This window comes from Ekhidna sp. (assembly GCF_965227465.1).
In the GTDB taxonomy this organism is placed as follows: Bacteria; Bacteroidota; Bacteroidia; order Cytophagales; family Cyclobacteriaceae; genus Ekhidna.
In genome coordinates this window covers 3,363,105-3,478,447 of the sequence record NZ_OZ245746.1, presented here as the reverse complement: position 1 = coordinate 3,478,447, position 115,343 = coordinate 3,363,105, and the positions used below count along the sequence as shown (strand labels likewise).

The window sequence follows — 115,343 nt, the reverse complement described above, 5'->3', positions numbered from 1 at the left end:
ATGCTAAACAGACGAATACTAAGAGTAAAAGCCATGCAGGCATTATATGGATACTTCACAGCTGTGGAATCCATGAAAGAGGTGAAAAGGAATGAGCTTGAGGAGATGCATGCATTGGATCCAGCAAAGCATGATTTTTCCGATAAAGCCCTCTTCGAGGCTCGGAAAAAGCAGGCGGTCAAACTCTTCAATGAAAACCTGCTCAAAGGCAAAGTAGAGGATGCGAAAGAGGCAGAAGAAGAGGTAGTGCGAAATGTAAATGACGCACTCTCTGAATACGAAAGCCTCATTCATAAAGAAGCCAGAGTTCGCAAAAATGACATGATGAAGGAAGCTGAAAGGCTTCAGGATACCTACATCAAGTTGCTACTTCTTCCAATCGAAATAGAGCAAAGGGAAAAGCTGGATAGTGAGAAGGAAGACAAGGCATTCATAGCGAAAGAAAAAAAGCCTTATGCTTTCATAGGAAATAAGCTGGTTCAAGACCTAAAAGCGTCTGAGCTGTTGCAGAAAGAAGCTGCCAGGTCGGGTGTTAGCTGGGATAATGAGCATCAAGATATCAAGAGCTGGTATCGGGATCAGATCAGAACTTCTGAAGCATTGCAACATTTTTTTGGTGGCGTCAGAAAAGAGGATACCACTGATAATGACATTGTTCTGGAGCTATTTAAACGTGTGGTTTTTAAAAATGAAGCGATAGCATCTTACCTGGAGAGCAACCATTTGCACTGGGTGGAGAATCAACCAATCATCAAAAGTATGGTGGTGAAGACTATTAAAGGATTGCAGGATGGCGAAGGGTTAGAGCTGGCTGAATTGACAAAAAATGGTGAGGATGACTTTAAGTTTTTGGAGCGTCTTTTCATGGATGTGGTGAATCAAAATGAGTTTCTTGAAGAGATCATCCAAAGTAAAACGATGAATTGGGACGTGGATAGAATTGCGCTAACCGATCGTGTAATTCTTAAATTGGCTCTGGTGGAAATGATGAACTCTCCTAGCATACCTATTAAGGTTACCATCAATGAAGCCATTGAGATATCAAAAATATATAGCACGCCCAAAAGCAAACAATTTGTAAATGGGGTTTTGGATGTACTATCAAACGAGCTAACTTCGAGTGGTAAAATTCGTAAGAGCGGTAGAGGCCTTATCGATAATAAATAAATAATCAAATCATGAGCAGATCAGGTGGTTCTTTTTTCGCATTTCTTTTAGGTGTAGTAACCGGTGGGGTATTAGGTATTCTTTACGCTCCGGATAAGGGAACCAATACACGTGATAAACTTACTTTTCAACTTGATAAGCTGAAAAAACAACTAGAAGGCTTTGTAGAGGAAGTAGCTGATGGAAAGGCAGTTTTTCAGAATGATGCCAAAAATCAAGGGGAGAAGATAGTGAAGGATGCAAAGGATAAAGCGGAGCGTCTTCTGGATGACGTAAATGGATTAATTAGTCAAATAAAGAAAGATTAACAACCCTGTTAACATTTCATTAAGAGTTTTGAAACCATATCTTTCCTAGATTTGTAGTTCAATTTGAGAAAAATTATAAGTAGAGTGATATAGAAAGCTAACTATGGCTTTCTAAGAGACATTTTAAAACAATAAAACAGATGAAAATAGCAAAAATCTTTTTAGGAGTTATCGTGGCAGCTGGTCTTGCTAGCTGTGGAAATAGCGATATGGAGTCCAGAATAACTAAACTGGAAGGTAGAGTTGCAGCTTTAGAAGGTAAAGGTGGAGTTGCCAGAGCAAACCCAACAGCTCAGCCTGTAGCGGTTAATAACCCAACACCTGCGGCACCTGCTGAAAAACCTGATGGACCGCTTCCTGGCTTTACTTTTACAGAAGAGAGCCATGATTTCGGTACGATCAAGGATGGAGATGTAGTTGAGCACGTATTTACTTTTGTAAATGAGGGAGAAGCTCCACTAATCATTTCAGACGCGAAAGCAACATGTGGATGTACTGTACCAGATTGGCCAAGACAACCAATCGCAGTAGGCGAGAAAGGTGAGATCAAAGTACGATTCAACAGCAAAAACAAGCCGGGAGTACAAAACAAAACGGTAACGTTGACTGCAAACACATGGCCAACAACCAAAAGATTGAATATCAAAGCTAATGTGGTGAAAGAAGGAGAATAAGCTCCTACTGGCACATTAAATTTTATTAACATTGCCCCTGATTTCCAAGATGGATATCAGGGGTTTTTTATTTCAAATTACAAAAAATGAAATGAGCTTAAATCTCCTTAACAACTGAAGGGATAATAGATTTTGAGCGAATTCCATGTGACCATTTAAAACATAACGAAACACATGAATACAGTTTTATTACAAGCAGGAGGTAGCGATTTCACTTCTTTTCTACCGATCATTGGTATGATCGCCATCTTTTATTTTTTCTTCATTCGACCACAGCAGCGAAAGCAAAAGGAAACCAAAAAATATCTTCAGGAAATAAAGAAGGGCGAAATGGTGGTAACCGTGGGAGGTATCCATGGAAAAATTATTGAGGTTTCGGATACTACAGTTTTGATAGATGTAGATAGAGGAACTAAATTGTTGGTTGAGAAAGCTTCAATCTCATTGGAGGCGAGCAAAAAACTCAACGAAAAGCCTGAGAAGAAGGAAAAAAAGTGAGCGTGAATTTATGATCTCTAAGATATTAAGTAACTGGAAGGTAGTATTACTCTCATTTTTGGGAGCTACTACCTTTTGGTTTTTTAGTGCTTTAGGGAAAGAATACAACTATCGGATAGAACACCCCATAGCGTTTGTTTATGACTCTGATAGCCTGATAGCTGTAAAGCCGCTTCCCGAGTTTGTGGAAATAGATGTTACCGGAGGAGGTTGGGACTTATTCAGAGAGTCCTTTTGGTTTGTGGACCCGGTAATTTTTGAGCTGGATAATCCGGCTGCTATTAGATACCTGACTCGTCCCACGATTTTACCTATTGTTTCTGATCAACTTGATGAATATAGAATCAACTTTCTATTTACAGATACCCTTTACATCAACATAGATCGAAAAGTATCAAAGTTGGTAAAGCTAAAAATTGATTCAGCGAACATAAGTATGGATGGCGATCACCGAATCATTACGCCAATATCACTTTTCCCGGACACAGCGGTCATTTTTGGCCCTACCAGTTTTATTGACACTTTGGGCCGGGAATTCTTTATTAGGCCGGAGGAGGAGAGCATAGATAAAAACTATGATCGATTTGTTAAGCTAGGTTTGCCAGAGGCATTTGATATTTATTCAAATCCCCCAACAGTTAACGTAAAGTTTGAGGTCGATAGATTTGATAGATTGGAAATTTCGACGACCATCGAAATGCAAAATTTTCCATCCGATTCATCGGTTTATGTGAGTGATCCTAATGTCACTGTTCGTTTCGTAGTTCAGCAGGAATTAACCGAAGATTACTTTTCAGAAGATTTTAAGGTAGTAGTTGACTATGATCTCATTAATCGGGCTGATTCGCTGGCACCCGCCATTGTTGTTTTCCACCCGGAAAATGTCCTGGAAGTAGAGGTAATTCCGGATTCTTTAGCCGTTACTTATGCAAGGTAAGCCACTTTTTATTGGGATTACCGGAGGAATAGGCTCTGGTAAAACCACAGTTTGTAAGGTTTTTGAAATCCTAGGGGCCCGGACCTATTATGCGGATGATCGTGCTAAGTGGTTGATGGAGAATGATTCAACCCTCATTGAAAAGATCAAGTCACTGTTTGGTGACAAGGCTTACGAACAAGGCAAACTGGATCGCAAATTCATAGCAGGACAAGTTTTTCAAAATGGAGATTTATTGGAGCAGTTAAATGGGGTGGTTCATCCGGCAGTAGGGGATGACGTCCATCAATGGATGATTCAAAATCAGGATGCTAAGGTGTTGCTAAAAGAAGCTGCTTTATTGTTTGAGACCGGATCATATAAATCACTTGATAAAAACATATTGGTTACAGCACCTAAGGATGTAAGAGTGAGTAGAGTTGTGGCTAGGGACAAGCATCGGACAGAAGAAGATGTGAAGGCAATCATTGCAAAACAAATGTCGGATGATGAGAAAGCTCCTCTTTCAGATTTTATAATCGTGAATGACGAAAGCCAATCTGTTATAAAGCAAGTCATTGATATTCACGATCAACTAATCATCGCATAGGATCTTATCAAACTCTTCACGTGTGTAGGCACGTGACAAGATCAGGACTCCTTTTTGATTGATGTAGCTTACCACGTGGAAACCAGCTTTATCCAAATGTTGATCCGCAAAAAACAGCGGTTCATTATCATCTCCAATGTTAAAAATGTCAGTGAACTCAGGTAATAAGAGTTCTCCGAATTCAGTGCTTAATAGTCCATATCGTCCATCTTTTATGTACCGATAAATCTGACGTTGATCATTTTTCACAAGCAACTTGATGTTTTCAATATCAGGGAAAAGGATTTCTTCAGTGCTATTGATTAGCTGGTACAGGTTGCCTTTTTTAACCAGGTAACTGGTGTCATTCCAAATGGTAATTTGATCATAAGTGAAGGAAAGAATTGGCGTCTCAGAGAGATCTATAAGTCCCAATTTCCCATCCTTTTTGGCTAGGTAGTTTTTTCCTGCTCGGTTCAATCTCGATTCATATTCAGGAGGAATCAGCGCGTTTATAGTCAAATCATAACATCCGATCTGCCCATCCAGCAGAACCAATGCAAGCCCTTCTTTTTCATCTATACTGTCAAAGATTGGATTTAGTACCCACTCTCCTTTGGTGTTTAATAATCCTTGTTTGCCTCTGATCTGAACTTTGATTAAGGTGTCATTGAGAAAGGAAGTTTTTTCAAACTCATTTTTTACTACTTCATTTCCATATTCATCAAGTATGACTGTTAAATCCTTGTCCTTAAGCTTCAAAAAATTGGGTTGGGTTGGAAATGTTGAAACGAATTCCTCTTTCAACTCTTTCTTCTTTCCGGAAGAAAAAAGCATTTCTTTTCGCTCATCCTTCAATGTGACAAGCGCATAATCATTAATCAATTTTATTGAATCATAGCCTCGACTGGGCTGGAGTCCTTTGGCTCTCGGTAAAAGCATCCAATCCCCACCTGTATCTATTGCCAGCCAACCATCATTTGATTCTAAATATGGATAGTGCTGATCCATAATATCAGCTTCGGACGGGTTATATAGTCGATAGCCCTTTTCAGATCTTAAATACCATCCTGATTTCTCTGGATAGATTTCATACGTACCCCATGGAATTAGGAAGTTTAGCGTCGAATCTAATAAGCATTCACGATCGTCCCTAAATCCGATGATCATATTGTTGTTAATCAACTCGATTTCATCAAACTTAAATTCAAGTGACAATCCCTTTTTTTCTATTTCACCGAGAATCAGCTCTTCTGTATATACGGCGATTAATCCATCCTTCTCAAATATCCAAAACCCACCTTCTGTATCGATATCGTCATAGACACTTTGAGCAATTCTAAATCCGAGATCAGACACCAACCCCCACTTTCCTTGTTGTCGAATTTTGATCCAGTTTTTAAAAACAGAAGCTTCACTTACCGGCTCATCAAGTATTTGAAATCCACTTTTATGATATAGATACCAGTTTTCATTTTTTTTAATCAATCCGATTTCCGGGCTGATTGTTTGATAGCCATTGACACGACTAATCAATACATTTCCATTCTTATTGGTAATCAGACCCGTTTGTTCATTTAAGAGATATAACCAATCATCCGAAGTGACTTGACACTTGTAATCATACGGGATGTCAGAATATTGTGGTTCAATTCTCTGGTTACCCTCCGAATCATAAAATCCGAGATTTCCTCTTTCAATAATTGGAAATAATCTTAAATCAACCATTTTACTGACACTTCTCAATGAATCTTTGAGTGGGTGATTTGAAAATTCTTGCTTACCAATGCGGTAGTACTTCAAGTCAGCAGCTTTTTTTTGAAGCCTTGGGGTTTGAGCGAATGCAATAAATTCATCGAGAGACTCAGTTTTTCCAGCCACCGTTGAAACTTTCAAAATATAGTCTTCAATTTTTTCTCTGTGTCGCGTGAGCGGATGATTGTTTAGGTAATCATAGTACCTGTTCAAATCTATCATGGTCATCAACTCAGCCACCCGCATGTTATCCAGAATTGAATCTGCTTTTGGCCGAAAAACAGATGTTGGATTTTTGGATGTAAAATCAATTAATGCTTCCTTACTGCCAGCTATTCGTGCGGATAAAAACTCCATGCTATCTACTTTATAGCTCAGTATGTCATCATAGACAGATTGAGGAAAAATCCGTTGATACCGAAGTGCGTTTTCAATGCTCAGATTTTGAAGTATGTTTTGAAAAGATCTGTCCCGAATTTGGTCATATAATTTTTGGATTTTTTCTTCCGTTATGCCATCCTTCAGTGTCTCTTCTTTTAAGTCCTTAGAGGCGTTTTTGAACTTAATTTTCGCCAATTCGGCAATTATTCTTGCGGAATCTATGTCATATCGAGAGAATTCTTGATCAAACAGAAGTAAAGCATGATAATAGCTTATACCCGGATTTTCAGGCTCCTTTTCAAGCCCTTTAAGTATCAGTTCGTTAGCTTTTTCATATTCTTTTTTTTCAAGGGCCTTCTGAATTCGGTCAACTGCACCAAATAAAATCAGCTGGAAAAAAAGTAATAATCCTAACGAGTAGTTCATGCTAATGGCAAATTAACGCAACAACGCCTTTCCTTCGTAGTAAAAACTGGATGAAATAGACCTTATTAAAAATCATTTCTTATGGAAATAAAATGGATTTAAATGGTTATATTTACTGTCTACATTTACAGGCGAGTAAATTAGGCGGTGATTAGATTCGGCGAAAGTCGGGTCGAAAGTTCGATCCAACCAGCACATTGGGATCGGCTATGGGAGTACGAAGGTGCTCCCTTTTTTTATGCCTAGTTTACTCTAAACTTAATTTTTAGTTCTTCCGTAGAGGGGGTTCTTTCTGTTCCTTCAAGATCGAAAGCATAGTGTGGAGTATTTCCGCACACGTCCTCCAGTCGAGGATCAATGAGGAGTTCTAATTCATCAGACCCTTGATGCCTCCATAGGACCTTAAGCTGCTCCGGGCTATCAAAGGTTACCTGGACAGGTAAAACCTGACCTTGCTTATTTCGGATGAAAATCATTCGCTGTGCCAATGGTTGATCCAATGGATGATCAGTGATGACGGTAAGGATTCCAATGCCATTAGATATTTTGGCTTTTAAGGCCCAGATGTTAATATTCATAGCCCCTCTAAGTGGATTGGACGCGTTGATTGTTTGAGAAAAATCCGCTTTCAAAGGCTCCCCACTTGAACCTTTCCATGACTTATCAATTTTGAGTGTGTAGCTGTTTCCAGCGAGCAACACATCTCCCTGGGTCATGTTAGGACCAACTCCTTGTTTCACCCTTCCCGGGTGTAACAGCAAGGTCAAACGTGTATGGTTAATGTTCCATAAACCTTCCGGAATGATCACGAATGGATCAACGAGCGGCTTACCATTTTTATCTTCAATAGTTATAAAATCATAAGGGTTTTCTAATCCCATTGGTGCTGAGAAATAAACATAGAACCGTAGAAGATTGGCAGGAACCTCATCCAATTCAGGGGTAAAAGAAATAACCTCAGGCTGAGTTGTTTCCGGGGGTTCAAATGAGGCTACATCACTATAAACATTCTGCTCATTAATTGCGTCAGAAAGTAGCTCAGAAAGCTTTGGGTATGAAAATGTGACAAAATAATTGATTTTCGGGTCTGGCAGGAACTTAGGAGTAAATGAAAGGTGATTGTTTTTAATGCTGTATTTCCCTAATACCGCTGGTGCATTTGGATTGGTCTTAATATAGAAAAAAGAAGACCATTCATCGAAACTGAAATTTTGTTTATTAATCAGGTCAACGACCTCTTCCGGCACAAGACGCGTTGTAATCGTACCATATTCAGGCGATGAGGACAAAGTCTTAGCCGTAAAGAAGCTTTGCGCTTGAGCATGATTTAAGGATAGGAAAAAAAGAAGGAGGCCTAAAGAGCCTCCTTGAATAAATTTTAGGAATATTTTTTTCATGGATATAGCCACTCTTTGCTCAGTGAAGTTAATGCAAGCTTTCCATTTGGAAGCCTTTGAGTGGACAAGATGTATTTTTTATTAAAATCAGCTAATTGCTGGACGCCATTTCCAGACCTTGGCGTATATGATACCCCGGCAAGGTATCCTTTCACTTCCTCGGTAATTTCGCCTTTGTAATTTGCAACATCTAGTGGGTCAAATAATAGGAGCGGTAACGCGCTATTTGACATCAGGATGTAATCTTTCCCATTATTTTGATACAGTACCATATCTATCGGATAGTTGCCAGAACCAAATTCTGCAACCGTTCGGCCTTTGACATGCGTTCCGCTTTCTAATTTCTCCGCATCGATAGTAACTAGCGGAGTACATAAGTAAGCAGCTAATATTTTTTTCTCATTATTAAGCTCATAAGGAAGAAATGCTCGAATTGGAGAGGCTGTTTCCCATTTTCCATGAGCCCCATGAAATATTTCCAGGGTGTTAACATCTACATCTTGTACAAATGGATAAGGAGCTGTCCATAGAGCTGCCCTAAATTCTTCATTAGATAACCCGGATATGTAAACTTTTCCATCGTCAAAGCCAATTCCGGTAATCGCATCTGATCTTAACTTAGCTCCTTTTTTCCAGCGATGTTCAATAGAGGCATCTACTGGGTTAGGAATAGAAACGCTTGCAAATTCAACATTTTCAAGAGTAGCCTCTGACATTTCTCCTGATGGAGAAATTCTTATAAGAATATCCGCATCTACAAGGTCATTTGGGGTTTCCCATCGGGAGGTCCATTTTGCTCTACCTCTGGACACACTGAGGTATACATTTTGTGATATTGGATTTACAGCCATATCATGTATCATGATATTGTCAGCTGTGGTGCCCAACATACCAGCCAATTTGTCTTCCAAATCAATGATGTTTAATGATTCTTCATTAGCGCTTGGCTCGTTATCTCCAAGATTTACTGCAAAGACGGACCCGCCTTTTGAGTCACCGATAAATAGCACACCATCCTGATTGAATTTCAATACGGAGATGGATGCAATATCGGGAGTGCCTTTTTTCATACCTGGATCTTTTGCTAAGGCTACAAAAGCAAAAAGAGCCAGCGTTAAAACTGAGATTGTACGTTGCATGGATTTATTGTTAAGTGAGAACAAGTTTTACGTGTATTGGTCATTGAAGTTGACCTTCAAGTAAAGAAAGCCCACCTTAGGTGAGCTTTCCGGTTATGTTGGTAACTAAATCAGTTAATGTCTTCTCCTTTTTTTAGCTTCTCAATGTTCTGATCAATAATGGGAGGATTTAGTGTATCTCCCGCCGGTACATTCTCCTTCGCTAACTGCATATATTTTAAAGCTTGCTTATAGTTGCCGACTGCAGAATAACCTCTAGCAAGACCATAGTTCGTTGGCCATGCTCCATTATTTTGTTTGTGATTATACTTGAAAACCTCCAGCGCCTTTTCTTTCTGTCCGGAAGCGATGAGCTGTCTACCATACTGGTGAATGGCTCCTGCGTTGGCTCCCGGGAGTTTTATGGCTTCATCCATTACTGCAGATGCTTCATCCGTTTTTCCAGCTGCAGTCAGTACTGCTGCTTTAGTAGACATGGTGCCCCAGTTCTTTTGCCCCACAAAAGGAGCACTGATAGCTGCCTCTGCCCATTGTATCGCTTTATCATGTTCACCAACACTTGAGGCATACCTGGCCGCACCAGTCCAGTTTTGGAAAGAGAATCCCGGTTGATTATTCAGTTCCGCTTCAATCTGAGCCATATGTGCCTCAACTGGATTTGCAAGTGCTATTTTAATGGGCAACTTTTTGTCACCCCACATGAGCGCAACAGTTGCTGAGTTGTTTTGCCTGTCTATGAAATCATAGGTAAGCCACTCACGTGCTTCAATATCTTCTGCCGAGACTTCTACACGTAGTGCGTCATTTTCGGGAGTATAGAAAAAGCTGCCCCAGTGGTTATTGTCCTTGGAAAATATCACTGTCCAGGGTCCGTTCTCGGCTGGTGCTACAAAAAATCCGTATTTACCAGCCGCTAGTGGCTTTCCTTCAACCATCACATCATGCGAGAAGTAGAAGGTTGTATTTTGGTCTGCTCCAGCTCTCCAGGGAGATGGGTTGTCTGCCGTACTCAAGCCAAAGCCTAAGTTGTTGAATCCATAAGGTACAACCCCACCATAGATCGTTCTGCCACGTGCACCTGGACTGCTGTATTCGATTGCTACTTTGCCAACGCCACCAATATGTTGTTTTACGAATGACCGCTGGCTACCACCTCCGGGAGGCGTACTTACTTGTGCTAATCCGACTAAGCTCACCATGGAGAGGATCAGCATTCCAAAAAATTTTCTGTTGTAGTTCATAAGTTGTAGAGAGTTAGTTTTCGATTATTGAAAACGCCAGGGGGAATCATCACCTTTTAATTTTCTATCAAGGGAATATTTTAAAGATGAATGGTTAACATTGGGTGCCTAATCAGACGAAATATGAGAGATATTAAAGATCAAGTGGTAGGTTTAGATCCTAATTTCAGGTACCGTGGATTAAGTCAAACCCGAATTGAGACATTTAGTGATGCGGTTTTTGCTGTGGCATTTACGTTAGTGGTCCTGTCTTCGACGGTCCCGGATACATTCGCCGAGCTTAGAGCTTCCATACAGGATATATTACCATCTTTTATTTGTATCGTCCTTATAGTGGTGATATGGTACCAGCACTACATTTTTTTTCTGAGATATGGACTTCAAAATACGAAAACGGTCACCGTAAATACACTTTTGTTGTTCCTTGTTTTGATTTACATCTATCCATTAAAGTTTTTAGCGAGGTTTTTAGTAGAGCTTTACTCAGGGTTAATTTTTGGACGCGAAGATAATTTCATGGATAGCTTCGGAGGTGAAATGAATGGTGATAACATGACGCTGTTAATGACCGCTTACGGCGCAGGAGCAACTTTCATCTTTCTCGCAATGACCTGGCTTTATAGACATGCATACAAAAAAAGAGAACAACTCGATCTTAATGAATATGAAGTATTTGCAACGAAAGTAAGTCTATGGCAAAATTTATTAATGAGTTCTATTCCATTTTTGTCAACGGTAATAGCAGCCCTTCATCCATTTGGGTATGGGGCACTTAATTTCGGGATTGCAGGATTTATTTACATGCTTTACCCTCCGGTTATGATGACTTTTGGATACAGGGTCAAGAAGAAATCAAAAGAACTTTTTGGGTAGATAACTTACCCGCTTTGGGGTATTGGGTTTAGGATTAGAAATAATGAACTTTAGGTTCATCATAATCCTAGCTATGAAGAAGTATGCTGATTTGCATTGTCACCCACATTCAAGGGCATTCCATTGGATGCGGCACACCAAAAATGAAGACAAACCTGGAAAATACAATCCATGGAACATTGTTCTAAGCAACTTTAAAAAGCAGAAGAAGGGAAAAAGAGCTTTTAGCTATTCACAATGCGATCCTGTCAAGCTTTGGAATGGAGAAACCAAATTGGTTTTTGCGTCACTGTATCCATTTGAAAAAGGCTTTTATAAAGGGGGAGAAATTGATCAAAGTAAGCTCATTCGAATATTGGATATTTTATCCACTACGGGTTTTGGATTTTTTAATCCTCTCCGTTGGGTTCAAGCAGGTTTTGCACTCATTACAGGCGCTCCAACCATTTTAAAAACCGCGCGTGCATTTTTGCAGTCACTTCTTATGCGTATGCCTATCCGGAGAATTAAATACTTCATCTCGGATGAGTATGATTATTATGAAGAACTCATTAAAGAACGGGATTTTCTGCTTAGTAAAAGCGAGACACGCACTAAAAACAACATATACATACCAGGCATAAAACGGATTTTCAAGAGTCAAAAAAAACTAAGAAGGAAGTATCCTGAATCATTAGATGCGACAGGAAAATATACCGTTTGTCGTGATTATCAGGAGGTGGATAGTACCCTGAAAAACAATGAAATCGCGATGGTGCTTACAATCGAGGGGATGCATGCATTGGGCACAGACACAAACCTGAATAAGGTAGAAGATCGCATAATTGAACTAAAAAACTGGACTACTCCGGTGTTCTTCATCACTTTTGCTCATCATTTCAATAACTACCTGGGTGGTCATGCGCACAGCATTCCAAATGCACTTAGAATTCTCTCAGACCAGAGTGATGGTATGAACGAAGGCATAACCCCTCAAGGTGAAAGTGCTACTAGATTGCTTTTGAGCCTAAATTCGAATTTGAAGAGGGATGATTCTTTAGGCAGAAGAATTTTGTTGGATTTAAAACATACCTCAGCTAAATCAAGAAAATGGTACTACGAAAACATTATATCACCGTGTCAACAAAAAGGGGATGCTATTCCGGTAATCCTCAGCCACGTGGCTTATAGTGGATGGGAGACTCTTGCGGAAACAATAACATATGCGGATCAGGAAAATGATCACGATTTAAGAAATGGATTCTATCCATGGAACATTAACGTTTGTAGCGAGGATGTTTTATGGGCAGTGAAAACCAATGGATTAATAGGTATTTGCTTTGATCAACGGATTCTGGGAGATAAAAAAGATAAAGTGAATAGTATAGACTTGATTTGGAAGAACCTGATTGCTATGGTTGATTCCATTTTATCAAGCAATGAACTCACCATTGACCAAAAAGCTACCTGTTGGGATTATTTTACTTTGGGAACCGATTTTGAAGGATACATAGATCCTACACAAGATTATGGTAACTCACTTCTTTTTGATGACTTTGAGAATGACCTAATCAACAAGCTGAAATCTATTCAAGGTTCGGAATACTACTTACACTCAGATCAAAGAGTGAATGAAGTAGCCAGAGGAATTTGCTTTGAAAATGCCTTTCAGTTCTTAAAGCGTAATTTCTAGTTTCGACAGATACCCCATTTATTTCGGTGAGAAGAGATCATTTTGGAAGGATTACCACATTTAGGGTATTGATAATCAGTAGGATAAGTGACGAACTTTATGCTAGATTTTAAAAACCCTATAGTTATGAAAAAAGTATCACGAATTGTATTTATCGCTTTAGCTGTTATTCTGGCATTCTTTGGATTCAAAAAAATTAAAGTCAACAAAAGCTAATTTTTAATGTCAAGTTAAAGTGTTTAGGCCTTAATTAAGTATGGCAGAACTTAAGAAAATTCTATCCATAGATGGAGGAGGAATTAGGGGAATAATTCCCGGTCAAATAATCGTGGAAATTGAGAAATCATTTGGAGTTAAAGTCGCAAATGATTTTGATTTAGTAGCTGGTACTAGTACCGGAGGAATATTGGCTTGTGCTTTTCTACTGGAGCATCCGAATCAACCCGAAACTCCAAAATTCACTTCTGAAGAAGTTGTTGGCCTCTATTTTGAACGAGGCGATAAAATTTTTGATGTTCCTTTCTTTCAAAAAATTCGAACCGTTGGTGGAATTTTGGATGAGAAGTATCCTGCCGACGGGATAGAAGATGCACTTCAAGATTATTTTGGAGATGTATGGTTAAAAGACCTTTTACGTCCTTGCATCATCACCTCTTATGATATTATTAATCGGAAAGGACATTTCTTCGGTCAACATAAAGCCAGGGAGGATCCAGATTTCAATTTTAGGGTTAAGGACGTGGCGCGAGCCACTTCGGCAGCTCCGACCTATTTTGAGTGTGAGCAAATAATGTCTGAAAAAGGCGGGGCATTCACCTTAATTGATGGTGGAGTATTTGTAAATAATCCGGCATTGGTTGCTTATGCTGAGGGTAGAAATATCTTTAAAGTTGAGAAGGAGGAAGCTACCGCTAAGGACATGAAAATCTTGTCCATTGGAACAGGATATACACGCAAACCTTACGCTTATAAGAAAGCAAAAAATTGGGGAATGGCTGAATGGGTGCAGCCTGTAATTGACATCATGATGTCAGGTGCATCTGAGGTGGCACACTATCAATTGAAAAAAATATATGGGACAATTGATAATCCTGATCAGTATTTAAGAATTGATGGAGATTTAAAATCCACTGAAATAGATCCTGACATGGATTGCGCCACTCAAGAGAATATGACACATCTTAAGGAGTTTGGAAAAAAACTTTTTGATAACAACAAAGATGCAATAGAGCAGTGGTTAGCTCTCTAGAATGTCATCAATTAGTTGATCAATACTCTCCGTAATAGTTGCCTGTTTACTAAGGGATTTATACAAAAACCCTTCTTCTTCCATATGCTCAAAGAATTTGACAAAATGATCGTAATAGCCATTGGTATTTAGAAAAGCGCAAGGCTTTGAATGATAGCCAATTTGCGCCCAGGTCATAACCTCGGTCATTTCCTCCAGGGTACCAACACCACCAGGTAATGCATAAAACCATCAGCCAGATCAGCCATCAGTGCTTTGCGTTCATGCATGTCTTTTACTCGATATAATTTGGAAAGCCCGGTATGCGCCACCTCCATTTCATAAAGTTTGTCCGGAATGACTCCTGTGATGGTACCACCATGACTTAATGCAGTTTCAGCAACTATCCCCATCAATCCAACAGCTCCACCACCATAAACTATTTCAATATTCCTTTCCACTAATTGCTTTACCAATGCTTGGGTTGCGGTTTCATAGTCTGAAACCCTTCCCATTTTGGATCCACAAAAAATGGCTACTCTTTTCATATCCTAAAAATATACTTTTTAGCAATTATCAAGCTGTGAGTCTATTATGTAATTCTTGTAGAAGTTTAAGGGTTATTCACCGAAAAGAGCATGATCACACATTATCAAATGATAATGGTAAATTACCTTACGTGTTCTATCAATTGGCTAACCACCAACAAATGAAACACTTTCACATAGAAAAACTTCTTTTGAGCATTTTTCTTCTTTCTATTTCAATGGCATGTCAAGAAGATGCACTCTTGGAAACGAATATTGAGGAAACAGATCATGACATGTTAGCAGCAATGAGCATGGCTGACGAATATCTCAATTCCGTAAGAGGTAAAAGTGAGAAATCAGAAAAGTCCATAACAGTACTTAAATACCACAAAGGCAAACTATATTTTGACACTAATACTGATGACGTTAAAGGTTATCAAGAATTAACTGAGACATCAGTGACTGCCACCGTTGAACCGGGCGAATTTATTTTCTGGTATTCAGGAGGGGGAGTTACGGATCTGGACGGAATTGAATTTGACCCTATTTCGCAAAATGATTTAGATGAATTTCCGGAGGAAATTAAAGCAGACAAAATGTGGAAAATCCAGGTGCCGGCGGATGGAGACCTTTCTATGTATAAATACGACATCCTTTACTACTACAAAGGAAATTCCGGTTCTCGTATAAGGCTTGATCCTAAAATTCGGATAAATGGTGGTGATGAGTAAGGAAGAATAAAAAACTTCAATTTGCTTTACTTGTTGAAACATCTTAAATAGATGTTTCTTTTTTTTGCAAAAAACTGAATAATCCGCTATTTGAGTGTTTTAGATGGCGATCTAATTTTTCACAATTTTCGTAGGCAAAATGTGTTTGTTTACCGAAAAACGATCATTTTTATTATCATTTGATAATATTTATCCTACTTTAGAAGGCTCATCATTAATAAAATCTTGAAAATTAACCACCCATAAACTAATCTGTAATAATGAGATTTACTTTACGAAATCTAACCTTATACATCGTAACCTTTTCGCTCGTTTTCTTTGCTTGTCAAAAGGATGATGTAGTTGAGGAAGGCCCCAATCTTGACCAAGATATGGTCACTGCGATTGGATTAGTTGATGATTACCTCATCGAAACCAAAGGCAGGACCGATGTGGATGTTTCAGTAACTGTTTTCCAGTATTATGATGGACAATTATGGTATCGAACCTATTTGGATAGTGTTGCTGTCTATCTTCCAGTTGATGAGCAGACGATTACCGCAATTGCCTCTCCGGGAGAGTACATCTTTTGGTACGGAGGGACAGGACTAGCAGACCTTGATGGCATTGATTTTGACCAACCCTCAGAAGAGTTCTTGAACGGAGATTCCGATGAAATTTTTCATGATCGTTTGTGGGCTGTTCAAATACCACACAATATTAATGACAGTACCGAATTTTTGAAGTACGACATTGTCTATCAGTTTGATGGAAATAGTGGGCCGGTAATAAGGCTTGATCCCAAAATTAGAATAAAAACGAATGGAGTTGAAGTGGAGGTAGAAGTAGATCCGGAACCAACCAATTAATAGTCTGATGATGAAAAGGGTAAGTTTACTCATTACTTTCTTCTGTCTACTGGCATTTTTAACCTATTCACAAAATCAGATTAAAGCAGACAGCTTGAGAGGGTTGATCGAATCAGGGAACCTAGAAGGTGAGAAAGAATTATACGTTTACTATTGGCTGTCGACTTATTCAAACTCGGCAGAAGATGTTCTAAAGTATGGACACGAACTCCTCGATCTAGCTGAGGAAGCAGGAAACTTAGAGTACAAGCTAAAGGCCTATACGAATATTGGAATTGGTCATAGATTGATGGGCGATTTGGGGGAAGCATTAGAGTATCAATTTAAAAGTGCAAATGAGGCAATTGGGAAAGAAGAATTTTTATCATTCCTGGCAGAAGTGTATGGTGAAATATCCACTTGCTATACCCAAAATGGTGATTCTGAAAACGCACTATTATATGGTTCAAAAACAATCAATATTCTTCGTGATATTGGCGGACGTCAAGAGTTAGCACTGACACTATTGAACACAGGATATGATTATTATTTGATCGGTAAGTACGATTCCGCCATGGCTTATTATAATGAGGCTGAGCCAATTCTGGAGGATATTGGAATGGAGCTGGGTCAGGCCTATATTATTGGAAATCGAGCATTGGTTTACTGGAAAAGAAATAACATCTCCAAGGCGAAGGAAGACCTGTTTAAAGCGATAGATATGATCGAACCTCTTGGAGATAGATACGGGATGGCCGACTATTACAATCAGCTTGGCAGTATTTATTTGGAAGAAGGGGATATTGACAATGCAATACTTTATACCTCTAAAGGACTTGAAATGGCCGAATCCGAAAGGCTTAAGGAGCAGGCAAGGGATGCATCCTATTTACTTTATCGTCTCTATAATCAACAAGGGGACTACAAGAATTCCTTAAAATATCAAACGGAGTATTTTGCCTACAGAGATAGTATTCAAAATTTAACCACTACCCAAAAACTTGCGAATCTAAGAACAGAATTTGAAGTAGGTAGGAAACAGTCTGAAGTAGATCTACTTTTAGAACAAAAAAAGAGTACCCGAATCATTATGATAGTGGGAGGAATTTTGATGCTGGTATTTATCTGCCTGCTTATCATCATCTATTCATTCCTGAAGACAAAAAATAAGCTTAACCGAAAACTTGAGCATCAGAAAAACTCACTTCAGCTACTTAATCAAACCAAAGACAAGTTTTTCTCGATCATATCACATGATCTGAGAGGGCCTGTTAATACCCTATCAGGGTTAGTTACTGTTTCTAAGATTTATTTGAAAGAAGGAACCAAGGAGCAAACAGTGGATATGATTGATAAGATGGACCATTCCATTGGTCGGCTTACAAAACTGCTTGACAACCTGCTAACCTGGGCCTTGCAGCAGAGGGGTCATTTTCCTCATATGCCGGAAGCCTTAAGTGTTCGGTTTTTGCTTGATGACATGACTGACATGTTCCAGGAGATGTCTGCATCGAAGAACATTAAACTTGATTATAATCTGCAGGATGAATTCCAATTACATGTTGATAGAAACACGGCTTCAACCATCCTAAGAAACCTCATAAATAATGCTTTGAAATTCACTCCTAATGGAGGGCATGTTCAAATTGTCGCCAACGCCAATATAGATGAGAATGTTGGAATCATTCAGGTAATTGATAATGGTGTGGGAATGTCAGAGGAGAAACTTCAACACCTTTTCAAGCTGAATGAAAATGTCTCTACTACTGGAACTTCAGGTGAAAAAGGGCTAGGACTTGGATTGCAACTTGTTTACGATTTCGTAAAGCTAAATAAGGGCACGGTTGAAGTTGAGAGTGAGCCAAACAAAGGCACTAAGTTCACGATTTCACTTCCGCTGCATACAGACTAGGAACAAACCTGTTTGATTCGTGGTTTGATTGAGAAATATACTATTATGTCTCAGTCACCTGTAAAAGAGGTTTATCCATTGGGATTTCCTTGGAAAACTCAAGATCCATTTCTATTCTGTGTTTATCATAGAGACTTATTTCCTAGAGGAAATGATAATTTAGGGCCAGATCCCGAACATCTTAGGGGGCGTTTGATTGGTCAGGATTTCACCATCAAGGATGGGTGGCGCATGTATCATGGTCAACGTGTACCAGGATTTCCGCAGCACCCACACCGAGGGTTTGAGACGATAACCGTAGTGCCTGAAGGCCTTGTTGATCATTCTGATTCGATGGGTGCAACTGGCAGGTTTGGACACGGGGATGTGCAATGGATGACAGCAGGCAAGGGCGTGCTTCATTCTGAAATGTTCCCTTTGGTAAATCCAGAAAAGGATAATCCATTATTGCTTTTCCAAATCTGGCTAAACCTACCTGCCAGGAGCAAATTTGTAGAGCCACATTACAAAATGTTATGGTCTGAAGACATTCCCATACACAAAACCGATGATGCTGAAGTTACTATTGTAGCAGGGGACTTCAATGAAACAAAATCACTAGATACCACTCCAGATTCCTGGGCATCTGATCCTGAAAATGGAGTAGCTGTGTGGTTGATAAAAATAAAGGCGGGTGGTAAACTTACACTTCCAACCGCAGGTAATGGTGTCAATCGATCTGTCTTTTTCTATGAGGGAGATGCTGTTTCTGTGGGAGATTTGACTTTAGATGTACAACAAGGGGTAGATCTACATGCAGACCAATCAGTAACACTCGGGGGTGGTGAGAAAGAAGCTCATTTACTCCTCCTCCAAGGTAAGCCAATAGGTGAGCCAGTCGTTCAACAAGGTCCTTTTGTCATGAATACACAGGAAGAAATATACGACACCATCAGGGAGTATCAGCGCACGCAGTTTGGAGGCTGGCCATGGCCTCAAGATGAGTTTGTGCACCCAAGCGATAAAGGAAGATTTGCATTGCATGCAGATGGAAACGAGGAGATCAAAGGGTAGATAGTTTATTTTCCAATTAATGGAAGTATTACTAACTTCATTTCCAAACTCACGCAGATGGCGAATGAAGATCCTAACGTAACCGTTGCAAGATTTAGTTTCAAACAGGCCATTGTAGTAGCTGCAATAACCGGGGCAACTACGTTGGGGGGAACATTACTGACAATGCGGTCTGGTGGCGATGATTCTGAGGGTAGTAGCCCTGAACAGACTACAGAAAATGATGGTTGCGAGGATGAAATTAATAGCTTGAAATCCTCTCTCAACAAATCAATTACATTCAGTTCTCTTTCTGATATTTCAAATTCACATTTCAATAGTGGGGCAGAAAAAAGGGACGTAAAAGAAAAAATTCGTGAGCTGATTCAGGTTTCTGAACTGTACAAGAAAGACAGCCAACATTACATGCACAAGTTATTTAGGTTGAAGAAGCTTATGCTGGCAAATGGAGGGAACATCAATGTCCGAGTGAGTAATGCCAATCCGGAAGCATGCAAGCTTATTCAAGATCTGCTGAAAGGGATCGAGTATTATCGGGGGACAGCCGATGGAAATGTGGAAAGTACACGAGCTGCAGTGGAGGATTTCCAACACACGTTAAATTCGTATACACCAGGATATTTTGCTGAGAAAAATATTGGAATAGTTGGTAAGAAGACCTTTAATGCCATTATGGAACATTATGAGAAGAGTTAGCGCTTTTCTTTAATATTGAGCTGATCCATTTTTAGGTTTGTCTAAATAATACTTCATGAAGCGCCGTAAGTTTTTAGCAAAGTCCGCATTAGCAGCAGCAGGGGCCACTTCGTTGGCAGCATGTGTCAAAACAGAGGAAAAAAGTAAGGGTCCATACATCAACTTCAACAACAACTATCGGTGGAAAATGACCACCACATGGCCTCCAAATTTCCCAGTGGTAGGGGAGGGTTGCAAACTTCTGGCTGATTGGGTAAAAACCATGTCTGGTGGACGAATGGAGATCACGGTCTATGGAGGTGGCGAGTTGATACCAGCGCTTGAGGGTTTTGATGCAGTCAGTAATGGAGCTGTAGAGATGAATCATGGAGCGGCGTACTACTGGGCCGGCAAAGTCCCGGCGGCACAATTTTTTGCTGCTGTGCCTTTCGGGATGAATGCACAACAGATGGGTTCATGGATTATTTCAGGGGGAGGGGCTCAGCTGTGGGAAGAGCTTTATGATCCTTTCAACATACAGCCTATTCTATGTGGGAATACAGGTGTGCAGATGGCCGGTTGGTTTAAAAAAGAAATAAAGACAATTGCAGATTTGAAGGGCTTGAAAATGCGAATCCCAGGGCTTGGAGCAAAGGTGCTTGAAAAAGCAGGTGGTACGCCGGTTCTCGTATCCGGCGGAGAAATTTATACCAACCTGGAGCGGGGTGTTATAGATGCCACGGAATGGATTGGACCGTTTCATGATTATTTAATGGGATTCTATAATGTCGCCAAATATTATTACTATCCTGGCTGGCATGAACCAGGTCCGGCACTGGAAATGTTAATTAATAAGCCAAAGTTTGAGGCACTACCATCAGATCTTCAGGAAATAATTCGCACCGCCTGCTACCGAACAAATCGATGGATGGGAGCTGAATTTGATGCCAGAAATGGTAAGTACTTACAAAAGATCATCAATGAAACGGATGTAAATGTGGCACCATTTCCTGTGGAAGTTTTAGAAGCTTTGAAGGGGTACACGAAAGAAGCTCTAACTGAACTAGTTGAAAAAGACGCTCCGAGTAAAAAGGTCTATGAGGCTTTTGAGAAATTCAGAAAAGAGGTGAGCGTCTGGATGAATGTGAGTGAACGTGTATTCTATGAACGTATAATGTAGCTATTATGAAGAAATTGATATTATTGAGTTTGGCGTTAACAATTGTTAGTATAGCATGGGCCCAATCTCCTGAAGAACTAGCCAATGAACAGCTTGAAGCTTACAATAACCGGGATATTGAAGCTTTCCTGATCCCTTATTCCGATACTGTCAAAGTTTATAATAGTAAGCAGGAGTTACTGTATGCGGGCAAGGAAACGATGAGGAGTCAATACAGTGCTATGTTTGGTCGAACACCAGATCTTAACTGTAATCTTTTGAATCGAATAGCAGTAGGCAATACGGTTATTGAACATGAGGAGGTCAGTTTTGGATCTGATCGTAAGATTTTTGCCATCGTGATGTATAAAGTTTCAAATGGGAAGATTCAGGAAGTTCATTTTCTGGATCGAGCCCAATAAAAAAGGGCGACTCCTGGAGCCGCCCAATTGCAATAGCCATAGCTAATGCTGCCTTAGTTTGCCTTTATAAACCTTTTAACTGAGGTCTTTTGATCTTTAGTGATCACAAGCAGGTAAACTCCTGAGCTTAAAGAGGTTACGTTCAACTTTAAGCTAGTTCCTGAAACTCGGGAAATAACCTGTCTGCCTTCCAGATTCGTTACTTCAGCAGTTATGGTTTCACTTGTATTGACTTTCAGAAAATCAGTAGTAGGATTTGGATAAATCTGCAGGTCAATTTCATCTTCAAGACCATTAGTAGAACTAAAATCAACTATGACCGTGACAATCCAATCCTGTGTTGCTAATCCATCTTCTGCGGTAACTGTATAAATTAGATCATCTAATCCATTGAATGCATTCATCAGCTCATAGGTTGCTCCTTCTGAAAGAATTATTGTAGGATTGAATTCTATTAAGTCAGATGTTGGCTGAATGGTAATACTAACAGTATGATTTATTGCATCGATTACGGCAGGTTCAGTTTGTGTTGGTTCAGAGAATTCCAAAATATCCGTTTCATTACTAAGAGCCTCTGTAACAGTGACTATAAATTCATCTGATACAGATCCTCCGTTACCATCATCAGCCGTCAAGGTGATAGTCGAAGTTCCTACTCCAACTTCATTGATCTGGATTTGATCATTTGCGATTACTTCTACAGTAACTACAGACTCATCATTGCTATTTACTGAAACGGTAAGCGCATCTCCATCCGGATCTTCAAAGACATCAGAGTAGTTGATTTGAGCCGCATCAAAACCTTCAACTAGATCTGTTTGATCACCCAAAGGATTAACCACTATTGGTGCATTATTCGGTGCTTCGCTTACAGTCACAATGAACTTATCCGAAACAGATTCCCCATTACCATCATCAGCGATCAAAGTGATTGTAGCTGTTCCAACGCCCACTTCATTAATCTGAATTTGATCCTTTGAAACCACCTCTACAGTAACTACAGACTCATCGCTGCTGCTTACAGATATAGTCAGCGCATCTCCATCCGGATCTTCAAAGACATCAGAGTAGTTGATTTGAGCCGCACCAAAACCTTCACCAAGATCTGTTTGATCATTTAGCGGATTTATCACGACTGGAGCATCATTTACATTGTTTACAGTGATGACAAATTCATCAGAAACAGAACCTCCGTTACCATCATTAGCTGTGACAGTTATTGTGGTAGATCCGTTACCTACTTCAGTTAGGGTAAGAATAGAGCCACTTAAGCTTGCGGTAGATACGGTCTCATCACTTGAGGAAACACTTAAAGTCAAGTTATCTCCATCTTCATCAGAGAAAGTAGCTGAAAGGTCTAGTTCGACACTTCCAAATCCTTCATCCTGGGTTTGATCAACGATTGCATTAACGACAACTGGCGCATCATTTACATTGTTAACTGTCACAATCAAATCATCCGAAACCGATCCTCCGTTACCATCATTGGCAGTTACAGTAACCGTTGCAGTTCCATTTCCAACTTCGATAAGGATAAGTGTTGTTCCTGTGATACTAACTGTTACAACAGTTTCATCTCCACTAGAAGCTTCAAGTGAAAGGGCATCTCCATCCTCATCTGTAAATGTGTTGGAAAGTTCTATTTCAAGGCTACCAAATCCTTCATTTAAGTCCTGATCAGAAATGGCATTTTCAACAACTGGGGCATCATTCACATTACTGACTGTGACAATAAACTCATCTGAAGTGGTAATACCTGATCCATCATCTGCTGTAACTGTCACTGTGGAAGGTCCGAAATTTCCAACTTCTGTCATTGTTAAAATTGCACCTGAATTACTAACTGTTACTATAGTCTCATCAGAACTTGACACTTCATATGTTAGTGCATCACCATCCTGATCTGTGAAAACTCCGCTTAAGTCTATTTCAAATGAAGCAAAACCTTCATCTAGATCTTGATCAGTGATTGGATTGGAAACAATTATGGTTTCATTCTCATTAGTAATTGAGATTGTAAATGACTTACTGAAAGTGCCTGTATTTCCATCGTTTGTTTCGATTCGTACAGAATAGCTGTCTTGTGTTTCAAAATCAAAAACTTCGGCAGCTTGCAACTCATTGCCAACAATGCTAAAGGAAGTGTTATTTGTGTCGCCATCTCCACTCACCAGGCTGTAAGTAAAGCTTTCTCCGGCATCTTCATCCGTCGTTAACATTGTTCCAATCACATCACCAACTTGGTTATTCTCAGTAATGGAATTGAAATTAAGAGTTAAGTCGGTAGGTGCCTCTGAGACATCATTTACGGTAATAGTAAATGCTTTTTCGAATGTAAGACTACCATCGACTACCATCACCCGGATTGAATAGCTGTCTTGAGTTTCAAAATCTAAGCTTGAATTAACCAATAATTGATCTGATGAGATGTTAAACGATGCATTGTCGTCACTGCCGCTACCGGCTACCAAATCATAAATAAAGCTGCCGCTCAAGTCTTCACCAAAGGTTGTAAAAGAACCTATGACATTACCAACGGCAACATTCTCATCAACTGAAGAATTGCTAAGTTCCATTGAGGTAATTTGAGCGGGCAGGTCATTGACTGATATTGCAAACTCCTGTTCAAAGGTCAAGCCTTCCTGATCGGTAACTATGATTTCAAGGTTATAAACGGATTGAGTTTCAAAGTCCAACTCTGTAATAGTAATTAAATCGGTGTTACTAATACCGAATGATGCATTATCAACATTGCCTTCTTTAAGCGAATACGTATGACTATCACCACTGTCTTCATCGACCGGACTCAAAGTCCCTACGAAGGTTCCGGAAGGATTACTTTCATCAACTGAAGTATTCGAAAGTAAAATATTAGTTGGTGCTTCGTTTAAATCGTTTAAGGTGATTGTTACATCCTCATAATAAACTTCATTTTCAGAATCCCTTACTTCAAGCTCAAATGTGAACGAACTCTTGTTTTCAAAATCCAGCGTAATGAAGTCAGTGGTTACTAAATTGTCTCCATCGATATCAAATGATCGCCAATCATCATTTCCTAGTTCAGCTACCATGAAGAAGGTAAATGTCTCTCCAAAGTTGGTGTCTATTGCTGATAATGTGCCTACAATAGTTCCTGCAGGACTATTTTCATCTAGAGAAGTACCCGATAGCACAATATCAGTAGGAGCGACGGTTTCTTCCGTAATAGTTACATCCCAATCTTGAGGAGTACCATCTTCAGCAGTCACAGTATAAGTTATAGCGGTAGAGAAGTCTTGCTCTACACCCGTTTCCGGAGAAATTTCGGCATTTTGTGAAATCCCAATGGAAGGTGTGATGGCAGAAATATCCGTTCCAGCCACCGCTTCAGCTACCACTGTATGAGCGGTGTTGTTCACTGTCGCAGACCCTTCGACTTCACTAAAAGTAAATGAAGTAATGTCGTTTTCCGTGTATGGAGAAAAGTCTATTCCAAACCCGGCATTATAAGCGGATGAATTGTCAACATCAACAGCAGCATAATTACTAAACGCTGAATTGTTAAATGTGAATTGTAGGCTGGCAATGTCATCCGAATTTCCATGATCAGACACAACTCCTGACATTGAGAGGACAGCAGAATACCCATCAGCTTCAACACTCAAAGTTGGCGTAAGACCTGAGGGTAAATTATTTATCACGTAATCGCTCCCGTGAGCTAGCGTTCCACCTGCATTGCTGAATTCATCATCAATCAGATAAATGTTGGCTGAACCTTCTACCGTTCCATCATTAGCAACCGCCTCAGTAAAATCTCCTAGATCGATATTGTACTGATGGATCGCATAGTTGTCACCATCAGAAATGAATACCCTGGAACCATCAGGGCTAACTCCCAAGGCACTTGGCCAAATGCTGAGGGCGTCCAGGTCAAAAGTTTCTTCCACCTCTCCTCCCTGGGTAACATCGTAAGGAACATACAATCGATACCTGATGGTTTGATAGTCATTATCCTCTGTCATTAGCAGGTACCTGCCATCAGCAGAAAATGCCATTCCTGTTGGACTTACACTTACAATATCAAATGGGCTGCCATCATAACTTACAGAAGAAAGGTCATAGGGTGTACTTAAGCTGAATTGGAAAACAGCATTTTCGTTAGCTCCTCCAATATATAATTTGCTTCCATCTGCATTAAAAGTGAACCCATAGACAGAAGTATCAAAATCTTCATGGTTAAAAGATTTGCTACTATAACTGACACCAGAGCTGATATCAAATGATGTTGTAAGGTCGTACTGATAGATAGTATATAAATCTGAGCCTAAGACGAACATTTTCATTCCATCAGCAGAAAAGGCTAGGTCTTCTGCATACATATCCTCTGCGGAATGGTCGTAAGAAGCAACTTGAGATGCTACAGCAAGGTCATATGGGTTGTTGAGTGCATATTCATAAACAGTTCCCAATCCATAAAATGAAATAAACATTTTCATTCCATCATTGCTAAACACGATTCCTGAGGTATAATCCGAATAGGAAGAAACATCCAGAGGACTACCTGCGGAGGTTGCGAAATCCATGTCCAATGTATTGCCAAAACTCAATGCAGGATTATTATCTCTGAAGTCTATGCTTCTGGTGCTATTCTTGTTCGTTGCGTTCTGAACTTCAGAAGCAAGACTATTTACAAATGCGGCATCAGTGAAGCTGAATTCAAGTTCAACATCGTTTATGTCCTGATGTGCATCAGAGGAACCAGAAAGGGTTAGCGTAGCAGATTGACCATCTGCAGCTACCGAAACAGACGGAATTAGACCACCAGGTAAATTATTGATCGTATATTCTGATCCATGAGTGAAATTGCCACCGGCGTTTGAAAATTGTTCGTCAATGATTTCGAAATACAGCGATCCATCAACCTCACCATTGTTAAGACCAACTTCAGAAAACCCATCAATAGTTAGGTCAAATTGATACACAAGATCATTTTGAGCACCAAGGACTAATAGTGTTTTCCTGTCTGGACTTACAATAAAATCAGTAGGACCGTAATCAATGTCATGAAAGTAGAAACTTCCACTATTCGATATTCCACCAGCAATATCAAAAGGAGTATTCAGGTCGTACTGAGTAATATTTGATGATCCTGGAGAGGAGCTGTTAGATACAAATATCTTCTTCCCATCATCGCTAATATGTATATCCGTATAATTTCTTGATGTAACTGTTGCCTCTACACCATCATAGCTTACTTCAGAGGTCACGTCAAATGGAATGGATAATGTGTATTGAAAGATTTTATCATTGCTAGATCCGATCATGTACATTTTGCGACCATTAGGGCTAAATGTAATTGCAGCAGGCTGGTTGTCTTGCGATCCAACATCAAATGCGCCTTCATGTGTTATGGTTGAAGCAATATCAAATGCATTTAATAAGCTGTATTGTTCTACTTCATCACCACTTCCATCCATAATGAACATAGTAGTGCCATCTGGAGTAAATACAAGATCGCTAGGAGATCCTGTTTCGCCTGAAACGTCGTAGGAATTACCACTATATGTTACTCCTGACGAAATATCGAATGCATTAGTCAAATGGTATTCGAAGATCATGTCATTCTCATAACCAACGTAAAACATTTTCAGTCCATCATTACTGAAAGCCATGGATCCGGCATCTATATCCTGATCCGCAACACTGAACGAAGCTTTTTGAATGGGATCATCACTCGATAAATCAAATTGGTTACCAAAAGTGATAGTTGGGATATTATCATCAAAACTGATGGAGCCAATATTCTCTGAAGATGCATTAAAAACATACTGTGCCTCAGTGGAGGTGAATGCAGAGTTTTCAAATGAAATGATAAGATCTTCTAAATTGTCAGAGCTTTGGTGATTGTCCGCCGCTCCTGTTAATGTAAGTGTAGCTGATAACTTGTTTCCTGCAACCAGTAATTCAGGCGTATGTCCACTAGGAATACCTGTGAGATTATAATCAACTCCATGAGTGAGAAGTCCGGTTTTTGAGAATGTCTCGTTCGTGATTGTTACCGTCATCGATCCCATTATTGATCCATCATTTGAGAAATCTTCGTAAAAAATCCCCGACGAATAACTCAATGATCCATTGTCATCAAAATCCAGATCCGTTGAAATACTAAAAGAGTTATTTGATATAGAAGAAGCATCACCGGAACTAAAGGCAGCATTCAAGAATGAAATATTGAGATCTATCGTTGCATCATCTATATTCTGATGGTTGTCTGCATTGCCAGTGATAGAAAAAGTAGCCGTATTTCCATCACTAGAAATACTCATGCTGCTGGATAATCCTTCTGGCAATCCAGTTTCAGTATAATGTGTACCAGACGATAAGTTTCCGTCTGCATTGACAAATGAATCACCAATAAGGTTTAAGGCGTAAGTACCATCCAATGCTCCACTATTTGCTGAAACCTCTGTAAAACCAATACCAGGAAGTTCGTAAACATTGATATCATCACCGATTCCTCCAGTAACGTATACAGTTTTTCCATCTCCACTGAAAGTCATCGAAAGTGGTGCAGTATCTTGGCTAGTCACTCCAAAACTTTCACTAAATGTGATTCCTTCAGTAATATCGAATGCATTAGATAAAGGATAGCGATAGATTACCTTGTGAGATCCACCCATTATAAAAAGCTCTTTTCCATCAGGAGAAAATGTGGGGCTATAGGAATTGGCTGATCCTGTAGAAGCACTTGCAACCTGGCTCGCACCTGCGGTTATATCGAAAGGTGTATTTAGTGCATATTGATATATTAGAGAACTACTGGTGAGAAACATTCTGGATCCATCGGAACTAAAGGTTACACCAATACCATTCGTAAAAGCCAGATCACCATCATGTGTTACAGTTCCATTGATATCGTAGGGAGTGCCTAGACTGTATTGATGTAGCTTATCATTTATGATTCCAATCAAAAAAAGTTTAGTACCATCATTACTAAATGCGATACCAGCAGGGATCGTCTCTTCTGCTGAAACGTCAAGAGGAGTTCCTTCAGGGCTCGCTGTAGAAACATCATATGGGGTTGTTAGGGCATATTGAATAATTGTGCCCTCATTACCACCCCCGAGGTACATTTTTGTACCATCATTATTAAAAATGATTCCGTAAGGTGATCCGGTTTCATTAGAAACCGATATGGGATTATTGTCAAAGATTAGTCCTGTAAGTTGATAAGCGTCGGAACTGAATATTTGACCATCAAGGTCCTTAAAGTCTATCTGAAAATAGGAATCAGCACTTACAGCATTAATTACATCTGCTGCATTACTGTTTACAAAGGCAGTATTATTAAACGTGAACTCCAGATTCGAAACATTGTCTGCAGGCAGGTCATCGGGAGTAGTACCTGAGATTGTAAGATCAGCGGTGAGTCCATCTGATGATACCTCCAATGAGGAGGATAATCCGGATGGAAGTCCAGCTACCGTATAATGTACCCCTTGTGTAAGTGTAGCGTTGGCGTTAGCAAATTGGTCATCTATAACACGAAGTTGTATCGTCCCAATGATCGATCCATTATCATTAAATGACTCTTCAAATTTGTATGGAGAAATAGCATATTGATTAATCTGATCATTATTGCTTCCAACCATGAATAGTTTTTTTCTATCAGGGCTATAGGCTACACCGGCAGGAGTATTGTCTTGCGGAAGTACGGATAATCCCCCACCTCCAGATACATCGCCTGTTAAATCATAGGGAATTTCAAGATCATAAATTCCCATCGTTCTAAGTGAATTTGTATATAGAATTTGGGTACCATCTGGTCCAAAATCTATACTCAGTATGGTATAAACCTGATCGAAAAAATCAACATATGCTACTCCTGAAGTAATATCAAATGGATTTGCAAGGCTGTATTGATATATATCCGGACCACAGACCATCATGGTTCTGCCATCCGGGCTGAAAGCAAGATCATTAGCTATTGACGCTTCATTTGAAACATCAAACACTCCCTGGTGAGTAATAGTACTCGATAGATCAAAAGCACTCGAAAGACTATATTGATTTATTTCATTGCTTTGCCGTCCGGAGACAAACATTTTTAGTCCATCTGTGCTGAACCTAACACCGGTCGGCCAAAAGTCCTCTGTACCTACCGCATGACTATTATTGCTATAGGTCACACCAGAGGTAATATCATATGGATTAGATAAATTATATTCATAAACAGCATCTCCGTTTGATCCAACAACAAAAACCTTTGTTCCATCCGAGTTGAAGGTTAATCCTTCAGGAGTAAGATCCTCTGAACTAACATCAAATGTGCTCGAGTTGACAGTGGCCCCAGCGGCGTTGGGGAGAGTTCCATACGCAACTATTGGCGTGCTGTTATTTCTGAAATCTAATGATATACCTGAGTTAGCACTTACTGCATTTGTAACGGATGAAGCATCTCCACCGATAAATGCTGAGTTATTGAAAGTAAAGATCAAATCATTTACATCATCTGTATCTTGATGATTGGTTGCAGTACCCGAAAAACTTAAAGAACCATATTGGCCGTTATCAGATATTTCCAAAAGGGGTGTTAATCCAGCAGGTAAATTAGAAATTTGATAATCTGTATTGTATATCAACTCGGACCCTGAGTTTACGAATGTTTCTCCTGTGAGATAAAAGGCGTCATAACTCAATGGCAGAGATCCATTATTGGAAATTGCTTCGTCATATTCCGGATGCCCAAGTTCAAATTGGTTTATGTCATCACCTGTTGTCCCAACAATGAAAAAACGATTCCCACTCTCAGTAAAGTAAATTCCATAACTATTGTTTTCATGTGATAGAACCGAATAGGTTTCTCCAATCTGAGTAAAACTGGAAGTGATATCGTATGCAATTCCTAGATTAAACCGTTGAATACCATCTGTTGTATTGAGTATTATTAATTCTTTTCCGTCTTTAATGAATTGGAAATCAAAGACACTATTAGCTAACGCATCAGAAGAATTGAGATATGTGACTGTACTGGTAACATCATAAGCTATAGAAAGGCTATAGCTATGGATCATATGACCGCTTGTAGTACCTACATATATTTTTGTCCCATCGCTGTTGAAAGTAAATGAGTATGGGCTTCCTAATCCAACATAATAGCTGCCATCTAATGTAACAGTGGAAGTAATATCAAAATTAGTTGAAAGGCTATATTGATAAATTCTATCAGCCGATATTCCTAAGACGTACATTTTAGATCCATCTGAATTGAAGTTTAGTGAAAATGGATTTGATTCATCTATTGTATATGAGCCTTGATGGGTTAGGCCGCCGCTGATATCATAGGCGGATGCAATGGAGTATTGATTAACCTGATCGGCTCCAACACCCAGTGTGAATACCGTCAACCCATCATTACTAAAGTAAATATCTGTAGGCCCGGTCTCTTCCGAAGAAATACTCTGGTTTGATATTAAAGATGCTCCTAATGAAAGATCATAATATCCCTGATATGAAATGGATTGTGCACTTGCCATACCCATCATTATTAGCATAAAGACGAGTAGAAAGATTTTTTTAACTAAGACATTTGTCATGACTATTGTGATTTGGTTCGTACCCTTAGTCATGCCATTATTAGAATGTGAACATCATTTACTGATTTTTTTATTTTTATTTGACTTAGTGTTCACAAAATCATGTTTTGCCGACTAACCAGTGAAAGTCAGTTTTAGAAAAAGTGAGAAAGAAATAATTGCCGATATCCGGGAAGGAAACTCCAAGGTGATGGAAAAGCTATACTTAGCCCATCGTAAAGAGTTTGTTAGTTGGAGTATTGGGAAATTTGGAATTTCTGAAGATGACGCGCTGGATCACTATCAGGATACAATGACGATCATTTTTGAAAAAATCATGAATGGCAGTTTGACTGAAATTGAAAGTAGCCTAAAGACGTACCTCTTCAGTATTGGGAAAAACAAAGTGAGACAACAATTTGACGAAGCGGCAAGAAAAGAGAAGCACGGAGATGGCCTTCAGGAGCACTATCGTTTTCTGGCTGAAGATAGTGATGCAGCAATCATATTTGAGGAAGCAAAAAACCAAACATCAAATTTGTTCCAAACAATTGGGGAGGGATGCAAAGAAATTCTGAAGCTGTTTTATTATGAAAAAAAATCAATGAGTGAGATAGCAGATATCATGGGACACAAGAGTGAAGGTGTTTCTCGTACTACTAAAAAGAGATGTTTGGAAAAGATAAGGTCTCGGATAAAAAAACCATTGGTTAATGGATGAGCTTAGAGAAAAATATTTGCAGGGGAAGATGTCAGAAGCTGAGAAAAAAGCTTTTGAGAAGGGTTTATCACCCCAAGAAAAGCAAGAGTTGGCTGCCGAGCTAGGCATCAGGGCAGGTCTTGAAAGCAGTTTCAGAAATGAACTGAGAGATAAAGTGGCTGGATTTGAAGCACAGGGGAAACGTGTTCGCAGGCTAAATCCGGCCTACATTGGAATTGCTGCATCTTTGTTTTTGGTGGCATCCTTTATGCTATATTTCAAGGGGGATCAGAAATCACTATTTGATCAATACTACGAAGTTCATCCAAACTTTGAGTTAACTACTGTGCGAGGCAATGAAGATCCAACCACGCGTGAAAAGGCATATGCAGCTTATGATATTGGAGATTTCAGTGGAGCTCTAGCAGCCTTCAATCAATTGGACTCCATGCAAAACGCTGATTACTTTTTTAGAGGGGTCTCGCTCATTCAGCTAACTGAATATAAAAAGGCACTGGCAGACTTTGATGTTGTGATTAACCAGAAAGATAAGGATTATGAAGTAGCTGCTACCTGGTATACCGCATTGATTCATTTGAAATCAGAGAACAAAGAGTTTGCTATCCCTTTACTTAAAACATTGAGTGAAGGAGAATCCGAATTTGCTGAAATATCCCAAAAACTTTTGGCACAACTTTAACTCGATTTTTTCTTTCTGCGATATACAGTCAGAATCATTACAATAATTAGGACAGATGGGATGACAAACACTAATAAATTGGTGTCTTCCTCAATCGGACTGTTGTCACCTATCAAAACAAATCCGCCCCAATAAAATGGGTGGCGAGCTTTACCCTTAGCAGTGGCTAGGTACTGCTTCCTTGCATTGTTTAAAGCAACATCTTTTGTTTGACCATCCTTCAGGTTTTGATAAAAGTATTTCATTAATTCCGGAGTGGATTTGTCTGATGCTGGCCAGAGGCTAACGACTGTGGATGGAACTCCTGCATAGGCGAAAGCTCTTGAAAGAGACATAACACCTTCACCTCTTTCTATTTTGCCAAAACCTGTATTACAAGCACTAAGTGTTACTAATTGAGCTTTCAGATTTAGATTATATATTTCGTAAGCGTGAAGAAAACCGTCAGCTTCTGGGGATTCTTCAGAAGAATTTTGAAAAACCAATCGTGAATTTTGTGGATTATTGTCGTCGATTATCGCATGAGTAGCTAAATGTACGATTCCATAATCTTTTGCTCTTTTTTTAAAATTGATCTCACTAGCCTCTGCTCCGATCAGTGTGGTGCTGCTAAACAATGATGATATTTCATTTACTTCTTTGTCTGCTCCTGGAATGCTGGAAAGCTTATTTCTTATTGGATCTATCATATCCGGATTGGCAGAGAAATCCGGGGCAATGGCCAATAGGTTGAATGAAACTGAACTTTGCGGAACGACCTGAGAATTTAATGAGTATGAATACCGGATTTCGTTTTCTTCTAGCAGATATTTATCATTTTGATTAATTAGAAGCTCTAATGGGATAAATGAAAGGCCTTTGTCGGTCAAAAAATTGAGTTTTTTCCCGGATACATTGGAAAGCACAGGTTCAAGAAAAAACCTATAAAGTGCTTTTGCCTTCTGTTCATAAGAATCATCATTGGGATTGGTGAGTGCAGATCGGAAATCTTCCAAGTCAGGCGTGGGACCATCAATTTTTATAAAATCACTCTTTTCACCCAGCATTATTATATACCAATTATCTAGCGATTTATTGAAAATAATTGTGGTTTCTGCTGAGTTTGAAAGCAAATTGTATTTGCTATCCAGTTCTAAAAAAGGATCATCATAGATAGTAGAATAGAATTTTGCATTCTGTTCTTTAATTGAAAGATTGATTTCATCGTACCGATTTCTAAGAATTCGGAGCGTATCATTCAATTGAACTAAGCGAGAGCTGTCTGACCTACCTGTCCGGTTCAAAAGTTGCTCATACATAGCAATGTCCTCTTTGATCGACTTCCTATCTTCATAACTAATCTGCTCCAATCCAACATCCCCAAACTTTTCAGCTTCCATCAACCACACCCTTAATTGATCGGATCTCGCCACTTCTGAATAGCCGAGTGCCATTTTTAAATACTTTTTTTCTTGAGTTAAAGAATACAAAGAGTATAGGCATTCAATAGCTTGTTCCTTAATTCCTTCCCTAATGCTCGATCCGAACGATTCGCCGCTTATGTTTTTTCTTTTTGTGTTTATAAAATCCGAAGCGCTTTTAAGTGTCTCCATTGTCTGAGTTAATAACTCAAGATTTACCTGTTCCGATTTCTGGTAGAGAACATCAGCCTTTTGTCGTAATGCAGCTGCATAGTTTTCGGCAAGTTTAATGGATGAAAAATTCTCTGGGTTGATCGATGAATCACCGCTTACATTGATAAAGACTTTATTCAACACAACCAAGGCTTCTTCATATTTACCTTGCTTCTTTTTTATATCGGCAAGTTCTACTAGCAGGTCATTTAAATACCTGGTTTTAGCCCCATAAGCATCCTCAACCAATTCAATTGCCTGCTGAACATACTTTTCACTTAATTCATAGTCCTCCATTTTCAGGAACGCTCTACTAACTGATCGATAAATATTTGCCTCCTTTAAAATTGCCAGGTCGTTGCTTTGCTGTATACTCAACAGTTGATCAACGACCGATCTGAGTTCATCAAACGCATTTAGGTTTCTTAAACTAGTCATCTTGTAGACAATGGTTTCAATGAGAAAGACATCATCCATTTCATATTCTCTTGCAACAGCAAGTGCAGTATCCGAATATGCTAATGCTTTTTGGTATTCTCCGAGCTGATTATGATAGTTTGATAAACTTGAATGTGATAAAAAATAGGTTCTAGTGTCTCTATCTCTTTCAAGTAAGTTGAGGGCTCGGTGTACTAAAAATATGGCCTTTTCTAATTCATAACCACTACTGGCAACTATCGCCATATTTCTTAAAAGATTAGCCATTTGTGGAGAGCCTGATCCAAATTTTTCCGCAACAATTAGTTCCTCTTTTTGTAAAAAATTTAGTGATTCACTCGAATTCCCCATGCGCCAGTGAAACATTGCGGCTTTATTGAATGAATTCCGCATAGCCTCATCATTTTCGGATTTTTCAGCATGAAATATTGTGTTTTCCAGATGGAGTTTCGCTAAGTCAGTTCTTCCACTTTGAAGCGCAAAAGACAGAAGTTGAGCATCAATGTAAGACAAAGTATAGTGATTTAACGAGTCAGTTTCAATTAGATCTCTGGCGCTCTCCAGTGTTTGTTTAGCATCAGTCGTTTTTCTCAGATTTGCTAGCGCAAACCCCTTCTGAGTTAGCAAATTGATATAGATTTTGACATCACTAGATTCCGCTAAATTCTCAATTTCATCAAAGATTGATAAGGCCTTTTGACTGTCTTTTAACGTTACAAGAATTTGCCCTTGCTTTACTTTAGCCCGTACAAATGATGCAGTATCTTTTGCCTCAAAAAAGGAAGCTGCAGTTTCAAGTTCTTTCAGTGCAGCTGTAGTATTTCCAGCTTTATACAAACTGTCAGCTTTGTTATACCAATCCTCATCCGGCTGCTGTGCAAAATTTTTGTGGTAGAGTATAAATGCAATTAGAAATACCGGAATTTTGGCCAAAAAATTCATTTAACCAATATAGTAACTACTAAATAAAGAGGTGTGATTTCAATGAAAGAATTCTGTATTCTTTTTGGCAGATCTGTTAACTTTTTTTGAATGTATTTAACGCTTTTTTTCGTCTATAAACCGTAAGAATTAACACAATAACAAGAATGGAAGGGATTAAGTAGACCAGAAAAGATATATGAATCCTATATGCTGAACCATCGCTAAGCCTTTAAAATACTTGGAATGATTGCCTGAGTCGGATAGTGATAAACCGCCTACAAATGTTTGCTGAGCAGCAGCTAATTCTCCAAGGTTTAGTTGACATACTCCAAGATGATAAAGTGTCAATTGATAGTCTTCATTGCCAGGGTTCGAATCCTTGATAATGGATTGAGCAAGGTTTTTTGCTTCCTCAAAACGAAGTTCCATGATAAGTTCAAGGACATCACTTTGGGAGACACCTAGAAAAGGGATAAATAAGAATGTTAGCGTGATTAGGTGGCCTTTCATCCACCTAATTAACAAGCCTCAAGATAGAATCAATGAAATTAGCTGCCAGGAGGTTATTACCTGGCTATAAACACAAAGTCGCTACCGTTTTCATCGCTACCGAATGCACCAAACCGTGGTGTTGATTTCAGTCTTTCCATATAGGCATTTACTTCTCCTAAAATCAAAATCCGATCTTCACCACCATTCGATTTAAGTGCTTCAAGTAAGTTTCGGGCAAACGGAGAGTGACTTCCCGCCACACCATCTGAAACATACTCCTTACTTCCGGAGGTGAGGTATTTTCTGGTTTTCTTCGAAAGCTTGCGTACCAGGTATTCGCGATCATTGGTTTCTTCATAAGCAGCCGAACGTGAAGAGGCCAATAATGGATCAAAGGTTCCACCGAAGCATACATCCATACCTAAAAAGATGTGCTCGCACGGAATATTGTTGATGTTACTTCTGATTCTGTTATGTGAGATGTAAGAGTTTTTACTCACATCATTACGGAGCGAATTTTTTGCAACTAAAAAGCCTTCTCCAAAAACATCATCATACTGACCATGACCAGCGAAAAATATAAATAGTTGATCCTGTGGTTTGTAATTGATCTGTGCATACTCCCTAAGCTTGGTCATCACTTCATCCTGCTCGGCATCCAATACAATTTCAACTTTAAATCCATATCGTTCACTTAGTTCTTTACCTATAGCTTCCACATCATATACCGGATTTACTAAATCAGACCAGTTATCATATTTGTTAATCCCAAATAAAAGTGCATAATCTTGTCTGTCTGCCATTACCGCGTCTCCGATAGCATCCATTCCCACTTTGATGTTTCGATATTCTCTGGTAATGCTTCCACTCTTAGTTTTTGCAATAATTTCGATCCAATTATCACCATCAAGCATCCTTAATGTCAGGTCAAAATTGGTTTTGTGTTCATCTTCTATGTAGGCAGTTCTTGAAGCAACGGGCTCTCCGTCCTTTTTTCTCTTAAAATGAAGAGTCACGCTTTCCAGCGCATTTACCGAGGTAATATTTGCCTGTATTTCTAATTTCTTCTCTTCAGAATTGGTATACTCCAAACGTGGAGAGAGCCATTCAATTTGAGCAAAAGAAGCATTCAGGTCACTATCTAAGTCAACCTGAACTTCATTTGACCTTGATGATACAATTTGTCCGGTCGTGGCAAAAGCAACGACTAAAAGGAGGGTGAATATGGTTGTTTTCATGGTCTTAATCTTTTTACTATCTCTTGATGATAATTTTCTTTTGTCTAGGAGTTTGATCCGTATTTTTAAATGTCACTCCGTAGAAATACATTCCATCTTTTAGATCTAGATCTTCAATATTGATGTCAAAGACGTATATCCCAGCTGAATAAATACCTGATGCAATATTTTTAATAAGCTGTCCATTGAGGTTGTATAGGTTTAAGCTCAGATCGTAAGTCTCGCTTTGTTTTGGCAGCAATAATGGGATCTGGGCAGAAGCATTAACTGGATTAGGATAGATATCACCCAAAGCCAATCTCGTTGGTACTACCTGGTAGTTTGGATCTTCAGAATAGTGTATAGAGAATTGATGATGTCCATTCATGGCAAATGAATACGAATTCGCATTGGACATTTCCGTGATTTTACCATTTGTTTCGTCTACAAGCCACAACCTGCCATTACCGTCTCGTTCAGGATCCCATGTCAGCTCGGTCAATCCTGATATATGATTTGACTCTAAATCATATATCCAAACCTGCTCAGTGGCTTGTGATTTAATGTCATGGCTGAATTTTGGATAGAAGTAATCATTATCCGAAGTATACATCTCCAGGTAATTTTCAAACCTTGGGACGACTAATTTATCAAACTGATCCTTGCTGGCTTGTGCTTGTTCATGCATTCCTATGGCGGCTATTTCTCTGTGTTTTCCACCCCAATTCAGGTTGAGTTTTGTCATCCAATTGTTTCCATTGAAGGCCACCTCGTTTTCAACTTTTTCTGTTCTCGCACTTATTTCCGATCCGGCAACTGGACTAACGGATAAGACAGTAGCCTCATCAGCAAACACAAATGCTCCTGAAAATGAAGATAGCGTTCTGCTTTCTTTAAATTCCTTAGTGAAAGGATCGTAAATAATGAGTCTGCCAATATTTATAGACAAGCTATTTTCATCTAAGATCTCATCCCAGTCGATGCTCACATTATATGGGTTTCCAATTTGGTTCCACCCTTGAGCTAGCGCCATCTCGAAAGGAATGGTGCTATTCGTTTCACCTGCACCAACACTGATAGTCACATCATTGAGGGAATTGAACCAATAACCTCTTCCCAAATCTATTCGGGTAAAACCTACTCCTTGATCTTGATAGGTACCATCGAGGTAGGTCATGAGTCTCCAACGTTTTTTATATTGAAGATCACCTAACTCATTGAAAATGGAAAGCACCAGGTTGTCATCAAGCACATATGGGATACTGATCATTCTCCATTGACCCAGATCTATATCTGGGAGTGGTTCACTGCTGGTTTCGGTAAATGTGCGTTTTATTTTATTATTCTTTTGCTCAATAAAGGTGACATCATCATCCGCTTTGATTTCAAACTCTACACCAATATCATCCAACATATTTGAAAGAATGGTAAACTGAAATTCTGTAGCAGAATTCCTAGTCATTGCTTTATACCCAGACCAACTTGTGCTAAGAATTTCTCTGTGCCTGATTGTAACATCTGGCTCAGCTACACCACCGGAAAAGGTGACGGTAACCACTGCTGATGTGGCGGTTTCACTGAATTTATCATTAAACTCCAAGTTAGAAATACTTAGGGATTGAGCGGTATTCTGAGCAATCACAGTGACCTCTGAAGAATAAGGGGATTCACCGGACTCGTTCCCTGCCTTCACTCGATACTTATAGGTGGTTCCTGCAACTAAATTTTCAATTTTTTCAGGATTGGAAGAACTTAACTGCTCATTATAATGAAACGTCTGAAAATCATCATTTGAGACTTCCAGTATATAGTAGTCTGCTCCATTTGCAGCATCCCAATTGGCTGTAAACACACTTGCAGAAGAATTGGAAGCATCCCGGGCTGTTGGGGTTTCCGGTAAAGTAAGTAAATCCAAAATCTGAGCATACGAAGATTCACCGGACTCATTTTTTGATCTCACCCGTACCTGATATTCAGTACCTGCATCAAGACCGTCAATGGTAACTTCTGAATCATTTATGTTTAATGCCTCATAGTTGTCTATATATGACAGGAAGAAATTCTCGGATGCATCTACTTCATATGTATCAATCCCAATCACATCTGGCCAGTTTAAAATCACTGACTCTTGCCCATAAGTAATTTCAGTAATTACTGGATCTGCAGGAATCGTTATAAAATTTGCCTCACCATAAGCGTCACTATATTCATCTGGAGTCATGTCCCCACTATCCCCACTGGAGTTACTCGCCTGAACTCTCACAAAGTAGCGTGTACCTGGTGCCAAATTCTCTAAATTTTCTAGCGTTACCGCAAGCGGTAATTCTGTTAGCACCTCAGACTCTGCTTCAAACCCCGGTGATGTATTTACATCCATAAGATAAACGTCTGTTCCGGAGGTAGATTGCCATTTCACAAATGCTTCTGTTTGGGAAATATTATTTATCTGACTGATTACCGGTGCTTTTGGTACAGTAGTAAACGCTAATATGTTTGAATTAGGTGATACTCCGGCATCATTAAATGCTCTAATCCGTGCATAATATGTGAGGCCTGGAATGAGGTCGCTAACGGTGGTTGTCAGCTCCCCTTGTCCTAATTCAAAAGGCACGTTTCCTCTGCCGTAACCAGGAAGCATCAGATTAGTATTAACGAAACTTTGATCTATTGAAACCTCTAGATGATATCCTTCGAAAAAACCGTCAGGAGATTCCCAATTAAAAGTCACATCTCTTTGTGAAATAGATAGTATCGAAGATTCAACATCAAACACCGGAGAAGAGGGTGCAGTAAGTATTGTAATCTTAAGTGGTTGCTCTGACTCACCTGAAGCATTTACAGCAGAAACAACCGCAAAATAAGATGTTCCCGATTCGAGTCCTTCTACGGTAATAGATGTTCGGTCTGTTGGTATACTCCTACGGTTATAGTTTGCCAAATATTGCGTTTCATCTGCAAAACCATCGTCAAGCGTCGATACGGTAATTTGATAGTTATCTACAATACCTGATACTGGCTCCCAATTAACTACGGCAGAGACAAGGGTAACATCTGTGACCTCTTCTTCAGGGTAAATAACTGTAGCTGGTCGGGTCAGAAAAGGGACCACCTGCGAATAAGTGGAAAAACCCGATGCATTATAGGATCGTAATCTTGTATAGTATTGGGTCCCCGGAATGAGGTTTGGGATTTCCAGTGTTTGTGTGACTGCAATTGGCTTATCTTCAAAGCCTTCATGCAATTGGGTAGCATCAGTGAAGGTTGGATCCTGAGAAACGTTTATGTAGTATCCATCAAGAATGCCATCAGTGACTTCCCAGTTTAGATTAACCTGAGTGGATGTCAAATCAGTTATTGCTGCTTCAAATGAAGCAAACGTCGGAGTATCTGGTAGTGTCAAAACAGAATTTATTTCTCCGAAACCTGAATCTCCAATTTCGTTGACAGCAGTGACTCGGTAGTAGTAATAGGTACCCGGATCCAAATCTGATATAGAAGAACTTTGTGCGGATGTTACTTCATCATTAACAAGTACGCTGAAGTCATCTGATGTTGCAACTTGAACCTGGTACTCCCTGGCCCATGGTTCATCATACGCTAAAAAGAACGTAGTTTGATTTATATTGCTTGCAGGTTCTACGCTTGGAAAGTCTGGAGTGAATTTAATTTCCCAAAAACTATTAAAGCTTGGGCCTTCTCTTCCGCCAAAAAACCTTAGTGTTTTATCATTAGTTCGAAACGTTTGTGCTCTTGCTCTACCTGGGAGAACATTATCCTCACTAAATACTCCTTGTTCGCCATATACTCCATCATAATCTTGAATTGTGGTTCCGCCAACCCACGTCCACAGATTGGTTTTAACATCAAATTTCCACAAGTCATTAAATTCAGCAGCAAATGAGTTGGCATTATCACCATCATCACTTGTAACTCCCCAACCGCCGTAAAGCCACACATTTCCGGAATCATCTATCCACATAGAATGACCATATCTTCCCGGGGGTTGATTGTCGACACTAGCAACTCCTTTTGTTCCATAACTGGCTGTTGGATTTCGAAATTTACTCCCACTCATCCATGTCCAAATGTTAGTTGCAGGGTCATATTTCCATAGGTCACCCATAAAACCTAGTTGGGCTTCAGCGTCATGGCCATTTCCTCCAAAAACCCAGACATTCCCATCCTTATCAATTCGTCCATCCATATATCGCCTTGCCCCAATAGAATTAGAAGCGTTCGGAACACCCATTTCACCATAGATACCTGGAGAATTTTGAAAATTATTCCCTGATACCCAGGTCCATTCAAGCGTATTTGGATTGAATTTCCAAAGGTCGTTCTTATATTCAAAACTTTCATATCCACCAAAGAGCCAGAAATTGCCATCGCTATCAGACCAATAGGCTGAAGAACTTCTTGCACCCGGAACATGTGCAACACTTGCCTCACCCTTAATCCCATAGACCCCTGATGCATCAATGCTGCTGCTACCCCCCATCCAGGTAAATACTTCGGACGCTGGATCGTAATTCCAAAGATCATTTAACCATGCAATATTACTTATGGCTTCATTGTAATTAATTCCACCAAAAAACCATAGTTTTCCATCTTTCCCAGTCCAGGATGCACCATGCCATCTGCTTTTTGGATCATTATCAAAACTCCCAATACCCTTGGACCCATAAATTCCATCATTGAGCTCGGAATCAGTGTTTCCTTTTATATAGGACCATCTTTCTTTCTCTGTGTCATAAGTCCACAAATCACGCAAAAACCCATTTGAAGTGGAAGAGCCGCCGAGAGACCCTCCTAGCATCCACAAGTTTCCATTAAGATCAGTCCATTCTAAACCACCATGCCTTGCTCCAGGATGAGGTAAGGAACCATCGTTTTTAGCCTCATAAACTCCTAACTCGTCAGAGTTTGCAGTGGAGTTATATCCATTTAACCAAGTCCATTCCTTTGTAGAAGGCTCATATTTCCAGAAATCGTTATAAAGACTTGTGCTCAGCTGATTAAACTTATAGCCACCAAAAAGCCAGAGATTCTCATCATTATCCAGCCAGCCGGTGCTATGCCATCTTGAACCAGGAACATAGTCAACGGAACTAAGACCTTGTTCATTGTAACTCCCAGTACTTCCTTTGAAGTCAGAACCGGAATGCCAAGCCCATTGATTCAAAATCGGATTATAACTCCATAAATCATTCAAATAACCAACTGATATTCCAAACTTGTCTAACCCTTGTCCACCAAAAAGCCACACTGTGCCATTTGAATCCACCCATTGAATACTAGCTGATCTTGCACCTGGCATGTTCGTGTTATTATATTCATCAAGTTGACCAAATACACCGGCAGCATCTACTTCATTACTACCTGAAAGCCAGGTCCACTCATTACTTACAATGCTATATTTCCATAGGTCATTTAGATAACCTTCATCTCCATTTGTATCTAAACCATAACCTCCGAACATCCACAAATCTCCATTTTGATCCGTCCAAATTTTATGATTGGATCTTGGCCCAGGTGTGTTCAAGGGATCGCTTACACCTTTAGTTCCGTAAACTGGAGTTTGATTAGTGAGATTAGAGCCATTCACCCAGATCCACTCGTTAAGCATAGGATTGTATTTCCACAAGTCGCTTAACCACTCTGTAGCATCATCGTCGACTGTACCTCCGAAAATCCAAATGTTACTGTCTAAATCTACGGTCGCTTCCACTGCCCATCTGGCAGGTGGGATATTGGCTGGGTCAGCGACCCCTTGGGTGCCGTAATTTCCAGGATCATTGATTGTATTTGTACCATTAATTGTTATCCAATCTGTGCCATCATATTGTCGAATAGTATTATAAAATCCAGCTGTCCCCTTACCACCAAAAATGTTGAGATTTCCCTGATAATCTGTCCAGGCGGCACTATACGACCTTCCTACCTCTTCTCTAATGAATGCCGTCCCTTCTTTCCAGTTGGATTGTTGAGCTTGAGATGTTTGACCTAGGAATTCAGAAAAATTGGATGTTGCATAGCCCAATTTTGCGACATGCCCCATTCCTGGAGCAATTAAAGATAGATTTCTGTACTCGCGGATGACTTCTCTTCCGTCAATGTATAGGATTATTTCATTCGCCGTTTGATTTACTGAAACTGCTACATGATGCCATCTGTTGTCTCTTAGTATTTCCTGATCGTCGATAATTTCATCATGACCTTCCGCTTGAAATGCAAGTCTCCCGTCTTTAATACTAAGAGCGAAACTTCCATTCGAACCTTGATCCCAAAGGGATGCCTCCCCCTGAGGAGTGTAAGAAAAAATTGGCCCGTTATCTTCTGTTTTTATCCAGCCTTCAAAGGTGAAGTCAACATCAAAAGGTCCTAAATCAGCAAATTCAATATGATCATTTTGACCATCAAAGTCCATGGCAACTACAGGAACATCCCTTACCAGCTCACTGTTCTCTGCGAGCAGAATTTCAAGTTGATTTGATTGCTGCGGAATCACAAAATCTACAAATCCATTGTCATCCAAATCAACGACATCTATTTGACCAGGTTTCGCCTCTACAAAATATTCATCTTTAGGAATAAAAGTACCCTCAGGAGTTATTGAAAGTGTATAATATTTTCTGTCCCATGAATGAGAGGCAACTACTTCCATCTCATTATCACCATTGAAACCAATAAAATCAAATTCTTTTAGTTGGGCATCACCAAGGTTAGATGTGATAATAAATTCAAAAGTACCGTCCCCATTCCCAAAAACGATCCCGGGAAAATTACCTTGAGAGATTAATAGGTCCTGATTGCCATCCTGATTAATATCCGTGGCATAAACTTCCTCGAATAGATTTGTACCGTAGCGCTGATCTGCTTCCTGAGTAAATGATCCTGCTCCATCGTTTAATAACATTCCAATGGTGAATGCAGGAGGGTTAAAAATACCATAGATGATGTCGGGATGTGTATCGTTGTTGAAATCAGCTATGGCAATGCTTTCAGAAAAAATATTCCCAACGACAAAGACATCAGGGGAACTAAAATTACCCATTCCATCCCCATAATAAATGTGAACTTCGTCTTGACCCCCAGCGTCGAATCCATCCGAAAATGAAACAGGCAGTAAGACAACAAGATCATCAAAAGTATCACCATTCATATCATACGATTCAATAGCATTTGGAATGTAATCACCAGGATCAATATCTATAAATGATGGAAAATCGCCGGTACCATCACCAAAGTATACTCGGATTTTGTTTTCTATATCTGAGTCATGTGCTGCTACTGCAATATCAAGAAAAAGGTCATTATTAAAATTTCCAACAGTAATGTCTTTGGTATTATCTTCTACATCAAATGATGTGGGTGAACCAAAACCACCACTTTGATCATTTATAAGCACCATGATAAAGTTTCCAAATTGGGAGTTAGCAACAATGTCTTCATACCCATCTCCATTGAAATCTCTCGCAATAGCGATATTGGATGGAATTCCCATGTCATATTTATCAGTAAGAGAAAGAAGATTTTCCTCGACGAAATTTGAGGTGCTATCAATAAGACTGAAATTAAAGAGGTCACCAGTATAAGCATTGGGAGAAAGATCTGCAACAGTTGAAATGGCTGTATTATCACCAGCAGGTAATAAAGCATCACTAAAATCATAGGCACCATTAAGGCCGCTTTCAGTTCCGTCCACAGGTGATTTCGCAAAGGCAGTGATTTGTTCACCTGATAAAGGAGAGTCCCAAAGCCTTGCTTCGGCTATCTTTCCAATGAAAAGCCCCTCTCTATAGATATTCCCAAGGGATCCGTGATATACATTTTCAGAGCGGTCATAAAGGTCAGCTTCGTAGTTGCCATTAGAATTTGCAACTCCCTGATCAAAGTCGTAATACGCATTTAGTCCTTCAATTGGATTAGGAGCCTTATTGCTGATATAGGATAGAATTTCATCTTCCGAAAGAACGATATCCCATATTCTTAGTTCATCAATTTGGCCTTGAAAAAAGCCTGTATTCCCGAATCCTCTGATGGACCCAATAGTAGTTATGTGATCGTTATTTGGGTTTAAATCCTCTGGAATACTATTATAATTCTCTTCTTTTAGCTCCCCATCTACATATAGAAAGAGACGTCTATTGTCACCATCAAGAACAAGCGCCACGTGATGCCATTCGTCATCAAATAGATTTAAAGTTCCAAAGGCTGTTGCGATAAGAAAACCGTCTTTTTGCACATGAATGTTTGTTCCTCCATCGCCTACCAAAATCGAAAGTCCGATTTCATTTTCATTTTGGTCCATTGGGCTGAAAGAAAAAATCGGACCATCAGCTGTAGTTTTAAAAAATGCCTCAATTGTAACATTTGCGGAAAAATCAGCTACTTCATTTGGAATAATGACCTCATCATCGATCCCATCGAAGGATAATGAATTATTGTATTCGGGAAGAGGTTTGTCAGTTACCTCATACCCATTCACCCAAACCCATTTCTTATTGGAGATGTCATACTTCCATAAATCATTTAAAATACCGAGTGAGTTGTTTAACCCAAATGAGTTAGTAACATCATTACCCTCACCTCCAAAAAGCCAAAAATTACCTAGCGAGTCCACAAAAGAGACCGCTCCTTGTCTTGGATTGGGAACTGTTATTTCTAATATCGATTCAACCTGCGGATCTTGAGATCCGGAGACCCACCTGTAAGTAGGTATTTGCCCAAGTGCTGCAATGGATAATCCAAAAGTTATTATAGCTATTAATCTTCTCATTACTAATCTTCTCATTATTGCTCAGGGAATGGAGGTGAAGAAATGTCTGGTTCATTGACCGGAATAAGACTTTTCACCAAATAGTATCCAAACACACCAAGTGTAATTCCTGATCCCGCTTTGATAAGTAGCGGAAACTTCCGTTTTACCTCAAAGGTTGGAGAGAATACCACTTCATCCCGGTTTCGTTCATCGCTTATTTTGTAGCGATAGTTTTTTCCAGGAGGAATATTATTTGGAATCTTGAGCATGGCATCACCGGTATTAGGCAACTCTCCAAGTCCTCTTACCAGCTTATCACCTTGATACAAATCCACATTTAAAATATTATCACCTCGTCCACCTGTCCAGCGGATATCTGTTATTTTCCCTCGCTTCAAAATCATTCCCTCTTCAACACCATCCAACTCGATAAATGGTACATATACCTGACCTTTAATTTCCACTTTAATCCCGTCATTAAAGGTCTCCAATTCGTCTTTCACATTCCAAACAATTGTTTTGTTAGCTCCTACAGAGATATCTACGCCTACATCACCGGAAACTTTTTCAACGGGTTGAATAAAGTTGTCAAGTGAAGTATATAAGTGCATCGAATAGCTTCTGTCTATTCGTTCGTCTATGAGGTTGTAGTTTATGATCATATCCTGACCTTTCATTTGGATGTTCGTAATCTGAACTTCCTGGGCTATGGCCAAATAGGGTAAAAGCGTAAACAGACCTATTAGCTGAATGACTTTCATAATGAATTGATGTTTAGAATATTGCGCAGAACGGGGAGTAACTGGTTACTAAGACTATATTATTTGGTTGAACTAGAATTAACTTACAAATTACTCAATTTTAGTTTTTCAGAACTCCTCTATCACCCAATAATCGATGGAAATACGATCAAAAGCGTTAAAAATATGAGCTGAATTATAACAAAAGGAATGATTCCCTTATAGATGTGACTGGTTTTAACCTCAGGAGGTGCAACCCCTTTAAGGTAGAACAGAGCGAATCCAAATGGAGGTGTAAGAAAAGAGGTTTGCAAATTGATGGCTAATAGAATGCCTATCCAGATTAGATCAACACCAAGTGTTACAAAAATCGGAGCTACAACTGGGACGATTATAAAAACGATCTCAATAAAATCAATGAAGAAGCCTGAGACGAAAACCACAACCATTACCAAAATCAAAAACCCTGTAGCATTTAGGTTGGCACTTTCGATTAGATTTAAAAGAAATTTATCACCTTCTAAACCTCTGAAAACAAGAGAGAATGCAGTCGCTCCTACCAGAATCATAAAGACCATGGAGGTAAGCATGGTTGTTTCTTTCATGACTTCTTTGAGCACCTGAAGGTTAAACCTGTTACTGACCAAAGCCAAAATTATGGCGCCAAATGCGCCAACTCCTGCTGCTTCAGTTGGGGAGGCTATACCAGCGAATATGGATCCTAACACAATCAGGATTAAAATAAATGGAAACAGAAACGATTTTATTACTTCAACGGTGAATCCATCACTTCTAAATTTAGCAAGCTGCTCCTTCGAAACCTTTGGCACTCTATCCGGATAAATTTGTCCATAGATAACGATGTAAAGCAAATAGATAAGCACCAAACAAGCACCCGGAACTACCGCTGCTAGAAATAGATCTCCAACAGACACATTCAATACACTCCCCAATAGGACCAATACGACAGATGGAGGGATTATTTGTCCCAGTGTTCCAGAGGAAGCTATTACGCCTGTACTAATTCTTGGACCATATCCATTTTTTAACATAGTGGGCAGGCTTATTAAGCCCATGGTGACTACCGTCGCTCCAACTATGCCTGTAGAAGCAGCTAACATAGCTCCCACAACTACAACCGCAATTGCTAAGCCGCCCCTGATATTACCGAAAAGCATACTCATGGTATGCAGAAGCTTCTCCGCAATACCGGATTTTTCGAGCATGATTCCCATAAAAATGAAGAGAGGTACTGCTAGCAAAACAAAGTTTTGCATGGTGCCATAAATCCTCAAAGAGAGTAGGTAGAAGAAATCCATATCGAAAACGATTAATCCTACCAATACTGAGAGCCCACCTAAAGTAAATGCAACCGGATAGCCAAAAAGGATAAGCAGAAATATTGCTCCAAACAGTATTAGTGGTAAGTATTCGATCACGGTTTATCGTAGATGAAGTAGATGTTACTAATTGTCTGGAGTGAGTAATTTTCTTTCTCTACAATGCTTTTTGATGTGGAATTCATGTCTGTTGTATCCACGCCGATTTTGAAAAAATGTGGTCCACCTTCAAAATCGCTCAGATCAATAAATGTGGTAAATCCAAATTCATAATTCTTTGGATGCTGCGTTTTAAACCACTTAATATTCTCAATAACCTGATCATCGATAGAGACAATTAATCGCTTGCTAAAGTACTGGGAAATGGAATCAGAGGGTAGCAGGTCCCATTTGGTCTTGTCTATCTTCTTGCCTTCAAATTGATAGATTCCGCCAAAGGATCCCAAATCTTTTAAAAATACTTTAAGGGCATTTCCATTGATGATATCTGACTGAATAGTGGTTGCCAGGTAATCATTTTCATTTCTTGTATTTTCATAATTCGCGCTGTTATAGTCACCAGAAGCGCCGGTTTGATAATAATTGTATCTCTTGTTGTCACTTATGGTATTGTTTAAACGAACAAATCCTCCGGTGACTCCAATTACAATGAATGGGATTAAATAGGATTTCCATCCTTTGGTGTTGGATATGAGAACAAGCAAGGATCTTCTATACAAAAACGATAGGGTGACAATTCGGAAGAAAAAAGCCACATAGTAAAACCAATCTGCAGACCATTCTTTTCTTCTGAATAATCCGTTAGTAAGGAAATCTATGAAAACAATGATGCAGAGCAAGAAATAGAAAAGCATAAAAAATGCTGCTGGAACTGCGAAATAAGGGTTTTGATTCATGTATGGAAGTATGAATTCAAAAAAGAAAATGAAAGAAAATATCAGTGTTCCAAATCCAACAAGTGTCCCGAAGAAGATAAATGAGATACCGTAAATGATCGATGATAATTCTTCTAACCGAAGCACCATTTTTACCAACGAGCCAGAGGTACTTAATTCTTTCTTAAAATTTCCTTTGAATTTTAAAGCATCCTGATCTACACCTTTTGGAAAGACGTAACTAAGCCCGACAGAAGCGACCCATATTCCACGAACAAGAATATGAAGAATGTATCCAAAACTTAATAATTTGATGGCTTTTTCCAGTAGCCCAAAAAGGCCGTGCATCCTACTCCCTCTATCAAAGTATTGTAGTGCTGTTTTATCCAAATAGTCCGGAATTTGAAACAAAGCATAAAGGACAAGTGCTGAAATCAATAGTTCTGCTTCCCAACTATTGAGTTGGATGGTTTTTAACCAACCTGGGGTTTTTTCAGACTTATCAAATTGATTTTTATCCTCTTTCATTTAATATTTTTATTGATTGTAAGATCAATGAAATTCCTTGTAATCCAAGTAAAAAAAACCCAATTGGGATGGTGGATTTAATAAGCCATCTGGCTGGTAATCCTCCAGGTTGAGGACTGGTTTCTGCTAAGTTGAACGAAGTACTCACGAATGATAGCGATTCCCAAAATGCGATCCCACAAAAAGGAAGCAGTAACAGGATGGTTCCAATCAGATTTACCCATGCTTTTGATTTATCTGAAAATCGATGATAGAAAACATCTACCCGGACATGTTTATCTTCTTGTAACGTATAGGCTGCACCTAAGAGGAAAATAGTCGCAAAAAGATGCCATTCTAATTCAAAGGAGGCAGCAGAAGTAATACTCACGGTATAACGGAGGATTACATCTATTACTATTACCAGCACAAGTATCAGTGATAGCCACGAAACGATAGCTCCTATTGTTTTATTTAGATTATCAATGAGGGTCACTAGACGAAAATAGTAAAAGAACCGAAACCATCTTCATACCTTTGCAATATGAAGGACATCCGGAAAGAGTCGTTGGAGAGTTTGATTACCTGGTTTGAAGCCAATAACGAAAAGAAATTTCGTGCAAAACAGGTTTGGGAATGGCTATGGTCAAAGTCGGCCAAGACTTTTGATGAGATGTCAAATCTCTCTAAACCACTGAGAGATAAACTCAAAGAAGAATTTGTTATTAATCACATTTCCATTGATAATTCACAACTCTCGAATGACGGCACCATTAAGTCGGCTTTTCGGCTACACGATAAACACCTTATTGAAGGTGTATTAATACCGGCAGACGATCGGATGACTGCCTGCGTTTCCTCGCAAGTGGGGTGTTCTCTGAGTTGTAAATTCTGCGCGACTGGATTTATGAAACGTGAGCGAAATTTGGACGGTGGAGAGATATATGATCAGGTAGTAGCCATCAGAGATCAGGCAGAGGAGCATTACCAAAGACCACTCTCAAACATCGTCTTTATGGGAATGGGTGAGCCTTTGCTCAACTATAAGGGAATGATGGAGGGAATTGACAGGATCACTTCGGAAGATGGGTTGAATATGTCTCCCAAACGCATCACTGTTTCAACAGCCGGTATTGCCAAGATGATTACCAAACTTGCTGATGATGAAGTGAAATTTAATCTGGCGCTATCGCTGCATGCTGCGGATGATAAAAAGCGAGACTCCATCATGCCAATCAATGAAACGAATACATTGGAGGTCTTGCTGAAAGCATTAAATTATTTCTACGAAAAAACTGGAAACCGAATCACTTTTGAGTACATCTTGTTTTATGATTTTAACGACTCAATTGAGGATGCAGAAAAGTTGTTGAAATACGCGCGTAAAGTGCCTGGTGTTCGCATTAATATTATTGAGTACAATCCCATCTCTGAAGCCTCTTTTACAAAGGCTGACCCTGAAACCATAGATCGTTTTGCCAATCATTTAATTAAGGGAGGAATTCATACAAGTGTCCGTAGAAGTAGAGGGAAAGATATAGATGCGGCCTGTGGCCAATTGGCTAACAAATCTAAGGTTGCATAGGGTTATCGAAGCACAGAAACCAATTGCAATTAATCCATTATCATTGCAGGCTTCAATTTAAATCGAATGCGGAAAAAATATTTCTTTTTAGCACTTATTGTATTCGTGATTAGTTCTGGTAGCTCATTCCCACAGCTATTTTCCTTACAGAAAGTCTCAGGAACAATAACTGACAACCGACTCATCGAGGCTTCCGGTTTGGAAGAATCATTTCAAAACGAAGGATATTTTTGGACGCATAATGATAGTGGACGTGACCCCACTTTGTATTTGATTGATAAACAAGGAGAGATCAAAATGGAGGTTGAGTTGATAGGTATAAACAACCGAGATTGGGAGGAGATTGTCACCGTTAAAAAAGATGGCAAGTCATTGATCTATGTGGCTGAAATTGGAGACAATAAAGCGGTTCATGATAATGTAAAGTTGATTTGTTTTGAAGAACCAACGTACAAGGGGAAAAACAAAATTGAAATTTCTAACAATAAGCTAAAGATCATGAGCTTCAAATACGCGGAGGGGGCACGAGACGCGGAGGCTATTCTATTTGATAAAAGATCTGATGAATTTGTATTGGTAACTAAGCGAGAGGATAACGCCCTGGTCTATTCGTTCCCATTTGAAGTAAGCGATGAGCCAACGGTCATTCAATCAAAAGGAACCGTTCCGGCCAAGCTGTTCACAGCGGCAGATATGAATGATGAGGGTGAGATTTTGCTTAAGCATTACAGTGCGATCTATTATTGGGAAAAATCTACTGAAAGTGCTCTGAGTCGGATCTTAAAGTGGAAACCGATCTCGATCGACTATTCACCTGAACCACAGGGAGAGGCCATTTGCTGGTACAAAGGAGATTTCTATACCATTAGCGAAAAGAACAAGGGGAAGCCTCAGGAGATGCTCTATTTTCAGCGATTACAATAATTAATCTTCTATTTCCGCACAAGCACCTGAAATACACGATACAGCGGGGGGATTTTCAACAGAGCAATCAGATCCGATTCCTGACACTGTATTGTATTGCTCATTCAATTTATTGTAAGTATTTATCAAAGCATTTAATCTTACCTGATCTGTCGCGGTAGAGTGAACAATGTATTGTGAAGGCCCACCGCATGGCTTCACGCCTAGTGGAGAGGCTATGCATTGGCTCGATGAAGTACAGGACAAGACAACCAAGTCTTCTATCTGAGAATAAACCTGATTCATCTCAGCAAGTATTTCACTTTCAGTTTGTGGCAATTTATCCTCAGAGCAACTAAAAGTTAGTAGAATAAAAATCAATGACAAATATTTGCTCATAGTCGAACTTTTTGCAAATACTCGTAACAAAATCTATGCTATTTTTTACTTGCGTTGAAAAGTTTTTGCTTTTCGTCTTTGGACAAACTCTCGTATCCCTTTTCAGAGATCTTATCAAGAATGGCATCTATTTCAGCTTGTGGTGTACTGCTTGTGGGACTTGCAGATTTTGAAGAACCTTTAGTGGTTGCTCTTCTATTGCCACCCCGATGAGTGACCTTAATTTTTGGTTGTGGTTTGAACATGCTCTTGACAAAAGAAATAAAGGAAATCACCCAGGCACCCAGGTCTGTTCCCTTATTGAGTTGCGAGATATAAAGCCATCCCACAAGTGCCCCACCAAGGTGTGCGATTTCTCCGCCCGCATTTGCTCCGGTTGTTCCTATAAACGACATAAAAACATAGAAAATCGCGATATATTTAATTTTTACCGGGCCGATAAATAATAGGAAGAAAGTGTAGTTAGGCATAAAAACTGCTGCTCCTACGACGATTGCAAAAACTCCTGCGGATGCACCCAGCATCAATGACTCACTTACACGATCGGAATAGAAAGGAAGAAAATTATAAATGAACATATAGAGCAGACCACCGGCTAATCCACCTAATACGTAGAGTGCGATTACCCTCTTACTATTCAAAAATTCCTGAATAATTCGTCCAAACCAGAATAGAAAGAGCATATTAAACAGGACGTGGAAAAAATCATAATGCGTAAAGAAGTACGTCACAATAGACCAGGGCTGTAGCAGGAAAGAACCTACATCAGCTGGTAGCTGTAATTTTCTAAACAAGAAAAAAAATGTATCTGTTGCCCCGCTTAAGTCAAAAAACACCTTAAAAACACGAGCTGCAACAAAAACAATCAAGTTGATTAATATCAACTGAACAACCGCATTGTTCGGCTTGCTCCACGCATTTGAAAATTCCTCTTTAATTCCTCCGTTCATTCCTAATAAAATCTCTTGGTATCGTTCTTCCAGAACTTCAACAAAACAAAAGCGATTAGCATTCCACTTAAGTGTGCCAGGTGAGCTACATTGTCGCCAGGCATTCGGTTAAATTCGGCATAAAGCTCATACATGGCATAAAAGAATACAAGGTACTTCGCTTTGATCGGAATAGGTGGGAAGAGGAGAAACAGCTCAGTATTGGGAAAAAGAAATGCAAATGCAAACAGAATTCCAAACACAGCCCCTGATGCGCCCACCATTGTGCCTTTTGTCACAACTCCTTCATAGATACTTCTTACGGCTGCCACTGTTTGACCCTCATACGAAGAACTTTCATAATACAGATCAATGAGCTCACTCGCTCTGGCTACATTAATATATGATTTATTACCGATGACGAATTTCTCAAAAGCTTCAGGGCTGGGATCTGCTAAATAAGCTTCAGCATCATTTTTTAGAGGTAATTTCTCAAAAGCATCAGCCGCTCCATAGAGTACTCCGGCTCCAATCCCACAAACCAAATAAAAGATTAAAAAGCGTTTGGAGCCCCATACCATTTCCAGCATTGGTGCAAACACAAGCACAGCTATCATATTACCAAACAAGTGCCACATTCCTCCATGCAACCACATGTACGTGAGGAATTGATAGGGGGCAAATTCAGCAGAGTAAATCACCCGTAATCCAAACCATTCGTTGAGCGGTAGTCTCAAAAGTGAGGAAAGTAGCAAAATTGCTACGTTGATGATTAATATATTCTTGGCAACCGGAGTGAGTCTTCTAAACACTTTTAACTTTTATTCTAGCTTCTAATTTTTTCTAAACCAATTATTTATTTGCTCTAAACTAACCAAAACATACGTTGGATTCCCATCCGGCGTATAATTCGGTTGTGCGCAGGCAAAAAGCCGATCCATTAGGTGATCCATCTCCTCTTCTTTTAGCTTATTACACCTGTTTCCGGCAGTTCTCTTAGCCAACGCACGAGCTAAACTTTCGTTCTTTGGAAGATCTAATTTTTCAGCATTAAACTTAAACTGTTCTATTAGACCTTCAAAGACCTCCTTTTCGTTGCATGGCGCTAGTTCAGAAGGTATTCCTTGAATGACAACCATACTTTCCCCCATCTGTTCAAACTCGAAACCAAGCTGATTTATTTCTTGCTTCAGCTCCATGACAAGTGCAAAATCAGATGAATTCAATGCGACTTGCTGCGGAAACATACATGATTGTGAGGTTCCGGTACCTGCTTTCATAGCTCGTTCATACTGCTCAAAAAGTATACGCTCCAAAGCTGAAACTTTGTCCAACACCACCATTCCACTTTTCACCTGCCGAAGCAAATAACGTCCGTGAAGATGATAAGTTGGCTTTTTTTCCTCCGCTTCTGATGGCTGGTTTATGGAACTTGTAAATGTGGTTTGAACCACTCGCTCCTTTTCCGCTTCCTCTATGGTAGCTATTTCTTCTTGTGAAGCTGAGGCATATAGTTCATTAAGCTTGGCTAAACGCTCTTGATTGCTTTCAAGAGATTTGAATGAGCTATAATCTCGATCTTTCTTATTGGTAATGGCTTGATTTTCACGCTGAATATTCAAGTGCTCAAAGCTGACATCTGCTGAAAAATCCAAGGAAGGAGTTACATTAAAAGAAGCCAATGCCTGCCTTACAGCCGAGTTAATAACACCATACAACATCCGATCATCATCGAATTTCACCTCGGTTTTTGTGGGGTGCACATTAATATCAACATGAACAGGATCTATTTCTATGAAAAGTACGTAAAATGGGAAGTAATCCTCCTTAAGTAACCCTTCGTATGCCCTTACCAGGGCATGATTCAAATAGCTATTCTTGATAAATCGATTATTGATAAAAAAGAACTGCTCTCCTCTGGTTTTTTTAGCATTTTCTGGCTTTCCAATATATCCTGAGATCTTCACCAAATCTGTTTCTTCACTACATGGAACAAGCTGTTGCTGATAATTTTTACCGAATAATTGAACAATTCTTTTGCTCAGTTTCCCTGTGTCCAGCTTATACGTCTCAAGATCATGCTGGATCATTGTGAAAGCGATCTCAGGATTAGCAAGCGCTATACGTTGAAATTCATCGTTGATGTGTCGCAGTTCAACCGGATTAGATTTCAGGAAATTGCGTCTTGCAGGGACATTGTAAAAGAGATTCTTCACACAAATGGATGTACCTGTTGAGTAGGCAATGGGCTCCTGACTTTTTACTTCTGATGATTCTATGATCAGTTGAGTTCCTAATTCAGCATCCTCTGTTTTAGTCTTAAGTTCTACTTGAGCAACAGCTGCAATAGAAGCCATTGCTTCTCCCCTAAATCCCAGAGTACGAATCTTAAAAAGGTCTTCTGAGGTTCTGATTTTTGAGGTGGCGTGTCGTTCAAAACTCATGCGTGCGTCCGTACCAGTCATTCCCTTACCATTGTCAACTACCTGGATGAGAGATTTACCAGCATCTTTGACAATCAGTTTGATTGAAGTCGCGCCAGCATCCACACTATTTTCAAGCATTTCCTTCACCACTGAAGAAGGTCGCTGAACCACCTCACCCGCAGCAATTTGATTTGCGATGCTATCCGGAAGCAAATGAATGACATCACTCATTTTCGTCTCCTAAAAGATTTAAGTCGATAGATCAAATAAACAGGAAGAATAATCCAAAGGATATAGTAGAATACCTCATTTCCAAATTGCAACCAGCCAAGGACCATTAGTCCGAGAAGAGCTGCAATTCCCAACTGTATCATTGAAGTTGCCGGAGCAGACTTGGTTTTTCGCTTAAAGGAAATTTTGGATGATTGATAGGATCCATCTTCTTTTCCATCCATTCGTTCCTTAATGCGCTCCGTTCGTTCACGTATTTCTTCCTTCACAGGATCATAATACCTGGGTTGTATCCGAAATTGCTGATGTTTTGGTAGACGAAATAGAGAAGGAAATCGCATTAGGTATACTTATTTGTCGAATGTTGTGATTAATGAACACGACATGAATGAAAAATTGTTCAAATTTAAGATGAAATGTGCACGATTGTTGGAAATACCAAGATGTATTAATTTTTAGTCCGCTATTTGCTCTAACTGTGTTGAGAATAATTCGCGCCACAGCAAACTGATTATGAAAAGCTACATACGAATTCTTTTTTTATTGATCTCAACCTCGGTTTTTTCTACCGGTGTGGAAATCAATGAAGGCGTATGGATTAATGGAGATTCTTTTTACAAATCAATAAAGCATAAAAAAAAGTCAACCATCTACTTTGCAGAGTGGTCTCCTTACGCAGATCAATTTCTAAAGGATGAAGATTATTACGTGGCTATACAGCTGACTAACCGCTTTGACCCCATTCCGAATGATGATATAGAATTGCCCTCCTTAAAAACCCTTGCTGCAGTAAGCAATGATGATTTAATTAAGGACTATTTTCGATTTCTCGAAAGTTTTGGGAGAACTTATGGAATTAATCACATGGTACTCCCTGATTCTTCAAACCTATCCAGGTATGAAAAGGAAGTAGTTAAGCTCGCAAATAATCACTCACCATATTATTTCCTTCACCGTTCATCCCTTTCCAGAACCATACCTGAGTCGAAGAAAGATTTTGAAATAGCATCTGTTTCCAAGCCAACCATATGGATTGCTGAGCAAGATACAGACACCAAAAAATTGAAACGTTGGAGTAGTAAAATCGAGGAAAGAAATCAATCCAATTTTTATGCCTCTTTAGGACAAGCAAAAACGGAAGCTTTTATTCCGGCTTTTAACATACCCCAGACTCTATCCATTTCCATATTCAATGCGAGTGTTGTTGCTATTGACCCTTTTGAAACTTTCCCATTGACATCAGAAGTTGTTAGTTATTTAGGCGCTGATTTGAAGCTAAAACAGCGACTGGAGCAGTATGCCAATGTACTCGAATATAGAATGAATGGAGTGCCATGCATCGTTGATCTTCGTGATTATGAGAGAGAAGTTGATGAGAGAGATATTTTAATACAGACTGGATTAAAACTTCAAAACAACACTTCACTAGCCCTGCCCGAAAACTCAATTCCTAATGTTGATATCTACATAGCCAAAATGCTCTTTGGAGCCAATAAGATTATCGGTAGAAGTATGCTTCCAAATACTCGACAAATTGAGATTACGAGTAGGCTTGGATATACAGACCCGAATGAAGTTGGTTTAAATACCGATCATTTATTGTGGGTGGACTCTCTGGCCATTGATGCCATTAGAAAATACGCTACTCCGGGGATTCAGCTGGCAGTAATTAAAAATGGTGATATCGTCATGGAAAAATCATATGGGTTTTACACTTACGATAGTCTAAGGACTGTGAATAGTGAAACGCTTTATGACATTGCATCTTTAACCAAAGTAATCGCCACACTTCCTGCCGTCGGCTTACTGATTGATCAGGGTCTTATCAATCTTGATGATTCATTAAGTAAGCATTTATCGGATTTTGGTCGGTCTAACAAGTCTGGGGTAACCATTAAACAGTTGCTGGCTCATAATGCAGGCCTGAGATCATATGTTCCCTTCTGGAGTATGGTTCTGACTGGAGATATGTTAGACGCTTTTTATTACAAAACACCGGAAGATGAAGCGAATGACATTAGATCTTATGGTTTGGAGCCGCATCCTAATATGCTGGACTCACTCAAAAGCTTTATTGTGAAGTCAGATCTTATAAAAAATCGAGATTCATATAATTACAGTGACTTGGGCTTCATGATTCTCCACCTTCTGGTAGAGGAGGTTTCAGGGATGTCATTTGATAAATTCCTTAAAGAAAATTTTTATTCCCCAATGGGAATGACCAATACAACTTTCAATCCGTTACGCAATGGCATTTCCCCAAAGGATATTACGCCAACGGAGTATGACAATAGGTACCGCAATTATCAGGTTTGGGGTGAAGTCCATGATCGGAATGCGTTGGTTTTTGGAGGCGTAGCAGGGCATGCTGGCTTATTTTCCACAGCGACAGATCTTGCAAAGATGATGTCTATGTTTATGAATAATGGATATTTTGGCGGAAGACAGTACCTAAGTAAAGAAACTATTACACTTTTTAATCGTCGTTATTTTAGTGAAAATCGAAGAGGTTTAGGGTGGGATAAAAAGGATGGAGAGAAGGATTCTGCCTCTTCACTGGCTAGTGATGAAAGTTTCGGTCATACTGGATTTACCGGTACGATGGTTTGGGCAGATCCTGAAAAGGATTTGGTCTATATTTTTCTTTCAAATCGCATCTATCCGGATGCCAATAATTGGCGATTGGGTGAGTTAAATACACGGACGCACATCCACGATGTTATTCATCAATCATTGAAAAATTCAAACTAGCGAAACTTATTTAAGCGTACATTGGTTTAACACCCTTGAATAAATAACCTAATAATGAAGGTAGGAATTGTATGTTATCCAACCTATGGAGGTAGTGGGGTAGTTGCTACTGAGCTTGGGAAAGCTTTGGCAAAAAAAGGGCATGAGATCCATTTTATTACATATTCACAGCCTACCCGATTAGATTTCTTTAACCCAAATCTTTATTACCACGAAGTAAGCGTAAAATCGTACCCACTATTTCAATATCCTCCCTACGAGTTGGCACTTGCTAGTAAAATGGTGGATGTGGTGTTGAACGAAAAATTAGATCTATTGCATGTGCACTATGCGGTTCCACATGCATCAGCGGCCTACATGGCACAGCAGATTTTGAAAACGAAAGGGTATGAAATCCCATTCATAACAACACTGCATGGAACAGATATAACCATCGTTGGTAAAGATGCTACTAATGAACCTGTAGTTACTTTCTCAATCAATGAGTCTGATGGAGTGACTGCCGTATCTGAAGATCTTAAAAAAGACACGCTTGAACATTTCGATGTTTCTATTCCTATCGAGGTTATTCCAAATTTTATTGACCTGGGTCGATTTAAGAAACAACCGAAAGAGCATTTTAAAAAAGCCATTTGTCCCAATGGGGAGCGATTGGTTGTTCATACCTCAAATTTTAGAAAAGTTAAGCGCGTAGATGATGTACTGAAAGTCTTCTGTGAAGTGAGAAAAGTGGTGCCATCAAAACTTCTATTGATTGGAGATGGACCGGAGCGAAAGAAAATGGAAGATATGGCACGTGAGATTTGTACGGAAGACATTCGGTTTCTAGGTAAGCTGGAAGCCGTTGAGGAAGTGCTATCCGTTAGTGATTTGTTTTTGATGACATCAGAAAAGGAAAGCTTTGGTTTGGCTGCACTCGAAGCTATGGCATGTGAGGTTCCGGTAATCTCTTCAAATGCCGGTGGGCTTCCGGAATTAAATGATGAAGGGAAGTCAGGATACGTATGTGAAATTGGGGATATTGATACGATGGTCAAAAGAGCGATTCATATACTTGATGATGCTAATTTGGAATCATTTAAAAAGGGTGCTTTAGCCCGTGCGAAAGAATTTGACGTAAATAATATACTTCCTAAATATGAAGCGTATTACAATACCGTTTTAGAAAAACATAAAAAATCATTAACACAGAGTTTGTGAAAAATTAGGGTTTCTTTTCCCTAATTTTGCCTTTGAATTAAATGGAGCAATGGAATTAAAAAATAAACCTCACACTAAAGGAACGAAAGCACTCTTCAAGAATAAATTCATGGAGAGACTTACGAGAACACATATAGCAATTCCGCTAATCATTTTCTCAATCATTTCTTCAGGTTTAATGATCTATGGTTTTCAAGAATCATATCTAAATACAACGAATGCAATACTTCTTTTTGTGGCAGGCTTTATGTCTTTTACATTAGTCGAATATGCAATGCATCGGTTCGTTTTTCATCTTACACCGACAACTGAAAAGAGAGAAAAATTCGCCTATACAGTACATGGAGTTCATCATGATTATCCAAAGGACAGGGATCGTTTGGCTATGCCAATTCCTTTAAGTCTTGCGTTATCAACCGGATTCTACTTCCTGTTCAAATTATTTATGGGAGTAAATGTGTATGCGTTTTTACCTGGATTTTTAATAGGGTATGCGGCTTACCTATGGGTACATTACATGGTTCACGCCTTCCAGCCACCAAAAAATTTCTTCAAGGTACTATGGGTGCACCATGGAATACATCACTATAAAGATCCGGGAAATGCGTTTGGAGTTTCCTCTCCTTTCTGGGATTTTGTATTTAGGACAATGCCTAAAAAATAGCTATCCTTCCTTTTTTTTCTGTTTAGCTGCCTTTTTTGCTTCTCTGGCTTTACGTTTCTCCGGTGACGCTGGTTCAAGCGTAGCTTTGAACAATAAATCTCTTGTCCCCCAAATCAAGTTGGTAATTAAAGTAGCGAATATTGGCCTTCTGCCTGGCATAGCGAGTTAATTAGCTTAGGTTAATTTAACGTAAAAAATCCTCATTTCATTATTCTTCCTTCAGAGGAAATCATTCTTGGTTGATTTTAGTTAAGTTAATGCTATGGTCGGATATCGATTTACAGAGTTTATTCCAGAGAAAAATCCGGAGCAAAATACATTTGATAATTTGCTCAATATTTTTCTTCAATTACTTGTCATTACCTCGGGTGATGTCAATGAGGCCTTAAGTTGGTTGACCAACTTAGACCGTGAACATAATATTTCAAATGCAGAGTACGGTATTGGCGATTTCATTGATGACTTGCGTAATAAAGGATACATCGACGATAAAAATGAGAAAGGTGAATTTCGAATTACCGCTAAAAGTGAACAGGAAATTCGTAAAAGTGCATTAGAAGAGATCTTTGGGAAGCTAAAGAAATCAGGAAAAGGCAATCACAAAACTAATCACACGGGTTCTGGTGACGAAATCACCTCAGATTATCGAGAGTTCCAGTTTGGAGATTCAATCGAACAGATTGAGATGACTGAGAGCATAAGAAATGCGCAAATCAACCACGGACTAAATGACCTAACGCTAACGGAGAATGATCTGGAAATTAGAGAGCGGGAGTATAAGACTCAGACTTCCACCGTATTGATGATCGATATTAGTCATTCCATGATCCTATATGGAGAAGACCGTATTACTCCAGCCAAAAAAGTAGCAATGGCACTGGCGGAGTTAGTGAAAAGAAAATACCCTAAGGATACTTTAGATGTAATCGTTTTTGGAAATGATGCCTGGCAGATTGAAGTTAAGGATTTGCCATATCTGAATGTGGGCCCATATCATACCAATACCGTGGCAGGATTAGAGCTTGCGATGGATCTTCTAAGGAGAAGAAAGAACAAGAACAAACAGATATTTATGATTACGGACGGAAAGCCGACGTGCTTGAAAGAAGGAATCAAATACTATAAGAATAGCTTCGGTCTGGACCCTAAAATTTTAAATAAAACAATGAATCTGGCTGCTCAATGTCGGAGGATCAATATTCCTATCACCACGTTTATGATTGCTTCCGATCCATACCTGCAAGAGTTTGTTCGCGAGTTTACCGAAGTGAATAATGGAAACGCTTACTACAGCAGTTTGCAAGGTCTCGGAAACCTCATTTTTGAAGATTATAAAAGAAATAGAAGAAAAAATCTATAAATGCAATACAAAGATTTAAGTGCAGAGCAGAAACTAAAAATAGGCTCGCTAGGTGAACTGAAACAGACTGGTTATCAACCTCAACCCATCAAGGATGAATTACGTGCTAACCTCATTGAAAGCAAACAGAAGGGGGAGAACATATTTGAGGGAATATGGGGGTATGAAGATACCGTAATTCCTGATATAGAGCGTGCAATTTTATCACGACACAACATCAATTTTCTTGGTCTTCGGGGGCAGGCAAAAACACGGATGGCACGTATGATGACCTACCTACTGGATGAATATATCCCGGTTATAGATGGATCGCCGTTAAATGATGATCCATTGCACCCAATTTCAAAATTTGCCCGAGACAAAGTGGAGGAAAAAGGAGATGAAACAGCAATTAGTTGGATGCATCGAGATGACCGATACACAGAAAAACTAGCTACTCCTGATGTGACCATTGCAGATTTAATCGGTGATGTAGATCCCATAAAGGCAGCCAGCTTAAAACTTCCATATTCAGATGAACGAGTGATTCACTTTGGACTAGTTCCACGGTCTCATAGGGGGATTTTTGTTATTAATGAGCTTCCTGATCTTCAGGCCAGAATTCAGGTTGCTTTATTTAACATTTTGCAGGAGGGTGATATCCAAATAAGAGGTTTCAAACTGCGAATGCCGTTAGATGTGCAATTTGTTTTTACTGCTAATCCAGAAGACTACACCAATAGGGGGTCAATCGTTACGCCCCTCAAAGATAGAATTGATAGTCAGATCATCACGCACTATCCATCCTCAATAGAGATCGGCAAAAAAATCACCGAGCAAGAAGCGGTGCTTGCCAATGCACAGAGAGATGGAGTAGAGATTTATGAATTAGCCAAAGACCTCATTGAGCAGATTGCCATGGAAGCTCGTGATAGTGAATATGTGGATGCCAAAAGCGGTGTTTCAGCTAGGCTGACTATTTCGGCATTTGAAAATTTGGTAAGTGCATGCGAACGGAGAATGCTAATGAGTGGAGAGGCCAAAACAAGTGTTCGCGTGAATGATTTTATTGGCGTTATTCCTGCCATTACGGGAAAGGTTGAGTTGGTTTATGAAGGAGAACAGGAAGGACCTGGGATAGTAGCTAATAACCTTGTTGGTAAAGCAATCCGATCTCAGTTTATTAATTACTTCCCGGATCCGGAAAAAGAGCGTAAAAAAGAAGAGGGTAATCCCTATGAGCCAATTAAGGAATGGTTTGAAAAGGGGAATATGATTGACCTGCTATTTGATGCCACGGAAAAAGATTATCAAAAGGAATTGAAAAACATCCCAGGACTAGAAAAGCTCGTTGATAAGTACCAGAAGACATCTCACGAAGGATTTAAATATTTTTTAATGGAATTTGCGCTATTTGGCTTAGCAGAATACAGCATGCTCAGCAAGCATCAATTGGAGCAAGGCATGCAATTCAAGGATTTGTTTACCAGCATGTTTTCCATGCCAGAAATGGGAGACGATGAATAAAAATGAACGACAGCCTTCTTTTAACTGACAGAGTGATAAATAAGAATCCATGGGCCCAGCTAAAAAGATCCCCACACATGAGAAAGTGAAAGAGGCACTCCATTTAATTCGAGGCGGAGAGGGACAATTTGTTGAGTTTAAAAAGAAGGTTAACCACCCGGAAAAAATTATTCGAGAGGTTGTGGCCTTTGCAAACAGCTCTGGGGGTCACTTATTTGTTGGCGTAGAGGATAGCGGACGTATTTCGGGTGTGAAGTACCCGGAAGAGGACGAATACATTTTATCCAAAGCAATAACTGATCTATGCAGGCCGAAAATTTCTTTTTCGGTGGATATTCTCCAAATACAAAGTGATGTTGAGATTCTCCACTACCGAATTGAGGAGAGCGATAATAAACCCCACTTTGCGTTTCTTGTAAAGAAACATCGATATGGAAAAGCATTCGTTCGATCCGAGGACCAGTCCATTCAAGCAAGCTATGAGGTTCGTCAAATTTTGAAAAGAAGCAAGCAGGTACATCAACCAATCGAGTTTGAGGAAAAAACCCAAGAGCTTTTTAGACACTTTGAGAGTCACCCGTGCATTACACTGACGGAGTACAGTCAGATTAGTGGGCTTAACAAAAAACTTGCATCTAATAAACTCATCCACTTAGCTCTTTCGGGAGCACTGAAAATTCAACCAAAGGAAGGAGGGGATATATTTATCCCCGCTGAATAATTTTCGTCAAATTCCTGAAGTTTCACTTCTTTTTTTCAAGTGAAAATCCAATATTACAGTTCATCCTTCTTAGGAACTGTAAACCACACATCCGCATGGCAAAATCTTCCAAGCAGAAAAAAATATTTGTACTAGATACTTCCGTTATACTCTTTTCGCATGATTCTGTTCTCAATTTTGCAGAGCATGACGTTGGGATACCCATTACCGTTCTTGAGGAACTGGATCAGTTCAAAAAAGGCAATGACACCAAAAATTTTGAGGCTCGAGAGTTTATTCGATTGTTAGATCGGTTGGCTAAAGATCATAGCCTTCAGGATTGGATCCCATTAAATGGGAAAACCCGAGGCAACTTCAAGGTGATAATGGATTCTGATAGTACCCTTGATGCTACGCAGGTATTTAATGATGGTAAGAACGACCATCGAATACTTAATGCTGCGTTGACCATTAAGGAACAGGAGCCAAAACGAAAGGTGATATTGGTTTCTAAGGATATAAACCTTCGTCTCAAAGCTAAATCACTAGAGTTACCGGCGGAAGATTATGAAACAGGCAAAATAAAAAATGTAAATACGCTTACCACAGGCAAGACTGAGCTGGAGGATATTAACTCCGAGCATATCGATGAACTCTTTAAGAAAAATGTGGTTGACCGCAAGAAAATTCTGAAGCGAAAGAAGTTTCCAGCCAATAACTACTTTATTCTAAAGAGTGAAAAGAACTCAGTATTGGGCTATTACAACCCAATAGAAGACACAGTAGAAAAGGTTGAAAAGCAGATGGTATATGGGATAAAACCTAAAAATGCTGAGCAAACCTTTGCGATGCATGCCATGCTGAATCCGGAAATTAAATTGGTAAGTATCAATGGAGTTGCGGGTACAGGTAAGACACTTCTGGCACTCGCATCCGCATTGGAACAAAGAAGAAATTTTAAGCAGATATACCTCGCCCGTCCGATTGTCCCATTAAGCAACAAGGACATTGGATATCTACCCGGGGACATTAAATCAAAGCTCAATCCGTATATGGAGCCATTATGGGATAACCTCAAATACATCCAACATCAATTCAAGGAAAATGATAAAGAGTTTACCCGGATTACAGATATGGTAAATCAGGAGAAACTGATGATCACACCTCTTGCATACATAAGAGGGAGAAGTCTTTCTAATATCTTTTTTATTGTAGACGAGGCACAGAACCTGACCCCTCATGAGATCAAGACCATAATAACCAGGGCTGGAGAAAACACGAAGATTATCTTTACAGGTGACATTTATCAAATTGATACGCCTTATCTGGACTCACAATCCAATGGACTATCTTATTTAATTGACCGAATAAAAGATCACCCAATGTTTGCGCATATCACGCTCGAAAAAGGGGAGCGATCTGAACTAGCCAACCTGGCAAACGATCTTTTGTAATGGCTTATATAGACATCATTCAGCCTGAAAATGCAGAAGGTAAGCTTAAGGAGATTTATGATGGGTTGATTGAAAGTAGAGGTAAGATTGCGGAAGTTCATAAAATACAATCACTCAATCCTGAGTCGATTACCAATCACATGAACCTGTATATGACCATCATGTTTGGTCGTTCACCCCTCAAGAGGGTACATAGGGAAATGATGGCGGTAATTGTATCTGTTGCAAACAAGTGTGAATACTGTCAGATCCATCATCTGGAAGCCGTTAAAAATTTCTGGAAGGACGATGAGAAATTAGAGGATTTCAAAAAAGACTTTGAAGCATCCGGACTGGATGAAAAAGAAAAAGCGTTATGTCGTTTTGCGAAATCGTTGACGATATCGCCAGAAAAATCCAAGGATGAAGGCCTAATACGACCACTGAGAAAATTGGGGTTTTCAGATCGCGAAATACTCGACGCTACTTTGGTAATAGCATATTTCAATTTTGTCAATCGAATGGTTTTAGGTCTTGGAGTTGATTTGGAAGAAAATCCAGGTGGATATAAGTATGAATAGTGCATCCAAATTCATTTCATTTCGTTAGGTTTAGCTTGTCATAATAACTCAATACCACATGATCAACCTAAAAGACGTCAGCAAATTCATTGAATCAAAATATCAACGAACATTCATTTTAAAAGGAATTGATTTAGAGATAAATGAAGGTGAATTTGTGAGTATCATGGGACCATCCGGTTCCGGTAAATCAACCTTACTCAATATCATTGGCATGCTGGATAAGCCATCCGAAGGAGAATACTACTTCATGGATGAGCCTGTCCACAAGTTGAGAGAAAAGCGAATTTCCAGAATTCATAAGGAGCACATTGGATTCATTTTTCAGGCTTATCACTTAATAGACGAACTCACTGTCTATGAGAACATTGAGACCCCTCTCATCTATCGTGGAGTCAAAGGAAAAGAGCGTGCCAGCATGATCGCAGAGATGCTTGACCGATTTAACATGGTTGCAAAAAAGGATCTTTTCCCTGAGCAGCTTTCGGGCGGACAGCAACAATTGGTTGGAGTTGTACGGGCGATCATCGGTAAACCAAAACTTCTACTGGCAGATGAGCCTACTGGAAACTTGCATTCTTCTCAGGGGGAGGAAGTTATGGATGTGCTCAAACAATTGCATGAGGCTGGGATGACCATTATTCAGGTGACCCACAATGAAAAATTTGCTGGATATGGCTCCAGAATCATCAATTTGGAAGACGGTCGAGTGACCGAATAACTCCAAAATTCAAAGTGTTAAGTTGGTTACCAAAATCCGTATATTTGGATTAAGAGAAGATTATTTTTAACAAAACCAATTTAACCATGAATATGCCAGATTACGTAGAGCGATTAATTCACACCATTAGTGACTCACTTCCAGGAGTCGTCGGGGCGGTGCTTGTATTGATCGTGGGATGGCTTTTTGCAATACTTGTCAGAAAAGTAGTGCACAGCCTAATGAAAAAGACCGAGTGGGATGAGCGCCTACTTGGCAATACCATTGTAGACACCAATAAGTTTATAGCTAATCTGGTTTATTACATTCTGATGCTGATCATACTTTTGATCGTATTAGAGATGCTGGGAGTGAGTTATGTTCTGGATCCTATCCGTAACATGCTCAATGAATTCCTTGGATTCATACCAAACATCCTCGCAGGTATGGCCATTATATTCATCGGCTATATCATAGCCAAATTCATTTCCAATCTGGTGAAAATGGCCGGAAGTTTTTTTGATAGGCTGGCCAATAACATGGGCTTCAAAGAGACCGACAAGTTGGTTCATTTTATCCAACAAGTTGTATTTATTGTGATTTTCATTCCTTTCATTATTCAGGGATTGAATGCACTTCATCTGGAGGCCATTACTAACCCAGCGAATAATGTTCTTCATCAGATGCTGGATTCAGTTCCAAACATCATTGGGGCGGTATTGATTATTTCTATTTTCGTTGTAGGGGGTAGATTCATTACCTCTTTCGTGAAGGACCTATTAGCGAATGTAGGGATCGATAAACTAGTTGATAAACTTCAGCTAAAGTCTGTTTTAGGCAAGCAAAAGCTATCGGGCATAGTAGCAAATGTTATCTTTTATTTCATGGTTTTCTTCGGGGTTATTTCTGGTGTAGAAATGCTGGGACTGGATCGCTTGGCTGAAGTGCTACATACCATCCTGAATTTGTCAGGTAATGTCCTTTTCGGCCTGATCATTTTAGTGATGGGCAACTTCCTGGGTTCGGTGATCTTCAAATCAATGAATGGCTCAGGAGAAAACACATTCTTGGCAGGAATTGCCAGAGTGGCCATTGTAGGTTTGTTTTTAGCAATTGCATTGAGGACGATGGGGATTGCCAACAGTATAGTAGAACTGGCCTTTGGTCTTACCCTGGGAGCTATAGCGGTGGCAGTTGCACTTTCCTATGGATTGGGAGGACGAGAAGCTGCCGGAAAGCATATGGAGCAAATCCTTAAGAAGCTTCAGAATAAAAAATAGTTAAGGAATTATTAAAAAATAAAGCCTCGGTTTGATTTCAAATCGAGGCTTTTTATATCTAGGCAAAGCAATGAGCTAAAATGGGTTGGTACTGTTCGCCGTATTTGCGGTAGCACCATTCTCTCAGTTCCCGAATTTCATCAGGCACTAAGGCCTTGATTGCTTTTTTTAATTCTTTCTCAAATAGCCGTTTATCAAAGCTTACTTTCGATAAAATAGTTTTGAAGTATTCTAGCATGTGAATTATTGTTAATGATCAAACCCACACCTTAAATTTGGCGTTCTGGTTTGAAAGTGAAAATCTTAACATTTTAGACTGAATAAATAAAACGGAGATATGAAATTAACGAACAAGTTGCTGTTAGGTTGTGCTGTAATCTTGATATCTACATCTTCAATTTTTTCTCAAAACGTTTCCATTAAGATAGGACAAAATGAGATAGGGTTAAATCAATATTTCACAATAACTATTCAGGTAGAAAATGATCGTCTGAAACAATACAGTGAATTCCCTGATATCGAAGGATTTATCAAAAGAGGCACGTCTTCTTCCACTACAACTAATTATGTAAATGGCAGAATGTCATCAACTCAAAGTTTAACCCAAAACTATCAGGCCACAGAAAAAGGAAATTTTTTGTTACCTCCATTTTTCATGACCGTCAATGGTGAAGAGGTCAAATCCGAAGGGACTCAAATTGTAGTAGGAGAGCCTGTGCAGCGGCAAACCAGAAGGAATTCGATTGGCAGAGACCCGTTTGAGGAATTTTTTGGTGGGGGAAATGAACCTGAAGAGTTTGTTGATATTAAAGCAGATGCCTTTGTGGCTCTTTCTGTTGACAAAAGTGAAGTCTATGTTGGAGAAGGATTTACCGCTACGCTGGCTTTTTATGTGGCAGAGGCAAACCGGGCAGAAATGAGGTTTTTTGATCTTGCCAATCAAATAACCGAAATTGTAAAAACCGTTAAGCCACCGAATTGCTGGGAAGAAAACTTCAGTATTGATCAAATATCCGGAGATCCGGTAACTATTGGAGGTCGAAATTATACCCGATACAAAATTTATCAGACGGCTTACTATCCACTAACTCTTCAGGACATTGACTTTCCATCGATAGGGTTGAAAATGATAAAATATAAAGTCGCTAAGAATCCATCCTTTTTTGGCAGAAACAGGCAAGAGGATTATGAGACTTTCTACTCAAAGGAGAAAACAGTGAAAGTAAAAGATCTGCCGGCTCACCCATTGAAAGATCAAGTAGCTGTAGGTAGTTATCGTTTGGATGAAGAAATAAGTACCGAGAGTTTAGCAACCGGTCAAAGCTTCAATTATTCTTTCAACATCATAGGAGAAGGAAATATCAGCGCTATTGAAGCCCCAAGCCCCAAAGCAGATGATTCTTTTGATTTTTACGCACCTAATGTGACACAGCGAGTGAATCGTGCGGCTGGAAAAGTGACAGGTGTAAAAAGCTACGATTTTTATGCAATCCCAAATGAACCGGGAGATTATCGCCTTTCGGATTTTTTTTCCTGGGTTTATTTTGATCCCTCAAGTGATTCATATGATACACTTAAGTCGTCTTACAGTTTGAATGTGACTGGAGAAAGCCGCAAAAATTTAGCTATTGCCTCAAACGACCTGGGCGATTTTTATGACCAGATCGCCACTGCTGATAATGAATTGCAACCCATTGACGGAAATGACTGGGTTACCATCATAGTTAATATCTTTATCGCCTTAACCTTAGGCCTAACTGCCTACCTGCTGTTTAAGAAGACAGCATAATACAATGAGTAATACGTTTGGCAACATTTTTAGAGTGACATCATTTGGCGAATCCCACGGCGCTGGTGTAGGGGTGATAGTAGATGGTTGTCCGGCAGGATTGAATTTAGATGAGTCGTTTATACAGTCAGAGCTTGACAGAAGAAAACCAGGGCAGTCAAGAATCACTACTCAAAGGAAAGAAGGAGATTCATTTGAGTTCTTTTCTGGTGTTTTTGAAGGTAAATCCACGGGGGCTCCTATTACTATTCTAATTAAAAATCAGGACCAAAAAAGTAAGGATTACGATCATATCAAGGATGTTTTCAGGCCATCTCATGCTGATTTCACGTATCAGCAAAAGTACGGATTGAGGGATTACCGTGGAGGTGGAAGGAGTTCCGCTCGGATTACGGCAGGATGGGTAGCTGCCGGTGCTATAGCTAAAATCATGCTTAATCAACAAGGGTTAAATTGCCAAGCTTTTGTCTCACAAGTCGGAGATTTGAAACTTCAGAAAAGCTACAAAGAACTTGATTTAGCTAATACCGAATCCAATGATGTTAGGTGTCCGGATGCTGAAACAGCGCAACAAATGTTTGACCTGATTGACATGGTCAGGAAAGAGCGAGACACCATCGGTGGAGTTGTATCTGGTGTCATTAGTGGTGTTCCTGTAGGACTTGGAGAGCCGCTATTCAATAAACTACATGCCGCAATTGGTCAGGCAATGCTTTCAATAAATGCTGTAAAAGGATTTGAGTTTGGGAGTGGTTTTGAAGGAGTAAAGTTGAGAGGGTCTCAGCACAACGACATCATTGAAAATGATGGTGGAAAGATCAAAACATCAACTAATCATTCCGGAGGCATCCAGGGAGGAATTTCCAATGGAGAGGACATTTATTTCAATGTCGCATTTAAGCCTGTGGCAACCATCATGCAGGATCAAAAATCCATAAATCAGCAAGGTGATGAAGCAACTGTTACCGGAAAAGGAAGGCATGATCCGTGTGTAGTACCACGTGCTGTACCCATTGTAGAGGCCATGTCGGCCCTGGTTATGGCCGATTTCTATTTATTAGCTCAAACCAATAAATTGCGAGGCTAAGTTTTGCAAGCGCAAAAATTCAAGATGAATCAATAACATATGAGAAACCTACCCCTTCACATAAAAATTTTAATAGGCCTGGTTGCAGGAGTAGTTTATGCATTTATTTCAAGTGCATTAGGATGGAATCAGTTTACCATAAACTGGATAGATCCATTTGGGACGATCTTCATTAGAATGTTAAAATTCATTGCGGTTCCACTTGTTTTATTTTCTATAATAAGCGGGATCTCTGGCTTAAGTGATATCTCCAGATTGGGTAAGATGGGTGCGAAAACCTTAGGTTTCTACCTGGTGACAACCGTGCTGGCGGTAACATTAGGGTTGCTACTTGTAAACACTGTGAAGCCTGGAACATTTCTTGATGAAACTCAACGCATCAAGAATAGAATCTCGTATGAACTTTGGGCAAAGGATACTGGAGAGGCCATCAAAGACAATAAAAATTTCCTCAATGATCCGAAATATGCTGATTTAATATTGGAAGTTTCAGGGTCTGAACAAGTGATTGATGAAAAAGTTGAAAAACTGAAAAGCAATGCAGAATCAACCAAAGAAGCATCTCCATTGCAATTTTTAGTAGACATGGTCCCTGAAAATTTAGTTTTTTCCATCTCCAATAATGGACTTATGCTTCAGGTCATATTCTTCGCCATATTCTTTGGAATATCGATTGCCATTGTTGGTGAGAAAGCAAAGCCTGTGGCTCAATTTATTGTGAGCATCAATGATATCTTTTTGAAAATGGTGGAGTTAGTGATGAAAGCCGCACCGTATTTTGTATTTGCTCTTTTGGCAGGGGTGATTGCTAAAATGGCTGATACACCTTCAGAAGTATTGGAGATTTTCAGAAGTTTAGGTTCATACGCGCTAACGATGGTGGTAGGTCTTGGCACCCTGATCTTCATTGTCTACCCAATCATCCTCATTCTTTTTGTAAAAGACATGACCTATAAGAAGGTATTTAAAAATATTAGCCCTGCGCAATTAATGGCTTTCTCTACTAGCTCTAGTGCCGCGACCCTTCCGGTTACAATGAAATGTGTAGAGAATAACATGGGCGTATCCAAAAATGTATCGAGTTTCGTTTTGCCGATTGGGGCAACCGTGAATATGGATGGTACTAGCCTATTGCAAGCTGTAGCTGTGATTTTTATGGCCCAGCTCCATATGGTAGACCTTTCCTTTGGACAACAGCTTACGATTGTGCTTACAGCTACGCTGGCCTCCATTGGGGCAGCTGCTGTACCAAGTGCAGGATTGATTATGATGATGATTGTTCTTGGGTCTGTTGGGTTAAACCCTGCCTGGATTGCTATTATTTTCCCTGTAGACAGGCCGCTGGACATGTTGCGTACGGTTGTTAATGTAACCGGAGATGCAACAGTTGCTACTCTTGTAGCTGGCACTGAGGGTGAGCTGAAGCCGGAAGGCTAGGCTAACATCATAAAAGAAAGTACTAGACATAGAGTCACTGCAATTATGGTTATTGTTGCCACAACTGTTATTTGAACTTTTTTAGTTACCATGACTTTGTGATTTAGGGTGATAAATAACGATTTAGAAGTATGGTACTTTATATAACGAAGCACTCTCACTATACTTTCGAACTTTTCTACGAACTTTGCAATTGTATTGCTAAACAGTTGAACTATGCAGACGACACAGGAGCCCAGAGTGGTCAATATTTATACAGAATCAAATCCTAATCCCAACTCTTTGAAGTTTGTGGTAAATTTTATGTTAATGCCAGAAGGCATCAGCAGAGATTATCCAAATTTGGAGAGTACAAGTGAGGCGCCTCTTGCCAAATCTTTGTTTGAGAAGTTCGATTTTGTTACTGGTGTTTTTTACATGAGTAATTTCATCACCGTGACCAAGAAAGAGGAAACTGAATGGTTTGAGGTGAAGGCAAACGTTCAGCAATTCATCAAAGATTTCCTTGCTGAAGGTAAAGAGATTCTTACGGAAGAGATTACTGATAATATCGATCAGGAACTTACCGGAGACGATGCAGAAGCAAAAATTAAGGGGGTTTTGGAAGAATACATTAAGCCTGCTGTAGAGATGGATGGAGGCGCAATCAAGTTATCTTCTTACAAAGATGGGATTGTGACAGTAACTCTTCAGGGCTCTTGTAGTGGGTGTCCATCTTCTACTATTACCCTTAAAAATGGTATTGAGAATCTACTCAAGCGAATGGTTCCTGAGGTTAAGGAAGTGGTTGCAGAAGAAGGTTGATTTGTAGAAATTAGGAGAAAAATTATCTCCCATGAAAAAATTTCTAACGCTCATCCTCACGACATTCATTTTATTTTCATGTGATCAATCCCAGGATCAACAGGGAAATGATTTTACCTATCAATCTTCCGGCTATGATTCTTTGCTAGCTGCAGCGACTGGAGCGGACGCCTACGGGATGAGAAAATACGTTATGGCACTTTTAAAAGAAGGCCCTAATCGGAATCAGGATTCAACAGAAGCAGAAAATTTGCAGCGTGCTCATCTGGATAATATTACAAGAATGGCAGAAGAGGGCAAGTTGGTAATGGCAGGACCTTTCTTTGATGATTGGGAAGTGAAAGGCATTTATATATTCGCTGTAGAAACCGTTGAAGAGGCTGAGGAGCTTACCAAAACAGATCCAGCAATTATTGCAGGTAGACTTATTATGGAACTACACCCCTGGTATGGTAGTGCTGCGCTGATGAAGGCAGGAGAGATGCATGAAAAACTTGCTAAAGAGTCAATATGATTGCAAAGCGGATACAGGTTCAGGGTAAAGTACAAGGGGTCTTTTTTCGAGCATCCACTAAAAGCACGGCTGAAGATCTTGACTTAAAAGGGTGGGTACGAAATGAGCCTGATGGATCTGTTCTAATAGAAGTTCAGGGCGAAGCGAGCCAAATGAATAAGTTTACGGAGTGGTGTGAGTCAGGCCCAACTTATGCAAGTGTGACTGATATAAAGATAGAAGATATAAGTATACAGAGCTTTACAGGATTTCAAATTCTACACTGAAGCTACTTGATAAAATTGGCTATTTCCTGATTCGTAAGGTTAGCAGCATCTAGAAGCAAAGTATCGGTCCCAATTTCAATCGCGTTTGATTTCCATTCAAATTGAGATCTTTCAATGGATTTTATCGGCAGTCCATTAGCTAAAAGAGTAAATGCGACAATTTGAATATCTTCAATATTCACATCTCCTCCGTAGTAAAGCACGTTACTACCGAGTCCTTGAGTTTCGTTTGCCTCCTTCTCATGAATGTAGTAGCCAAGTTTTTTAAGTGGATAAACCTTATTTCCATCTTTTTCATGCTTGTAATACCGTATAACTACATCTTCGCGGAGCTGGCCTTGTGGGAGGTTGGCTATTTTAATGGCGAGATAATTATTTTTCAAATCAGATAATGTAATATCTGAACCGTTAGATGGATTACTGGATTCTTCTTTTGGCTCTTCAGTTTGAAAAGACTCTTCTCCCGCTTGAGCCGTTTCAGATACCTCCTCAGGGGATGTAGATGTGGTTGTGGTATCAGTTAAAATCGGTTGCTTTTGTTCGGCTTTTTTCTGTAAAGTCTTGGGTTTTACTTTTTCTACGGGATCAGAAAAACTGGCTTTTTTGTTCTTGCTGTACTCATCAGCATTAAATAGTGCGACTTGAATGAGTTTGACGACCCCAAGGAAAACTAAGGCTACAATAAAATAAATAGGGTATTTCTTCATCAAGTTTCAGTGATTTGGTAGCCTGAATTTAACCAAAATACTCATTGGGCACAAAAAAAGCCCTCATCTATGAATTACATAAATGAAGGCTTCCGATTGAAAAAATCAGTCTTTAAGTGGTTTTTTCTTTATTCAAATCAATCACAATCGGCGTAGCGATAAAGATTGAAGAGTAAGTACCTACGATAATACCAATTAATAATGCGAATGAAAATCCTTGCAAAACTGCACCTCCAAAAAGGAAGAGCACAATAACCACAATTAAAGTAGTTATGGAAGTAATGAAGGTTCTACTTATCGTATTGTTAAGGGACTCATTGAAAACCGGAATTAATTCAGATCCTGATTTGATTCCCATATTTTCCCTAATCCGATCAAACACAACCACGGTATCATTGATGGAATAACCAATTATAGTCAGAATAGCCGCTACGAATACCTGATCGGCTTCAAAAGAAACACCTAGCATGTTGGCTATGGCAAATGCCGACAATACAAAAAGTGTATCGTGAAATAGGGCAATGATTGCTCCTAAGCCAAACTGCCATTTTCTAAATCTGAAAACGATATAAACGAAGATGCATATTAATGCAAATACGGCAGATTTATAAGAGGAATTTTTGATATCGTCAGCTATGGTAGCACCTACCTTAGATGAACTTGATATGGTGAAGTTACCCTCAGCTAACTGACTGCCATCTTCCATGTATGTCAGCCCTGTAGAGGTAGCCAGACCATTGATTAGTTCTTCCCTAACAGCCGCATCGGCTTCATCGCTCTCATCGTCAATTTTAAAAGATGTGGTAATCTTCAGAATATTATCAGCTCCAAAAGTCTTAACCTCTGTACCGGCATTATCGAAGTAATCCGTCAATGAGGTTTTAATTTCAGTTGGGCTTTTCGGCTCATCAAATGTGATCACATATGATCGACCTCCTTTAAAATCAACGCCTAAAGTGATTCCTTTAACAATCATCGCGACAATTCCAATGCCGATAAAAATTGAGCTGAATACATAAGCTAATCTTCTTTTGCTTAGAAAATCAAAGTTTAGGTTTGTAAGTGCATTTCTTGAAAAGGCATTCGCGAATGAAAGCTTCGACGCGTCTCCTTTTTTAGAGAAAGCTTCTACAACTACTCGTGTAATAAATACAGCACTAAAGAATGAGCAAACAATACCAATCATCAAAGTAATTGCGAATCCTTTTACCGGTCCCTGACCCATTGTGAAGAGGATAATACCAACGATAAGTGTTGTCACATTGGCATCAAAAATCGACCAGTAAGCTTTAGAATAACCAGAAGATATTGCTGCTTTCAACCCAGATCCATTTCTAAGCTCCTCTTTGATTCTTTCAAAGATCAGTACGTTGGCATCAATCGCCATACCTATGGTTAGTACAATACCAGCAATACCCGGAAGTGTCAGTGATGTGCCAAATTGGGCAAGAATACCCATGATAAAGAAGACATTAAAGAACAGAGCCAGATTGGCAATCAAACCACCCTTAGCATAGTATACCACCATAAACACAATCACAATCACCAAACCAACAAGTATGGAGTTTAAACCCTGATCCTGCGCCACCTTTCCAAGTGTAGGACCAACTACTACATCCTCGACGATAGTTGTAGGTGCTGGCAATGATCCGGCTTTAAGGATGTTTGCCAGATCTTTTGCTTCCTCTATGGTTTGAAAACCTCCGGAAATTGAAGAGCTACCGTTAGGGATTTCTCCCCTTACATAGGGTGCAGAAAACACATAGTTATCCAAAACTATCGCAATTCTTTGTCCGATGTTTTCACGAGTCATTTTACTCCAGGTTCTGGATCCTGTGGCATTCATTTGCATGGTCACTTCTGGCTCTGCGCGCTCGTTTAATGAAGCGGTTGCACTTGAAATGGTTTCACCAGTTAAGGATGCTTTCCCGCTTCTATTCGTCCTAATTGGATATAGTTCTAATAGATCCGGACCAGTCAGATCCTCACCTTTGTCCTTTGGCTGAACATCCCAAAGAAATTTCATAGTGGCAGGGATCACAGCTTGTACATCTTCTCGCTCCAGTAGTCGGTTGATCTTGGCTGTATCTTTTACATTGTAGATCAACCCTCCATATTGTGGTGCATTTACCATCAAATCAAAAAGCGGAGAGTTTCGAGTATTGATTAGCGAATCTAGTTGTGCATTTTTGGTTGAGTCTTCGCCTGTTGTAGCAAGTGAATCACTACTATCATCCCCACTAAGTAGAGCGGTAATGTCGTCTTTTGTTTGCTGCTCTTCTTCTGTCAGCTCAATGGAAGAAGGATTATTTCTCATCTCCTCAACTATGATTGAATTGATTGACATTAGCACAGGAGCAACTTCTTGCTGCTGATGAACTTCCCAGAATTCTAATTTTGCTACCCCCTGAAGTAATTTTCTTACTCTCTGAGGATTATCAACTCCTGGTAGTTCTATTTGAATTCTACCTGTCCCCTGGAGGCGCTGGATATTTGGTTGAGATGTACCAAATCTATCAATCCTTGTTCTGAGTATGTTGAAAGATCGATCAATAGCACTTTCTACCTCTGTATTGATAATCTCCAGGATTTCTGCATCAGTACTTTGGAGACTAATCCTGCCTCTGTTAGCTGCGGTGGCAAAAATTTGAGCAAGTTCTTTTTGAGGAGCTCTTTCTTTGAACTCAACATAAAATTCATCTACGAAATTTAGTTGTGTCCCTCTTACATTCTTTTTTGCTTCCGTTAAAGCTGCATTAAAATCCTGATCCCCACTATTTCCGCTCAGACCTTTTAATATATCTATAGGTGAAACTTCCAGTGTCACGTGCATTCCACCTTGAAGGTCAAGTCCTAAATTTAATTCCGTTTCTTTGATCTCCTTATAGGTGTAGTTAATGCCAAAGAGGTCGTAAACTGGTTCGTTCCAAATAGAGTCCAGGTATCGCTGCTTCTCAACTACGTTAGTCGTTCCATCAGCATCCTGAGTTGCCTCCACTGATTGCCTTTGTATACCTTGAGAGATGTAGGTAAATGATAGATAATAAATGCAAAGCAGTGATATTAGTATCGTCAGAAATACTATAAATCCTTTATTTTTCATGGTTTTATGATTTTTTCACTGGGAAGTACCAATGAATTTTTTGTTTGATGTTTATTTAAAAATGATTTCGAGAATGCGAAATCCTATGGAGCGTTTGGCGAAATTATTTGCCGGAATAATACTTTTAGTGCCTTTTCTAAAGTTGGTATGATCCGTGTTTTTAAAGGTGTCTTTTTGTCATCGACATCTTGATGAAAAACTTCTGTAACCAAATAAGATTGATAATCGAGATTTATTTGTAATGAGGTAGAAAGCGCAACGGTCGGTTTTGTTATCTGCTGCTTTTCTTTACTCTCAGAATCACTTTGCTCCTGATTGTCTGGAACCTGTTCATTGACAAGAACCGATTGCGTAAGTACAAAAAGCCCTATGACAATCCCGAAGGTTGTCTGAAAGAATTTTTTCGATATATACTTAGATATTCTCAAAGTGGGGCAAATGTAGTAAAATCACTGATTAAGAAAAGCAGTTATGACTTTTAGTGCTACATCAAAATTTTCGTGATTTGGAATGATGATATCTGCCCATTTCTTTGATGGGTTGATATATTTCTGAAAAGAAGGGGTCACATGGTGTTCAAAACGATATAAAACATCATTGAGATCATAACCTCGTTCTTCGGCATCTCGTATGATCCTTCGTTTTAGCATCAGGTATCCGGGTGCCTCAATGTAGATTTTCAGATCTAAAAGATCCCTAATCTCCTTTAAATGAAGAGTAAATATGCCTTCAACTAATATGATAGGACTGCTTTTGATTTCAATTATTTTAGACTTTGCCTTATCATTATTGTAGGTATACTCTTTAAGCTCAATGTCTTCTCCTTTGATTAGCTTTTTGAGATCACCAATAAAACGCTTCTTGTCGATGGAGTCAAGGGTATCAAAATTTTCAATCCCCATTTTGTCACGAGGCTGTTCGCCTCTTTCAATGTAGTAATTATCCATCGAGTGAAGTGAAACGTCGGGAACATCACTCATCAATTTCTTGATGAATCTGGTTTTTCCAGACCCACTTCCGCCAGTTACTCCGATTACCAATAGTTTAGACATGAGTCTTATGTAGATGATCTAAAAATTTTCTCACAGCGATTGACCTATGTGAAATGCTGTTTTTTACTTCACTCGAAAGTTCTGCGAATGTTTCATTATATCCTGCAGGCATGAAAATAGGATCATAACCAAATCCATTCGAACCTCTTTTTTCTCTAATTATTTCCCCTTTGACTGATCCTTTGAATTGAAACTCGGTTCCAGAATCGTCAATAAACGTAATAACTGTTTGAAACTCTGCACTTCTATCTGAAACGTTTGATAATCTCTCAAGCAAAAGGTTCATGTTGTCATTATCATCCTTTTGTGGTCCCGCATACCTGGCAGAATATACCCCAGGCTCTCCATTTAATGCGGCTACCAATAGTCCACTATCGTCAGCAATTACTGGCATAGTATGATTATCATAAACAAACTTTGCTTTTATTCTTGAATTCTCTTCAAGGGTATCTCCTGTTTCAGCTATTTCAGTAGTTATACCTAAGTCACCTAACCCTACTAATGATACCTGCTCCGGCACGATAGCCGCTAGCTCCTTTACCTTATTGGTATTGTGGGAAGCAAAGCAGATTTTCATCTTACTGTTTGGTAACACTTACAGGTAAGATATTGAAAGCAAGTACAGTATTTGGTGGGATCAATCCCCTTCCATTGATGCCATATGCTTCAGCCGAAGGGACTACAATTAACACTTCCCCTCCAGTTTTTAAATATTTCAAAGTGGCTTCCATTCCTTCAAAAAACCCATCTACCACTCCGTCTCCCGAAGGTGAAGTCCACCCATTAGATGTATAAGTTATTACCAGAGGCTTATATTCTCTCTCCTCAGGAAATTGAATTAGGTAGGCTTCATGCACAGATTTATCTGAAAGACCAACACTGTCCTCTAAAAGAGCCATTCGAACACTATCACCGATAACTTCAATACTGGTATCGAAAACTGAATCACTGAGAAATTTCCCTACATAATCATAGGTAACAATGTCACTTTCGTCTATTGAAACCATATCTCCAGAATCAAGAATAACATATCTAATTCCAGAAGGCGTATTGCCTATCTGACTCTCATCATATCCATTTTCATTTAGGTAATCAATAATCAAAGTGCTGTCTTTGATGAATTGAATTCTTGGATCTTCTTGAATTAGAACATCTCCATCCCCACAGGCTAGCAGTATAAATCCGACAAATATTGCTAACAATCCCTTTCTCATTTCATTCATTGCTTATTATTTGACATCTACAAGCTCAACGTCAAACACCAATATTGAGTTTGCTTTTATAACAGGACTTCTATCTCTACTTCCGTAAGCCAATGTGCTTGGAATGTACAATCGTGCTTTAGCTCCTTTATTAAGAAGTGCAATACCTTCATCCCATCCTTTAATTACTTGCCCTTGTCCTAATGGAAAAGTATACGGTTCATAAGGCTCTCTTCTTTCATCATATAAACCTTTCTCCATTGCAATTTCCTTGATGCTTGAATCGAAATGGCTACCATTTAATACCCATCCGGTGTAGTTTACACTTACAATTTGTCCGGGTTCAGCAGTTGGACCATTACCTTCTTCAGTGATCGTATATCTAATGCCACTTTCCGTTTTTTCTGTTTCGATGTTATTTTCAGCTAAATAATTATCAAGAATCTCAGTGTCTATAATTATTTGCTTAGATGCAGCTTCCTCTGCTTTTTTTGCTACCATATCAAAATATTCTTCCTCCGACATTTGATCAGTATATGCAATCTCAAACTTGATCATGCTTTCAGGTGCAATTGAATCAGGAAGTGGTGCTCTAAATGTTTTCTCAAATAGCTCCGATGCTAGAAGACTAAAACTCACACTATCTCCGGTTTCGAGGAGAGTGAAAATGTTAAATAACTCACCTTGGTCAGCACCAGTTTTAGGATCGATTTTCAATGGCATTGGCTCATCGGCATCCATCATTACTTTACCTTCTTCAGTGGTGTATTTTATTCTAAACATTGAAACCAAACTATCTATTGGCTGTTCGCCATTACCCTTCTTCAGGTATGTTACTTCAGTCCCCTTTTCAGTGGTGAATGAGTTTGAGCCACATGAAATAAGCAATGTGGCTAAAACGATGTATCCTATTTTTTTCATTTAATCCGTGTATTTAAAATATTCTTTTCTAATAATTCTTTGAATTTCTTCTCGGTCTCTTCCAATGAAAGTTCTGACATTCCACCGGCGGCATTTTTGTGTCCACCTCCATTAAAGTATTCTTCCGCGAATTTATTGACTGCAAAGTCTCCAATACTCCTAAAAGAGAGTTTTATTTCATTTTCTCTTTGAATGATTATAGCTGCAACTACAATGCCTTTGATTGAAAGCGCATAATTCACTAAACCTTCAGTATCTCCTTGTTTTAGTCGAAAATCCTTAAAATCTTCTTCACCTATAACAAAGTATGCTACCTGATAGCTTTCGTCAACCTTTAGCCTTTCTGCTAATGCATGGCCTAGGAACCTCAATCTCTGAAGAGAGTTTGTATCATAGATCAGGCGACTGACTTTATTAACGTCAGCCCCCAGGTCAATCAAATCAGCTACTATCCGATGAATTTTAGCGGTAGTAGATGGATGTTTGAAAGATCCGGTATCCGTCATAATGCCTGCATAAAGACACTCTGCAATGTCTTTATCAATCGCATTTTTTCCACTGAAATCAATGATAAGGTCATAAATAAGTTCTGCCGTAGCGGCTGAGTGATCATTCCAGAAATTATAGTCAGGTTTGATCTCAGGATTTAAATGATGATCTACAAGGGCGATTTTAGCAGGAGTTTTTTCAGCCACATCACGCATTCCTTTGATTCTACCAAAACCGGAAAAGTCAAGACAAAAAAGTAAATCTGCTTCAAGAATTAATTTATCGGATGCGTCCTTAGATTTCTCATAATTAATTACCATCGAATTACCTGGCATCCATTCCAAAAAGTCGGGATAACTATTAGGAACAATGGTGCTCACCTTGTGTCCGAGTCTAGTCAGAAAATGGTGCAATCCCAATGACGAACCCAATGCATCCGCATCTGGATTTGCATGGGTAGTAATGACAATTTTTTTAGGGGATTGTAAGAAGTCCTTTAACGCCTTTGTGTCCTTCATAAAAAATGCCCGAACCGGGCAAAAGTGAACGGCAAAATTAGTAACATTTATAAAACTCGATAATCATAAGTAAACTCTTTCTTATTCGATTATTTTTGCGGCGATTTTAGAAGCGTAAACAAAAAAGAAAAAATGGCTGGAAAAAAGACTTTTACGATGATTAAGCCAGATGCTTATGCAGCTGGTAACTCTGGGGCAATCATTAAAATTATTGAGGAAGCAGGATTTAAATTAGAAGCAGTAAAACTGACTAAACTTTCAGCAGAAAGAGCGGGACAATTTTATGAAGTGCACAAAGAACGTCCATTTTATAATGATTTAGTTGAGTATATGTCTTCAGGGCCGATTATAGCCATGGTCCTTGAAAAGGATAATGCGGTTGAGGATTTTAGAAATTTAATTGGGGCAACCAATCCTGCCGAAGCTGCCGAAGGAACGATTAGAAAGCAATTTGCGACATCTATAGCAGCGAATGCTATTCACGGATCAGATTCAGATGAAAACGCAGCAATTGAAGCGGGTTTTTTCTTCTCTGGTACTGAGCGATTTTAATCGTATTCTATAAATGATATTCTTTGAGCCTGTGGCATTGCTACAGGCTTTTTTATTATGCATCAACATAAGTTGACTCATCTCTCCGTTCAATCCAGAAATTATTAAAGCCTTCTCCGAGAGAAATGACAATTTGTTTCAATTGCAATAATTCGAGTATCGATAGAAAATTGAAGATTACCAGAATTTTATCTGGCTTCTCACTAATTAAATCAGTAAAAGAGAGTTTTTTGCCATAAACCAAACGCTCCATCAGTTTTCCTTTCTGTTTCTCAATGGTATAGGGGTACTGGACCACCTTATGAATGGGCTTTTTTTGCTCAAATTCATAACGTTTCATCACTTTTTGAAATACCTTCATCATCTTGTACAAGTCAAGATCCTGCATTTCGGCTTCCACATTGATGGTTTCGGAGAGCTTCTTAATCTCTTTTTTGAGATTTCCTCGTTTCTCTCTGTCCAGCCTATCAGCTTCCATTTTTGATAAAGTCTCTACAACGGATTTGTATTTTTTATACTCAAGAAGATGTTTGATAAGTTCTTCACGAGGATCTATTTCATTGCCCTCTTCATCGATCACAGGTCGGGGTAGCAGCATTTTAGCTTTGATTCGCATCAATGTTGCTGCTACCAAAATAAATTCACTAGCGACCTCTACATTTAGCTTTTCCAGATGTTCCAGGTAGTGGAGGAAATCATCGGTGATTTTAGCAATTGGGATATCATAAATATCCAACTCATCCCTTTCGATAAAGAAAAGAAGCAAGTCGAATGGTCCCTCAAAAAGGGGGAGTTTTATCTCAAATTTTTGATCTGTAGCCACAACTCAAAATTACCGACATTATGGAATTTCTATTTGATTAATTTACCTTTCATCTGAATGCTTAGCTTTGTGCTTGATTTCTTAAGAAATTGAGGGGTCCAAACAATATGGACTTAGAAGCGTTTGGAAGAAATATTTAAAGTTTACATGGATATAATACCTGGACCATTACTAGCAGAAATAAATTCACCTGACGACCTTAAAAAATTAGATAACAGGCAGTTGGCTCAGGTTTGTCAGGAGCTTCGGGATTTTATTATTGATAATGTTTCTGTCTACGGAGGTCATTTTGGAGCAAGTTTGGGGGTGACAGAGCTAACTGTGGCACTTCACTATGTATTCAATACTCCGATAGATCAACTGGTATGGGATGTTGGGCATCAGGCCTATGGTCATAAAATTTTAACAGGCCGAAAAGAATCATTTCATACAAATAGAAAATATAAAGGCATCTCAGGATTTCCTAAAAGAAGCGAGAGCGAATACGATACGTTTGGTGTTGGACATTCTTCAACATCGATTTCTGCCGCACTCGGGATGGCCGAAGCTTCAAGGTTAAAGGATGAAAAGGATAAGCAACACATTGCAGTAATTGGTGATGGAGCAATGACCGGTGGTCTGGCATTTGAAGCAATGAATCATGCAGGAGTAAGTAATTCTAATCTTCTAATCGTCTTAAATGACAATTGCATGTCCATTGATCCTAATGTTGGGGCTTTAAAGGATTATTTAACGGATATTACTACCAGTCAGACATATAATAAGGTTAGAGATGAAGTCTGGAAAATCTTAGGAAAGATTAGCAAGTTTGGTCCTAATGCACAAGAAATTGCTGCCAAGGTTGAGAATTCAATGAAGAGCTTGTTATTGAAGCAAAGTAATCTTTTTGAATCACTAAACCTCCGATATTTTGGACCGATTGACGGGCATGATGTAAACCACTTGGTTGATGTCATGGAGGATTTAAAAAAAATTCCAGGACCAAAAATTCTTCATTGCCTTACAGTCAAGGGTAAAGGATACGCGTTAGCTGAAAAAGATCAAACCACATGGCATGCACCGGGTACATTTGACAAGATAACGGGTGCGATTAATAAGAAAACCCACGAAACTCCGCAACCACCTAAGTTTCAGGATGTCTTTGGCCATACTTTGGTAGAGTTAGCAAATAAGAACGAAAAAATTGTAGGTATAACGCCGGCAATGCCATCAGGCTCTTCAATGAAGATAATGATGGAAGCAATTCCAGATCGAGCGTATGATGTAGGAATAGCAGAGCAGCATGCTGTGACCTTTTCTGCCGGTATGGCAACACAGGGAATGATCCCTTTTTGCAATATCTACAGTACATTCATGCAGCGTGCGTATGATCAGGTAATACATGATGTGTGCATTCAAAACCTGCATGTAGTCTTTTGCATGGACAGGGCAGGTGTAGCAGGTGCTGATGGACCTACTCACCATGGTGCATATGATGTTGCTTATATGAGGTGTATACCTAATATGGTGGTCTCAGCACCAATGAATGAGGCAGAGTTAAGAAATTTGATGTTTACAGCCAGTGAGCATAATGGCCCTTTTTCAATCAGATATCCAAGAGGAGCTGGTGTGATGCCGGAATGGAAGACAGAGATGGAGAAAATTGAGATTGGAAAGGGAAGAAGACTTATTGAAGGAGAAGAGATTGCCATTCTATCCATTGGGCAAGTTGGTAATTACGCGCTTGATGCAGCTAGAGATTTACAAAGCGAAGGCTTAAATCCGTCCGTCTACGATATGCGATTTGTTAAGCCTTTAGATGAAGATATGTTGCATGAAATCCTTCAGAACCACAAATATTTGGTGACCGTTGAAGATGGGTGTATTATGGGTGGTTTTGGTTCTGCAGTGCTTGAATTTGCAGCAGACAATAATTATCAAGCAGGAGTGAAAAGGCTTGGCATTCCTGATCGTATTATTGAACATGGTGAACAACCTCAGTTGCACCGTGAATGTGAATATGATGCTGGGGCAATAAAAAATGCGGTATATCAATTTGTATCAAAGACAGAAACATTAGCCTAAAAACTGATCGTACCGTATAATCTCGAATTGAGATATTTTATGTATTTTAAGATGCTATGAATACGATCAATAAATCTATTCTCTGTTTTTTCGCTCTCCTGGTTATCTCCTCTTGTAAACAATCAAGCTCCAGTCAAGTCAATCAAGATTACCCTGAGCGTGACGAATTTATTGTTGATCTGGATCTCGCAAAAATCAAAGAACGTGGTTACATCACCGCCATAATGGACAATAGCTCTACAGGGTTGTTCGTCTATAAAGGCAAAACGATGGGTTACGAATATGAGCTTCTTAAACTTTTCTGCGAAGAACAAGGCTTGCAACTCCGGATTAATATTACCCAGAATATTGGAGAAGGATTTAACAAACTAAACACGGGAGAAGGAGACATTCTCGCTTACAACCTCACGGTCACTAAAGAGCGAAAAAAACGAATCGCATTTACGCATTATCACAATCTTCAGCGACAGGTGCTTATCCAGAGAAAACCCAAAGATTGGAGAAAAATGAAGCTTCATGAAATTGAAGCTCAACTCATCCGTAATCCCGTGGACCTGATAGGTAAAGAAGTAGTCGTTAGGCCACATTCTTCCTATTATGATAGAATGGTAAATCTGTCAGACGAAATTGGTGGAGACATCCTAATCGTGCCAGGTGAAACTAATGCTGAAACTGAGCAATTAATAAAAATGGTGGCCGAGGGCAAAATTGACTTTACTGTCGCGGAAGAGGACATTGCACTCGTGAACTCAACATACTATCCAAACCTTGACATCAAAACCGCGGTAAGTTTCCCAACTCAAATAGCCTGGGGAGTTCGAAAAAATGCTGATGAATTGTTAGGAGCATTAAATAATTGGATTGTTCGAATGAGAAAAACGACCGATTATTATGTCATCTATGATAAATATTTCAGGAGCTCAAAATCCGCCCTAAGAAGATCTAGAAGTAAATATTCATCCATACGTGGAGAGGCAATATCTCCTTATGATTCACTGATTCAAAATGCAGCTGAAGAATTGGAGTGGGATTGGTTATTGCTCGCAGCTCAGGTTTTTAGGGAGTCGAAATTCAACGAAAACGCAGAATCATGGGCAGGTGCTATTGGTCTCATGCAAGTAATGCCTCGAACCGGAAAAGAATATGGAATTAGAGATTTGTATGATCCAGAAAAAAATATCTATGCGGGGATGAAGCACTTGCAGTGGCTTCAGAATCAGTGGGCCAAAAAAATAGCGGACGAAGACGAAAGGCTAAAATTTGTCTTAGCCTCATACAATGTTGGACTTGGGCATTTGCAGGATGCTGTAAGGTTAACTGAAAAGTACGGCGGAAACCCCCAAAGCTGGCAAGATGTCAGCGGCTTTTTATTAAAAAAATCCAGATCTAAATACTTCAATGATCCAGTTGTAGTGTATGGATATTGTCGTGGTTCAGAGCCAGTTCAATATGTCGATAGAATATTAGATATTTATCAAAACTACAAGGAGATTTTGCAGATTGAAAGTCAGATAGAAACAATAGTGCAGTAAAATCTTATGCTTGATTGGATTATTGTAGTCTATCTTCAAAAACAAGCCTATCTTTAGGTAAATATTTATCCGCTCAGGTATGAAAAACCAGAACCAGATACTACTGGAAGAATATCATAAAACCCGAAAATCTGATATAAGCATAGATCAGTTTACTTATATATTAAAAATCTACCCTTCGCTACTTGTCTGCATGAGTGATGGTAAACTCGATAAAGAAGAGTGGGATGGAGTTTTAAATATTTCTAAAGGGCTCGCTCTTTTGTATTTAGATCAAATGCCTAACACTAATGCAGAACAAGTTGAGAGCCTATTCAGGACGGAGTTTAGATATTTGTTAGAAAACATTGATAAGTGGGAGAAAAAATTCCTGAATACCCTAAAGAGCTACCTCGAAGAACACCCAGATGATAGAGAGTTTGTTTATGAAGCTATGTATTTGTTCGCAAATGCGGCTGACGGGATATCTGCAGATGAACAGCGAACGATAGATAAATTATCTAGTCGACTTGCTTTAGAGTATTAAATCTAGCTATCACTTCTTCGAAATTAATTTCTTCCACATCCCGCTCAAGAAATTCATCCATTACTTTCTTCTGGATTTTGCCAAGTCTTAGTGCTTCAGAATAAGGTATGTCTGAAAAAGTCACCATGCTATAAAGTGGAATCCACTCTTTAGGATAATTAGATTGAATTTTTCCTTCCAGTTTTTTTCTTTTCAAAAAATGTGGATCGCCTACATGATCCCGCATTTCCAGAAAATTATATAGCGCAAGTTCAGAGATGGCATCAGCATCTTTTTTTCTGATTGAAGAGTATTTCGGGAGAATCTCATCCCATTTCCAGTTCATCTCTTCTGCTAACTCAACAAACAACCTCACATCTTCAAACCCAGAATTCATTCCTTGGCCATAAAATGGCACGATGGCGTGAGCTGCATCACCTAATAAGATACTCCTTCCTTTATACCATGGTTCGCATTTGGTGGTCACCAGAGAGGAGGTAGGATTTGAAAAAAATTGATCTGTCAAATCAGGAATTAAATCCGCAGCATCTTTGAAATAAGTATCAAAGAAAGAATGGACTTGGTCTTTCGTTTTTAATTCAGCAAATGACGGACTTCCTTCAAAAGGAAAGAATAGGGTGCATGTGAATGTCTTGTCATTATTTGGCAAGGCAATTAGCATGAAATTTCCTCTCGGCCAGATATGCAAATAGTTGGGCTCTAAACGAAAGTTATTATTTTTTGGCTCAATGCACAGTTCTTTATAACCATGCTCGATATAGTGCTGGGAAAAATTGAATCTATCTGTAACCTGAAGCTTTTTTCTTATCGCAGAGAAAGCACCATCGGTACCAATGATTAAATCAGATTTAATAACGTCACCATTCTGAAAGGTTATCGTATTGTTTTCAAAATCTACATCATCGCATTTATGGTCAAACAAAACTTCGACTCCTGCTTTTTCTGCGTTCTCAATAAGTAATTGATTAAGCTGAGCACGAGAAACGGAGTTTATAAACTGACCATCCTTTCCATAGGGTTGATAAGTTAGCTCACTATCCTCGCTGTGCATCATTCGTCCTTTCATAGGTATCAGGTAAGGTTCTATGGAGTCATAGACACCAGCGAGCGTCAATGGACGAATTCCTCTGTGGCTTAACGCCAGATTGATAGACCTACCCTCAGGAATTTTAGATTTACGTGGGTCTTTACGTTTCTCAAAAACCTGAACATCAAATCCCTTCTGTTTAAGAATAACAGCGATTAGTGACCCAACAAGGCCAGCTCCGACGATACTAATCTTATCTTTCATTTAGGATGGCTTTTTCAAGAATTGAAACAAAGTTCACCACGTCTGCAAATGAATTGTAAAGAGGTACAGGAGCAACTCGTATGACATTGGGCTCACGCCAATCTAAAATCACCCCATTATTAATTAAGTAGTCAAAAATGCTCTTACCATGATTGACCAGAAATAATGAGAGCTGGGCACCTCGCTCATCCGGGTTTGAAGGAGTGAGAATTCTGATTTGCTTCGCAAGTACATCAGAGTTAACAATCAATTCTTCCATAAATCCGGTAAGCTTTACACTCTTATGTCTAAGATTCTCCATGCCGGCCTCATCAAAAAGCTTTAATGAAGCCAAATGAGCTGCATGAGATAGAATATTGACATTACTCAGCTGCCATCCATCTACATTAGGAATGGGGTTTATCTGATTATTCATTTTAAAGCGACTATCTGAATCATGACCCCACCAACCGGATAGCCTTGGCATCTCCTTATTCTTGCCATTATTTTCATGAATGAAAAGCCCTCCAACTCCACCAGGGCCAGAGTTTAGGTATTTATAGGTACACCAAACAGCAAAATCAACACTATCTGCATGGAGGTTCATGGGCACGTTTCCAACAGCATGTGCCAGATCAAATCCGGCAAATGCACCTACTTTATGAGCTGCCTCAGTGATTCTTTTAAAGTCGAAAAATTGGCCTGTATAGTATTGGATGCCTGGAAACATGACTAGGGCTAGTTCATCACCTAGCGCCTCGATTTCGTGAATAATCTCTTCCACGCTCAGGTAATCAGACCCGTCCTCAGGTGCTAATTCGATTAGATTTTTTTTTGGATCCAGGCCACTTACTTCGATTCTGGAATAAACCGCATAAAAATCTGAAGGGAATGCACCTCGCTCAATTAAAATTTTAGTGCGTTTTCCTTTTGGTTGATAGAAGGAGGATAGAGCCAGGTGTAAGTTCGTAGTGAGATTATTCATCGCCACCACTTCATGCGTTTCTGCACCAACAATTTTTGAAAGTGGGTTCTTCGTGTTTTTATGATAGCTAACCCAGGGTTTGTTGCCAGTAAAGTGTCCCTCCACCCCGTGCTCTCTCCATTTTTTTAGCTCCTCATCAACAAAAGTTTGGGTAGTGTTGGGTTGTAATCCGAGCGAATTACCGCATAGATAAATGCAGTCCTTTCCATCTCTCTGAGGGAAATAAAAATTACTTCTAAAAGAAGCTAATTGATCTTCAGTATCTAAAGTATGAGCTTTTTTGTATGATTCTTCTTTCAAAACTTGGTTTTATGAGGTGAATCTTGGATCTGTTTCCATTGTTTCACCGCAATTATCGCAAGTTCTTAACTCTTCAGAATTGAAAAAGTCGCGAAATCTTGGAAGAAAATCTTTTTCAATGTTTGTCAAATGAAAATAAGTTTCGTGTAGCTTATTATTACAATTGTCACAAAACCATAATAGACCGTCTTTATGACTTGCCTCTCGCTTGCGTTCAATCACCAATCCTACGGAGTTTTCCGGCCGTGCAGGTGAATGCGGGACTTTAGCAGGGTGTAAATACATTTCTCCGGCTTTGATTGGAATTTTTACAGCTTTGCCATCTTCCTGAATGGTTACCTCAATATTGCCCTCCAATTGATAAAAGAGTTCTTCTGTTTCATTATAGTGGTAATCCTTACGTGCATTGGGTCCTCCCACGATCATAACAATGTAATCGCCGGCTTCTGTGTAGAGGTTTTTATTCCCAACAGGAGGCTTCAATAAGTCACGATTTTCATCAATCCATTTTTGGAGGTTAAAGGGTCTTTTTATCGCCATGTCAGAGATGTTTATTTTTGAAGAAAAGTTAGAAAAAATTTATGGATTTAAACCTGAAAGGACGAAGAGCTTTGGTTTGTGGAAGTTCTCAAGGGATGGGACTAGCCATCGCTAGGGAGCTCAGTGAGATGAATGCAGATGTTACCCTTTTTGCTAGAAATGAAGATTCGCTTAAAGAGGCGCTTAAAGGCCTATCAGCAGGAAACCACGACTATTTGGTAGCAGATTTTGACAACTTGCAAGCAGTAGAGCAAGCAGTAGATAAAGCCCTGAAAAAAGGACCCTATCATATATTGATTAATAATTCAGGAGGTCCGGCCCCAGGACTACTTGCGGAATCATCGCTTTCTGAGTTTGAAATTGCTTTTAACCGGCACCTTCATGTGAGTCATTCGCTTGTCCAAAGATTACTACCAGGGATGAAAGAAGCTTCATTTGGGAGAATTGTAAATATCATTTCTACATCGGTAAAGGTGCCTATACCAGGCTTGGGAGTTAGTAATACTGTTCGTGGAGCAATGGCTTCATGGTCAAAAACACTTGCAAGCGAGCTGGGAGGATTTGGCATTACTGTCAATAATATTTTACCCGGATTTATCAATACGGCAAGAATTGAAAGTCTTGTAACAGGAAAATCCAAGAAACTCGGAAAATCAGAAGCTGAGGTTGAGGCAGATATGAAAAGTACAATACCTGCTGGACGATTTGGTGAACCAGAAGAAATTGCTGCATACGCAGGATTACTTTGCAGTAATAGCGGGGCTTATATCAATGGTACGAGTTTAAGAGTGGATGGAGGTAGAACAGGATCAATTTAGTAAAATGCAAAAAATTCAAAATTTCATCAATGGTGAATATGTTGACCCAATAAAAGGGCAATATCTTGATAACATTGAGCCAGGAACAGGTAAGGTATTTGCCCAGATACCGAATTCAAATCAAGAGGATTTAGAAAAAGCAGTGGAAGCTGCACGGGGCGCTTTCCCTAAGTGGAGTACCATGCCAACAGAAAAAAGAAGTAAAATTCTACACAAGTTGGCTGATCTTATAGAGGAAAATCTGGAAGATTTTGCTTTAATGGAAAGTCGGGATAACGGAAAGCCACTCTGGCTAGCAAAAGCTGTTGACATTCCAAGAGCCAGTACGAATTTTCGTTTTTATGCCTCTGCCATTGTAAATTTTTCGACAGAGGCACAGGTATCAGAGGGATTTATGGTAAACTATACCCGTAGAGCACCAATTGGTGTGGTAGGCTGCATTTCACCATGGAACCTACCATTGTATCTCTTTTCCTGGAAAATTGCGCCAGCCTTGGCGATGGGTAATTGTGTGATAGCAAAACCTTCTGAGCTAACCCCAATGACAGCCTTTCTACTTGGTAGGTTGGCCAATGAAGCAGGTATGCCACCCGGAGTTCTCAACATCCTGCATGGTGAAGGAAAAGGAATTGGACAGGCAATTGTCGAACATGAAGCAACGAAAGCGATCTCGTTTACTGGTGGAACTACCACCGGTAAAATAGTTGGAGCTACTGCTGCACAGCAGTTCAAAAAAGTGTCATTGGAGCTTGGTGGTAAAAATCCTAACATAGTTTTTGCCGATTGCGACTTAGACGAGGCGGTTAAGACGAGTGTAAAAAGTTCTTTTACTAATCAAGGAGAAATATGCTTATGTGGGTCCAGGATTTTGGTTGAGGACTCGATTTACGATGCGTTTAAATCTAAATTTATTTCGGAGTGCAAGAAAATTGTCGTTGGCGATCCTCTTCATGCGGAATCTACAATGGGTGCCCTGGTCTCTTACGATCATTTGGAAAAGGTTGACTCTTATGTTCAATTAGCCAAGAAAGAGGGAGGAACAATCCTTCTAGGTGGGAAAAAACTTGATAAGGAGGGTTTTTACTATGAACCCACAGTTATTGAAGGTCTTGATGAAACATGTAGAACGAATCAGGAGGAAATCTTCGGGCCGGTAGTTACGCTCAATAAATTTTCATCTGAAGGTGAAGCTATTCGGGTGGCTAATTCCACGCGGTATGGATTGTCTTGCACCATTTGGACAACAGATTTAAAAAAGGCTCATCGTGTTGCTCACTCAGTTCACTCTGGTATAATCTGGGTGAACTGCTGGCTGGTGCGAGATTTAAGAACCCCTTTTGGAGGCATGAAAGATTCGGGGATTGGCAGAGAGGGAGGTAATGAAGCCTTGCGATTCTTCACAGAACCTCAAAACGTATGTATTAAGCTTTAACAAAAAAAACCCTGACATTGTCAGGGTTTAATTCTATTCGGTTTCTTAAGTGAATCTTAAGCAGTTTCGCCCTCTTTCAATCGAGCGATTTTAAATGATTTTCTTTCCTTATGACCACAGTATCCGCAAGCATAATACTTCATTAACTCACCTTCTTCAGTTTCAGAAGCAGTTTGGATAACCTCTTCACGGTCTACTTTTAAGGTTTGGTAGTTACAGTTGCTACATTGCAGCGCATGGAGTCTACCATTATATTTTTCAATTTTAGTAAATCCAGATTCTTCATCAATCCACACATCGTAATCTACTGAGAAAGCATCTTCCTCAGCTTGCATACCTTCGTCCAGATAAACATCTTCCTCCTCTTCACTAAGCAACTTCATTTTTCTTCCGTCAGGAGAGGTTCGTGGCGTATATCTTAATTTCTTAAGACGCTTTTCGATGAAGAATGGATAGTAAAACTTAAGAACGTTTTGAATAATTACTCCCAGGATGACTGCAAACATCGAACTCATGAAGAGTCTCACGAAAAACCATAACCATGTTGATTCAGCAAACAGGGTGTTGAAATAAAGCGTACAGCCAACTATTATTAGTAGCGCGCCATTCCATAGCATGTTGATCTCATGCATGTTGATATAGTCATATCGGGTTTTAAAATCCGAAGTGGCCATGAGTTTAAGGTAGTGGCCTAAAAGAATTAACACTCCAACACCAGCCACAGCCATAGCTAGGTATCCTCCGTAAGTGTTCCAATTATTCAGTAATTCAGGTGAAATAGGGTCAGTCATAGCGTCTGTTTATTAATTCGGAAAATACTCCGTATACAAAAATGTCACATTTTTTTAAAAACTCAACGTATCAAATTAAAATAAGAAGAACCTAAATCCTTCACATTTGACTGTAAAATATCAAAAAAATGTAACACCGACAATCCTATTTCATACACAGTCAGTATAGAAGTGTTTAGGTATTTTTGTCGAAATCAATCAATCTGAAAGACAATATGGATTTTTTAATCAAAAAATTATTTTCAATTATACTGCTAACAGCTCTAATAATTAGTTGTTCAGCACCAAAAAAGGAAGCTATAAATTACTCTGAACTCCCTGACGATCGACTGACGCAAATTGCAGATTCATTGGCTAAATCCTTCATAATAGTGGATGGTCACGTGGATTTGCCATTCCGAATGAATGTAAAAGGGTTCATGATCACGAAGACGGTAGAAGACGTTTCTGTTGAAACAACGGGAAATTTCGATTTTCCAAAGGCAAAAAGAGGAGGCCTTGATGCTCCTTTTATGTCAATTTATATTCCAGCCAGATATCAAGAAACAGGCGGAGCAAAATATTTTGCGGATTCTCTTATAGATATGGTTTCCAGATTACCGGAAACATTTCCTTCGATGTATGCCATGGCGAATACGCCTGCCGATATCGAAGCAAATTTTGAGCAGGGATTAATTTCTCTTCCTATGGGTATGGAAAATGGTGCTCCTATTGAAGATAATATTAATAATGTCAAATATTTTTTTGATAGAGGGATTAGATACATCACCCTCACACATTCAAAGGATAATCAAATTAGTGATTCGTCTTATGATACTGCATACACCTGGAATGGGATAAGCCCATTTGGAGAGCAGGTTATTGCAGAAATGAACAAATGGGGCATCATGGTTGATATTTCCCACGTGACAGATAGCGCTGCTTTTGACGCTTTAAGGTTGACAAAAGCACCAGTAATTGCATCTCATTCTTCAGCGAGAAAGTTCACACCAGGTTTTGAAAGAAATATGCCAGATGAGCTCATAAAAGCGATGGCAGAAAATGGGGGTGTAATTCATATCAACTTTGGATCTACCTTTCTGTCAAAAGAATCACGCGATAAGTTTGATAAAATGAGAGAGGACTTGACAAACTACCGCGCAGAAAATGGGTTAACATCCGATGATTCGGTTTATACGGCATATGCCAATCAGTATGCAATTGAAAATGATGTTTATGAAGATGTGCAAAAAGTGGCAGATCACATTGATCATGTGGTAAATCTTGTTGGAGTAGAATATGTTGCTTTTGGTTCAGATTATGATGGTGTTGGAGACAGCCTGCCTAAAGGGCTAAAAGATGTATCTGCTTATCCCAACCTTATCAAGGAGCTTTTAAAGCGAGGTTATTCGCCAGAGGATATTGAGAAGATTTGTTATAAAAATACTTTCAGGGTTTGGAAAAAAGTCCGGGAAGTTGCTCAAGAGCTTCAGTAAGTAAGCTAACCTGCCTTATTTCTTTCGCTTGAGTGAATTGATAAAATTCGCCCAGGCGAAAGGATTAAGTAATTGATTTTGTGGAGGGGAGTATTTGTTTATGTAGGACTGCCTCTGCTGTTGCATGACATATTGCAAATTTGCATTTGATGAAGCACCTACGTTTAAATAGGCCTCTCTCATTGCCTGGCTATTCAGCCATTGATAAATGTTTGCATATTCCTTTTGTTCCGGAAGCTCCATACTAATTAATGCTTCTTTGAACATATTTTCTGTTGGATAAGGTCTGATCTCAACTTCCTCCAGAAATTTAATATCATCTTGGAGTGCGATTATCACTTTTAAACTTGACTCCTTGTCGTGAGCAGGAATTATAAAATATGCTCTTTTGTATCCTACAGCGCTAAAAATAATACTGTCACCCTCCAATACAGGAATTGAAAAAAATCCATAAGGATTAGTGGTTGTACCTCTTCCAGACTTGGGAATATACACATGAGTGCCAGGCACCACCGAGGTGCTGTCTGCACCAAATACTACACCCGTAAACTGGATCACGTTTTTAACTTCCTCTTGAGCACTTACGTTGCAGAGAGAAAAAACAAAGAATGAAAGTATCAGTATATATCTCAAATCAAGTTCCTTTGTCTAATAAAGAGATTTAATGAATAAAAGTTTAACTTCGGTAAAAGTAGTGAAAAAATGAGGCTCAAGAATTTCAACCTGTCTTATGGCACCCAGATTTTCAAGTCGTTTTCAGATGAATCCAGAACACGGATTATCCACCTACTTTATCGGCAGGACGAACTTTGTATCTCGGACCTTGAATCTATCTTAGATTTCACTCAAACAAAAACCTCTCGCCATATAACGTATTTGAAAAATGCTGGTTTGGTCACTTTTAGAAAATATGACCAATGGGTTTTTTACAGCATAAAAGAAGAAGGGTACGACATGGTAAGTCAGATTTTTGAATTTTTAAACAAGGATCCTATTCTAAGAAAAGATTTAGAGGTGTATAAAACGATGAATGCGAATCTGGCATTGGCCAAGAATAAGATAGAGGCGAAAAAGTATAATAGGTGAAAGGAATAAAACACATTTTCTTCGATTTGGATCACACATTATGGGATTATGATCGAAGCGCTCAGGAAACTTTATTGGAAATTTACTCACAGTTGGAACTGTCCACTTCCAGCATCACTGAGAAAAAATTCATCAATACGTTTTATAACGTTAATGAGAAATTGTGGGTAAAGTATAATAATAGTCAAATTGATCGTGAATACATAAAAAAGGAACGATTTAATGAGATTTTCAGTTCGACGGGTGTTGATGTTGGACAATCAAAAATGGCCTCAACCTACTTCATGAATCATTGTTCATTGAAACCGTACTTGATGGAGGACGCACTTACCGCACTAAATTATCTTTCAAACAGGTATAAACTTCACATTATTACTAACGGATTCTTAGATGCCCAAAATCGAAAATTAAAGAGTTCGGGAATTGACACTTTTTTTAAAGTAATGGTGACATCTGAATGTGCTGATTCAAGGAAACCAAGTCCCGAAATTTTCGAATACTCTTTAAAAGAAGCAGGAGCCTCAAAAGCTGATAGCATAATGATTGGTGATAATCCTCGAACTGATATTCAAGGAGCCAGAGAATATGGAATAAAGACAGTCTTTTATGATCCTTCCGGGAGAAAAAGATCATTAGCTGACTTTACCATACAGTCGCATATGGAGCTATTAAAGCTTTTCTAAAAGCCATCAAATCTGATATCTTTTCTCACTCCTGATTTTGAAATAGAAGCTTTACTTTTGCCCTCCATCATAAAAGAAAGAGAGATGCCAAAAGGAAATTTTTTTATACCAGACCCGATAAACGAACCAATATTCAGCTATGCTCCCGGCACAGCTCCCAGAGAAGAACTTCTGGCTAAATACAAAGAAATGTATAGTCAGAAAATCGATGCTCCTATGTTTATAGGGGCTAAAGAAGTTCATACGGATAATAAAATAGCGATGACGTGTCCGCACGATCATCAACATGTTCTGGGTCATTTCTCTGAAGGGGACAAAACTCATGTCAAAGCTGCCATAGATGCTGCTTTGGAAGCTAAAGAAGATTGGGAAAAAATGAGCTGGGAAAACCGGGCGAGTATTTTTCTCAAGGCAGCAGATCTGCTGGCTGGTCCATACCGAGCGAAAATCAATGCGGCTACCATGCTTGGTCAAGGTAAAAATGTTCATCAGGCAGAGATTGATGCTGCATGTGAATTCATCGATTTCCTACGTTTCAATGTCGCTTTCATGCAGGAGCTGTACATGCAGCAACCGATTTCTTCGGAAGGTATTTGGAATCGGATGGAGTACAGACCTTTAGAGGGCTTCATTTTTGCGATTACCCCTTTCAACTTTACAGCGATTTCTGGTAATCTCCCTGCAGCACCTGCGATGATGGGAAACACAGTGGTGTGGAAGCCGAGCTACACTCAAGTGTATTCTGCGCAAGTGATTATGGAGGTTTTCAAAAAGGCCGGATTGCCGGACGGAGTTATAAACCTCATTTACGTTGATGGTCCGGTAGCTGGAGAGGAAGTGTTTAATCATCCGGATTTTTCCGGGCTCCACTTTACTGGAAGTACTGGAGTCTTTAAAACCTTATGGAAGACCATTGGAGCTAATTTAGACTCCTATAAAACATACCCTCGAATAGTCGGCGAAACAGGCGGGAAAGATTTCGTTGTAGCTCACAAATCTGCCGATGCAAAGGAAGTAGCTACAGGTCTTGTTCGTGGATCTTTTGAATTTCAAGGACAAAAATGCAGTGCAGCATCCAGAGCGTATATCCCATCTAATATATGGGGGGATGTTAAAAAATATATGATTGAAGATCTTAAGTCAATCAAGATGGGATCTCCTGAAGATCCTTCAAACTTTGTAAATGCCGTAATCGACGGAGTGGCATTTAAGAAAATCACTGGATATATCGATCAGGCAAAATCTGACAAAGACGTTGAGTTAGTGGCAGGGGGTAATTATGATAATTCAAAGGGATGGTTTATAGAGCCAACAGTCTTTGAAGCTAAAGATCCAAAATACATTACCATGTGTGAAGAGATTTTTGGCCCTGTTTTGACTGTCCATGTGTACGATGAAAACAAATTCGAAGAAATTCTGGATGTAGTTGATTCAACATCGCCGTATGCACTTACAGGTGCAATCTTTAGCAAGGATCGCTATGCAGTGGATTTAGCAACTTATAAATTGAGAAATGCTGCAGGTAACTTCTACATAAATGATAAACCGACAGGTGCGGTAGTTGGTCAGCAGCCATTTGGTGGAGCAAGAGCTTCAGGAACAAATGACAAGGCCGGTGCTATGATGAACCTGCTTCGATGGGTGAGTGCAAGAACAATAAAAGAAACATTTGTTTCGCCAATTGATTACAGATATCCATTCTTAGGCTAATGTCCAGTTTAAGACCATTTCATTTAGCTGTTCCGGTAAAAGACTTGAGTGAAACCCGAGCCTTTTATCGGGATGTAATGGGATTTGAAGAAGGAAGATCATCAGATAAGTGGGTAGATTTTAATTTCTTCGGTCATCAATTTGTCATACATATGGCGAGTTCAAGCGCCGAATCTGACACAAATCCTGTTGACGGTAAGGCAGTACCTGTGCCACACTTTGGAGTTGTATTGAATTGGGAAGACTGGGAGAATCTATCTGCTAAACTTAAGTCTTCTGAAATCGAATTCGTCATTGAACCTTATGTCCGATTTGAGGGTGAAGTTGGAGAGCAGGCGACTATGTTTTTTAAGGACCCATCTGGTAATGCGCTAGAATTCAAAGCTTTTCGGAATGATTCGGAGATTTTTTCTAAATAAACATGCACTTCTTTTTTGAAGAAACTTTCTTACATTCTATTTAAATTAACCGAGGGTGAGTAACGTTCCGGAAAATAGAGCTAATGCAATAATGGTGCTTTCCAAATCGGAAGCATTGCAGGGAGGGAAGTTTAAAGACTTCACTGGAGAGTTAATACCCATTGTTTGCGAGTCTTTAAATGCCTATCGTGCTTCTTTCTGGCTATATAGAAAAGAGAGTGATGAATTTGAAAGTATCCAGAGCTTTGATGTCGATTCAAAGGAACCTTCCATCAGTGAGGCTATTGATACAACAAGCTATTCTCAGTTCTCAGAGTTATTAAAAAATCAACTTTTCATTTATGTTGACAGTAATTCTGATAAAAAGGAACATGAGGAATTCGTTGTTGACTATTTGTTAAAAAATCGTCTTCGTTCGTGGGCAGGAATTCAGGTGTGGAATGATAATCGCTTGTTTGGAATTATTACTGTAGAGTGGATATCTAAAAAGGATTTTGTTTCTGTTGATCAATTGGTATTGATTACCGCAGCTTCTATGATTAGTCAGTGTTATGATGCTTTGTTAAGACTCAAAGAAGACTTTCTTCATAGGAATGAGGTGAGTTCACTTAAGATAGAAGAAAAAGAAAAGGAAAAGCTAGCTAAAAAGCTTTCTGATCATGCCTACTATACCTCCCATAGTATTAGACACCCACTTTCAACCATTCTCGCCCTAATTGATTTGATTAAGCTAAACTGGGAGAGTCGTGACACTTATGAAGAATTATTACAGCAACTTAAGATCGAAACGATGAATCTAGATGATGCAATTCGGGTTATGACCGCAAAAATTGAATTAGATTAGTCTCGAATTTATTACTGCACCACAACCTAATGACCAGAAGAACTAACCGAATAAAAGAAGTCATTCTTAAGAGAAGCACTTTTATCATTTTTCTAATTTTGATACTGGGTGCTTTTGGACTGCTGCGTATTGTTACCACTCACAAGGACATTGACGATGTAGCTAACATTGATTTACCAATCATTGAGATACTTACGCAAATTGAAACGAACCAACTTGAGCAAGCAATTGCTTTTGAGAGAGCTATTAGATACGCTGAGGAAATGTCACCGGGCAATAATGTGGCACTTCAGGGATTTGCCATGGCTGATAGTACCTTTCGATATCTCGCTGAGCTTGTTGACATTGACCTACTTGAAGCCGAGCATGAGGTTGCGGAAGCTCTTAAACAAACCAATCAGGAAGCCCAAAGAATAAAACTTAAAGGGCTACTTCTTTCTATAACAAAGTTGGAGAGCGATCATACAAGCTATGAAAATCATGCGCTCGAAGTGATGGATTTGCTTGAGGAAGGCAGATTAGAGGAGGCTGTATTTGCATCAGAAAGAGTTGAGCACGAGGAAGATCAGTTCAATAAGCAAGTGGAAGGGGTGCTTATGCGTCACGAAATGTTTACTGAGGCCCTGGTAAAGATTGTTGAGCAAGAGGAAGTTCTCTCCATGAAGTGGATTGTTACACTTACGCTTCTTTTCATCATACTTTCCTTACTAGCGGTATATACATTTAGCTATAAAATCTGGAGGCCTTTAGAGGACATTAGAACAGGAGCTGAGAAAATTGGAGGCGGTAATCTTAATGCCAGAATACATCTAAGTTCGAATAGCATTACCAGTGATATCGTCGAATCATTTAATACCATGGCCGATCGGCTTTCTTACTCCCAGAAAGAGATTGATCAGTTCATCCATTTTTCATACAGTACGGCGGATGATCTAAAAGCGCCTATTACAAATCTTGGCTCTCTTTTAGACATGTTGGGAAAAGACAATATGAATGCCTCAAATTTTAAGGCAATTCTCAACAATGCTCGAAAGACCAATCAGCAGCTGATCAAAACAGTTAATTCATTGATAGAGGTGAATAAGGTTCGGGAGGAATTATCATCCGAAAATGAAAGGTTAGAAATTGATGAAGTATTAAAAGAAGTAGTTGCCGGAAGCGTTTCGCAGATTAAAAATGCACATGCTTCTATAAAGAAAGACTTTTCGGAATGTTCTGACCTATTTTACCCTAAATCGCAACTGAAGGTGATTTTTAAACATCTTTTGTCAAACTCGCTTGCATATAGGGATCCGGAAAAAAGCCTTCAAATCAAAATCAAATCCAAGAAGATAAATGGGCATACCACTATCATATTCAAAGATAACGGGCTTGGATTTGATTCAATTAAGCATAAGGATGAAATCTTTAGACCATACACACGTCTCCATTCCCATGTGGATGGTTCCGGCTTAGGCTTGTACATCATTAAGATGATTATTGATTATCACCGAGGGGGGATAAGGGTAGAAAGTGAACCTCGAAAAGGAGCAACTTTCGCATTAAGACTAGATTAGTTATTCACTAAATGACTGTCGTAAATACTTTCAAGTAATTCCGGTGAAAGTGGCTTTGAGATAAAAGCAGTGATTTGTTTTGAGGCAGCTGCTCGCTCTTCATCTTTTGCCGATATGGATGAAGTAAGCATGATAACTTTAGTTGCTCCATTCATTTCAAGCTTTTCAAACTCATCCATAAAGTCCCAGCCGTCCAAGCCAGGCATGTTTAAATCCAGAAAAATGATATCTGGTTTATTTTCAGAGTTCTTAGTTCGACTCAGAAAGTCAATTGCATTGGGAACATTATTTATAGCCTCTACTTCGTCAGCAAATCTTGCGTGTTTGATTATTACTGTGTTAATGGAGTTGACAATGTCATCATCGTCAACAAGTAATACCTTTCTAAATTTTTCCAAGGGTAAGCGATGGTTTATCCTTTAAAGTTAAATAGGCTTTTTAGAATATTTTTTTAAGTGATGGTTTTTTCTCTAAATATTCGATTAATGAATGAATATGTGAAATGGACTTCTGTGTACTGAAGTCGAATTTTAAATAAAACTGTAAATGCAATCCTTTAGCTGCTTATAGCAACTGATGGAGTGGCGTTCCACCCAAGGACCCGGTCCTTGCAGATTTTCAGATAGATAGAAACAAAAAAATCCCGGCAATGTGCCAGGCTTCTGCTCTCCCTCTTGTGCTCGATCGGAGTGGCGTTCCACCCAAGGACCCGGTCCTTGCAGATTTTCAGATAGATAGAAACAAAAAAATCCCGGCAATGTGCCAGGCTTCTGCTCTCCCTCTTGTGCTCGATCGGAGTGGCGTTCCACCCAAGGACCCGGTCCTTGCAGATTTTCAGATAGATAGAAACAAAAAAGCCCGGCAATGTGCCAGGCTTCTGCTCTCCCTCTTGTGCTCGATCGGAGTGGCGTTCCACCCAAGGACCCGGTCCTTACAGATTTTCAGATAGATAGAAACAAAAAAAGCCCAGCAATGTGCCAGGCTTCTGCTCTCCCTTTTGTGCTCGATCGGAGTGGCGTTCCACCCAAGGACCCGGTCCTTGCAGATTTTCAGATAGATAGAAACAAAAAAATCCCGGCAATGTGCCAGGCTTCTGCTCTCCCTCTTGTGCTCGATCGGAGTGGCGTTCCACCCAAGGACCCGGTCCTTGCAGATTTTCAGATAGATAGAAACAAAAAAGCCCGGCAATGTGCCAGGCTTCTGCTCTCCCTCTTGTGCTCGATCGGAGTGGCGTTCCACCCAAGGACCCGGTCCTTGCAGATTTTCAGATAGATAGAAACAAAAAAGCCCGGCAATGTGCCAGGCTTCTGCTCTCCCTCTTGGGCTCGAACCAAGGACCCTCTGATTAACAGTCAGATGCTCTAACCAGCTGAGCTAAGGGAGAAGATTTCCTAAAAAGGAGTGCAAATGTAAGCATCCAATTTACAATTCTCAATGCCACCGAATAAAAAAATTATTAAAGATTAAATCTTTTTAAAAACAGACATATTGACATGTTATTTAGACACATTTCGTTATAAATCAGCCATAGTGTCATGTTTGAATTGCAAAATTTCATTTGGTACAGAATTCGATCATTGTGTAATCGAAAGTTGAATTTGTAAAACTTAAAAACATAAAAAAATGGGACTTATAAAGTATAATGCGAACGATTACAGACCTACAAGCTTTAGAAGCTTTGTAGACAAATTTTTTAACGAGGAATTGGTTGGTGGGTCAATGCCTACATTTTCGCCTCGGGTGGACATTGCAGAGACTGAAAAGGAATTTGAAGTTCAGTTACATGTTCCGGGAATGAAGAAAGGTGATTTTAACATTGACCTAAACGATGATCAGATTACCGTAAGTGGTGAAAGGAAGTTTGAGAATGAGAAAAAAGAGAAAAATTTCCATAGTGTTGAAAGCTACTACGGCACATTCAACAGAACCTTCTACTTACCAGATGTAATCAATAAAGAGAAAGTAGATGCGACTTACCAGGACGGTATTTTGACAATCACCTTACCTAAGGATGAGAAGAAAACCACAAAGAAGCAAATAACAGTTAAGTAGTGTTTTGAGTAGGTGATTAGGGGTGTCTATCGTAATGGTGGATGCCCTTTTTTGTTAATAATGGTTAATCAGGGCTGTTTAGAAAAATTATTAAAAACCCAATGTGCACTTTTACGGTATACACTCTAGCAAAAAAGGATTAAAATATGAGTAAGAAAGGTTTCATTCTAGCAATGGTGTTCTCGTCACTTTTTGGAGGTATTGTTGCGATTATCGGATTTACAATAATATCCCCAAATGAAAAAATCATTCAACAAACGTCAGGTACCAGCAATCCTGTTAGTCTGACAAATTATGTCTTTGATTCTGCGGACTTTGTTGTTCCGGAGGGTCTTAACTTTGTATTTGCAGCTAAAAATGCTACGCCATCGGTCGTTCACATTAGAACAACATACACCGACGGAATGCGTGCAAATACTCCATTCAATGACTTCTTTAAAGATTATTTTGGCGATCGCTATGAGCGAAGAGGAGGTCCAGCCCGTGGAGCCGGATCGGGTGTTGTAATATCACCGGATGGATACATTGTCACTAATAATCATGTGATTGAAAATGCGGACGAAATTGAAGTTGTGTTGAACGATAACCGTAGTTATCAGGCAAAAGTTGTTGGAGTTGATGAGGATACAGATTTAGCAGTTTTAAAGGTTGATGAAAATAATCTGGTAGCTGTTAAGTACGGAAATTCAAATAATATCAATATTGGAGAGTGGGTGTTGGCAATTGGAAATCCATATGAGTTTAGATCCACAGTGACTGCTGGTATTGTTAGCGCCAAAGGAAGAAATATAAATATCCTGGATGGTGATTACCGTATTGAATCATTTATCCAGACAGATGCGGCGGTTAATCCTGGCAACAGCGGTGGAGCACTTGTAAACTTAAATGGGGAGCTTGTTGGTATCAATACAGCAATCGCATCTCCTTCTGGAGCATTTGCGGGTTATTCTTTTGCGGTTCCGGTTTCTCTCGTTGAGAAAGTTGTCAGTGATCTAGTTGAATACGGTGCTGTACAACGAGCACTTTTGGGTATTTCCATATTTGATGTAAATGCTCAGGTAGCTGAAGCTAACGACTTGGATATTATGAAAGGAATATTCGTCAATGGGGTAATGCAAGGCAAAGCAGCAGATCTGGCTGGAATTGAGCGAGGGGATGTGATAGTTGCGATTGATGATAAAAGGGTTAATAATGTTGCTCAGCTTCAGGAGCAAGTGGCGATAAAACGCCCGGGAGACGAAGTGGAAGTGAGGTTCATACGAGATGGTAAAGAAAAAATTGTCATAGCTAAGCTAAGAAATGAGCAAGGTACGCTTGATGTGGTTGAGCTGGCTTCTGACTTTAAAATGGAAGGAGCCACATTTGTTGATGTTGCTGATGCCACTAAGAATAGATTGGGAATTGATGGAGGTGTACAAATTCAGGAGTTAGGTGAAGGAAAGTGGAAAGATGTAAGAATGAAAGAAGGATTCATAATTACAGGTATTGATAATGAAAAGATCAAGAATATTCGCGATTTAGAAAATTACTTCAAGCGACCAAGAACTGACGGTATTTTAATTGAAGGATTGTATCCCGATGGTAGCAAAGCGCATTATGGATTAGGGCTGTAGTTATTGTTAAAATATTTAATCAAGGTCTGTTGCATGCGACAGACCTTTTTTTATTTCATATTTTCGGAATGTGAAAGACGTCATCATAATTGGAGGAGGGCTTGCGGGACTCATAAATGCTATTCTGCTGAATAGGTCAGGGCTGACAGTTCAACTTTTCGAAGAAAAAAAGTATCCCTTTCATCGGGTATGTGGTGAATACATCTCCAATGAGGTCCTGCCGTTTTTAAATCAGCATCAATTATACCCTGCAGCCTTACAACCTACTGCTATCACTCAATTCCATTTAAGTTCGGTATCCGGAAAAAGCTTGAAAATGCCGCTCGATTTAGGTGGTTTTGGGGTAAGCAGGTATTTGCTGGATCATTGGCTGGCTGAAATAGCAATCAATGAAGGGGTAGAAATTACACATCAGAGGGTAACCTCGTCCAATTTTAACGATGATATTTTCACTATTACTGACAAGGGTGATCAGGTTTATAATTGTAAGATTGCCATAGGAGCTTTTGGTAAAAGAAGTGTTCTGGACAAAAACTTAAATCGAAATTTTATCCAAAAAAGATCTCCATATGTAGGAGTGAAGTACCACATCAAAACCGATAGTGTGGGAGCTGATGTAATAGCATTACATAACTTTAAGGGAGGTTATTGTGGAGTAAGTCAAATAGAAAATGAGACCTTTAACTTATGCTACTTGTCCCATCGCTCCAATATTAAAGAGTATGGTTCAATACAACATATGGAAGAGGAAGTGCTACAAAAGAATCCTTATTTAAAATCCATATTTTCTGACTCAGATTTCCTATTTGATAAGCCGGAGGTAATCAACGAGATCACATTCGAAAAGAAGGAACCATTATATAATCATATCCTAATGTCCGGAGATTCAGCAGGAATGATCACACCACTTTGTGGAAATGGGATGGCTATGGCCATTCATTCGGCCAAAATTTTAAGTGAGTTGATTATTAAGAATCAGCAACAAGGTTTTAACAGAACTAAACTAGAAAACGATTATTCAGAAGCTTGGAATGACCTGTTTGCTAAGCGATTAAGTGCCGGGAGGGCTATTCAGAAATTATTTGGCTCTCAGACTTTTTCAGAAATTGCAGTATCAGCGGGTAAGTCGATTAAGCCTATAGCAGGCTACTTGATGAAGCAGACACACGGCAAGCCCTTTTAGCTAAGTGCTAGGTAGAGGAAGTATCCATTGAGCATAACTGATGAAACGAGGTTGAGTCTCATCGTTGAATCAAAGTCAGCATTGGCTCTATCTTTTCGTACTTTCATATACCACCATCCAAAGTAAAACAGGACTGGTGCCATAAAGACGCCAAAAAGCAGCGCCACTTGAAATGAAAATGCGTGATCAAAATAATAGAAGAAACCTGCGCTGGAAATAAAAAATGCAAGCGCTGTGAAATGAAATGTGCCGAGAATCCCCAGTTTTTGACTAATGGTGATATCGCCTCGTTTTGCATCTTCTTCATGCTGATATATTTGGGTCATTGGATAGGACCCAAGGAGCAAAAGTGTACTCAAAATACCCGGAAACTGGATTTTCCATATCAGCGTATCGGCTAAATTCAAGTCATTAATCGCCACGTAACACATCAGGAATGTGAAGTACCCCTGAAATATTCCCGCTGCAAGCCACCCCACAATAGGAAACTTCTTCAATCGTACCGAAGGATGACTGTAAGCTTTAGAGATCATCCCGTAAATGAAAACCATAATTGCAAATTCAAATGAGATGAAAATTGCAATCATGAGCGCAATAACATCGAAGATTAGGGCAACATGGTAAAGTTCTTTAGTTGTTTTGGGAGGTTTTTTAAGGCCTCCTATGCTCCCCTCATCCTTGTCAAAATAGGAGTTGTAACCGTTGCTGGCAGGGTAAACTAAAAAATGGAGCAGAAAAAAAACCAATAAGAGATTTTGAGTAGAAATTTGAGTAGAAACAGCTACAGCAAGCATGAAAACCGGAAGTAGGAAGAAAGAAAACGGAATACGTAGGTGAAGGAATGTTGATTTTTTCAAGCTTATATAATCTTCTCGGCTAAAAGTTGGTTAATATTAATGAACTACAAGCATATGCCCGCATTTATAAATTCAATAGGAACTGCTTTACCTTCCAATCTTGCCAGCCAGGAAAGGATTGCTGACTTTATGGTTAGCCATCTCCAGCTCAATAAGGTTGAAGAGCGGAAACTGCGTGTTCTCTATCGAGCTAGTGGGATCAAGCAACGATACTCTGTTTTAAAAGACTTTAGTCAAAATTTAAATGGACAGAGCTTTTTTAAGGAAGATGTCACATTCCCATCTGCTAAGCCACGGATGCTTATCTATCAACAGCATGCAATTGGCCTTGCACAGGAAGCATGTCGGCAGGCCATCAGTGATTCGACAATTAAAAAGGAGGAAATTACACACTTAATTACGGTGAGCTGCACTGGAATGTATGCCCCTGGTCTGGATATTGAGCTGATTGATCATTTGGGCTTGACTACTTCTATTAGCAGGACATCCGTAAATTTCATGGGTTGCTATGCCGCTTTCAATGCGATGAAAGTAGCAAATAGCATTGTCGATGCAGATCCAAAAGCTAAAGTATTGGTGGTGTGTGTAGAACTTTGCAGCATCCATTTGCAAGAAAAAAAAGATGATGAAAACCTTCTGGCGAATGCCATTTTTGGGGATGGCGCTGCTGCAATGGTCATTTCTTCAGAAAGTGGACATAGGTCACTGGAAATGAAAACCTTTTACAATGATCTTGCCCTGCATGCACGGGATGAGATGGGCTGGTACATAGGTGATTATGGTTTTGAAATGCACCTGAGTGCGAAAGTGCCTGAGGTGATTAAAGATGGAATTGGAGAATTGACGGATAGGTTATTGAGAAAAATAAACCTTAAAATCAGTGACATTGACTTCTTTGCCATTCACCCGGGGGGTAAGCGAATTTTGGATGTGATTGAGGAAAAGTTGAACATTTCAAAAGAACAAAATCTCCCTGCCAGAGAAATACTTAGGACACATGGTAACATGTCTTCACCTACGGTACTGTTTGTCATAAAAAGAATCATGGATTCTATGAAGTCACAGGATAGTGAAAAACATATTTTAAGTTTTGCTTTTGGTCCAGGCCTTACGCTGGAAAGTACCGTATTGAAATCACATATTCATGCTTGAGTATCGTTCTGAGGAGATTGAAATTATGGATGACCTCACCATTTCAGGTGAGGTTGTGGATCAAACCTTAAGAGAACTTAATACAATTAATAGAAGACTTGGAGGTAATCAAATAAGCGTTTCGTCCTATAAAAAAATTGCGTCAAAAGCGAATGGAAACATTATGCTAGCGGATTTGGGATGTGGGGGAGGTGACATAATGGTGGAAATGGCAAAATGGAGTAGGAAAAATGATGTGAAAGCATCATTTGTAGGGATAGATGCCAACGAAAATATCGTTAAATATGCTCTCAGAAACACGAAAAGGTATTCGGAAATAACCTACCAATCAATCAATATTTTTAGTGATGATTTTAAAAAACAAAAATTTGATGTCATTCATTGCTGTCTTTTTGTTCACCATTTCACCAATGATCAGCTTGTAAGCCTATTTAAACAATTCAGCGATCAGGCAAGAATAGGAGTTATTATTAATGATCTGCATAGGCATCCACTTGCCTATTGGAGTATTAAGTTATTGACCTCACTATTTTCAAAGTCAGAAATGGTTAAAAATGATGCGTCTGTGTCTGTTTCGAGGGGCTTCAAGAAAAAGGAACTGGTTTCAATTTTGAAAAGTGCAGGTATCGAAGAATTTCGGCTTAAATGGAAGTGGGCTTTTAGATGGGAGTTGATTTTTTAACTAGTCCCAGCGTCCAAAAATCAAATTGCCTTTCGCGTTCTCATCGCTGGATCGGAAAAAATTACCTAGCCCAACTACCATTTCATCCGCAGAAATAAAATTGTCCTGATTTTCATCTAACTCCTCAAACCCTTGAATGGCGGCATCCTGAGGAATATTGTAAATAGTAAGCATGTTGGCATACTCTTCCCTTGATATGAGCTTGTCTTTGTTCATATCGAACAAATCGAAAATGTGCCTTGATGTTCTTTGTATGTAGTGATCGAGTATCCCTTCTTGATCGGACTCAATTTGATCCCTAAAGAATGCCACCCAATCCCATAGTGTTAAGCTTAGCTCAGGATTATCTAAATCAGTCAATAATTGCACAAAAAGTCTGTGTGATTTGAGCAGGATCAAACGAGCACTTCGTGAGTCTTCGCTAAGCTTTAGCTGGGTAACAATTTTTTTACCTACGTTCACAAAATCGTTTGGCTGTAGTTGTCCATTCCGATCAATGTCCAGTACATTAAATAAATGATGTACTTTCCTTTTCTGAGTCTCAGAAAAAACCGATCGGGGGCGTTGAATCGTTTTGGTGGCAGTGCTCCCCATAAATCAAATTACAATTTACAAAAATATTTCCACCCTTCCTCGCATTTCTTAGCTTTGCACCCCAATTATTAACAACAACCCAAAATATGTCTCAGGATATTCAATCGATTTTAAAGAAACTAGAGGTAGAAGCTGACAATAAAGGTGCAGCCATAGGACACAAGTGGTTAAATACCACGGGCGAAAAACTAGCGTCCTACTCTCCGGTAGATGGAAAAGTAATAGCTAATGTCACTTTAGCAGACGAAAAAGCATATGATCAGGTCATTACTGAAGCTCATGCTGCATTCAAAGAATGGAGACAACTTCCAGCTCCTCAAAGAGGTGAGGTCGTTCGTCAGCTTGGTAATGAGCTGAGGGAATTCAAGCAAGAGCTAGGTTCTTTGGTTTCTTACGAAATGGGTAAATCCCTCCAGGAAGGACTTGGCGAAGTGCAAGAAATGATTGACATCTGTGATTTTGCAGTAGGTCTGTCCCGTCAACTCTATGGTTTAACAATGCACTCAGAGCGACCGTCTCATCGAATGTATGAGCAATGGCACCCACTTGGGATTGTTGGCATTATTTCAGCCTTCAATTTTCCTGTTGCAGTATGGTCATGGAATGCGGCCCTGGCTTGGGTATGTGGTGATGTATGTGTGTGGAAACCATCAGAAAAAGCACCGATTTCTGCCATTGCATGCCAAAAAATTGCACAAAGAGTATTTGAAAAGAATGGAGTTCACCCAGGTGTTTGTGGCTTAGTGATCGGTGATGTGGAGATAGGTAAAAAATTAGCTGCCGATACCCGTGTGCCATTAATCTCTGCAACTGGATCTACTCGTATGGGTAAGGCAGTCGGAGAGGTTGTCGGTGCAAGACTAGGTAAGCATATTCTTGAGCTGGGAGGCAATAATGCAATCATTATTTCAGAGCATGCTGATTTAAATATTGTGATTCCGGGTGCGGTGTTCGGTGCGGTCGGTACAGCCGGACAAAGATGTACCTCTACACGGAGGCTTATCATTCATGAAAGCCAATATGAGGAGGTAAAGGAACGATTAATTAAAGCGTACGGTCAATTGAGAATTGGAGACCCATTAGATGAGAATAATCATGTAGGGCCACTTATTGATACGGATGCTGTGAAAATGTATCAGGCAGCAATAGAAAAGGTGAAAGCTGAAGGAGGTACGACAGTAATTGAAGGTGAGGTACTCAAGGGTGCAGGATATGAATCTGGCTGCTATGTAAAGCCAGCCATCTATGAGGCACAAGCAGATTATGAGATTGTTTGCAATGAGACGTTCGCACCTATCTTATACTTAATCAAATACTCAACCATCGAGGAGGCAATTGACATTCAAAACGCCGTTCCTCAGGGATTGTCTTCTGCTATAATGACAACTAATATCCGAGAGTCTGAGCTGTTTTTGTCCCATGCAGGTTCCGATTGTGGTATTGCAAATGTGAACATCGGTACTTCCGGAGCTGAAATTGGTGGAGCTTTTGGTGGAGAAAAAGAAACGGGTGGCGGTCGTGAGTCTGGTTCAGATGCGTGGAAAGCATATATGAGGCGTCAGACGAATACTATTAACTATTCAACAGAACTTCCTTTAGCACAAGGAATCAAGTTTGAGCTTTAATAGCTTAGGTAAAATATCACTCCAAAAAGTGTAAAAACAATGATGAACAAAAAGGTCTGCCGTGTGCGGACCTTTTTTTGTATATCAAATTTTATTATAATTGCAATATCAATAATTGATAATGATTGAAAATGTAATTTTATTTCAAATTGATTTGACCAGTAAATTGGCAAAGTCATACTCACAACAAGAGTTTGATAGAATTGGATTAGACATTACAGTTGAACAATGGATCTTATTAAAAATTGTTGAGGAGTCCGAGGGATTAAGCCAGAGAGAACTTGCAAGCAAGTCAAATAGAGATCCAGCTTCTATTACAAGAACACTCGATTTGCTTGAGAAGAAAAATATGATTCAAAGAGAGCTAATCCCGGGGAACAGACGACAATATCGAATTATATTGGCAGAAGAAGGGAAAAATTTTATAAAAATCCATATGCCATTAATTGAGAAGCATAGGAAAAATAGCATTAAGGGATTGACTGATAAAGAGATTCAATTATTACATGATATGCTGAAGAAGATTCAAAATAATATGAAGTAAAAATTTTTTAATTAAATAATTGATATATCAATGATTGATCATATAATTAGTAATATGAAGTACCTGGCGGTCACTGTTGTTGGCTGGATGAGTGTGCTTAATGCTGACATTGCTCAAAAATTCAATAGTGTTGAGAGAAATGGTATGAAGGTAGCATGGGAAATTCTGGGCGATAGAATTTTTTTTAAAATATCAGCCCCTACAACCGGGTGGATAGCAATAGGATTGAATGAATCAAAAGAATTAACAGGAACCTATTTGATCATGGGTAGAGTGAAAAATGGAAACCCAGAAGTAATTGAACATCGAACCCTATGTCCTGGAAACTATAGATCATTTGAAAATTTGGGAGCAAGCACGACAATTCAACTTATAAGTGGTGGTCAATCTAGGCTGAGTACCTGGTTAGGCTTTTCAATTCCAATAAATAAGTTTAGTGATTATCACAAAGATGTTTTGGCGTCAGACGGGTTGAATATGTTGATGGCATTCAGTAGGCATGATGACTTTATGCACCACTCGATTATGCGCACTTCGGTATGGGTCAACTTTAATTAACAATCAATTTAAATTTTATTAATATGAAAACTATTCTTTTAACAACAATCATTTTTCTTGGATTTGCAACATATGGGCAAAAGGATGATCAAAAGGCGATTAAAAGTGTCATTATAGCATTTTCAAAGGCTGGTGATGCACAGGATACCAAAGTGCTTTCAGACGTTTTGGATGAAAGCTATCGTATTGTGATGAATCAACTTTTCGGAAGTAAGGAAGTTAATGTGATGTCTAGGGACGTGTTTCTGGAAAAGATCAAGACGAAAGAATTTGGGGGTGACGAACGTGATGTATCCATTGGTCAAATTATTTTAAATGGCAATACAGCTACCGCTCATGTTTCATTTAAAGGGATTAAAATGACATTTACTTCCTTGATCGTTTTAGTTAAAAATGCTGAAGGAAAATGGAAAATGGTTAGTGAAACACCCGTGATTGGTGCATAGGATTTCGCTGAAATTTATGAGATTTAAAAATGAAAGGGATGGCCTTATCGCTATCCCTTTACTGTTTAAAGACATTGCTTGTTTCTTAGCACCATTTTTTTTCAGCTGTGATTAATTGCTAAAATGAATAGTTGAAAGCATCTTCCTCATGGACTTCTTTCCTACACTCAACAAGTTTTGATTGTTAGGGAAGGGTTTGGTCATGTGATTCTTCATGCCAGTGCCTAGCATCATAATGGAGTTACTTTATTTCAGATATACATCGTTAGGTTTATAAGCATATTTAGTAATTTCATCAATCATGACCGAATCTAACCAACCGGTATGCTTGAACTGCGGATCTAAAACTGCAGAAGATTATTGCATTAGCTGCGGACAATCAACCTCAGTAGGACGAATTACTTTTCGAGAAACCATTAATGATTTTTTCAGCTCTACGTTTGCCTTGGAGGGTCCATTGTTTTCGACAATTAAATTACTCATCGTTAACCCGGGGAGGCTTTTTAGGGAGTTTATAAGCGGGAGACGCAAAAATTACTATAAACCGGTTGCCTTTTTTGTGGTCCTCACGGCAGTCTATTTGATTTTGCGTGAAGCTTCTGGGTATGACCCATTTCATGGACAGCAGCGAATGCAAAGTGAAAACATCCCTGATAGAGCGGTCCTTTTTGTTGCAGCGGGCAAGTTCATGGTGGCAAACATCAATAATATCCTTTTTTTTCTTGTGTTCTCTATTGGGTTAACTCAAAAACTTTTCTTTTATAAGAAGTACAACTTGGCGGAATATCTAGTGGTAGGATTTTTTGTAGCCGGAATCTACCTGTTGATAGGTATGGCATATATCCTTTTTACGGTTTTTGTATTTTATGTTCATCCTCAAATCAATATGCTTTTTCTCTTTTTACTGATCTTATATGCATCCATATCTTTCCATCTAAATGTGACTTTTTCATCCGTTATAAAGCACATACTAGCAAGTTTAATGGCCGTGATTCTTTATGTCATTTTAGGCTATGGTTTTTCTGTACTGATGGTTTATTTCGGTCTTGGCTGAACCAATACAAAAACCTAAAATAAGTCCAGATTTTTGAAGCTTTTCAATGCCTGACCTGGCAATTTAAATATGCCCCATTTGGCGGTTGTGTTTTCATTTTTAAGAGCACTTTAGAGCAAGCATTTGTCATGCCTGAAGGTGTCAAAACTCATGTATTTCGGTGTTAAACATCATGTTATGACCTGTTTTCAGTCATAAAATACTCACCCCTCCACATCTAATTTAGCCCTTGAAATCAAAATCAATTAAATGATGAAATACTTATTTATTATGGCGGTTCTGTTTGGTTTTTTCGGAGCAGGTCAGATAAAGTTAAATGCTGAAAAGAGCACCCTGAATATTACGGGTACTTCCTCTTTGCACGACTGGGAAATGACGGTCGATGAATTTGATGTTACCGGAGTAATAACAGAAACTCAGGTTCAGAATTTAAAAGCAACCATCAAGGCTAAGTCAATGAAAAGCGGAAAGTCCATCATGGATGGTAAGGCGTATGATGCGGTTCAGGCCGATGATTTTCCTGAAATCATCTTTTCGGCGAATACTTTGGAAATCAAGGGTAATAGTATTTCAGGTAAGGGCACGCTTGAGATAGGAGGGAAATCCTTGTTAATCAACCTTGATTCCAAAATAGTCAAACAAGGAACATCAGAGATGCAACTACAAGGTAAAGTACCTCTCAAAATGACGGACTTTGACATAACACCACCCACTGCCATGTTTGGCACATTGAAAACAGGCGATGAGGTGGTTATTAACTACGATATTTTTTTAACCAAATAATTATTTATTAAAACAACCTGAATCATGAAAAACTCAATTTTTAAACTAATGCTAATAGGTGTAATGCTGTTCGGGACTGTAGCAGTTTACGCCCAGCTACCCTCAATCCAGTACTATAGGTATAATGACTTAAGAGGCTGGAATGTCTTCGAAACAAGTAAAGAAGACACAGTGAAATATGACGGATTTAAAGTCCGTGTAGGAGGTGGTTTTGCCATGCAATTCCAGGGGCTTTCCCAATCCAATGATAATGGTTTGACTGGAACAGATAATGGTGGTAATACAGTGCCATTAGATTTTGTCGACCTGGACAATAATATGACATTGCCCACCGCCAACCTTAATTTTGATGTGCAACTGGAAGATGGTTTGAGAATGCACCTACGCACTTACCTTTCTTCCCGCCACCACCCAGAAGCTTATGTAAAAGGTGGTTACATGCAGATTGATAAGCTTGATTTTGTGAGTCCAGGATTTTTGAGTGGACTGATGGAAAAAGTAACCATTCGTGTAGGTATGGATGAGATCAACTACGGAGATGCTCACTTTAGACGATCAGATAATGCTAGAGCATTGTTCAATCCATTTGTAGGAAACTACATCATGGATGGATTTACTACAGAGCCGTTTATTGAATTTCGCTATCTATCAAATGGTTTTATCGGAATGTTGGGTATAACAAATGGTCGACTGAATCAAGAACCTGTACCGGGTGATGATGGCCGTGTAATCTTTGGAAAATTGGGATATGATAAGCAGATGAATGACGATTTGAGATTCAGGATCACTGGTTCATTTTACAACAGTAGTGATGGCAGTACGA

Annotated in this window: 99 protein-coding genes, 1 tRNA gene and 1 pseudogene (1 of these 101 only partly in view); 61 read left to right on the top strand and 40 right to left on the bottom strand. The window is 39.3% G+C overall.

Going from position 1 to position 115,343, the window contains the following annotated elements; genetic code table 11:
- The 6 genes from nusB to coaE all read left to right on the top strand — a co-directional run bounded on the left by nusB (position 1) and on the right by coaE (position 4,173).
- A complete protein-coding gene (nusB, locus tag ACO05G_RS15455; protein WP_421763552.1) occupies positions 1–1,167 on the top strand; it encodes a transcription antitermination factor NusB in 1,167 nt (388 codons plus the stop codon).
- 11 nt (positions 1,168–1,178) lie between these two features.
- Positions 1,179–1,475 (top strand): YtxH domain-containing protein, encoded by a 297-nt coding sequence (locus ACO05G_RS15450; RefSeq protein WP_348281734.1) that lies wholly within the window; start codon positions 1,179–1,181, stop codon positions 1,473–1,475.
- Between the two features lie 140 nt (positions 1,476–1,615).
- Entirely contained in the window at positions 1,616–2,149 is a 534-nt protein-coding gene (locus tag ACO05G_RS15445; protein ID WP_348281735.1) for a DUF1573 domain-containing protein, read from the top strand.
- 174 nt (positions 2,150–2,323) lie between these two features.
- Positions 2,324–2,647, top strand: coding sequence for a preprotein translocase subunit YajC (gene yajC / locus ACO05G_RS15440; protein ID WP_348281736.1), 324 nt, complete (start codon positions 2,324–2,326; stop codon positions 2,645–2,647).
- A 10-nt stretch (positions 2,648–2,657) separates the two neighbouring features.
- Complete coding sequence (locus ACO05G_RS15435; protein ID WP_421763551.1) at positions 2,658–3,584, top strand: hypothetical protein; 927 nt, start codon at positions 2,658–2,660, stop codon at positions 3,582–3,584.
- Positions 3,574–4,173, top strand: a complete 600-nt coding sequence (gene coaE, locus ACO05G_RS15430) for a dephospho-CoA kinase (protein ID WP_421763550.1) — start codon at positions 3,574–3,576, stop codon at positions 4,171–4,173. The genes ACO05G_RS15435 and coaE overlap by 11 nt, the downstream gene beginning before the upstream one ends.
- Here coaE and ACO05G_RS15425 read toward each other — a convergent pair.
- The 4 genes from ACO05G_RS15425 to ACO05G_RS15410 form a co-directional block, all read right to left on the bottom strand.
- Positions 4,159–6,714, bottom strand: a complete 2,556-nt coding sequence (locus tag ACO05G_RS15425) for a WG repeat-containing protein (RefSeq protein ID WP_421763549.1) — start codon at positions 6,712–6,714, stop codon at positions 4,159–4,161. The genes coaE and ACO05G_RS15425 overlap by 15 nt on opposite strands.
- A 242-nt stretch (positions 6,715–6,956) precedes the next feature.
- Entirely contained in the window at positions 6,957–8,111 is a 1,155-nt protein-coding gene (locus ACO05G_RS15420) for a hypothetical protein (RefSeq protein WP_421763548.1), read from the bottom strand.
- A complete protein-coding gene (locus tag ACO05G_RS15415) occupies positions 8,108–9,250 on the bottom strand; it encodes a hypothetical protein (protein WP_421763547.1) in 1,143 nt (380 codons plus the stop codon). Before ACO05G_RS15415 ends, ACO05G_RS15420 begins: the two co-directional genes overlap by 4 nt.
- A gap of 110 nt (positions 9,251–9,360) precedes the next feature.
- On the bottom strand, positions 9,361–10,491 hold the full coding sequence (locus ACO05G_RS15410) for a DUF2911 domain-containing protein (RefSeq protein WP_421763546.1): 1,131 nt from the start codon (positions 10,489–10,491) through the stop codon (positions 9,361–9,363).
- Between the two features lie 123 nt (positions 10,492–10,614).
- Between ACO05G_RS15410 and ACO05G_RS15405 the strand changes: the two genes are divergently transcribed.
- The 3 genes from ACO05G_RS15405 to ACO05G_RS15395 all read left to right on the top strand — a co-directional run bounded on the left by ACO05G_RS15405 (position 10,615) and on the right by ACO05G_RS15395 (position 14,285).
- Positions 10,615–11,364, top strand: coding sequence for a TMEM175 family protein (locus tag ACO05G_RS15405; RefSeq protein ID WP_348281743.1), 750 nt, complete (start codon positions 10,615–10,617; stop codon positions 11,362–11,364).
- Positions 11,365–11,437: 73 nt separating this feature from the next.
- Positions 11,438–13,036 carry a hypothetical protein gene (locus ACO05G_RS15400; RefSeq protein WP_421763545.1) on the top strand — a complete coding sequence of 533 codons (1,599 nt, stop codon included), beginning with the start codon at positions 11,438–11,440 and terminating at the stop codon, positions 13,034–13,036.
- Between the two features lie 256 nt (positions 13,037–13,292).
- Positions 13,293–14,285: a patatin-like phospholipase family protein gene (locus tag ACO05G_RS15395; protein WP_421763544.1), complete on the top strand. Its 993-nt coding sequence runs from the start codon at positions 13,293–13,295 to the stop codon at positions 14,283–14,285.
- Here ACO05G_RS15395 and ACO05G_RS15390 read toward each other — a convergent pair.
- A pseudogene (locus ACO05G_RS15390) lies at positions 14,274–14,677 on the bottom strand (TIGR00730 family Rossman fold protein). The gene ACO05G_RS15395 and the pseudogene ACO05G_RS15390 overlap by 12 nt on opposite strands.
- Before the next feature lie 296 nt (positions 14,678–14,973).
- On the opposite strand from ACO05G_RS15390, the gene ACO05G_RS15385 reads away from it, so the two are divergent.
- From ACO05G_RS15385 to ACO05G_RS15355, 7 genes are all read left to right on the top strand, one after another.
- Positions 14,974–15,525: a hypothetical protein gene (locus tag ACO05G_RS15385; RefSeq protein ID WP_421763543.1), complete on the top strand. Its 552-nt coding sequence runs from the start codon at positions 14,974–14,976 to the stop codon at positions 15,523–15,525.
- A 260-nt stretch (positions 15,526–15,785) separates the two neighbouring features.
- On the top strand, positions 15,786–16,373 hold the full coding sequence (locus ACO05G_RS15380) for a hypothetical protein (protein ID WP_421763542.1): 588 nt from the start codon (positions 15,786–15,788) through the stop codon (positions 16,371–16,373).
- 7 nt (positions 16,374–16,380) lie between these two features.
- Entirely contained in the window at positions 16,381–18,264 is a 1,884-nt protein-coding gene (locus ACO05G_RS15375) for an ATP-binding protein (RefSeq protein ID WP_421763541.1), read from the top strand.
- Between the two features lie 45 nt (positions 18,265–18,309).
- Entirely contained in the window at positions 18,310–19,317 is a 1,008-nt protein-coding gene (locus ACO05G_RS15370) for a pirin family protein (protein WP_421763540.1), read from the top strand.
- Between the two features lie 57 nt (positions 19,318–19,374).
- Complete coding sequence (locus ACO05G_RS15365) at positions 19,375–20,013, top strand: peptidoglycan-binding domain-containing protein (protein WP_421763539.1); 639 nt, start codon at positions 19,375–19,377, stop codon at positions 20,011–20,013.
- A gap of 55 nt (positions 20,014–20,068) precedes the next feature.
- Positions 20,069–21,172, top strand: coding sequence for a TRAP transporter substrate-binding protein (locus ACO05G_RS15360; protein WP_421763538.1), 1,104 nt, complete (start codon positions 20,069–20,071; stop codon positions 21,170–21,172).
- 5 nt (positions 21,173–21,177) lie between these two features.
- Positions 21,178–21,573, top strand: coding sequence for a nuclear transport factor 2 family protein (locus ACO05G_RS15355; protein WP_421763537.1), 396 nt, complete (start codon positions 21,178–21,180; stop codon positions 21,571–21,573).
- Positions 21,574–21,626: 53 nt separating this feature from the next.
- Here ACO05G_RS15355 and ACO05G_RS15350 read toward each other — a convergent pair whose 3' ends face one another.
- A complete protein-coding gene (locus tag ACO05G_RS15350; protein WP_421763536.1) occupies positions 21,627–31,148 on the bottom strand; it encodes a cadherin domain-containing protein in 9,522 nt (3,173 codons plus the stop codon).
- Between the two features lie 121 nt (positions 31,149–31,269).
- Between ACO05G_RS15350 and ACO05G_RS15345 the strand changes: the two genes are divergently transcribed.
- A complete protein-coding gene (locus ACO05G_RS15345) occupies positions 31,270–31,848 on the top strand; it encodes an RNA polymerase sigma factor (RefSeq protein WP_421763535.1) in 579 nt (192 codons plus the stop codon).
- Positions 31,841–32,527, top strand: coding sequence for a tetratricopeptide repeat protein (locus tag ACO05G_RS15340; RefSeq protein WP_421763534.1), 687 nt, complete (start codon positions 31,841–31,843; stop codon positions 32,525–32,527). The genes ACO05G_RS15345 and ACO05G_RS15340 overlap by 8 nt, the downstream gene beginning before the upstream one ends.
- On the opposite strand, the gene ACO05G_RS15335 is transcribed toward ACO05G_RS15340, so the two are convergent.
- From ACO05G_RS15335 to ACO05G_RS15300, 8 genes are all read right to left on the bottom strand, one after another.
- Positions 32,524–35,520 (bottom strand): CHAT domain-containing protein, encoded by a 2,997-nt coding sequence (locus ACO05G_RS15335; protein ID WP_421763533.1) that lies wholly within the window; start codon positions 35,518–35,520, stop codon positions 32,524–32,526. The genes ACO05G_RS15340 and ACO05G_RS15335 overlap by 4 nt on opposite strands.
- A 156-nt stretch (positions 35,521–35,676) precedes the next feature.
- Positions 35,677–36,012, bottom strand: a complete 336-nt coding sequence (locus ACO05G_RS15330; RefSeq protein WP_421763532.1) for a tetratricopeptide repeat protein — start codon at positions 36,010–36,012, stop codon at positions 35,677–35,679.
- Positions 36,013–36,068: 56 nt separating this feature from the next.
- Positions 36,069–37,232, bottom strand: coding sequence for a caspase family protein (locus tag ACO05G_RS15325; RefSeq protein ID WP_421763531.1), 1,164 nt, complete (start codon positions 37,230–37,232; stop codon positions 36,069–36,071).
- A 16-nt stretch (positions 37,233–37,248) separates the two neighbouring features.
- Entirely contained in the window at positions 37,249–46,005 is an 8,757-nt protein-coding gene (locus ACO05G_RS15320) for a fibronectin type III domain-containing protein (protein ID WP_421763530.1), read from the bottom strand.
- Positions 46,005–46,733 (bottom strand): hypothetical protein, encoded by a 729-nt coding sequence (locus tag ACO05G_RS15315; RefSeq protein WP_421763529.1) that lies wholly within the window; start codon positions 46,731–46,733, stop codon positions 46,005–46,007. The genes ACO05G_RS15320 and ACO05G_RS15315 overlap by 1 nt, the downstream gene beginning before the upstream one ends.
- Positions 46,734–46,855: 122 nt before the next feature.
- Complete coding sequence (locus tag ACO05G_RS15310; protein ID WP_421763528.1) at positions 46,856–48,151, bottom strand: TRAP transporter large permease; 1,296 nt, start codon at positions 48,149–48,151, stop codon at positions 46,856–46,858.
- The gene (locus ACO05G_RS15305; RefSeq protein WP_421763527.1) at positions 48,148–49,455 is read right to left on the bottom strand and encodes a hypothetical protein; all 1,308 of its coding nucleotides are present in this window, start codon (positions 49,453–49,455) and stop codon (positions 48,148–48,150) included. Before ACO05G_RS15305 ends, ACO05G_RS15310 begins: the two co-directional genes overlap by 4 nt.
- Positions 49,442–49,930 carry a TRAP transporter small permease subunit gene (locus ACO05G_RS15300; protein ID WP_421763526.1) on the bottom strand — a complete coding sequence of 163 codons (489 nt, stop codon included), beginning with the start codon at positions 49,928–49,930 and terminating at the stop codon, positions 49,442–49,444. Before ACO05G_RS15300 ends, ACO05G_RS15305 begins: the two co-directional genes overlap by 14 nt.
- A 48-nt stretch (positions 49,931–49,978) precedes the next feature.
- Here ACO05G_RS15300 and rlmN point away from each other — a divergent pair, with 48 nt between their 5' ends.
- Together rlmN and ACO05G_RS15290 are read left to right on the top strand one after the other, a co-directional pair.
- Positions 49,979–51,019 carry a 23S rRNA (adenine(2503)-C(2))-methyltransferase RlmN gene (rlmN, locus tag ACO05G_RS15295; RefSeq protein ID WP_348281765.1) on the top strand — a complete coding sequence of 347 codons (1,041 nt, stop codon included), beginning with the start codon at positions 49,979–49,981 and terminating at the stop codon, positions 51,017–51,019.
- 66 nt (positions 51,020–51,085) lie between these two features.
- Positions 51,086–51,943, top strand: a complete 858-nt coding sequence (locus ACO05G_RS15290; protein ID WP_421763525.1) for a hypothetical protein — start codon at positions 51,086–51,088, stop codon at positions 51,941–51,943.
- Here ACO05G_RS15290 and ACO05G_RS15285 read toward each other — a convergent pair whose 3' ends face one another.
- From ACO05G_RS15285 to ACO05G_RS15265, 5 genes are read right to left on the bottom strand one after another with little or no spacing between them, the layout of a single operon-like run.
- Positions 51,944–52,321 (bottom strand): hypothetical protein, encoded by a 378-nt coding sequence (locus ACO05G_RS15285; RefSeq protein ID WP_421763524.1) that lies wholly within the window; start codon positions 52,319–52,321, stop codon positions 51,944–51,946.
- Positions 52,322–52,359: 38 nt separating this feature from the next.
- On the bottom strand, positions 52,360–53,271 hold the full coding sequence (locus ACO05G_RS15280; RefSeq protein WP_421763523.1) for a rhomboid family intramembrane serine protease: 912 nt from the start codon (positions 53,269–53,271) through the stop codon (positions 52,360–52,362).
- Positions 53,272–53,273: 2 nt separating this feature from the next.
- On the bottom strand, positions 53,274–54,062 hold the full coding sequence (locus ACO05G_RS15275; RefSeq protein ID WP_421763522.1) for a rhomboid family intramembrane serine protease: 789 nt from the start codon (positions 54,060–54,062) through the stop codon (positions 53,274–53,276).
- A gap of 21 nt (positions 54,063–54,083) precedes the next feature.
- On the bottom strand, positions 54,084–55,907 hold the full coding sequence (mutL, locus tag ACO05G_RS15270; RefSeq protein WP_348281770.1) for a DNA mismatch repair endonuclease MutL: 1,824 nt from the start codon (positions 55,905–55,907) through the stop codon (positions 54,084–54,086).
- On the bottom strand, positions 55,904–56,248 hold the full coding sequence (locus ACO05G_RS15265; RefSeq protein WP_348281771.1) for a hypothetical protein: 345 nt from the start codon (positions 56,246–56,248) through the stop codon (positions 55,904–55,906). Before ACO05G_RS15265 ends, mutL begins: the two co-directional genes overlap by 4 nt.
- A gap of 172 nt (positions 56,249–56,420) precedes the next feature.
- Between ACO05G_RS15265 and ACO05G_RS15260 the strand changes: the two genes are divergently transcribed.
- Genes ACO05G_RS15260 through ACO05G_RS15250 form a run of 3 tightly spaced genes read left to right on the top strand, consistent with a single transcriptional unit; the run spans position 56,421 to position 60,522 of the window.
- A complete protein-coding gene (locus tag ACO05G_RS15260; protein WP_421763521.1) occupies positions 56,421–58,658 on the top strand; it encodes a serine hydrolase domain-containing protein in 2,238 nt (745 codons plus the stop codon).
- A gap of 54 nt (positions 58,659–58,712) precedes the next feature.
- The gene (gene bshA / locus ACO05G_RS15255; protein WP_348281773.1) at positions 58,713–59,858 is read left to right on the top strand and encodes an N-acetyl-alpha-D-glucosaminyl L-malate synthase BshA; all 1,146 of its coding nucleotides are present in this window, start codon (positions 58,713–58,715) and stop codon (positions 59,856–59,858) included.
- Between the two features lie 49 nt (positions 59,859–59,907).
- The gene (locus tag ACO05G_RS15250; RefSeq protein WP_421763520.1) at positions 59,908–60,522 is read left to right on the top strand and encodes a sterol desaturase family protein; all 615 of its coding nucleotides are present in this window, start codon (positions 59,908–59,910) and stop codon (positions 60,520–60,522) included.
- On the opposite strand, the gene ACO05G_RS15245 is transcribed toward ACO05G_RS15250, so the two are convergent.
- A complete protein-coding gene (locus ACO05G_RS15245) occupies positions 60,523–60,681 on the bottom strand; it encodes a hypothetical protein (RefSeq protein ID WP_348281775.1) in 159 nt (52 codons plus the stop codon).
- 103 nt (positions 60,682–60,784) lie between these two features.
- On the opposite strand from ACO05G_RS15245, the gene ACO05G_RS15240 reads away from it, so the two are divergent.
- The 13 genes from ACO05G_RS15240 (at position 60,785) to ACO05G_RS15180 (ending at position 73,979) form a co-directional block, all read left to right on the top strand.
- Complete coding sequence (locus ACO05G_RS15240) at positions 60,785–61,882, top strand: vWA domain-containing protein (RefSeq protein ID WP_421763519.1); 1,098 nt, start codon at positions 60,785–60,787, stop codon at positions 61,880–61,882.
- Positions 61,883–63,388 (top strand): sigma 54-interacting transcriptional regulator, encoded by a 1,506-nt coding sequence (locus tag ACO05G_RS15235; protein WP_421763518.1) that lies wholly within the window; start codon positions 61,883–61,885, stop codon positions 63,386–63,388. It begins immediately after the preceding gene.
- A 49-nt stretch (positions 63,389–63,437) separates the two neighbouring features.
- A complete protein-coding gene (locus ACO05G_RS15230) occupies positions 63,438–64,109 on the top strand; it encodes a helix-turn-helix domain-containing protein (RefSeq protein WP_421763517.1) in 672 nt (223 codons plus the stop codon).
- A gap of 95 nt (positions 64,110–64,204) precedes the next feature.
- Positions 64,205–65,542, top strand: coding sequence for a PhoH family protein (locus ACO05G_RS15225; RefSeq protein ID WP_348281779.1), 1,338 nt, complete (start codon positions 64,205–64,207; stop codon positions 65,540–65,542).
- Positions 65,542–66,102: a peroxidase-related enzyme gene (locus tag ACO05G_RS15220; protein WP_348281780.1), complete on the top strand. Its 561-nt coding sequence runs from the start codon at positions 65,542–65,544 to the stop codon at positions 66,100–66,102. Before ACO05G_RS15225 ends, ACO05G_RS15220 begins: the two co-directional genes overlap by 1 nt.
- 58 nt (positions 66,103–66,160) lie before the next feature.
- Positions 66,161–66,823, top strand: coding sequence for an ABC transporter ATP-binding protein (locus ACO05G_RS15215; RefSeq protein ID WP_348281781.1), 663 nt, complete (start codon positions 66,161–66,163; stop codon positions 66,821–66,823).
- Between the two features lie 92 nt (positions 66,824–66,915).
- A complete protein-coding gene (locus ACO05G_RS15210; protein WP_348281782.1) occupies positions 66,916–68,082 on the top strand; it encodes a mechanosensitive ion channel in 1,167 nt (388 codons plus the stop codon).
- Positions 68,083–68,419: 337 nt separating this feature from the next.
- On the top strand, positions 68,420–69,871 hold the full coding sequence (locus ACO05G_RS15205; RefSeq protein WP_421763516.1) for a BatD family protein: 1,452 nt from the start codon (positions 68,420–68,422) through the stop codon (positions 69,869–69,871).
- A gap of 4 nt (positions 69,872–69,875) precedes the next feature.
- A complete protein-coding gene (gene aroC, locus ACO05G_RS15200; RefSeq protein ID WP_421763515.1) occupies positions 69,876–70,958 on the top strand; it encodes a chorismate synthase in 1,083 nt (360 codons plus the stop codon).
- Positions 70,959–70,997: 39 nt separating this feature from the next.
- A complete protein-coding gene (locus tag ACO05G_RS15195) occupies positions 70,998–72,395 on the top strand; it encodes a dicarboxylate/amino acid:cation symporter (RefSeq protein WP_421763514.1) in 1,398 nt (465 codons plus the stop codon).
- 216 nt (positions 72,396–72,611) lie between these two features.
- Positions 72,612–73,199, top strand: coding sequence for a NifU family protein (locus ACO05G_RS15190; protein WP_348281787.1), 588 nt, complete (start codon positions 72,612–72,614; stop codon positions 73,197–73,199).
- A 31-nt stretch (positions 73,200–73,230) separates the two neighbouring features.
- The gene (locus ACO05G_RS15185) at positions 73,231–73,713 is read left to right on the top strand and encodes a YciI family protein (protein WP_421763513.1); all 483 of its coding nucleotides are present in this window, start codon (positions 73,231–73,233) and stop codon (positions 73,711–73,713) included.
- Complete coding sequence (locus ACO05G_RS15180) at positions 73,710–73,979, top strand: acylphosphatase (RefSeq protein WP_348281789.1); 270 nt, start codon at positions 73,710–73,712, stop codon at positions 73,977–73,979. Before ACO05G_RS15185 ends, ACO05G_RS15180 begins: the two co-directional genes overlap by 4 nt.
- 2 nt (positions 73,980–73,981) lie before the next feature.
- On the opposite strand, the gene ACO05G_RS15175 is transcribed toward ACO05G_RS15180, so the two are convergent.
- From ACO05G_RS15175 to ACO05G_RS15140, 8 genes are all read right to left on the bottom strand, one after another.
- Positions 73,982–74,686 carry a hypothetical protein gene (locus ACO05G_RS15175; RefSeq protein ID WP_421763512.1) on the bottom strand — a complete coding sequence of 235 codons (705 nt, stop codon included), beginning with the start codon at positions 74,684–74,686 and terminating at the stop codon, positions 73,982–73,984.
- 112 nt (positions 74,687–74,798) lie between these two features.
- Complete coding sequence (gene secDF, locus ACO05G_RS15170) at positions 74,799–77,789, bottom strand: protein translocase subunit SecDF (protein ID WP_421763511.1); 2,991 nt, start codon at positions 77,787–77,789, stop codon at positions 74,799–74,801.
- 83 nt (positions 77,790–77,872) lie between these two features.
- A complete protein-coding gene (locus ACO05G_RS15165) occupies positions 77,873–78,217 on the bottom strand; it encodes a hypothetical protein (protein ID WP_421763510.1) in 345 nt (114 codons plus the stop codon).
- A 21-nt stretch (positions 78,218–78,238) separates the two neighbouring features.
- On the bottom strand, positions 78,239–78,841 hold the full coding sequence (locus ACO05G_RS15160) for a uridine kinase family protein (RefSeq protein ID WP_421763509.1): 603 nt from the start codon (positions 78,839–78,841) through the stop codon (positions 78,239–78,241).
- Positions 78,834–79,418: an RdgB/HAM1 family non-canonical purine NTP pyrophosphatase gene (gene rdgB, locus ACO05G_RS15155; protein WP_421763508.1), complete on the bottom strand. Its 585-nt coding sequence runs from the start codon at positions 79,416–79,418 to the stop codon at positions 78,834–78,836. The genes ACO05G_RS15160 and rdgB overlap by 8 nt, the downstream gene beginning before the upstream one ends.
- A 1-nt stretch (position 79,419) precedes the next feature.
- Positions 79,420–80,064 (bottom strand): FKBP-type peptidyl-prolyl cis-trans isomerase, encoded by a 645-nt coding sequence (locus tag ACO05G_RS15150; RefSeq protein ID WP_421763507.1) that lies wholly within the window; start codon positions 80,062–80,064, stop codon positions 79,420–79,422.
- A gap of 6 nt (positions 80,065–80,070) precedes the next feature.
- Positions 80,071–80,964 (bottom strand): FKBP-type peptidyl-prolyl cis-trans isomerase, encoded by an 894-nt coding sequence (locus ACO05G_RS15145; RefSeq protein WP_348281796.1) that lies wholly within the window; start codon positions 80,962–80,964, stop codon positions 80,071–80,073.
- Entirely contained in the window at positions 80,961–81,971 is a 1,011-nt protein-coding gene (locus ACO05G_RS15140) for a DHH family phosphoesterase (RefSeq protein WP_421763506.1), read from the bottom strand. Before ACO05G_RS15140 ends, ACO05G_RS15145 begins: the two co-directional genes overlap by 4 nt.
- Positions 81,972–82,103: 132 nt before the next feature.
- Between ACO05G_RS15140 and ACO05G_RS15135 the strand changes: the two genes are divergently transcribed.
- Positions 82,104–82,523, top strand: coding sequence for a nucleoside-diphosphate kinase (locus ACO05G_RS15135; RefSeq protein WP_421763505.1), 420 nt, complete (start codon positions 82,104–82,106; stop codon positions 82,521–82,523).
- Positions 82,524–82,578: 55 nt separating this feature from the next.
- On the opposite strand, the gene ACO05G_RS15130 is transcribed toward ACO05G_RS15135, so the two are convergent.
- Complete coding sequence (locus ACO05G_RS15130) at positions 82,579–83,346, bottom strand: segregation and condensation protein A (protein ID WP_421763504.1); 768 nt, start codon at positions 83,344–83,346, stop codon at positions 82,579–82,581.
- A gap of 147 nt (positions 83,347–83,493) precedes the next feature.
- Here ACO05G_RS15130 and dxs point away from each other — a divergent pair, with 147 nt between their 5' ends.
- The 3 genes from dxs to ACO05G_RS15115 all read left to right on the top strand — a co-directional run bounded on the left by dxs (position 83,494) and on the right by ACO05G_RS15115 (position 87,468).
- The gene (gene dxs, locus ACO05G_RS15125) at positions 83,494–85,410 is read left to right on the top strand and encodes a 1-deoxy-D-xylulose-5-phosphate synthase (protein WP_421763503.1); all 1,917 of its coding nucleotides are present in this window, start codon (positions 83,494–83,496) and stop codon (positions 85,408–85,410) included.
- Positions 85,411–85,466: 56 nt separating this feature from the next.
- The gene (locus ACO05G_RS15120) at positions 85,467–86,942 is read left to right on the top strand and encodes a transglycosylase SLT domain-containing protein (protein ID WP_421763502.1); all 1,476 of its coding nucleotides are present in this window, start codon (positions 85,467–85,469) and stop codon (positions 86,940–86,942) included.
- Between the two features lie 79 nt (positions 86,943–87,021).
- Entirely contained in the window at positions 87,022–87,468 is a 447-nt protein-coding gene (locus ACO05G_RS15115) for a hypothetical protein (protein WP_348281802.1), read from the top strand.
- On the opposite strand, the gene ACO05G_RS15110 is transcribed toward ACO05G_RS15115, so the two are convergent.
- The 3 genes from ACO05G_RS15110 to ACO05G_RS15100 are packed head-to-tail and all read right to left on the bottom strand — an operon-like array spanning position 87,443 to position 90,563.
- The gene (locus ACO05G_RS15110; protein ID WP_421763501.1) at positions 87,443–88,759 is read right to left on the bottom strand and encodes an FAD-dependent oxidoreductase; all 1,317 of its coding nucleotides are present in this window, start codon (positions 88,757–88,759) and stop codon (positions 87,443–87,445) included. The genes ACO05G_RS15115 and ACO05G_RS15110 overlap by 26 nt on opposite strands.
- Positions 88,749–90,023 carry a kynureninase gene (gene kynU, locus ACO05G_RS15105; protein ID WP_421763500.1) on the bottom strand — a complete coding sequence of 425 codons (1,275 nt, stop codon included), beginning with the start codon at positions 90,021–90,023 and terminating at the stop codon, positions 88,749–88,751. Before kynU ends, ACO05G_RS15110 begins: the two co-directional genes overlap by 11 nt.
- 9 nt (positions 90,024–90,032) lie before the next feature.
- A complete protein-coding gene (locus tag ACO05G_RS15100; RefSeq protein WP_348281805.1) occupies positions 90,033–90,563 on the bottom strand; it encodes a 3-hydroxyanthranilate 3,4-dioxygenase in 531 nt (176 codons plus the stop codon).
- A 41-nt stretch (positions 90,564–90,604) separates the two neighbouring features.
- Between ACO05G_RS15100 and ACO05G_RS15095 the strand changes: the two genes are divergently transcribed.
- Positions 90,605–91,381 carry an SDR family oxidoreductase gene (locus ACO05G_RS15095; RefSeq protein WP_421763499.1) on the top strand — a complete coding sequence of 259 codons (777 nt, stop codon included), beginning with the start codon at positions 90,605–90,607 and terminating at the stop codon, positions 91,379–91,381.
- 4 nt (positions 91,382–91,385) lie between these two features.
- Positions 91,386–92,813 (top strand): aldehyde dehydrogenase, encoded by a 1,428-nt coding sequence (locus ACO05G_RS15090; RefSeq protein WP_421763498.1) that lies wholly within the window; start codon positions 91,386–91,388, stop codon positions 92,811–92,813.
- Between the two features lie 56 nt (positions 92,814–92,869).
- On the opposite strand, the gene ACO05G_RS15085 is transcribed toward ACO05G_RS15090, so the two are convergent.
- A complete protein-coding gene (locus ACO05G_RS15085) occupies positions 92,870–93,604 on the bottom strand; it encodes a hypothetical protein (protein ID WP_348281808.1) in 735 nt (244 codons plus the stop codon).
- A 215-nt stretch (positions 93,605–93,819) separates the two neighbouring features.
- Here ACO05G_RS15085 and ACO05G_RS15080 point away from each other — a divergent pair, with 215 nt between their 5' ends.
- Positions 93,820–95,079, top strand: a complete 1,260-nt coding sequence (locus ACO05G_RS15080) for a dipeptidase (RefSeq protein ID WP_421763497.1) — start codon at positions 93,820–93,822, stop codon at positions 95,077–95,079.
- A gap of 15 nt (positions 95,080–95,094) precedes the next feature.
- On the opposite strand, the gene ACO05G_RS15075 is transcribed toward ACO05G_RS15080, so the two are convergent.
- Positions 95,095–95,712, bottom strand: coding sequence for a carboxypeptidase-like regulatory domain-containing protein (locus ACO05G_RS15075; RefSeq protein ID WP_421763496.1), 618 nt, complete (start codon positions 95,710–95,712; stop codon positions 95,095–95,097).
- Between the two features lie 69 nt (positions 95,713–95,781).
- Between ACO05G_RS15075 and ACO05G_RS15070 the strand changes: the two genes are divergently transcribed.
- The 6 genes from ACO05G_RS15070 to ACO05G_RS15045 all read left to right on the top strand — a co-directional run bounded on the left by ACO05G_RS15070 (position 95,782) and on the right by ACO05G_RS15045 (position 101,377).
- On the top strand, positions 95,782–96,165 hold the full coding sequence (locus tag ACO05G_RS15070) for a metalloregulator ArsR/SmtB family transcription factor (protein ID WP_348281811.1): 384 nt from the start codon (positions 95,782–95,784) through the stop codon (positions 96,163–96,165).
- Positions 96,162–96,848 (top strand): YjjG family noncanonical pyrimidine nucleotidase, encoded by a 687-nt coding sequence (locus ACO05G_RS15065; protein ID WP_421763495.1) that lies wholly within the window; start codon positions 96,162–96,164, stop codon positions 96,846–96,848. The genes ACO05G_RS15070 and ACO05G_RS15065 overlap by 4 nt, the downstream gene beginning before the upstream one ends.
- An 84-nt stretch (positions 96,849–96,932) precedes the next feature.
- Positions 96,933–98,558 (top strand): L-glutamate gamma-semialdehyde dehydrogenase, encoded by a 1,626-nt coding sequence (gene pruA, locus ACO05G_RS15060; protein WP_421763494.1) that lies wholly within the window; start codon positions 96,933–96,935, stop codon positions 98,556–98,558.
- The gene (locus ACO05G_RS15055; protein ID WP_421763493.1) at positions 98,558–98,977 is read left to right on the top strand and encodes a VOC family protein; all 420 of its coding nucleotides are present in this window, start codon (positions 98,558–98,560) and stop codon (positions 98,975–98,977) included. Before pruA ends, ACO05G_RS15055 begins: the two co-directional genes overlap by 1 nt.
- A 55-nt stretch (positions 98,978–99,032) precedes the next feature.
- Positions 99,033–99,821, top strand: a complete 789-nt coding sequence (locus ACO05G_RS15050; protein WP_348281815.1) for a hypothetical protein — start codon at positions 99,033–99,035, stop codon at positions 99,819–99,821.
- Between the two features lie 29 nt (positions 99,822–99,850).
- The gene (locus ACO05G_RS15045; protein ID WP_421763492.1) at positions 99,851–101,377 is read left to right on the top strand and encodes a sensor histidine kinase; all 1,527 of its coding nucleotides are present in this window, start codon (positions 99,851–99,853) and stop codon (positions 101,375–101,377) included.
- On the opposite strand, the gene ACO05G_RS15040 is transcribed toward ACO05G_RS15045, so the two are convergent.
- The 4 genes from ACO05G_RS15040 to ACO05G_RS15025 form a co-directional block, all read right to left on the bottom strand.
- Entirely contained in the window at positions 101,374–101,775 is a 402-nt protein-coding gene (locus ACO05G_RS15040; RefSeq protein ID WP_421763491.1) for a response regulator, read from the bottom strand. The two genes, ACO05G_RS15045 and ACO05G_RS15040, sit on opposite strands and share 4 nt — an antisense overlap.
- A 132-nt stretch (positions 101,776–101,907) precedes the next feature.
- Positions 101,908–102,297 carry a hypothetical protein gene (locus tag ACO05G_RS15035; protein WP_421763490.1) on the bottom strand — a complete coding sequence of 130 codons (390 nt, stop codon included), beginning with the start codon at positions 102,295–102,297 and terminating at the stop codon, positions 101,908–101,910.
- Between the two features lie 11 nt (positions 102,298–102,308).
- Entirely contained in the window at positions 102,309–102,620 is a 312-nt protein-coding gene (locus ACO05G_RS15030) for a hypothetical protein (RefSeq protein ID WP_421763489.1), read from the bottom strand.
- 67 nt (positions 102,621–102,687) lie between these two features.
- Positions 102,688–102,761: transfer RNA gene (locus ACO05G_RS15025), tRNA-Asn, on the bottom strand.
- 239 nt (positions 102,762–103,000) lie between these two features.
- On the opposite strand from ACO05G_RS15025, the gene ACO05G_RS15020 reads away from it, so the two are divergent.
- The 3 genes from ACO05G_RS15020 to ACO05G_RS15010 all read left to right on the top strand — a co-directional run bounded on the left by ACO05G_RS15020 (position 103,001) and on the right by ACO05G_RS15010 (position 106,225).
- Positions 103,001–103,429, top strand: coding sequence for an Hsp20/alpha crystallin family protein (locus ACO05G_RS15020; protein ID WP_421763488.1), 429 nt, complete (start codon positions 103,001–103,003; stop codon positions 103,427–103,429).
- 146 nt (positions 103,430–103,575) lie between these two features.
- Complete coding sequence (locus ACO05G_RS15015; protein ID WP_421763487.1) at positions 103,576–105,042, top strand: S1C family serine protease; 1,467 nt, start codon at positions 103,576–103,578, stop codon at positions 105,040–105,042.
- Between the two features lie 70 nt (positions 105,043–105,112).
- Positions 105,113–106,225 (top strand): NAD(P)/FAD-dependent oxidoreductase, encoded by a 1,113-nt coding sequence (locus ACO05G_RS15010; protein WP_421763486.1) that lies wholly within the window; start codon positions 105,113–105,115, stop codon positions 106,223–106,225.
- Here ACO05G_RS15010 and ACO05G_RS15005 read toward each other — a convergent pair.
- A complete protein-coding gene (locus tag ACO05G_RS15005; protein ID WP_421763485.1) occupies positions 106,222–107,082 on the bottom strand; it encodes a UbiA family prenyltransferase in 861 nt (286 codons plus the stop codon). The genes ACO05G_RS15010 and ACO05G_RS15005 overlap by 4 nt on opposite strands.
- A 54-nt stretch (positions 107,083–107,136) precedes the next feature.
- Between ACO05G_RS15005 and ACO05G_RS15000 the strand changes: the two genes are divergently transcribed.
- Both ACO05G_RS15000 and ACO05G_RS14995 read left to right on the top strand, forming a co-directional pair.
- Positions 107,137–108,234 carry a type III polyketide synthase gene (locus ACO05G_RS15000; RefSeq protein ID WP_421763484.1) on the top strand — a complete coding sequence of 366 codons (1,098 nt, stop codon included), beginning with the start codon at positions 107,137–107,139 and terminating at the stop codon, positions 108,232–108,234.
- Positions 108,227–108,916: a methyltransferase domain-containing protein gene (locus ACO05G_RS14995; RefSeq protein WP_421763483.1), complete on the top strand. Its 690-nt coding sequence runs from the start codon at positions 108,227–108,229 to the stop codon at positions 108,914–108,916. The genes ACO05G_RS15000 and ACO05G_RS14995 overlap by 8 nt, the downstream gene beginning before the upstream one ends.
- On the opposite strand, the gene ACO05G_RS14990 is transcribed toward ACO05G_RS14995, so the two are convergent.
- Positions 108,917–109,510 (bottom strand): EF-hand domain-containing protein, encoded by a 594-nt coding sequence (locus ACO05G_RS14990; RefSeq protein WP_421763482.1) that lies wholly within the window; start codon positions 109,508–109,510, stop codon positions 108,917–108,919.
- Between the two features lie 86 nt (positions 109,511–109,596).
- Between ACO05G_RS14990 and ACO05G_RS14985 the strand changes: the two genes are divergently transcribed.
- From ACO05G_RS14985 to ACO05G_RS14955, 7 genes are all read left to right on the top strand, one after another.
- Entirely contained in the window at positions 109,597–111,135 is a 1,539-nt protein-coding gene (locus ACO05G_RS14985) for an aldehyde dehydrogenase family protein (protein WP_421763481.1), read from the top strand.
- A 121-nt stretch (positions 111,136–111,256) separates the two neighbouring features.
- Entirely contained in the window at positions 111,257–111,679 is a 423-nt protein-coding gene (locus ACO05G_RS14980) for a MarR family winged helix-turn-helix transcriptional regulator (RefSeq protein ID WP_421763480.1), read from the top strand.
- Between the two features lie 30 nt (positions 111,680–111,709).
- Positions 111,710–112,237, top strand: a complete 528-nt coding sequence (locus ACO05G_RS14975) for a DOMON domain-containing protein (protein WP_421763479.1) — start codon at positions 111,710–111,712, stop codon at positions 112,235–112,237.
- 23 nt (positions 112,238–112,260) lie between these two features.
- Positions 112,261–112,683 (top strand): nuclear transport factor 2 family protein, encoded by a 423-nt coding sequence (locus ACO05G_RS14970; protein ID WP_421763478.1) that lies wholly within the window; start codon positions 112,261–112,263, stop codon positions 112,681–112,683.
- Positions 112,684–112,984: 301 nt separating this feature from the next.
- Positions 112,985–113,737 carry a DUF3667 domain-containing protein gene (locus ACO05G_RS14965; RefSeq protein ID WP_421763477.1) on the top strand — a complete coding sequence of 251 codons (753 nt, stop codon included), beginning with the start codon at positions 112,985–112,987 and terminating at the stop codon, positions 113,735–113,737.
- 249 nt (positions 113,738–113,986) lie between these two features.
- Complete coding sequence (locus ACO05G_RS14960; protein WP_421763476.1) at positions 113,987–114,520, top strand: YceI family protein; 534 nt, start codon at positions 113,987–113,989, stop codon at positions 114,518–114,520.
- Between the two features lie 24 nt (positions 114,521–114,544).
- On the top strand, positions 114,545–115,343 hold the 5' portion of the coding sequence (locus ACO05G_RS14955; RefSeq protein ID WP_421763475.1) for a hypothetical protein. The gene runs 506 nt beyond the window's last position; the window shows 799 of its 1,305 coding nt (coding positions 1–799); the start codon lies at positions 114,545–114,547; its stop codon lies beyond the right edge, outside the window.

Excerpts from the sequence above, each read along its gene's own strand:
- nusB (WP_421763552.1), top strand. The coding sequence starts at position 1 with ATGCTAAACAGACGAATACTAAGAGTAAAAGCCATGCAGGCATTATAT.
- ACO05G_RS15450 (WP_348281734.1), top strand. The coding sequence starts at position 1,179 with ATGAGCAGATCAGGTGGTTCTTTTTTCGCATTTCTTTTAGGTGTAGTA.
- ACO05G_RS15445 (WP_348281735.1), top strand. The coding sequence starts at position 1,616 with ATGAAAATAGCAAAAATCTTTTTAGGAGTTATCGTGGCAGCTGGTCTT.
- yajC (WP_348281736.1), top strand. The coding sequence starts at position 2,324 with ATGAATACAGTTTTATTACAAGCAGGAGGTAGCGATTTCACTTCTTTT.
- ACO05G_RS15435 (WP_421763551.1), top strand. The coding sequence starts at position 2,658 with ATGATCTCTAAGATATTAAGTAACTGGAAGGTAGTATTACTCTCATTT.
- coaE (WP_421763550.1), top strand. The coding sequence starts at position 3,574 with ATGCAAGGTAAGCCACTTTTTATTGGGATTACCGGAGGAATAGGCTCT.
- ACO05G_RS15425 (WP_421763549.1), bottom strand. The coding sequence starts at position 6,714 with ATGAACTACTCGTTAGGATTATTACTTTTTTTCCAGCTGATTTTATTT.
- ACO05G_RS15420 (WP_421763548.1), bottom strand. The coding sequence starts at position 8,111 with ATGAAAAAAATATTCCTAAAATTTATTCAAGGAGGCTCTTTAGGCCTC.
- ACO05G_RS15415 (WP_421763547.1), bottom strand. The coding sequence starts at position 9,250 with ATGCAACGTACAATCTCAGTTTTAACGCTGGCTCTTTTTGCTTTTGTA.
- ACO05G_RS15410 (WP_421763546.1), bottom strand. The coding sequence starts at position 10,491 with ATGAACTACAACAGAAAATTTTTTGGAATGCTGATCCTCTCCATGGTG.
- ACO05G_RS15405 (WP_348281743.1), top strand. The coding sequence starts at position 10,615 with ATGAGAGATATTAAAGATCAAGTGGTAGGTTTAGATCCTAATTTCAGG.
- ACO05G_RS15400 (WP_421763545.1), top strand. The coding sequence starts at position 11,438 with ATGAAGAAGTATGCTGATTTGCATTGTCACCCACATTCAAGGGCATTC.
- ACO05G_RS15395 (WP_421763544.1), top strand. The coding sequence starts at position 13,293 with ATGGCAGAACTTAAGAAAATTCTATCCATAGATGGAGGAGGAATTAGG.
- ACO05G_RS15385 (WP_421763543.1), top strand. The coding sequence starts at position 14,974 with ATGAAACACTTTCACATAGAAAAACTTCTTTTGAGCATTTTTCTTCTT.
- ACO05G_RS15380 (WP_421763542.1), top strand. The coding sequence starts at position 15,786 with ATGAGATTTACTTTACGAAATCTAACCTTATACATCGTAACCTTTTCG.
- ACO05G_RS15375 (WP_421763541.1), top strand. The coding sequence starts at position 16,381 with ATGATGAAAAGGGTAAGTTTACTCATTACTTTCTTCTGTCTACTGGCA.
- ACO05G_RS15370 (WP_421763540.1), top strand. The coding sequence starts at position 18,310 with ATGTCTCAGTCACCTGTAAAAGAGGTTTATCCATTGGGATTTCCTTGG.
- ACO05G_RS15365 (WP_421763539.1), top strand. The coding sequence starts at position 19,375 with ATGGCGAATGAAGATCCTAACGTAACCGTTGCAAGATTTAGTTTCAAA.
- ACO05G_RS15360 (WP_421763538.1), top strand. The coding sequence starts at position 20,069 with ATGAAGCGCCGTAAGTTTTTAGCAAAGTCCGCATTAGCAGCAGCAGGG.
- ACO05G_RS15355 (WP_421763537.1), top strand. The coding sequence starts at position 21,178 with ATGAAGAAATTGATATTATTGAGTTTGGCGTTAACAATTGTTAGTATA.
- ACO05G_RS15350 (WP_421763536.1), bottom strand. The coding sequence starts at position 31,148 with ATGACAAATGTCTTAGTTAAAAAAATCTTTCTACTCGTCTTTATGCTA.
- ACO05G_RS15340 (WP_421763534.1), top strand. The coding sequence starts at position 31,841 with ATGGATGAGCTTAGAGAAAAATATTTGCAGGGGAAGATGTCAGAAGCT.
- ACO05G_RS15335 (WP_421763533.1), bottom strand. The coding sequence starts at position 35,520 with ATGAATTTTTTGGCCAAAATTCCGGTATTTCTAATTGCATTTATACTC.
- ACO05G_RS15330 (WP_421763532.1), bottom strand. The coding sequence starts at position 36,012 with ATGAAAGGCCACCTAATCACGCTAACATTCTTATTTATCCCTTTTCTA.
- ACO05G_RS15325 (WP_421763531.1), bottom strand. The coding sequence starts at position 37,232 with ATGAAAACAACCATATTCACCCTCCTTTTAGTCGTTGCTTTTGCCACG.
- ACO05G_RS15320 (WP_421763530.1), bottom strand. The coding sequence starts at position 46,005 with ATGAGAAGATTAGTAATGAGAAGATTAATAGCTATAATAACTTTTGGA.
- ACO05G_RS15315 (WP_421763529.1), bottom strand. The coding sequence starts at position 46,733 with ATGAAAGTCATTCAGCTAATAGGTCTGTTTACGCTTTTACCCTATTTG.
- ACO05G_RS15305 (WP_421763527.1), bottom strand. The coding sequence starts at position 49,455 with ATGAAAGAGGATAAAAATCAATTTGATAAGTCTGAAAAAACCCCAGGT.
- rlmN (WP_348281765.1), top strand. The coding sequence starts at position 49,979 with ATGAAGGACATCCGGAAAGAGTCGTTGGAGAGTTTGATTACCTGGTTT.
- ACO05G_RS15290 (WP_421763525.1), top strand. The coding sequence starts at position 51,086 with ATGCGGAAAAAATATTTCTTTTTAGCACTTATTGTATTCGTGATTAGT.
- ACO05G_RS15285 (WP_421763524.1), bottom strand. The coding sequence starts at position 52,321 with ATGAGCAAATATTTGTCATTGATTTTTATTCTACTAACTTTTAGTTGC.
- ACO05G_RS15280 (WP_421763523.1), bottom strand. The coding sequence starts at position 53,271 with ATGAACGGAGGAATTAAAGAGGAATTTTCAAATGCGTGGAGCAAGCCG.
- mutL (WP_348281770.1), bottom strand. The coding sequence starts at position 55,907 with ATGAGTGATGTCATTCATTTGCTTCCGGATAGCATCGCAAATCAAATT.
- ACO05G_RS15265 (WP_348281771.1), bottom strand. The coding sequence starts at position 56,248 with ATGCGATTTCCTTCTCTATTTCGTCTACCAAAACATCAGCAATTTCGG.
- ACO05G_RS15260 (WP_421763521.1), top strand. The coding sequence starts at position 56,421 with ATGAAAAGCTACATACGAATTCTTTTTTTATTGATCTCAACCTCGGTT.
- bshA (WP_348281773.1), top strand. The coding sequence starts at position 58,713 with ATGAAGGTAGGAATTGTATGTTATCCAACCTATGGAGGTAGTGGGGTA.
- ACO05G_RS15250 (WP_421763520.1), top strand. The coding sequence starts at position 59,908 with ATGGAATTAAAAAATAAACCTCACACTAAAGGAACGAAAGCACTCTTC.
- ACO05G_RS15245 (WP_348281775.1), bottom strand. The coding sequence starts at position 60,681 with ATGCCAGGCAGAAGGCCAATATTCGCTACTTTAATTACCAACTTGATT.
- ACO05G_RS15240 (WP_421763519.1), top strand. The coding sequence starts at position 60,785 with ATGGTCGGATATCGATTTACAGAGTTTATTCCAGAGAAAAATCCGGAG.
- ACO05G_RS15235 (WP_421763518.1), top strand. The coding sequence starts at position 61,883 with ATGCAATACAAAGATTTAAGTGCAGAGCAGAAACTAAAAATAGGCTCG.
- ACO05G_RS15230 (WP_421763517.1), top strand. The coding sequence starts at position 63,438 with ATGGGCCCAGCTAAAAAGATCCCCACACATGAGAAAGTGAAAGAGGCA.
- ACO05G_RS15225 (WP_348281779.1), top strand. The coding sequence starts at position 64,205 with ATGGCAAAATCTTCCAAGCAGAAAAAAATATTTGTACTAGATACTTCC.
- ACO05G_RS15220 (WP_348281780.1), top strand. The coding sequence starts at position 65,542 with ATGGCTTATATAGACATCATTCAGCCTGAAAATGCAGAAGGTAAGCTT.
- ACO05G_RS15215 (WP_348281781.1), top strand. The coding sequence starts at position 66,161 with ATGATCAACCTAAAAGACGTCAGCAAATTCATTGAATCAAAATATCAA.
- ACO05G_RS15210 (WP_348281782.1), top strand. The coding sequence starts at position 66,916 with ATGCCAGATTACGTAGAGCGATTAATTCACACCATTAGTGACTCACTT.
- ACO05G_RS15205 (WP_421763516.1), top strand. The coding sequence starts at position 68,420 with ATGAAATTAACGAACAAGTTGCTGTTAGGTTGTGCTGTAATCTTGATA.
- aroC (WP_421763515.1), top strand. The coding sequence starts at position 69,876 with ATGAGTAATACGTTTGGCAACATTTTTAGAGTGACATCATTTGGCGAA.
- ACO05G_RS15195 (WP_421763514.1), top strand. The coding sequence starts at position 70,998 with ATGAGAAACCTACCCCTTCACATAAAAATTTTAATAGGCCTGGTTGCA.
- ACO05G_RS15190 (WP_348281787.1), top strand. The coding sequence starts at position 72,612 with ATGCAGACGACACAGGAGCCCAGAGTGGTCAATATTTATACAGAATCA.
- ACO05G_RS15185 (WP_421763513.1), top strand. The coding sequence starts at position 73,231 with ATGAAAAAATTTCTAACGCTCATCCTCACGACATTCATTTTATTTTCA.
- ACO05G_RS15180 (WP_348281789.1), top strand. The coding sequence starts at position 73,710 with ATGATTGCAAAGCGGATACAGGTTCAGGGTAAAGTACAAGGGGTCTTT.
- ACO05G_RS15175 (WP_421763512.1), bottom strand. The coding sequence starts at position 74,686 with ATGAAGAAATACCCTATTTATTTTATTGTAGCCTTAGTTTTCCTTGGG.
- secDF (WP_421763511.1), bottom strand. The coding sequence starts at position 77,789 with ATGAAAAATAAAGGATTTATAGTATTTCTGACGATACTAATATCACTG.
- ACO05G_RS15160 (WP_421763509.1), bottom strand. The coding sequence starts at position 78,841 with ATGTCTAAACTATTGGTAATCGGAGTAACTGGCGGAAGTGGGTCTGGA.
- rdgB (WP_421763508.1), bottom strand. The coding sequence starts at position 79,418 with ATGAAAATCTGCTTTGCTTCCCACAATACCAATAAGGTAAAGGAGCTA.
- ACO05G_RS15150 (WP_421763507.1), bottom strand. The coding sequence starts at position 80,064 with ATGAATGAAATGAGAAAGGGATTGTTAGCAATATTTGTCGGATTTATA.
- ACO05G_RS15145 (WP_348281796.1), bottom strand. The coding sequence starts at position 80,964 with ATGAAAAAAATAGGATACATCGTTTTAGCCACATTGCTTATTTCATGT.
- ACO05G_RS15140 (WP_421763506.1), bottom strand. The coding sequence starts at position 81,971 with ATGAAGGACACAAAGGCGTTAAAGGACTTCTTACAATCCCCTAAAAAA.
- ACO05G_RS15135 (WP_421763505.1), top strand. The coding sequence starts at position 82,104 with ATGGCTGGAAAAAAGACTTTTACGATGATTAAGCCAGATGCTTATGCA.
- dxs (WP_421763503.1), top strand. The coding sequence starts at position 83,494 with ATGGATATAATACCTGGACCATTACTAGCAGAAATAAATTCACCTGAC.
- ACO05G_RS15120 (WP_421763502.1), top strand. The coding sequence starts at position 85,467 with ATGAATACGATCAATAAATCTATTCTCTGTTTTTTCGCTCTCCTGGTT.
- ACO05G_RS15115 (WP_348281802.1), top strand. The coding sequence starts at position 87,022 with ATGAAAAACCAGAACCAGATACTACTGGAAGAATATCATAAAACCCGA.
- ACO05G_RS15110 (WP_421763501.1), bottom strand. The coding sequence starts at position 88,759 with ATGAAAGATAAGATTAGTATCGTCGGAGCTGGCCTTGTTGGGTCACTA.
- ACO05G_RS15100 (WP_348281805.1), bottom strand. The coding sequence starts at position 90,563 with ATGGCGATAAAAAGACCCTTTAACCTCCAAAAATGGATTGATGAAAAT.
- ACO05G_RS15095 (WP_421763499.1), top strand. The coding sequence starts at position 90,605 with ATGGATTTAAACCTGAAAGGACGAAGAGCTTTGGTTTGTGGAAGTTCT.
- ACO05G_RS15090 (WP_421763498.1), top strand. The coding sequence starts at position 91,386 with ATGCAAAAAATTCAAAATTTCATCAATGGTGAATATGTTGACCCAATA.
- ACO05G_RS15085 (WP_348281808.1), bottom strand. The coding sequence starts at position 93,604 with ATGACTGACCCTATTTCACCTGAATTACTGAATAATTGGAACACTTAC.
- ACO05G_RS15080 (WP_421763497.1), top strand. The coding sequence starts at position 93,820 with ATGGATTTTTTAATCAAAAAATTATTTTCAATTATACTGCTAACAGCT.
- ACO05G_RS15070 (WP_348281811.1), top strand. The coding sequence starts at position 95,782 with ATGAGGCTCAAGAATTTCAACCTGTCTTATGGCACCCAGATTTTCAAG.
- pruA (WP_421763494.1), top strand. The coding sequence starts at position 96,933 with ATGCCAAAAGGAAATTTTTTTATACCAGACCCGATAAACGAACCAATA.
- ACO05G_RS15055 (WP_421763493.1), top strand. The coding sequence starts at position 98,558 with ATGTCCAGTTTAAGACCATTTCATTTAGCTGTTCCGGTAAAAGACTTG.
- ACO05G_RS15045 (WP_421763492.1), top strand. The coding sequence starts at position 99,851 with ATGACCAGAAGAACTAACCGAATAAAAGAAGTCATTCTTAAGAGAAGC.
- ACO05G_RS15020 (WP_421763488.1), top strand. The coding sequence starts at position 103,001 with ATGGGACTTATAAAGTATAATGCGAACGATTACAGACCTACAAGCTTT.
- ACO05G_RS15015 (WP_421763487.1), top strand. The coding sequence starts at position 103,576 with ATGAGTAAGAAAGGTTTCATTCTAGCAATGGTGTTCTCGTCACTTTTT.
- ACO05G_RS15000 (WP_421763484.1), top strand. The coding sequence starts at position 107,137 with ATGCCCGCATTTATAAATTCAATAGGAACTGCTTTACCTTCCAATCTT.
- ACO05G_RS14995 (WP_421763483.1), top strand. The coding sequence starts at position 108,227 with ATGCTTGAGTATCGTTCTGAGGAGATTGAAATTATGGATGACCTCACC.
- ACO05G_RS14990 (WP_421763482.1), bottom strand. The coding sequence starts at position 109,510 with ATGGGGAGCACTGCCACCAAAACGATTCAACGCCCCCGATCGGTTTTT.
- ACO05G_RS14985 (WP_421763481.1), top strand. The coding sequence starts at position 109,597 with ATGTCTCAGGATATTCAATCGATTTTAAAGAAACTAGAGGTAGAAGCT.
- ACO05G_RS14980 (WP_421763480.1), top strand. The coding sequence starts at position 111,257 with ATGATTGAAAATGTAATTTTATTTCAAATTGATTTGACCAGTAAATTG.
- ACO05G_RS14975 (WP_421763479.1), top strand. The coding sequence starts at position 111,710 with ATGATTGATCATATAATTAGTAATATGAAGTACCTGGCGGTCACTGTT.
- ACO05G_RS14970 (WP_421763478.1), top strand. The coding sequence starts at position 112,261 with ATGAAAACTATTCTTTTAACAACAATCATTTTTCTTGGATTTGCAACA.
- ACO05G_RS14965 (WP_421763477.1), top strand. The coding sequence starts at position 112,985 with ATGACCGAATCTAACCAACCGGTATGCTTGAACTGCGGATCTAAAACT.
- ACO05G_RS14960 (WP_421763476.1), top strand. The coding sequence starts at position 113,987 with ATGATGAAATACTTATTTATTATGGCGGTTCTGTTTGGTTTTTTCGGA.